General features: G+C 48.3%; 98 protein-coding genes and 3 pseudogenes (2 of these 101 running past the window's edge). 65 read left to right on the top strand and 36 right to left on the bottom strand.

From position 1 onward, the window contains the following. Window positions 1-1598, top strand: partial view of a molybdopterin-dependent oxidoreductase gene (locus tag BUA14_RS01485; protein ID WP_072770948.1) — the 3' portion only. Its footprint begins 445 nt before the window's first position; the window shows 1598 of its 2043 coding nt (coding positions 446-2043); its start codon lies off the left edge, out of view; the stop codon is at window positions 1596-1598. Between the two features lie 11 nt (window positions 1599-1609). Continuing rightward, on the top strand, window positions 1610-2167 hold the full coding sequence (locus BUA14_RS01480) for a 4Fe-4S dicluster domain-containing protein (protein WP_072770947.1): 558 nt from the start codon (window positions 1610-1612) through the stop codon (window positions 2165-2167). A 188-nt stretch (window positions 2168-2355) separates the two neighbouring features. Here BUA14_RS01480 and BUA14_RS01475 read toward each other — a convergent pair whose 3' ends face one another. Next, entirely contained in the window at window positions 2356-3897 is a 1542-nt protein-coding gene (locus BUA14_RS01475) for a PucR family transcriptional regulator (RefSeq protein WP_072770946.1), read from the bottom strand. A 342-nt stretch (window positions 3898-4239) separates the two neighbouring features. On the opposite strand from BUA14_RS01475, the gene BUA14_RS01470 reads away from it, so the two are divergent. The 6 genes and pseudogenes from BUA14_RS01470 to BUA14_RS01445 all read left to right on the top strand — a co-directional run bounded on the left by BUA14_RS01470 (window position 4240) and on the right by BUA14_RS01445 (window position 11228). Continuing rightward, window positions 4240-5145 carry a formate/nitrite transporter family protein gene (locus BUA14_RS01470; protein ID WP_072770945.1) on the top strand — a complete coding sequence of 302 codons (906 nt, stop codon included), beginning with the start codon at window positions 4240-4242 and terminating at the stop codon, window positions 5143-5145. Between the two features lie 33 nt (window positions 5146-5178). After that, a complete protein-coding gene (locus BUA14_RS01465; RefSeq protein ID WP_072770944.1) occupies window positions 5179-6855 on the top strand; it encodes a formate--tetrahydrofolate ligase in 1677 nt (558 codons plus the stop codon). A 323-nt stretch (window positions 6856-7178) separates the two neighbouring features. After that, the gene (locus tag BUA14_RS01460; protein WP_072770943.1) at window positions 7179-7817 is read left to right on the top strand and encodes a cyclodeaminase/cyclohydrolase family protein; all 639 of its coding nucleotides are present in this window, start codon (window positions 7179-7181) and stop codon (window positions 7815-7817) included. Beyond that, a complete protein-coding gene (locus tag BUA14_RS01455) occupies window positions 7814-8659 on the top strand; it encodes a bifunctional 5,10-methylenetetrahydrofolate dehydrogenase/5,10-methenyltetrahydrofolate cyclohydrolase (protein WP_072770942.1) in 846 nt (281 codons plus the stop codon). Before BUA14_RS01460 ends, BUA14_RS01455 begins: the two co-directional genes overlap by 4 nt. Before the next feature lie 290 nt (window positions 8660-8949). Beyond that, window positions 8950-9886 (top strand): annotated as a pseudogene (locus BUA14_RS01450) (AAA family ATPase). Then, a complete protein-coding gene (locus BUA14_RS01445; protein WP_072770941.1) occupies window positions 9867-11228 on the top strand; it encodes a VWA domain-containing protein in 1362 nt (453 codons plus the stop codon). Before BUA14_RS01450 ends, BUA14_RS01445 begins: the two are co-directional and overlap by 20 nt. A 24-nt stretch (window positions 11229-11252) precedes the next feature. Here the strand turns inward: BUA14_RS01445 and BUA14_RS01440 are convergent, their stop codons facing one another. From BUA14_RS01440 to BUA14_RS01425, 4 genes are all read right to left on the bottom strand, one after another. Beyond that, window positions 11253-12131, bottom strand: coding sequence for a M23 family metallopeptidase (locus BUA14_RS01440; protein ID WP_072770940.1), 879 nt, complete (start codon window positions 12129-12131; stop codon window positions 11253-11255). An 86-nt stretch (window positions 12132-12217) separates the two neighbouring features. After that, entirely contained in the window at window positions 12218-13558 is a 1341-nt protein-coding gene (locus BUA14_RS01435; RefSeq protein WP_072770939.1) for a hemolysin family protein, read from the bottom strand. A gap of 351 nt (window positions 13559-13909) precedes the next feature. After that, entirely contained in the window at window positions 13910-15223 is a 1314-nt protein-coding gene (locus BUA14_RS01430; protein WP_072770938.1) for a hypothetical protein, read from the bottom strand. Then, complete coding sequence (locus BUA14_RS01425; RefSeq protein ID WP_072770937.1) at window positions 15210-15701, bottom strand: RNA polymerase sigma factor; 492 nt, start codon at window positions 15699-15701, stop codon at window positions 15210-15212. Before BUA14_RS01425 ends, BUA14_RS01430 begins: the two co-directional genes overlap by 14 nt. A gap of 183 nt (window positions 15702-15884) precedes the next feature. Between BUA14_RS01425 and BUA14_RS01420 the strand changes: the two genes are divergently transcribed. Next, window positions 15885-16241 (top strand): hypothetical protein, encoded by a 357-nt coding sequence (locus BUA14_RS01420; protein WP_072771199.1) that lies wholly within the window; start codon window positions 15885-15887, stop codon window positions 16239-16241. A gap of 121 nt (window positions 16242-16362) precedes the next feature. Here the strand turns inward: BUA14_RS01420 and BUA14_RS29040 are convergent, their stop codons facing one another. Both BUA14_RS29040 and BUA14_RS01415 read right to left on the bottom strand, forming a co-directional pair. Continuing rightward, complete coding sequence (locus tag BUA14_RS29040) at window positions 16363-16659, bottom strand: HesB/IscA family protein (protein ID WP_486598955.1); 297 nt, start codon at window positions 16657-16659, stop codon at window positions 16363-16365. Window positions 16660-16868: 209 nt separating this feature from the next. Next, window positions 16869-17711: a sensor domain-containing diguanylate cyclase gene (locus BUA14_RS01415; RefSeq protein ID WP_072770936.1), complete on the bottom strand. Its 843-nt coding sequence runs from the start codon at window positions 17709-17711 to the stop codon at window positions 16869-16871. Between the two features lie 313 nt (window positions 17712-18024). Between BUA14_RS01415 and ligD the strand changes: the two genes are divergently transcribed. The 5 genes and pseudogenes from ligD to BUA14_RS01390 all read left to right on the top strand — a co-directional run. Next, the gene (gene ligD / locus BUA14_RS01410; RefSeq protein ID WP_072770935.1) at window positions 18025-20481 is read left to right on the top strand and encodes a DNA ligase D; all 2457 of its coding nucleotides are present in this window, start codon (window positions 18025-18027) and stop codon (window positions 20479-20481) included. Between the two features lie 104 nt (window positions 20482-20585). Further along, complete coding sequence (locus BUA14_RS01405) at window positions 20586-20891, top strand: type II toxin-antitoxin system Phd/YefM family antitoxin (protein WP_072770934.1); 306 nt, start codon at window positions 20586-20588, stop codon at window positions 20889-20891. Next, window positions 20884-21210, top strand: a complete 327-nt coding sequence (locus tag BUA14_RS01400) for a type II toxin-antitoxin system RelE/ParE family toxin (protein WP_072770933.1) — start codon at window positions 20884-20886, stop codon at window positions 21208-21210. Before BUA14_RS01405 ends, BUA14_RS01400 begins: the two co-directional genes overlap by 8 nt. Window positions 21211-21520: 310 nt before the next feature. Next, a complete protein-coding gene (locus tag BUA14_RS01395; protein ID WP_072770932.1) occupies window positions 21521-23308 on the top strand; it encodes an FAD-binding protein in 1788 nt (595 codons plus the stop codon). Between the two features lie 70 nt (window positions 23309-23378). Next, a pseudogene (locus BUA14_RS01390) lies at window positions 23379-23507 on the top strand (FMN-binding protein); the annotation flags it as partial. 159 nt (window positions 23508-23666) lie between these two features. Here the strand turns inward: BUA14_RS01390 and BUA14_RS01385 are convergent. Both BUA14_RS01385 and BUA14_RS01380 read right to left on the bottom strand, forming a co-directional pair. Then, a complete protein-coding gene (locus BUA14_RS01385; protein WP_072770931.1) occupies window positions 23667-24560 on the bottom strand; it encodes a LysR family transcriptional regulator in 894 nt (297 codons plus the stop codon). Window positions 24561-24614: 54 nt separating this feature from the next. Beyond that, a complete protein-coding gene (locus BUA14_RS01380) occupies window positions 24615-25526 on the bottom strand; it encodes a LysR family transcriptional regulator (RefSeq protein WP_072770930.1) in 912 nt (303 codons plus the stop codon). Between the two features lie 127 nt (window positions 25527-25653). On the opposite strand from BUA14_RS01380, the gene BUA14_RS01375 reads away from it, so the two are divergent. After that, a complete protein-coding gene (locus BUA14_RS01375; RefSeq protein ID WP_072770929.1) occupies window positions 25654-27627 on the top strand; it encodes an FAD-dependent oxidoreductase in 1974 nt (657 codons plus the stop codon). A gap of 118 nt (window positions 27628-27745) precedes the next feature. On the opposite strand, the gene BUA14_RS01370 is transcribed toward BUA14_RS01375, so the two are convergent. Both BUA14_RS01370 and BUA14_RS01365 read right to left on the bottom strand, forming a co-directional pair. Beyond that, on the bottom strand, window positions 27746-28120 hold the full coding sequence (locus tag BUA14_RS01370; protein ID WP_072770928.1) for a type II toxin-antitoxin system VapC family toxin: 375 nt from the start codon (window positions 28118-28120) through the stop codon (window positions 27746-27748). After that, a complete protein-coding gene (locus BUA14_RS01365; RefSeq protein WP_072770927.1) occupies window positions 28107-28397 on the bottom strand; it encodes a type II toxin-antitoxin system RelB/DinJ family antitoxin in 291 nt (96 codons plus the stop codon). Before BUA14_RS01365 ends, BUA14_RS01370 begins: the two co-directional genes overlap by 14 nt. A gap of 274 nt (window positions 28398-28671) precedes the next feature. Between BUA14_RS01365 and BUA14_RS01360 the strand changes: the two genes are divergently transcribed. The 4 genes from BUA14_RS01360 (at window position 28672) to BUA14_RS28365 (ending at window position 32149) form a co-directional block, all read left to right on the top strand. Next, a complete protein-coding gene (locus BUA14_RS01360; protein ID WP_072770926.1) occupies window positions 28672-29613 on the top strand; it encodes an acyl-CoA dehydratase activase-related protein in 942 nt (313 codons plus the stop codon). Beyond that, window positions 29606-30700 carry a hypothetical protein gene (locus BUA14_RS01355; protein WP_072770925.1) on the top strand — a complete coding sequence of 365 codons (1095 nt, stop codon included), beginning with the start codon at window positions 29606-29608 and terminating at the stop codon, window positions 30698-30700. The genes BUA14_RS01360 and BUA14_RS01355 overlap by 8 nt, the downstream gene beginning before the upstream one ends. After that, window positions 30682-31803, top strand: a complete 1122-nt coding sequence (locus tag BUA14_RS01350) for an acyl-CoA dehydratase activase (protein ID WP_072770924.1) — start codon at window positions 30682-30684, stop codon at window positions 31801-31803. The genes BUA14_RS01355 and BUA14_RS01350 overlap by 19 nt, the downstream gene beginning before the upstream one ends. 163 nt (window positions 31804-31966) lie before the next feature. After that, window positions 31967-32149: a hypothetical protein gene (locus tag BUA14_RS28365; RefSeq protein WP_242954516.1), complete on the top strand. Its 183-nt coding sequence runs from the start codon at window positions 31967-31969 to the stop codon at window positions 32147-32149. Window positions 32150-32270: 121 nt separating this feature from the next. On the opposite strand, the gene BUA14_RS27370 is transcribed toward BUA14_RS28365, so the two are convergent. From BUA14_RS27370 to BUA14_RS01335, 3 genes are read right to left on the bottom strand one after another with little or no spacing between them, the layout of a single operon-like run. Continuing rightward, window positions 32271-32420 (bottom strand): flavodoxin family protein, encoded by a 150-nt coding sequence (locus tag BUA14_RS27370; RefSeq protein ID WP_143153409.1) that lies wholly within the window; start codon window positions 32418-32420, stop codon window positions 32271-32273. Between the two features lie 34 nt (window positions 32421-32454). Continuing rightward, on the bottom strand, window positions 32455-32811 hold the full coding sequence (locus tag BUA14_RS01340; RefSeq protein WP_072770923.1) for a hypothetical protein: 357 nt from the start codon (window positions 32809-32811) through the stop codon (window positions 32455-32457). Continuing rightward, complete coding sequence (locus BUA14_RS01335; RefSeq protein WP_072770922.1) at window positions 32808-33443, bottom strand: TetR/AcrR family transcriptional regulator; 636 nt, start codon at window positions 33441-33443, stop codon at window positions 32808-32810. The genes BUA14_RS01340 and BUA14_RS01335 overlap by 4 nt, the downstream gene beginning before the upstream one ends. Before the next feature lie 592 nt (window positions 33444-34035). Here BUA14_RS01335 and BUA14_RS01330 point away from each other — a divergent pair. The 9 genes and pseudogenes from BUA14_RS01330 to BUA14_RS01290 all read left to right on the top strand — a co-directional run bounded on the left by BUA14_RS01330 (window position 34036) and on the right by BUA14_RS01290 (window position 45047). Next, a complete protein-coding gene (locus BUA14_RS01330) occupies window positions 34036-35955 on the top strand; it encodes a collagen-like domain-containing protein (protein ID WP_072770921.1) in 1920 nt (639 codons plus the stop codon). A 504-nt stretch (window positions 35956-36459) separates the two neighbouring features. Then, window positions 36460-37350 carry a radical SAM protein gene (locus tag BUA14_RS01325; protein ID WP_072770920.1) on the top strand — a complete coding sequence of 297 codons (891 nt, stop codon included), beginning with the start codon at window positions 36460-36462 and terminating at the stop codon, window positions 37348-37350. 47 nt (window positions 37351-37397) lie between these two features. Continuing rightward, window positions 37398-38276: a nitrogenase iron protein gene (nifH, locus tag BUA14_RS01320; RefSeq protein WP_072770919.1), complete on the top strand. Its 879-nt coding sequence runs from the start codon at window positions 37398-37400 to the stop codon at window positions 38274-38276. A gap of 170 nt (window positions 38277-38446) precedes the next feature. Next, window positions 38447-38974, top strand: a complete 528-nt coding sequence (locus BUA14_RS01315) for a nitroreductase family protein (protein ID WP_072770918.1) — start codon at window positions 38447-38449, stop codon at window positions 38972-38974. Window positions 38975-39069: 95 nt separating this feature from the next. Continuing rightward, complete coding sequence (locus tag BUA14_RS01310) at window positions 39070-41304, top strand: molybdopterin-containing oxidoreductase family protein (RefSeq protein WP_072770917.1); 2235 nt, start codon at window positions 39070-39072, stop codon at window positions 41302-41304. A 43-nt stretch (window positions 41305-41347) separates the two neighbouring features. Next, window positions 41348-41788: a 4Fe-4S dicluster domain-containing protein gene (locus BUA14_RS01305; protein ID WP_072770916.1), complete on the top strand. Its 441-nt coding sequence runs from the start codon at window positions 41348-41350 to the stop codon at window positions 41786-41788. A gap of 48 nt (window positions 41789-41836) precedes the next feature. Then, complete coding sequence (locus BUA14_RS01300; protein WP_072770915.1) at window positions 41837-42685, top strand: ABC transporter ATP-binding protein; 849 nt, start codon at window positions 41837-41839, stop codon at window positions 42683-42685. A 50-nt stretch (window positions 42686-42735) separates the two neighbouring features. Beyond that, a pseudogene (gene cysK, locus BUA14_RS01295) lies at window positions 42736-43669 on the top strand (cysteine synthase A). Continuing rightward, complete coding sequence (locus tag BUA14_RS01290) at window positions 43623-45047, top strand: MFS transporter (protein ID WP_242954515.1); 1425 nt, start codon at window positions 43623-43625, stop codon at window positions 45045-45047. The pseudogene cysK and the gene BUA14_RS01290 overlap by 47 nt, the downstream one beginning before the upstream one ends. Window positions 45048-45258: 211 nt before the next feature. Here BUA14_RS01290 and BUA14_RS01285 read toward each other — a convergent pair whose 3' ends face one another. The 5 genes from BUA14_RS01285 to BUA14_RS01265 all read right to left on the bottom strand — a co-directional run bounded on the left by BUA14_RS01285 (window position 45259) and on the right by BUA14_RS01265 (window position 50834). After that, window positions 45259-46296, bottom strand: coding sequence for an ABC transporter substrate-binding protein (locus BUA14_RS01285; RefSeq protein ID WP_072770914.1), 1038 nt, complete (start codon window positions 46294-46296; stop codon window positions 45259-45261). A gap of 24 nt (window positions 46297-46320) precedes the next feature. After that, complete coding sequence (locus tag BUA14_RS01280; protein WP_084078302.1) at window positions 46321-47118, bottom strand: ABC transporter permease; 798 nt, start codon at window positions 47116-47118, stop codon at window positions 46321-46323. Window positions 47119-47140: 22 nt separating this feature from the next. Next, a complete protein-coding gene (locus BUA14_RS01275) occupies window positions 47141-48502 on the bottom strand; it encodes a nitrogenase component 1 (RefSeq protein WP_242954514.1) in 1362 nt (453 codons plus the stop codon). Between the two features lies 1 nt (window position 48503). Continuing rightward, window positions 48504-49979, bottom strand: coding sequence for a nitrogenase component 1 (locus BUA14_RS01270; protein ID WP_072770912.1), 1476 nt, complete (start codon window positions 49977-49979; stop codon window positions 48504-48506). A gap of 315 nt (window positions 49980-50294) precedes the next feature. Next, window positions 50295-50834: a cysteine hydrolase family protein gene (locus BUA14_RS01265; RefSeq protein WP_072770911.1), complete on the bottom strand. Its 540-nt coding sequence runs from the start codon at window positions 50832-50834 to the stop codon at window positions 50295-50297. 49 nt (window positions 50835-50883) lie between these two features. Here BUA14_RS01265 and BUA14_RS27735 point away from each other — a divergent pair, with 49 nt between their 5' ends. Further along, window positions 50884-51057 (top strand): hypothetical protein, encoded by a 174-nt coding sequence (locus tag BUA14_RS27735; protein ID WP_178371589.1) that lies wholly within the window; start codon window positions 50884-50886, stop codon window positions 51055-51057. A gap of 70 nt (window positions 51058-51127) precedes the next feature. Here BUA14_RS27735 and BUA14_RS01255 read toward each other — a convergent pair whose 3' ends face one another. Further along, entirely contained in the window at window positions 51128-52171 is a 1044-nt protein-coding gene (locus tag BUA14_RS01255; protein ID WP_072770909.1) for a hypothetical protein, read from the bottom strand. Window positions 52172-52485: 314 nt separating this feature from the next. On the opposite strand from BUA14_RS01255, the gene BUA14_RS01250 reads away from it, so the two are divergent. The 3 genes from BUA14_RS01250 (at window position 52486) to BUA14_RS01240 (ending at window position 53986) form a co-directional block, all read left to right on the top strand. After that, the gene (locus BUA14_RS01250; RefSeq protein WP_072770908.1) at window positions 52486-52692 is read left to right on the top strand and encodes a hypothetical protein; all 207 of its coding nucleotides are present in this window, start codon (window positions 52486-52488) and stop codon (window positions 52690-52692) included. A gap of 49 nt (window positions 52693-52741) precedes the next feature. Continuing rightward, entirely contained in the window at window positions 52742-53431 is a 690-nt protein-coding gene (locus BUA14_RS01245) for a CDGSH iron-sulfur domain-containing protein (protein ID WP_072770907.1), read from the top strand. A 225-nt stretch (window positions 53432-53656) separates the two neighbouring features. Then, entirely contained in the window at window positions 53657-53986 is a 330-nt protein-coding gene (locus BUA14_RS01240; RefSeq protein ID WP_072770906.1) for a CGGC domain-containing protein, read from the top strand. Between the two features lie 116 nt (window positions 53987-54102). On the opposite strand, the gene BUA14_RS01235 is transcribed toward BUA14_RS01240, so the two are convergent. From BUA14_RS01235 to BUA14_RS01215, 5 genes are all read right to left on the bottom strand, one after another. Continuing rightward, entirely contained in the window at window positions 54103-54747 is a 645-nt protein-coding gene (locus BUA14_RS01235) for a VOC family protein (RefSeq protein ID WP_072770905.1), read from the bottom strand. Window positions 54748-54774: 27 nt separating this feature from the next. Then, window positions 54775-55611, bottom strand: coding sequence for a class I SAM-dependent methyltransferase (locus BUA14_RS01230; RefSeq protein ID WP_072770904.1), 837 nt, complete (start codon window positions 55609-55611; stop codon window positions 54775-54777). Between the two features lie 460 nt (window positions 55612-56071). Next, window positions 56072-56329: a type II toxin-antitoxin system RelE/ParE family toxin gene (locus BUA14_RS01225; protein ID WP_072770903.1), complete on the bottom strand. Its 258-nt coding sequence runs from the start codon at window positions 56327-56329 to the stop codon at window positions 56072-56074. After that, window positions 56298-56606 (bottom strand): AbrB/MazE/SpoVT family DNA-binding domain-containing protein, encoded by a 309-nt coding sequence (locus tag BUA14_RS01220; RefSeq protein WP_072770902.1) that lies wholly within the window; start codon window positions 56604-56606, stop codon window positions 56298-56300. The genes BUA14_RS01225 and BUA14_RS01220 overlap by 32 nt, the downstream gene beginning before the upstream one ends. Before the next feature lie 348 nt (window positions 56607-56954). Continuing rightward, entirely contained in the window at window positions 56955-57176 is a 222-nt protein-coding gene (locus tag BUA14_RS01215; RefSeq protein WP_011459191.1) for a helix-turn-helix domain-containing protein, read from the bottom strand. Window positions 57177-57365: 189 nt separating this feature from the next. Between BUA14_RS01215 and BUA14_RS27730 the strand changes: the two genes are divergently transcribed. Both BUA14_RS27730 and BUA14_RS01210 read left to right on the top strand, forming a co-directional pair. After that, window positions 57366-57539 carry a hypothetical protein gene (locus BUA14_RS27730; protein WP_178371588.1) on the top strand — a complete coding sequence of 58 codons (174 nt, stop codon included), beginning with the start codon at window positions 57366-57368 and terminating at the stop codon, window positions 57537-57539. Then, window positions 57536-57919 (top strand): type II toxin-antitoxin system death-on-curing family toxin, encoded by a 384-nt coding sequence (locus BUA14_RS01210; protein ID WP_072770901.1) that lies wholly within the window; start codon window positions 57536-57538, stop codon window positions 57917-57919. The genes BUA14_RS27730 and BUA14_RS01210 overlap by 4 nt, the downstream gene beginning before the upstream one ends. Before the next feature lie 103 nt (window positions 57920-58022). On the opposite strand, the gene BUA14_RS01205 is transcribed toward BUA14_RS01210, so the two are convergent. Together BUA14_RS01205 and BUA14_RS01200 are read right to left on the bottom strand one after the other, a co-directional pair. Further along, complete coding sequence (locus BUA14_RS01205; RefSeq protein WP_072770900.1) at window positions 58023-59330, bottom strand: thiolase family protein; 1308 nt, start codon at window positions 59328-59330, stop codon at window positions 58023-58025. Between the two features lie 51 nt (window positions 59331-59381). Next, window positions 59382-60686: an acetyl-CoA hydrolase/transferase family protein gene (locus tag BUA14_RS01200; protein ID WP_072770899.1), complete on the bottom strand. Its 1305-nt coding sequence runs from the start codon at window positions 60684-60686 to the stop codon at window positions 59382-59384. A 362-nt stretch (window positions 60687-61048) separates the two neighbouring features. Here BUA14_RS01200 and BUA14_RS01195 point away from each other — a divergent pair, with 362 nt between their 5' ends. Continuing rightward, a complete protein-coding gene (locus tag BUA14_RS01195) occupies window positions 61049-62479 on the top strand; it encodes a sigma-54 interaction domain-containing protein (protein ID WP_072770898.1) in 1431 nt (476 codons plus the stop codon). A gap of 145 nt (window positions 62480-62624) precedes the next feature. Here BUA14_RS01195 and BUA14_RS01190 read toward each other — a convergent pair whose 3' ends face one another. Continuing rightward, window positions 62625-63239 (bottom strand): TetR/AcrR family transcriptional regulator, encoded by a 615-nt coding sequence (locus BUA14_RS01190; RefSeq protein WP_072770897.1) that lies wholly within the window; start codon window positions 63237-63239, stop codon window positions 62625-62627. A 140-nt stretch (window positions 63240-63379) separates the two neighbouring features. Here BUA14_RS01190 and BUA14_RS01185 point away from each other — a divergent pair, with 140 nt between their 5' ends. From BUA14_RS01185 to BUA14_RS01140, 10 genes are all read left to right on the top strand, one after another. After that, on the top strand, window positions 63380-64267 hold the full coding sequence (locus BUA14_RS01185) for a DegV family protein (protein WP_072770896.1): 888 nt from the start codon (window positions 63380-63382) through the stop codon (window positions 64265-64267). After that, window positions 64260-64913, top strand: a complete 654-nt coding sequence (locus tag BUA14_RS01180; protein ID WP_072770895.1) for a hypothetical protein — start codon at window positions 64260-64262, stop codon at window positions 64911-64913. The genes BUA14_RS01185 and BUA14_RS01180 overlap by 8 nt, the downstream gene beginning before the upstream one ends. 411 nt (window positions 64914-65324) lie before the next feature. Then, window positions 65325-66068, top strand: a complete 744-nt coding sequence (locus tag BUA14_RS01175; protein ID WP_072770894.1) for a glucose 1-dehydrogenase — start codon at window positions 65325-65327, stop codon at window positions 66066-66068. Between the two features lie 54 nt (window positions 66069-66122). Beyond that, window positions 66123-67301, top strand: coding sequence for an acetyl-CoA C-acetyltransferase (locus BUA14_RS01170; RefSeq protein ID WP_072770893.1), 1179 nt, complete (start codon window positions 66123-66125; stop codon window positions 67299-67301). 60 nt (window positions 67302-67361) lie between these two features. Next, entirely contained in the window at window positions 67362-68882 is a 1521-nt protein-coding gene (locus tag BUA14_RS01165) for a carboxylesterase/lipase family protein (RefSeq protein WP_072770892.1), read from the top strand. Between the two features lie 84 nt (window positions 68883-68966). Then, a complete protein-coding gene (locus BUA14_RS01160; RefSeq protein ID WP_072770891.1) occupies window positions 68967-70550 on the top strand; it encodes an ABC transporter substrate-binding protein in 1584 nt (527 codons plus the stop codon). 65 nt (window positions 70551-70615) lie between these two features. After that, the gene (locus BUA14_RS01155; RefSeq protein WP_005813354.1) at window positions 70616-71560 is read left to right on the top strand and encodes an ABC transporter permease; all 945 of its coding nucleotides are present in this window, start codon (window positions 70616-70618) and stop codon (window positions 71558-71560) included. Between the two features lie 13 nt (window positions 71561-71573). Next, a complete protein-coding gene (locus tag BUA14_RS01150; RefSeq protein ID WP_072770890.1) occupies window positions 71574-72416 on the top strand; it encodes an ABC transporter permease in 843 nt (280 codons plus the stop codon). Between the two features lie 15 nt (window positions 72417-72431). Further along, on the top strand, window positions 72432-73469 hold the full coding sequence (locus BUA14_RS01145) for an ABC transporter ATP-binding protein (protein WP_005813352.1): 1038 nt from the start codon (window positions 72432-72434) through the stop codon (window positions 73467-73469). After that, complete coding sequence (locus tag BUA14_RS01140) at window positions 73429-74412, top strand: ABC transporter ATP-binding protein (RefSeq protein WP_072770889.1); 984 nt, start codon at window positions 73429-73431, stop codon at window positions 74410-74412. The genes BUA14_RS01145 and BUA14_RS01140 overlap by 41 nt, the downstream gene beginning before the upstream one ends. Window positions 74413-74639: 227 nt before the next feature. Here BUA14_RS01140 and BUA14_RS01135 read toward each other — a convergent pair whose 3' ends face one another. The 4 genes from BUA14_RS01135 to BUA14_RS01125 form a co-directional block, all read right to left on the bottom strand. Beyond that, window positions 74640-75749, bottom strand: a complete 1110-nt coding sequence (locus tag BUA14_RS01135; RefSeq protein WP_242954513.1) for a M23/M56 family metallopeptidase — start codon at window positions 75747-75749, stop codon at window positions 74640-74642. Beyond that, window positions 75650-76153: a hypothetical protein gene (locus BUA14_RS28360; RefSeq protein WP_242954512.1), complete on the bottom strand. Its 504-nt coding sequence runs from the start codon at window positions 76151-76153 to the stop codon at window positions 75650-75652. Before BUA14_RS28360 ends, BUA14_RS01135 begins: the two co-directional genes overlap by 100 nt. After that, window positions 76150-76536, bottom strand: coding sequence for a BlaI/MecI/CopY family transcriptional regulator (locus BUA14_RS01130; RefSeq protein ID WP_072770888.1), 387 nt, complete (start codon window positions 76534-76536; stop codon window positions 76150-76152). The genes BUA14_RS28360 and BUA14_RS01130 overlap by 4 nt, the downstream gene beginning before the upstream one ends. A 470-nt stretch (window positions 76537-77006) precedes the next feature. Next, window positions 77007-77528 carry a cysteine hydrolase family protein gene (locus BUA14_RS01125; protein WP_072770887.1) on the bottom strand — a complete coding sequence of 174 codons (522 nt, stop codon included), beginning with the start codon at window positions 77526-77528 and terminating at the stop codon, window positions 77007-77009. Between the two features lie 121 nt (window positions 77529-77649). Between BUA14_RS01125 and BUA14_RS01120 the strand changes: the two genes are divergently transcribed. After that, the gene (locus tag BUA14_RS01120) at window positions 77650-78582 is read left to right on the top strand and encodes a helix-turn-helix transcriptional regulator (RefSeq protein WP_072770886.1); all 933 of its coding nucleotides are present in this window, start codon (window positions 77650-77652) and stop codon (window positions 78580-78582) included. A gap of 311 nt (window positions 78583-78893) precedes the next feature. Here BUA14_RS01120 and BUA14_RS01115 read toward each other — a convergent pair whose 3' ends face one another. Next, entirely contained in the window at window positions 78894-79802 is a 909-nt protein-coding gene (locus BUA14_RS01115; RefSeq protein ID WP_072770885.1) for a LysR family transcriptional regulator, read from the bottom strand. Window positions 79803-80385: 583 nt separating this feature from the next. Here BUA14_RS01115 and BUA14_RS01110 point away from each other — a divergent pair. From BUA14_RS01110 to BUA14_RS01095, 4 genes are all read left to right on the top strand, one after another. Next, complete coding sequence (locus BUA14_RS01110) at window positions 80386-82440, top strand: alkaline phosphatase family protein (RefSeq protein ID WP_072770884.1); 2055 nt, start codon at window positions 80386-80388, stop codon at window positions 82438-82440. A 113-nt stretch (window positions 82441-82553) separates the two neighbouring features. Continuing rightward, window positions 82554-83015 (top strand): tripartite tricarboxylate transporter TctB family protein, encoded by a 462-nt coding sequence (locus tag BUA14_RS01105; RefSeq protein WP_072770883.1) that lies wholly within the window; start codon window positions 82554-82556, stop codon window positions 83013-83015. A gap of 13 nt (window positions 83016-83028) precedes the next feature. Next, entirely contained in the window at window positions 83029-84540 is a 1512-nt protein-coding gene (locus tag BUA14_RS01100) for a tripartite tricarboxylate transporter permease (protein ID WP_178371586.1), read from the top strand. A 107-nt stretch (window positions 84541-84647) separates the two neighbouring features. Continuing rightward, window positions 84648-85673, top strand: coding sequence for a tripartite tricarboxylate transporter substrate binding protein (locus BUA14_RS01095; protein ID WP_072770882.1), 1026 nt, complete (start codon window positions 84648-84650; stop codon window positions 85671-85673). A 48-nt stretch (window positions 85674-85721) separates the two neighbouring features. On the opposite strand, the gene BUA14_RS01090 is transcribed toward BUA14_RS01095, so the two are convergent. Continuing rightward, complete coding sequence (locus BUA14_RS01090) at window positions 85722-86624, bottom strand: LysR family transcriptional regulator (RefSeq protein ID WP_072770881.1); 903 nt, start codon at window positions 86622-86624, stop codon at window positions 85722-85724. Window positions 86625-86936: 312 nt separating this feature from the next. Between BUA14_RS01090 and BUA14_RS01085 the strand changes: the two genes are divergently transcribed. The 12 genes from BUA14_RS01085 to BUA14_RS01025 all read left to right on the top strand — a co-directional run bounded on the left by BUA14_RS01085 (window position 86937) and on the right by BUA14_RS01025 (window position 105785). Further along, the gene (locus BUA14_RS01085) at window positions 86937-87401 is read left to right on the top strand and encodes a tripartite tricarboxylate transporter TctB family protein (RefSeq protein WP_178371585.1); all 465 of its coding nucleotides are present in this window, start codon (window positions 86937-86939) and stop codon (window positions 87399-87401) included. A 13-nt stretch (window positions 87402-87414) separates the two neighbouring features. Next, window positions 87415-88923 carry a tripartite tricarboxylate transporter permease gene (locus tag BUA14_RS01080; protein WP_072770879.1) on the top strand — a complete coding sequence of 503 codons (1509 nt, stop codon included), beginning with the start codon at window positions 87415-87417 and terminating at the stop codon, window positions 88921-88923. Window positions 88924-88944: 21 nt separating this feature from the next. After that, entirely contained in the window at window positions 88945-89964 is a 1020-nt protein-coding gene (locus BUA14_RS01075; protein WP_242954511.1) for a tripartite tricarboxylate transporter substrate binding protein, read from the top strand. A 675-nt stretch (window positions 89965-90639) separates the two neighbouring features. Continuing rightward, complete coding sequence (locus BUA14_RS01065) at window positions 90640-92373, top strand: methyl-accepting chemotaxis protein (protein ID WP_072770878.1); 1734 nt, start codon at window positions 90640-90642, stop codon at window positions 92371-92373. 283 nt (window positions 92374-92656) lie between these two features. Next, window positions 92657-94696 carry an alkaline phosphatase family protein gene (locus BUA14_RS01060; RefSeq protein ID WP_072770877.1) on the top strand — a complete coding sequence of 680 codons (2040 nt, stop codon included), beginning with the start codon at window positions 92657-92659 and terminating at the stop codon, window positions 94694-94696. A gap of 121 nt (window positions 94697-94817) precedes the next feature. Further along, complete coding sequence (locus tag BUA14_RS01055) at window positions 94818-95144, top strand: thioredoxin family protein (RefSeq protein WP_072770876.1); 327 nt, start codon at window positions 94818-94820, stop codon at window positions 95142-95144. A gap of 561 nt (window positions 95145-95705) precedes the next feature. Next, entirely contained in the window at window positions 95706-97019 is a 1314-nt protein-coding gene (locus BUA14_RS01050; protein WP_072770875.1) for a hypothetical protein, read from the top strand. After that, window positions 97019-97630 (top strand): hypothetical protein, encoded by a 612-nt coding sequence (locus tag BUA14_RS01045; RefSeq protein WP_072770874.1) that lies wholly within the window; start codon window positions 97019-97021, stop codon window positions 97628-97630. Before BUA14_RS01050 ends, BUA14_RS01045 begins: the two co-directional genes overlap by 1 nt. Beyond that, a complete protein-coding gene (locus BUA14_RS01040; RefSeq protein WP_072770873.1) occupies window positions 97630-100434 on the top strand; it encodes an AAA family ATPase in 2805 nt (934 codons plus the stop codon). The genes BUA14_RS01045 and BUA14_RS01040 overlap by 1 nt, the downstream gene beginning before the upstream one ends. 182 nt (window positions 100435-100616) lie before the next feature. Beyond that, a complete protein-coding gene (locus BUA14_RS01035; protein WP_143153407.1) occupies window positions 100617-101858 on the top strand; it encodes a Wadjet anti-phage system protein JetD domain-containing protein in 1242 nt (413 codons plus the stop codon). A gap of 143 nt (window positions 101859-102001) precedes the next feature. After that, window positions 102002-103996, top strand: a complete 1995-nt coding sequence (locus tag BUA14_RS01030) for an AAA family ATPase (protein WP_072770871.1) — start codon at window positions 102002-102004, stop codon at window positions 103994-103996. After that, on the top strand, window positions 103989-105785 hold the full coding sequence (locus tag BUA14_RS01025; protein ID WP_072770870.1) for an ATP-dependent helicase: 1797 nt from the start codon (window positions 103989-103991) through the stop codon (window positions 105783-105785). Before BUA14_RS01030 ends, BUA14_RS01025 begins: the two co-directional genes overlap by 8 nt. A 231-nt stretch (window positions 105786-106016) precedes the next feature. Here BUA14_RS01025 and BUA14_RS01020 read toward each other — a convergent pair whose 3' ends face one another. Continuing rightward, window positions 106017-108215: a DEAD/DEAH box helicase gene (locus BUA14_RS01020; RefSeq protein WP_072770869.1), complete on the bottom strand. Its 2199-nt coding sequence runs from the start codon at window positions 108213-108215 to the stop codon at window positions 106017-106019. 8 nt (window positions 108216-108223) lie between these two features. Continuing rightward, on the bottom strand, window positions 108224-109156 hold the full coding sequence (locus BUA14_RS01015) for a HamA C-terminal domain-containing protein (protein WP_072770868.1): 933 nt from the start codon (window positions 109154-109156) through the stop codon (window positions 108224-108226). A 712-nt stretch (window positions 109157-109868) separates the two neighbouring features. On the opposite strand from BUA14_RS01015, the gene BUA14_RS01010 reads away from it, so the two are divergent. The 3 genes in view from BUA14_RS01010 to BUA14_RS01000 are tightly spaced (at most 18 nt apart) and all read left to right on the top strand, a layout consistent with a single transcriptional unit that may run on beyond the window. Then, the gene (locus BUA14_RS01010) at window positions 109869-113267 is read left to right on the top strand and encodes a TerB N- and C- terminal domain-containing protein (protein ID WP_242954510.1); all 3399 of its coding nucleotides are present in this window, start codon (window positions 109869-109871) and stop codon (window positions 113265-113267) included. Window positions 113268-113285: 18 nt separating this feature from the next. Next, window positions 113286-114617 carry an ATP-binding protein gene (locus BUA14_RS01005; RefSeq protein WP_041272228.1) on the top strand — a complete coding sequence of 444 codons (1332 nt, stop codon included), beginning with the start codon at window positions 113286-113288 and terminating at the stop codon, window positions 114615-114617. Further along, a protein-coding gene (locus BUA14_RS01000) for a DEAD/DEAH box helicase (protein ID WP_072770866.1) crosses the window boundary here: on the top strand, window positions 114614-115343 show its start. Its footprint extends 1427 nt past the window's final position; 730 of the gene's 2157 nt are visible here — the first part of the coding sequence; it begins with the start codon at window positions 114614-114616; the stop codon falls past the right edge of the window. The genes BUA14_RS01005 and BUA14_RS01000 overlap by 4 nt, the downstream gene beginning before the upstream one ends.

Genomic DNA, 115343 nt, shown 5'->3' with positions numbered 1-115343 from the left:
ATTTCGGAGCCTTCTTTTGCTCCGATCCTCTGGAGATGGAGAAGGCTAAGCTCATCTGGATCTGGGGGGCCAACCCCGCCTGGAATGCCGCTCACCAAATGCCGGTGATCTTTCGGGCTATGGATCAGGGAGCCAAAGTCATTTGTCTGGATACCCATTTTTCAGCCACGGCTGCCCGGGTTCATCAATTTGTGCGGGTGAATCCGGGGACGGACGGACTCCTGGCCTTAGGCCTGGCCAAACTCATCGTGAAGTATCAGCTCACAGACCCAGAGCTGCCGGACTATGCTCTGGGACATGAGCAATTTATCGATTACCTGAAGGAGGAGATCGATCTCCGGGAATGCTCGGCAGTGACGGGGGTTTCCCTGGAGACCATGAAGGAACTGGCCCTGGAGTATGGGGCGGTAAAACCGGCCTGCATCTGGGCGGGCTTTGGACTGCAGCGCTATACCAACGGAGGACAGAATCTGAGAGCCATCGACGCCTTAGGAGCCCTGACCGGGAATATCGGCCGGCCCGGCGGAGGGGTTCAGTACGGGCATTTTGAAACCTGGCGTTTTGCCGGGCCTTTAGCCCATTCCCAATGCGGCCATGCCCAGGACCGGGAGCTGGATATCAATCAATTTGCCCAGCTGGCCTTAGGAGCCGATCCTCCGGTGAAAATGCTCTGGATCGCCAGTCGCAACCCTTACCAGCAGGATGGCAATCATGCCGACTGGCAAAAACTCAGCGAAACCTTGGAGCTTATCGTGGTTAGTGACCTCTTTCACACCCGTTCCTCCGCTGCGGCCGACCTCTTTCTCCCTGTGACCACCCATTATGAGCATTGGGACCTGCATGCCAGCTACTGGCATTACTATATTGGGATCAATGAACCGGCCGTGGAGCCGGTGGGCGAAGCCCGCTCCGATCTGCAGATTGCCTGGGATCTGTCCAAACGCCTTAATCAAAGCTCCCCGGGCAGCTCGGCCTTTCCCACAGAAGGATCGGAAAAGGAGTGGGTTCTCGGCGCCATCGGGCCGGAGATGCTGGCCATACTGGGAATTGACTCGGCTGAGGAACTGCTTAAAGGCCCCAGGCGGGTAAACTATTCCGGGACCGCCTGGCAGGGACGGCAATTCCAAACGCCCTCGGGTAAGTATGAATTTTATTCGGAGAAAGCTCAGGAATGGGGCCATCCCCCTTTGCCTGTTTACCGGCCGCCACGCCAAGCCCCCCCGGAAACTCCACTGCGCTTGCTGACCCCTCATCATTTATCCGGGTTGAACTCCCAGGTCTATCTCTATTCCGAAGAGAGCAACTCCTTTTTGAAAGCCCGGCTCCATCCTAAAACCGCTGAAGCTTATAACCTGAACAGAGGAGACAAGGCCATCTTATGGAATCGGGGCGGGAGTTTCCCGGTCATCATCGAGCCGGACCTGGGCATAGGAGAGGGAGTTATCGTGATTTATCAGGAGAACCGGCCCAACCTAAAATCTCCCCACCTGAATCTGCTCAACCTTGGCGAATTGACCGATATGGGCAAATATGCTACAGGGGCTTATGGATTAGCTTTGAACGAGACCTTTGTCGGAATCAGAAAAACCACCTCTTGAGGAGGGAAGACATGGCTAAACAATTGGGTTTCTTTTTGGATGTGAACCGATGTCTGGGGTGCGGAGCGTGCATCAAAGCCTGCGCCAACCATAACCGCCTGCCTCCTTCCCTGACCTGGCGGAAATTGCGGCAGGTGGAGGATGTAAATTATGACCGGGGTCAGATTTCCCGCTTTTTTCTCTCCACAGCCTGCAATCACTGTGCCAATCCTGAATGCCTGCGGGTCTGTCCCAACGGAGCTTATGCCAAACGGCGGGACGGTATCGTCCTTCACTTTCCGGATAAGTGCGGTTCCTGCAAGTCCTGTGTGGCCTCCTGCCCTTTCGGCGCTCCCCAAATTAATCCTCAGACCGGCAAAGCCGGCAAGTGTCAGCTTTGCCATGAGCGGCTGGATAAAGGGAATGTACCTTATTGCGTGCAGGCTTGTGTCACCGGAGCCTTGCAGCTCAGGGAAATCCAGGGCAATCCGACGGACAGGGTTCTGCGTCTGACGGCTCCTTTGCCGACGTTGCGTTTAACAAGACCCTCCACTTTTTATTATCCACCCAGAGGAACAAAAATTCTTTAGCATAATGGAATAACCCAGAAATCAGATGCCAAAACAAAAGCCCAGTCTTTGTAGAAAATTACAAAGAACCGGGCTTTTTTTGTAGATATTTACAAAAGGTTTTTGTTTGGGTTGGTGAACACAGACTTCCTTAATTTAGCTTATTCATATTGTAACAAAGTGTACAAGATGTTGTCAAGGGTTCAAATTCACGGTATATATTCAAGGAATTTGCAGGACAGCATGATGTGAAAGATTTCCTCCTCCTGCAGATTGCGGCTGCTGCAGTCGATACCGACGAGATTGTTGATGCTGTTCAGCCGGTAAGTCAGGGTGTTCCGATGGAGGTGCATCTTTTCCGCGGCCAGGGATTTGCTTTGGCCGAACTGAAAATAAGTGAGCAGGGTTTTGACCAGCTCCGTATTATTTTTTAAATCATAATGATGGAGCAGCTCAACCTTGGTATGGATAAATTGGTTCTTGCCATTCTCAACGAAGATGAATCGGCTGAGGTGCCGGAAGACATGATCATCAAAGAAATGAAGGGCCAGAGTGGGATCTTGTGCCAGACCATATTTGATAGCCAGACTGCATTCATCATAATGTCTTTTCAAGTTTTTGAAATCGTAGAAGACCGAACTGACCCCGATGGTTAAGAAAAACTTCTTGACGAAGGAGGCCAGCCTGGCCTGCAAATCTTCCCGGTCAAAGGGAAAATCAGCATGACGCAGGATCATGACCACCCCGTCTTTGTAATTCAGAATGATAGCGGCAGGGAAAACTCTGGTCAGCTCCTGGACAATAATATTCAGTAAAGTATCATCCCTCTGCATCTTATTCTGCATTAAATTTAAGCAAAGAAATTCATCAAACACCTTCCACCCTTTGGCCTGGAGGGAATTGATGATAATGCTTTCTTTGACATAGATGTGATTCAGCAGCTGATAAACAAAGCCGTTGGCATTGGAGGAGAGAATCTGGAGATCCGGAATAGTTTTGATAGCCTGTTCAAGGATACTCCGGAAATGGGCCACAAGGGTTATCTGCCCCAAGGAAAAAGGTTGATTGACTTCAATCAGATGCAGAGCCCCACAGCGTTTTCCCGATTGAAACAGATTGGCGATAAGATAAGTGTAATCATGCATAGGGAATTTGACGATAAAAGGCTGCTCAGAAGGTTTTTTCTCAGCCATTTTCAGGAGCTCACTGTATAAGGGGTGTTCATAGGAAAGATAACCCTCGTTAAGCAGTTCCCGCCACAGGGTATCGGTACAGCTTGCCGGGATGTCGCCGGCAGCCAGGATTAGTGTATTGAGGGGCCCGAGCAACATCATGGGATTATGAATCTCTCCCAGGGCAATGGCGAAGAGGTGTTTCGTGGGTTTCTTGGCGATCAGTGCTGAGAGCAGGGCATTGTTCCAATCATCGTATTTCTTTTGAATTCTGAAGATATGGCCGGCGATCTCAACGGGTGACAGGGAATCATCGAAACAAATAATATTGCACCGGTTGCGTTGGGCAAAATCAAGCTCAAAAGAACCGACGGCGATCAGATTCACATCCTGCAGTTTTCCTTCCCAGGCGGTCAAGGCAGTTGTAGTGGCTAAATACAGTGTGTCCGTTAAAAAGCCGTCGGATGTTTTGTCAAAACCCGCCATGGAGCGGATGGTGAGGTCAATGGAATCATTGAGATAAGATTTGGGGTTCAGCTCCCTTAGTTCGTCCAAAAGAATATGCATATTGATATTCAATTTACTCCCCCCCTCCCGCCAGGTCGGCTGAACGATTTACAGCACATTGATCTAAAAGACCGGATAGAGTCATTATATATCTTTTTTAGAGAAGATTCCAAATAGATAAAAAATCTTTCTCCATCAGTAGTAAGGGTTAAAGAAATTGGAACTGTCCGACTTGTCTAAAAATATAAAAAAGTTATAAAAAAGACTGTCAGTTATGAACAATGACGCTTGGCCTGGAAAATGCTATTCTGAACTTGAAAGCTGACCATTTTGCTTAAGATGGAGAACGGATTCTTGTTACCCCTAGGCACTTGGCTGATGTCGCATGATCTTTCGCAGAAAGGAGCAAAAAGGATGGCTAATATGTATCTGAGTCCCAAGGAAATAACAGAGGAATATGTAGCAATCGGCAAAAAGAAAGCAAGCACTCCGGCCTACAAACTGTTTATACTGGCAATACTGGCCGGCGCCTTGATCGCTTTTGCCTCAGAAGGCTCAAACGTTGCCATTCATACCTTGGATTCTGTTGGTTTAGGCAAGCTGCTGGCCGGGATCATCTTCGGGACAGGTCTCATGATGGTGGTCATTACCGGTGCAGAACTGTTTACAGGCAATACCCTGATCGTCATTTCCTGTATTGAAAAGAAAGTCCGCTGGTTCGATATGCTAAGAAATTGGGTCATCGTCTATTTGGGCAATTTTATAGGCGCCCTGACCATCGTTATATTTATTATCTATTCCGGCCAATTGGACTTTTCCGGAGGACTTCTCGGCGGATTCACCATCAAAACCGCCGTCTACAAGACCGGGTTAACCTTCAGCCAAGCTCTCTTAATGGGGATTATGTGCAATTGGCTGGTTTGTCTGGCGGTCTGGATGGCAGCTGCGGCCAAGGATATCGCGGGAAAGGTGCTGGCCATATTTTTTCCGATTATGCTCTTTATCACCTCCGGCTTTGAGCACAGCATCGCCAATATGTACTATATTCCCGCAGGAATCATAGCCAAAATGAATCCCGTCTGGGTAGAGCAGGCCGAGGTTTTGGGTGTCACGGCGGCCAAGCTGGCTCATCTCAATTGGGAAAGCTTTGTAGTCAATAATCTTATTCCGGTAACCTTGGGCAATATTATCGGGGGCAGTCTTTTTGTCGGTGTATTCTATTGGCTGGGTACCCTGTACAAAGGGAGGCCGGCAGCCGCGGAAAAAACAGACCGCCTTATGCCGGGAAAATTAGATAACGCTTTGGCAAAATCAAAATAAACAGATCTAAACAATAAGGGGAGGAAAAACAACATGGCTTTCAAAAGTGATATCGAAATTGCTCAGGAATCCACCATGCTGCCTGTGGCAGAGATCGCTGAAAAACTGAACATCGCCGAAGAGTATGTAGAATCCTATGGGAAGTACAAAGCTAAAATCGACTACAATCTGCTGAAGGAAAAAGGGAATACCCCCGCCGGCAAGCTGATCTTAGTGACCGCCATTAATCCCACACCGGCCGGTGAAGGGAAAACAACCACCACCGTTGGTCTGGGGGATGCCCTTACACATTTAGGCAAAAAAGTCGTGATCGCTTTGCGCGAGCCCTCCCTGGGACCTGTATTTGGAGTTAAAGGCGGGGCGGCCGGCGGCGGCTATGCTCAAGTGGTTCCTATGGAAGATATTAACCTTCATTTCACAGGTGATCTCCATGCCATCGGTGCCGCCAACAACTTGATCGCCGCATTGCTGGACAACCATATCTATCAGGGAAATGCCCTGGACATCGATGTAAGGCGCATCACCTGGAAAAGATGTATGGATATGAACGATCGTCAGCTCAGATATATCAATGACGGCCTGGGCGGCAAAGCTAACGGCATGCCCCGGGAAGACGGTTTCGATATCACCGTGGCTTCGGAGATTATGGCCATTCTCTGCCTCTCCAGTGACCTGGATGATCTGAAGAAAAGAGTGGAGAGAATCATCATCGGCTATAACCGCAAGGGAGAACCGGTCACGGCCGGTCAGCTGAAGGCTCAGGGAGCCGTGGCGGCACTGCTCAAAGACGCTTTAAAGCCCAATCTCGTGCAGACCCTGGAGCATACCCCCTCCTTTATCCATGGCGGACCTTTCGCCAATATTGCCCATGGTTGCAACAGTGTTATGGCCACCAAAATGGCCTTAAAGCTCGGCGATTATGTCGTCACAGAAGCAGGCTTCGGCGCCGACCTGGGCGCTGAGAAGTTCCTCGATATCAAATGCCGCTTAAGCGGTCTGGAACCGGATGCCGTGGTCATCGTGGCTACCGTCCGCGCTCTTAAATCTCATGGGGGCGTTGCCAAAGCCGATCTGAACCAGGAAAACCTGGCAGCCCTCAAGGAAGGACTCCCCAATCTGCTCAAACATGTAGAGAACATTACGGTTAACTTCGGACTGCCCGCCGTCGTAGCCATTAACCGTTTCCCAACCGATACCCTGGCTGAGGTCCAGCTGGTTGAAGAGGAATGCAAAAAGCTGGGTGTCAACGTGGCCCTTTCTGAAGTATGGGAAAAGGGGGGAGCCGGCGGCGTAGAATTAGCTGAAGAGGTTCTCAAGCTCATGGACAGCCCCAAGAACTTTACCTTCGCTTATGACATCGATCTGGGGCTTAAAGAAAAGATCACAGCCATTGCCACCAAAATCTACGGTGCCGATGGTGTGGACTTTATCGGTTCCAGCGCCAAGGATATCGAGGGCATCGAAAGCATCGGCTATCGCAATATTCCGGTTTGCATGGCCAAAACCCAGTACTCTCTGTCCGATGATCAGAAAAAGCTGGGACGCCCCACCGGTTTCAGAATATCCATCCGCAGTGTCAAAGTATCGGCAGGGGCCGGTTTTGCTGTGGCCCTGACCGGGGATATCATGACCATGCCCGGCCTGCCCAAGGTTCCGGCCGCCGAAAGCATTGATGTGGATAACACAGGCAGGATTTCCGGCTTATTCTGATGAGCCCCTATAAGGAGTGCTCATTGTCAAATTAGGCTGAGATGGCGGTGAACTCTGTCATCTCAGTTCCCAGGGTTATAGGGAGAGGGTTTTTATAAATCTTGGTAAAAGGGTGCGGATAATATAAAAAAATCCGGGAGAAAAGGATAGAGATAAATAAAGATAAGTGAAAAGGGTAGAGATAATAAAATAGGTGAAAAGAGTAGAGTTAAATAAAGATAGTGAAAAAGGGTAGAGTTAACTACAGATAAATAGAAAAGGGTAGAGCTAAAGAGATAAATTGTGCGGATGAGACCGATTTTTAGAGAGAGGAGATGAACAGGATGCTTGAGTCAAGCGCTAAAGACTTTGTATCGGCTCTTTCATCAAAAGAACCTATACCGGGAGGCGGCGGAGCCTCGGCCTATGTGGGTTCCATGGGCATGGCCCTGGGTGTAATGGTCGGGAATCTGACCGTGGGTAAGAAAAAGTACGCTGATGTTGAAGCAGAGGTTAAGATCTTAATGGAAAAAAGCGAAAAAGTTATCGCCAGATTCCAGTCTCTGGTGGCGGAAGATGCCGCAGCCTTTTATCCCCTATCTCAGGTTTATGGCATGCCTAAAAACACCGAAGAGGAAATTCAGCGGAAAGAGGAAACACTGCAGAAAGCCCTGGTCAACGCCACCCTGGTTCCTTTGGAGATCGCCCGCTGCTGTGCGGAAGGAATCGATCTTCAGGAGGAATTCGCTCAGAAAGGCACCCGGATCGCCATCAGTGATGTGGGCGTGGGTGTAGCCTTCCTGAAGGCAGCTTTGGAAGGAGCCAAACTCAATGTTCTGATCAATACCCAAATTATGAAGGATCAGGAGTTCAAGCACAGAATCGAGACCGAGCTGGCCGATCTCTGTACGGTCTATACAGCCAAGGCCGACCGGATTTTTGCTGAAGTTCAGAATTCAATTACGGGAGGTAAATCATCGTGACCCAAATTCTTAATGCCAAGCCGGTGGTTCAGGCCATGAAGGAGAACCTCCGGCAGGAAATTGCGGCCTTGCAAGCTGAAGGAAAAGCGCCGACACTGGGAATTATCCGGGTGGGCAGCCGCCCCGATGATGTTTACTACGAGAATAATATCATTAAGAATTGTGAAACCGTAGGAATCGCCACCAAGACCTATCCTCTCGATCTGAATATCAGCATGGAAGAATTTACTGCCGTTATGACTCAGGTCAATGATGACCCTTCTGTGCATGGGATCATGCTTTTCCGGCCTCTGCCCCAGCAATTGGATGAAGAAGTCATTAAACACCTTATTTCTGCGGATAAAGACATTGACTGCATGAGCCCTCTCAATCTGGAGAAGGTTTTTGAAGGAGATATGAGCGGCCTTTTGCCCTGCACACCGGCCGCCGTCATGGCAATCCTGCGCCACTATGAAATTGAGCTGAAAGGCGCCAATGCCGTGGTGATGGGCAGAAGCTTAGTCGTAGGCAAGCCCCTGAGCATGATGCTCTTACAAGAAAATGCCACTGTGACCATCTGTCATTCCAGGACCAGGAACCTGCCGGAAGTCGCCAAAAGTGCGGATATCGTCATTGCGGCCATGGGCCGGGCCAGAATGATCGATGATAAATATGTTGCGGAAAACAGCATCGTCATCGATGTGGGTATTAATGATGGCGGTGACGGCAAAATCTGCGGTGACGTAGACTATGACGCCGTGGTGGACAAGGTCAAAGCGATTACTCCCGTACCGGGGGGAGTCGGCTCGGTTACGACCACCATTCTCTTAAATAATTTAGTGAGAGCCTGTAAAAGCCAATGAGCCTAATCCGGGGTGACATATGAGGATACTCAGGGGTATCCCCGGAAGGGATATAGGAAACGCCTCAGGGATGGGGATGGATTAGTTGGAGAAAAAATAATCGTGTTTGTAAAAAGGGAGCATGCTTGCGGCAAGCTCTCTTTTTACTAGGAACCTTCAGCTGCAGGCGGGAAATTTTATCTGCCTGGGTTTTTATGAGGGTTTTCACGAGAGTGTACAGGAGTTGTCTTCCTGGATGGAGAAAATAGACAAGGGTTAGGTGCGAACTCAAGAAAAGGGGAGGGTAAACCATGGATTCTGAAGCGCTGCGGCAAGGTCTCAAAGAGCAGGGGTATATTGCCGATGACAATACCCTCATGGCCCTGCAGTGTTCCTTGCTGCTGAACAAGCCGCGGTCCGGCCGGCGCCGGAAAAACCGAACTGGCCAAAGCCTGGAGCCGTTATGGGCAGCGGCCCCTGATCCGCCTGCAATGCTATGAAGGGATCGACGAAGCCAAAGCTTTGTATGAATGGAATTACCAGAAGCAGCTGCTTTATATTCAATCTCAGAATACCCGGCTACAGGGCATTCAAGATAAACCTTTTCAAGGGGTATATCCTCAGGGCTCGGGTCGACAAAATCCGGAGGACAATGCCTGGGCTCTTAACAGCAAAACCATCTATTCGGAAGAATTTCTATTGAGCAGACCCTTGCTGAAAGCTATCCGCAGCCCCCAACCGGCGGTTCTGCTCATCGACGAAGTGGATAAAAGCGACGAGGAATTTGAAAGTTTTCTCCTGGAGATCCTCTCCGACTGGCAGATCTCCATTCCGGAGACAGGCACGATCACCGCGGCCAGCATCCCCTCCGTCCTGCTCACCAGCAATAATACCCGCAACCTGAGCCATGCCTTGCGGCGGCGCTGTCTGTATTTATATCTGGATTATCCCGGTGAGCAGCGGGAGCTGGAAATCCTGCGTCTGAATTTTCCGAAACTGAAGGAAACCCTGGGCCGCCAGGCAGTCATTTTGATCCGCAAAATCAGACTGGAACGGCTGAAAAAGCATCCCAGCATCAGCGAGGTGCTGGACTGGGTCAATATCCTTGACCAAATGGGAGCACGGGAGCTGTCCGCTCCTCTGGTCCTCAATACCCTGGGCCTGCTGCTCAAATATAAGGAGGACCAGGAAAAAATCAGGGAAAAAATAAACCAGAAGGACTGGTTTGATGGAATATTTACTGCTTGATATGACCCGGCTGCTCCGGAGAGCGGGGGTTCAGGTGGGCACTCAGGAGATTGAGGACTGCCTGCACGGGCTGAATCACTTGGGAACCAACCTCGGCAAGTACACCTTCTGCCAGCTGGTGAACACCACCATGATCAAAACCTCCTGGGGAGCGGAATTTGCCTTCTGGCTGACCGAGCTTTACTATGGGCCTGACCCGGAGCTCAGCAACGACCATCTCCAGCTGCTTTCCCACCGCCAGGCCACTGAGATCACCGGAGAAGGTCTGGGCAGCGGCGGCCGGGGAGCACCGGTGGAACTGCTGGCCGAAGCGGTGCTGAAGAAGAACATCGCTTTGATTTATGCCGTGCTGCAAGGATTGAACATCACCCTGGAGCCCCATTGGGAAGACGAAGAGCGGGCTCTGGAGTTTTTCCGTGAACGCAGCGGCTGGGAAGAGGTCCGGCGGCGGGTGGCGGAATCCCAGCGGCGGGGAGAACTGGGGGAAGAGGAGTATGCCCAGGCCCAGGAGGCCCTCAGCGAATGGAACCGTCTGCTGCAGGATCAGATCGAACTGCAGATGATTCAAAACATGAGCGGGCAGGTTCTCCTGGAAGAGCTGAAAAAGCATAATCCTCGCACCGTTGAGTTTCTGGCCGGAGAAGAGAGGCAGATTGAGCCTATGTTCCAGGAGATCCAAAAGCTGGGCCGCCGCCTGGCCGTCCGCCCGGGCCGGCGGCGCCGGGTCGCGGCTAAGGGCACGATAGCCCTGAACATGACCGTCCGGCGGGCCCTGCAAACCGGCGGCATCCCCCTGGCACCGGTACGGGTGCGTCGGAAACCGGCCAAGCCTGATCTCTGGCTTCTCTGCGATATGTCCAACTCCGTCAGCCCCTTCAGCTATTTTATGCTGCTGTTTGTTTACGCTACCCAGAGCCGTTATGACCATATCCGCACTTTTTTGTTTGTGGATGCGCTGCTGGAGGCCACGGAACATTTTCAGGGGCAGGATTGGAGCGATGCCCTCCACAGCATGAAAAGGCTCAAGGGGTTCAACCTCACCGGCTATTCCCATTACGGCAAGGTCCTGCAGCAGTTTGCCGCGGAGCATTTAAGCCAGCTCAGCAGAAAAACCACGGTGATCATCCTGGGAGACGGCAAGAACAATGGCTATAAGCCGGAAGGGTATGAGGCTCTGGCCCAGATCAAGGAGTCGGCGGCCGCCCTCTACTGGCTCAATCCCTTGAGCCGGAATCTCTGGGGCGCCGCCGACTGTCTGATGAAAAAATACGAAGAGAATTGCACCAGAGCCTGGTCCTGCTGCAATATCCAACAGCTGGAGCAGTTTTTGCTTTCCTTGTAAGTCGAATTCCCGCCGGCTCTTCTTTCAGCAAAGGTTTTCAACTTCCCAGCCACGTCCTATATAGGTGCGGTTTTCAACGGAATCCACACCTATTTGTGTTGGGCGGGAGTCAAACAAGGAATAGCTGTTTTTCTTCTGAAAGCCGATGTGGGTAAATCCAACCGGCAGCCCTGCCGCCAGGTAAAAGCTTTTGCCTGCCTGCAATTGAAAATGAATATGCGGCTCAGAGGTATTCCCGGTATTGCCGCTTTGGGCCAGCACCTGTCCTTGCTTTACTTCATCCCCTGCTTTCACCGTAAAGCTGTTCTTTCTGATATGGGCGATCAGGCTGTATTCACGGTTAGGATGCTGGATCAGGATATAATTTCCCCGAATATCTTTGGCACGGCAATCGGCGCTGCCTTTTCCGTCAACCAGGCTGTCTTCATAGCCGTCTTTCATATCGATGATCATACCGTCGCAGGGCGCTATAATATCCCGGCCATAGCAATAGTAGCTATGAGGGGATAGCTGATCCTCCTCATAGGACTTCCCGGCCTCATCCAAGATCAAAAAATCGTAGGCGTAGCGCTGGGAGGGGATTTCCCAGGAATGGGACAGCTCTTTTTCCGTACTGCCGTTTACAACCGTCCATTGTCCCTTAAAGGGCAGGATATAGGAATTTTTAAGTTGGTAATTTGTTTTGGAGGGCAGTTTTCCTTTATAGGATAGATAGGTTATTGGTATTCCCATAAGCTGTCGCAAGGCCTGGCCTAAGGCGGACCAATCGCAGACAATTTCCACAAGGCATAATAACCAAAATAAGCTCAAAAGTTTTAAGTGGGCATAGGGAGTCAGGTAGCCCAATAAACCTAAAAGCCCCAGCCATTTCAGCCTGCCGGTTATAGCAACAAACTGTTTCACCAATGCTCACTCCCGGACCCTATCGGCGGGTTTCCAATAGGTCAATGATTTAAATTCTCATCCCTGCCGGTATCCGGCATAGATTATCACCCGCCGGCCGTGTCTGGAGATTCGGCCCCTGACAAGCAGACCAACGCGCTTTCCAGCCGGCGGTCTTTGACTTTTATAATCTTGATGGCCAGCCCGTATTCCTCAAGCTCCGGGGTGCTGCCGTCTCCGGGGATGGAGCCCAATAGCCCGAAGACCATGCCCACAAAGGTGTCGTAATCTTCATCAGGAAGCAATACACCCAGCTGCTTTGTCACTTCGTCCAGTGGTGCAGAGCCCTGAATGCGCCAGGTTTTGGAATCAATACGCTCAATCAGCGGAGACTCCGCAGGCATGGAAATGTCATCATCCAGGTCACCTACCAGGTGTTCGAGCAAATCATTCATGGTGATGATGCCGCTCATGCCGCCGTATTCATCCACCACCACCGCAAAGTGGTTCCGGGATTTTTTCATATTGCGGAAAAGAACATCCGCCCGTACGGATTCCGGGACGAAATAAGCCGACTGTACGGCGTTTTTCATCACTTCCTCACGGGCTTTGTTTTTCAGTCTGAAGTAATCTTTGGCATACAAAACGCCCAGGATGTTGTCAGGGCTATCCGAGCAGATAGGGTAGATGGAATGCCTGCTTTCATTGATGGTTTGCTGCCATTGTTCATTGGTTTCATCAAGCCACAGGAGAGCAACTTCCGTCCGATGGGTCATAAGCTCCCCGGCGGAAATATCGTCAAATTCAAAAATGTTCTGAATCATATTCTGCTCGTCAGGCTGAATGGTTCCTTTTTGCTTGCCGGCATCCAGGATCATACGGATTTCTTCTTCCGCGTTTTCTTCATCCTCGCTGTTGGGATCGACCCCGAAGAGCCGCAATAAACCGTTGGTGGATACCGTGAAAAGCCACACCGCAGGGGTAAATATTCTTGAAACCGTATAAATAAGCCCGGACATGCCCAGGGCAATCTGTTCAGCTTTTTTCATAGCCAGGCGTTTGGGAATCAGTTCGCCCAGGAGTACGGTGAAATAGGTGAGCAAAACTGTAATGATAGCCACAGACAGGATGCTGATCACGGCTGTAGGAATATTAAAGCCCATCCCGGCAAACCAGGCCACCAGGCGGTCGGAAAAGTTTTCCGTAGCCACGGCACTGCTCAGAAGATTGACCAAAGTAATACCCACCTGAATCGTGGCCAGAAAACCTGCGGGCTGTTCAGTCAGCTTGGTGAGGCGCAAGGCCCGCTTGTCACCGGCAGCGGATAGTTTGGCCAGTTTGTTATCGTTCATGGTAATTACGGCAATTTCCGCACAGGCAAAAATCGCATTAAAAAAGATAAAAATAAGTTGAAGTAAAAATAACCAAAGTAAAGGACTGTCCGACAAAATAATACCCTCCCAAAATTCTGCTTTATCTTGATAACAGTTATGCTGCTGCCAAGGGATGCGTTAGTGGCAGAAACGCTTTATTGGACTGACACCTTTTGTTATAGCCGTAAAAAAATACACAACAATAAGGACAATGTAAAATTGCCCATATCATTGTGTAATATCCTTGCATAGACCTGTTTACTAAGCAGGCCTAATTTATCGCATCGAGGATCAGGCGGCTCCGATTCAGAGTCAGGATCGTCCAAGGTAATGTCACTCCTTTTCATTATTAATAATATTAGAGGGTTTATGATCTGTCAATCCCTTTTACGGTTCTTTTATTGGCAAACCATGCCGAAAAAGATTTTATTGCTTAATACCTTGCTTAATCTCTTGCTTAATCCCCTGCAGAATCTCGAATATCCCTTCCGGAGCAGCACCTTTAACACCGATTTCCACCAGGACATCTCCATATAATACGCTGAAGCTCATCCGCTGACCCGGCTCATCCCCGGCATCGGCAATCTCATAAGTCCTGGCCCGTACCGCATCCAGTGTCAGTTCATCCATGAGGAAGATGGGATTATCCACGATGTCCTGCAATTCTCCAGGGACTGAATCAGCCCGGGGAATGGGATAGAGGGATAGGTCGTAATTCTCTTTATGGGCAATCGAGGTGATCCGCCCTTGGTCCTTATCCTCCAGCAGGGAAACCCGCCAATTGATATAGCCCATGCCCTTTGCCCAGTTAACAAACAGAGCATCCTCATTCTGCTTGATAGAGCGCAGAGCGTCCTCAAAAGCAAATCCTTCAGGGAGGTCTGCCGGCAGATAAGCACCGAAATCGGCATCGGCCCGGGCTTCCCCGAGAGTGAGCCGCTCCTCCCGCAGCTCAGGTATGACGGGATGAAATACGGTAAGATCGGCCCTTCCGCCCTCAATCAGACGGCCAACCAGCTCTGAGATTTCAGCCTGAAGAGCTTCCTTTTCAGCTTCCGGGCCGCCCAGCTCCACATAGTAGGCCAGGTCTGCCAGCTGGAAAGCGGCAAAGTAGATGATGTTCCTCAGCCCCCGGCTGTTGGGCCGGGTCTCAAAATAGCCTGCGGTAACCTCTGTGCCAAGCAGATCCGAAGTTTTGGTCTCCACATCAAAGACATAGTCCAGCTGCACCTGGCCGGGAGCAAGCTGGAGATAGGTCTCCAGTCCGGATGGGGACAGCACATGGGCGTCGATATTGAATAAAGAGGCCACATTTTGGTCACTTGAGAAATTTGCGGTAGCCGTGATCCTCCGCATGTCTGCCAGACCTGGGAAAACAGCATGAAGCTCGTCGGTGGTCAGCTCCTGCCAAAAATGACCGGGAATTGCCATATCGGATGTTGCAAGGAGGTCATGGGCTTTATTGAAAATCAAAGGGTATTGGCTTAAGGCATCATCAGGCTGGGAAATCCCCGGATTACCTGGCATCAGCGCCAGGGGATGCTCCATAAAGCGGGGCAGCATAAAAACACCGAGCAGGGCCAGAGCCAGACAAGCAAAGGCTGCCGTATAACGCCGGAGCAGGGGTGCCCGGTGTTGGGTCCGGGCCTTGCCCGTGCCTGTGCCTGTGCAGGACATAAGCTTTTGGTGCAAGGCGTCCGAAACATCTATGTTATTCATATAGTCCTTATAAGCTTTCATAATCCTCCTCCTTTATAGAAAGCTTGAGCTTCTGACGGGCACGGGTCAGAAGGCTTCTCACAGTTGCTTCCTTTTGCCCGGTCAGCTCGGAAATATCCTTAATGGAATAATCCTCATAATAGAACAAATGGATGACCGTACGGTATTTGGAAGGTAAGGCCATGATTTGCTCCAGCAATTCATATTGCTTTGGTTCTGAAGCAGGATACGAGTCGAGAAAAGGCTCCCTTCGCCTGTGCCAGGGTGAGCGCAGACGGCTTTTGCCTAAGTTTACGGTGACCCGGATCAGCCATGCCTTTGCATGCTCCGCCGATTCAAATTGGAGAGCCTTTTCATAAGCCCGCAGAAACACTTCCTGCACAATGTCCTCGGCATCGGGGATATTCCCCGTAATCGCCAGCGCCGTGCGGTAAAGTCTGTTTTCATGTGTCGTTACGAACACCTCAAAGTCTTCCGGCCGGGCAGACTTATAGGCCATGTCCTTCACCTCTTTCACCTTATATACGCTTTAGACGGGAAAAAGGCTGCAAACCCCTTGGCCAAAAATCAATTAAACTTAAGAAGGGGACTGCCGGATGGCCGCGAATTTATAGTATATGAATTCAGCTCGGATATCGAAAAGATAGTCCAGAACATGGAGAATTCCGGAAAGGATAGAAGGATGGCAAAGAGATATATTATGTTAAGACCTGAAGAAGAGGCTGCGGCGGAAACGGAATCAACCCTCAAGGAGATGATTTGCTTTGGGGATAACTCTAAGAATTATCGTTTTCCGGAAGTTGAGGTCAATGATGAAAACCAAGTCAAACTGCAGAAGCTGGTTGACGAATACAATCTCCTGATTGGGCAGGAAGAGAACAAGGACCTGGATCTTAAGACCTTCTTTGCCGGGAAACAAATCAAACTCGAGCATGTGGACGAGTTCGAGGAGCCGCGGGATATGTTTATCCTGTTGATCTATTTTAAAGAGGTCTGCAAGCTTGCGGATTTTGAGCCTGTAGCTGTGATTGAGCAATAGGTCTAACCCTGAGCGGCATAAAAAACAGAGGTTTCAGTATAAATATACTTAAACCTCCAGCATCCTGATCCTGCAGTTGTGATGATGTGCTCCTTCTCTTAGCGGACCTGGGCTAACTTGACTAACAGGAAGACAGTCCTGCTGATTTAATCGAAAAGCCCCGGTTAAAAGAACTATCCGAATAGTCGATGACTGACTCGGAAACATACTGTTCTAAATTGGCACCATAGACAACGGTAATTCCCTGGGATTCGACGGAGATATCGTCTTCGTGAGTTAACTCATCCAGAGTTAAACTTAATTGCGGACCTCCTCAGCCAAAACCCCCGAAAGCAACTCTCAGCAGAGTGCTGTCGGGATTATCCTGAGTGGCAATGATTTCTTTTAGCTTTTCGGCTGCTTTTTCAGAAATTTGCATTGTAATCACTCTCCTTATTCGTATTTTGTTCAGGTCATCTGTATTTTACCCTTGGATTTTTTGGATGTTTATCCTGATAAAACTATTATAAAGAGTTAGTTGAAAAAAATCAACATACCCCCAAGGGGTATGTTGATTTTTTATTCCTTCACGATAAGAAAGCCTGTGTCCACCCTCGGGGATGAACTGAACACAACGGCTCCTGCTGATTATTGTTTAAAGTATTTCCCGTCACCCAGATAAAACAGCTGCTTGTCCCGGTACATTCGTTGGTCGGCTGAGGACAAAACCGCTTCCATATTCGTTTCTTCCAAAGAAGTGGCATAACCTAAGCTTAAGTTTAATACCGCGGGAGTGTTCTTGGTTGGAATCTTATTTTTGCTCCTTATTCTGTTGGCGATGGTTTTCAGAACAGCTTCTTTATAAGAAGTAAGAATCAAAAACTCATCGCCGCCAAAGCGGAAGGCGAAATCAGTATCCCTGAAGCTGCTGCGGATGGCCTCAGCAGCTTCAGGGAGGATTCGATCTCCTTCTTCATGGCCAAAATGGTCATTGATGTACTTCAAACCGCTAATGTCAAGCATAATCAGCCCGTAGGGCTTGGACTCGGTGATATAGCTCTGAATAACCGTATGAAAGAGATTGCGGTTATACAGCCCTGTCAGGGCATCCGTTTCGGCATTTTTCTTTAACTTTTCTAAACTTTCTTCTCTTGCCGTCACATCCTTGGTAAGAATCATTGCCCCCATAAATTTATCCGGTATGTTAATCGGGGAATAGGCGTTCTCAATAAACCTGTTTTGGGTTTTAATCACTTTGTGCCATTCCATAGTGGCAGGCTGATTGAGCTTCTCAATCACTTTGGGCTGATTTTCTTTTTTGTGACAGGAGAGAATAGTGTTTTCGGGGAGCTTATCATCCCAGCCAAGCAATTCACCGGCCAACTGATTGAAATAAATAATTTTTCCCGTATTGTTGACAAGAGTTAAACCGATTTTTAATTCCGCAAGGATAGTATCGATAATCTCAGTTGGAATGGAATTGTAATTCATAAAAGCCCCCCTGGTTTAGAATTTAGCATAATTGAATATGGTTTACACGGGCTGAAAGCAGCATCCTGGCTCGGAATAATTAAAGCTTATCAAAATGATGTGAAGTGTCAAGAAAAGAATCAGCCTGAATGCATGCCGGGCCATACCTTCCTGAAGAGGACATACTTATCCTGCAACGGGAAACAATAGTATTCTGTAACACCTAATTCCTCAATCCCCCGCCTTATCTTGCTATAAATTTGCCCGCCATTATAGTGTCATTTTAAGGGTTGACAGGGCATTAGCGAAAAAATGAAGGAACCGGCGTGATAATATGACGGCAAAACTCAATCAGTACAACCAAAAAAGGAATTTCGACAGAACCATGGAACCGGAGGGGATCACAGAAATGCCCCATGCGGGGCTGAGATTTGTGGTGCAGCACCATCTGGCCCGCAGAGATCACTACGATCTTCGTCTGGAATGGGATGGAGCCATGCTGAGCTGGGCAGTGCCCAAGGGGCCTTCGTACAATACCCGGGATAAGAGACTGGCTGTACAGGTGGAGGACCATCCTTTGGAATACAGGCATTTTGAGGGGACCATTCCCAAAGGGGAATACGGGGGCGGCGTGGTCATGCTCTGGGATGAAGGCTTCTGGGAACCTTATGTGGATGTGGATGGGGGACTCCGTGAAGGTATGCTGAAGTTTGTGCTGAAGGGAAGAAGGCTTAAAGGCAAGTGGGCTCTGGTACGGATGAAAGGGAAAGCCGGGGAGAAGAAGGATAACTGGCTGCTGCTTAAAGAAAAAGATGACTATGTGCAAACTGCCGACGGAATTTCCCAATTTACCACCAGCATCAGAACCGGACGCACTATGACGGAGATTGAAGAGGGGGAGGAAGAAAAATTCACCCGGAACCCCTTCAGCAGTACCGAAGTGCAGCTTGCCAAATTAGTCCGCCACCTTCCCGAGGGTGAGGACTGGCTTTATGAATTGAAGTATGACGGCTATCGGATCGTGGCCTATCTTGAGGGGAACAGGGTCCGGTTGATGACCAGGAACGGCCATGATTACACGGAGCGGTTCCAGGATGTGGCCTCTTCTCTCGCTGATTGGGCCGGGGGAAGGGCCATGATTCTGGATGGGGAAATGGCCATTACGGATCCGGAGGGCAAGACGGATTTTCAGGCTCTGCAAAACTATTTGAAAAACCCCCGGGCCAAAAACCTCACCTATATCCTCTTTGATCTCCTGGCTCTGGATGGAGCGGACCTTCGGAGACACCCCCTAATCCACAGGAAGGAAACCTTGGCGGCCCTGCTGGAGAATGCTCCCCAAAACCTTCACTACAGCCGGCATGTGAGCGGAAAGGGCGAAGAAAGTTTCCGGGCGGCTTGTGAAGCAGGCATGGAGGGGATTATCGGCAAAAAAGCCGATGCCCTTTACAGCGGAACCAGGAACGGCGACTGGATCAAACTGAAATGCGATAAACGGCAGGAATTTGTCATCGTCGGCTATACCCTTTCCCAGAAGAGAATCGGGGGGATCAGCTCCCTTCTCCTGGGTATTTACGAAGGCCAGGAGTTGGTCTATGCCGGACGGGCCGGTACCGGCCTAAAGGAAGGGGATATGAAGGACCTTGAGAAAAAATTTAAGGACATCAAGAGAAGTTCGGCGCCCTTTAAACCTGCCCCTAAGCCCAGAGCCGGTGAGCGGATCACCTGGGTGGAGCCCGAACTGGTGGTGGAAATTAAGTTTGCCGATTGGACCGAAGAGGATCAGTTAAGGCAGGCTAGCTTTAAAGGCCTGCGGGCAGATAAGAACCCCAGGGAGATCAGGAGGGAAAGGACGGATGAGGAAAAGGATGATGAGGGACTGCAGCTTCAGCCATCTGCCCCTGAAAGGAAGAGCCTCATGAAAACCAATATCAACAGCATGATCATCGAAGGAATCAAAATCAGCAGCCCGGACAAGGTGATCTTCACCGATCCTGAAATCACCAAGGTGGATATGATCCGGTATTACGCTAAGGTGGCGGAGCGGATGCTGCCCTATGTGAGCCACCGGGTTCTCAGCATTGTCCGCTGTCCCAAAGGGATCGCCCAGACCTGCTTCTATAAGAAGCATCCCGGTCCCGGCAGTCAGGGAGTTGTCACTATCCCCATTCTCACCAGTGACGGAACAACGGAAGACTACTTCTATATTGAGAACCCTTCCGGGCTGATCGCCGAGGCCCAAATGGGCACTCTGGAATTCCACATCTGGGGGAGCCGGGTTGATGAGCTGGAAAAGCCCGATCTGATGGTCTTTGACCTGGACCCCGACGAGGGAATGGAGTTGGGTACGGTGCGCCAGGGTGTGCGGGATCTGAAAACCATCCTTGCCGAGCTTTCCCTGAACTCCTATCTTAAAACCAGCGGGGGCAAAGGGTATCATGTGGTGGTTCCCTTGCAGCCCGCCGTCTCCTGGGAGGTCTTTCATGATTTCGCCCAAGGCGTCGCCCAGGTCATGGAGCAGAAATGGCCGGATCGTTACACAAGCAATGTGCGTAAAGCCAAGCGCATCGACAAAATCTTTATCGACTGGATTCGCAACGGCAGAGGAGCCACCAGCATCGCCCCTTATTCCCTGAGAGCCCGGGAAGGGGCCAAGGTATCCATGCCCATCACTTGGGAGGAGCTGGATACGGTGGCTCCCGACGGGGTCGATATGGCGGAGGCCCTGCAAAGGATCAGCGGCAAGGACCCCTGGGCAGGATTCTTTCAGAATCAGCAGCGGCTGCAATGAAGAGCTGAAAAACTTTTTTCATCCGTTTTTGACAGCGAAGTAGATAGGATTCTTGATTCATCGGACCGAATTTGGTACTATATTTGTATAGGTGGTGGTAAGCTTTGAATGGCAAAGAAGATATTAGACCTATTTCCTATATAAAAGCCAATGCAGCCGAGGTTCTGGATCAGGTGAACGAATCCCGCCGGCCTGTCTACATCACTCAAAACGGTGAGGCCAGAGCCGTCTTGCTGGACACAGAGTCCTATGAGAAACTTAAAAATGCCGTTGGGTTATTGAAGCTGCTGACTCAGGGAGAAGAGGACATTGCTAAAGGCAAAGTCCTGTCCCAGGAGGAGTTTTTCCTGAGCATGGACCGGGAATTAGGCCTGCCGCAGCTGGAAGATGCAGCGGAAGATCATGAATAAGATGTATCAGGTTCTGTGGACACAAACTGCCCAGCAGGATTTAAGAAAAATCATCGCTTATCTTGCTGATGACAATATAACGGTGGCGCAAAGAATATATACGGAGATCAGGCAAAAATGCGGCAATTTACGGCAACTGCCCCATCAGGGGCGAATCGTTCCGGAGCTGAAATATCATGGCATTACCCTTTATCGGGAATTGATTATCCGGCCTTGGCGGATTATTTATAAACTTGAAGAAAACAAGGTTTGGGTTCTTGCCGTGATCGATGGCCGAAGAAATATGGAAGATACTCTGCTCAATCGGTTTATACTATAATGTGTTGTGCCTTGCCCGGTCGGTGCAAAGCACAGCTTCGTTGCAATAGGTGTATTTAAGCTGAAAATTAAAACCGTGATTTATCATCACGGGCAGATGAACCCCATGAGCAAAGAATTCATGGGGTTCGTTTTTTGCTTTAATCAGAGATTGTCGATGTGATTAGCCTCAACTGATGGTTGAGAGTCCGCAAAAATGATTCGTTTGATGTGAAAATTGTAACTTTTATAATATAGGTAGCAAGCAACTCCTCAGAGACACATGGATCATGCCTTTCTGAGGAGTTGTTTATAAAAAGGGAGGTTATAGAATGGACAAGCAAAAGACAGAAAAAGAAAATCGGATTGAGATGTCCCGCAGATCATTTCTGAAAGGCAGCTTGACTGCCGGTATGCTGGCAGCCGGCGGAGCGATGCTGACAGCCTGCTCTCCGGCAACGACGGGCAGTGCCGGCGCAGGCACTGGAGATGCAGGCTCGGCTGTATCAGGCGATGGCAATGCCGGCAGCCGAATCGCACCGGGATACGCGAATCCGGATGGCATCGGCATCCCGCTTCAGCCAGATCGCACCGAAGACGCCGATGTGGTGGTAATTGGTTCAGGCATGGGTGGCTTCGTGGCAGCAATGCTGTCTAAGGAGCTCTCCCCAGAATCCAGGGTCATCATGCTGGAGAAGAACGGCTTCCTGGGCGGCAACACGAACTTCGCAGAAGGCGGCGGAGGTTTTGCCAACCTCAGCCCGGCAGACGCCCGAATGAAGAGCCTTTCGGAATGCGCTGCCCGTAACTACGTGGTGGATCCGCAGCTTTTCTACACTATGTGCCTGGAGCAGGGTGATTGTTCCGATTGGCTGTTTGCCAAGCACAAAGTACCGCTGGCTTTCTATGGCAGCCCGCAGCCACTTTATGAAGGCGGCCATGGTGCATCGGCCATCCAAGCACTGACACCCCAGGCTAAGGAGTTGGGGGTCGATATCCGCCTGGATGCGCGCGCTTTCGCGCTGGTGCTTGACGATGAATACACGGTGAGCGGTCTGCAGTACAAAGATGGGGAAGGCAAGGTTGTGCAGGTCAACGCCAAGGCAGTAGTGATTGCGTCGGGGGGCATGAACAACAACTCCGAGCTGTTGAAACTCTACGCAAACCAGGATGTAAACAAGATCATACCTCTGGGCATAGGGCAAGATGGCGATGGCCATCTGATGGTTGAGCAGACCGCCCATGGCAAAAGTCTGCTCCAGACCATCGATGGCTTCTTTGCCGGTATGGGTACCAACAGCGAGCCGGGTGACTTTAACTCCGATCTCAACACAGCTGTGGGTTTCCAGTTCAGCGATATCTTTGTCAATCAGTATGGCGTGCGCTTCTACGATGAGTCGGTATCATTCATCAAGGGTTTCGGCCTCACCGCAATCTCCCAGATCATTCTGGCCCAAGCGCAGGCCTTCTCCATTTTTGATGAATCCTACCTCCGGAAGTGGGAGGCCGGAGAGTGGCAAAATGGCAAGAACGGCTATGACAGCGCCACAAAGATGCCGCGCAGCGATTATCCTTTGCAGGTCAGAGACGACCTGGAAAAGTTCTCGTCCATGAGCTGGTTTTATCAGGCTGACAGCATCGAGGACTTAGGCAAGGCGATAGCTGCCGATGTCGGGACCTTCGTTGTGGAGGATTTCGTCAAGACGGTCGAGGCCTACAATGCAGCGGCTGCCGGAGCCGAAGACGAGTTCGGCAAGCCGGCGGAGTTTATCTGGCCCCTTGGGACCCCTCCCTTCTATGCCGTTAAGGCTGGAGTCAACGCCTACAATACCAACGGCGGTATCCGCATCAACCGCTCTGCACAGGTCACCGACGCCAAAGGCCAGCCAATCTCCGGCCTCTACGCCTCCGGCATCGCGACCGCAGGCTGGGATTCGCAGACTTACGGTGGCGGAACCAATCAGCCTGTGGCCATCTGGTGCAGCTGTGCGGCGGCGCGCCATCTGGTTGAGAATTGTTTAGGTGGCAGAGTTGACCCCAACTGGATGGGCGATGTTCATGTCACTGATCTTTATGAAGAGTTTGCCAATATAGACACCAGCGGTAATCCACTCGGCTAAGGAGGAACCAATGGCGTCTTGGGGCGAAGCATGTTGCCCAAGCGCTCAAGGGATAAGTAATCCAATCACAATCGCCCAGTTGCCCGGCAAAATCATGGCAGATCAATCCACAGAAGTGGATTCCATGAGCGGAGCAAGCCTGTCTTCGGCTGCTATTAAAGAAGCTGTCGATAAAGCCCTGGAACAGGCTGAAAAATAACCCCGGGAACCACTCCCTGTCAAATAGACAGGCCCCAAAAAACGGACTCTGTTAAATACAGAGTACGTTTTTTAATGCGGCGCTTTCGCACAATTGCCGCTAAATGATTGGCGTCAAGCAGGCCATTTACTTGCGCCTGTTCTCTGCCTGCAGAAGTTGTCAGTCGCTTATACTGTAATTTTCTTTAATGTATTTTATAAATAACTGCACGGGTTTGGAGACCGGCTTATACTTTTTGTAGCTCAAATAGATATTCCACGGCAAAGAAGGGCTAAAGGGGACTGCCGTATCCCCGGTATGCTCCAGCACTCCATACATGGCGTAAGGCCCTGTGCCGACATAGCCGGGTGAGGCAATCATATTAAAGGCCAGCGATGTATCTGCAGTTTTTATTTCGTAATTCAAAGTGATATTTTCAGCTTGAGCTGCTTTCTCCAATAGCTCGAAGGCCTTAAATGACTCGCCCTTGGTCACGATTTTCTTATCCGCCAGATCTTTTAAAGTGACATGATCTTTCTTGTCCAGACAATGGTTGCCGCCGCGTGTGATAACGCAAAGCTCGGAGGAGCAGAGCAAAACCGATTCATATTCGTCCTGGTTGGGCAGCGTGTTGATATGGAAACAGGTCTCAACCAGACCTGTTTCGAGATATTCTTCCACCACCCTGTCCGGCAATTCCAGGTAATCGGGATTCAGCTGCGGGTATAATTCCCGGAACTTCTTGAACAGATTGATATCAAGGATACTCAACGAATCCGGCACAATCGCCACGCGGAAATAACCGTTTTCAATCTCCGACAACTGCTTGATGCGCTGGTCAAAGGCATAATAATCCTCCAGCAAGGCTTTGGCTTGAGGCAGCAAGCGCCGGCCGATATCCGAGAGGATCAGGTTGTTGTTTTCTCTGCTGAAAAGCCGGCAGTTATATTCCTTCTCCAAGTTATTGATTGATTTGCTTAAGGCTTGCGGTGTGACAAACAGCATTTTGGCCGCCTGGGTAAAGCTCCCGTATTTAGAAACTTCCGTAAAATAATAGATTTGTTTAATCTCCACTTTGACCACCTTATAAGATGAAAGATAGGGTATCAACCAAAGGTTGCTTTTTCCCTAAGATACAGGAATAAAGTTGCGGGAAATAGTGAGATGTTCATATTTGGCAATAAGAAAATCCTTCAGCAGGGTGAGCGGCAGGATACTTTCCTGTGGTTTATGGATCAGCGTCAGGCTCCATGAAAAGGCGTTGCCGGCAAGGGGGCTGTTCCGTTCGACCTGAAGCTGCTTTGTATTGGGATAGGTGTATTCAAACATCAGGCGGTTTTCGTTTTCCATAAGGTAAAACGCTGTCTTGGCCGAAGGAATGATTTCGACGCTGATCTGAATGCCGGCTTTTTGCAATTCGTCATACAGCGGCCTCATAATCAGTTCCGGAGAACCCCAGACGACGCATTTTTCACCGGCCAGATCCTCGATGCCGATCTGTTTTTTTCGGGAAAAACGATGGGTTTCGGCAAAGGTCACGCCGAAGGGGAACCTGCAGATGGTATCGGCTGTGATTCCGGGAATGTCGCAGTCCATCATGACCAGAATGGCGGCGGTCAGCTCTCCGGACAGTACCTTTTCAATCGTCTGATCCGTCGTCAGGGATAACAGTTCCAGCGGCAGCTCTGGGTGAGCGGTTCCGAACTCTTCCAGATAGCCGGGCAGCTCCGGACTGAAGAACGGCAGAAGGGAGCAGGAAATACCAAGCCCCATGGTTTTACCCTGAACGGTATTAACCTCCATGAGCATGGATTCATAGGTGCGTGTCAGCTCTTCCGCATAGTTCCGCACTGCTTCTCCCGACGCGGTCAAGGAAAGACGGTTGCGCAAGTTGCGGAAAAGCGTCGTACCGAGCTCGGTCTCCAGAGATTGGATCGTCTGACGCAGTGCCTGACGGGATATGAAAAGGCGGACTGCAGCTTTGGTATAATTCATTTCCTCACAGCAAACCAAAAAGGCCTTTAGCTTTAAAATATCCATGTCAGCCCTCCAAACGCAAGCAATTGCTTGCACCTTGTGAAAAGTATAGCTGCTTTTTCGGGGCTTGTAAAGTTGGTATACTGAAGCCGCCAATATTGCGTGAACAAAGAAAAAGAGAGGGATTAAAATGAAAAAGGATTTCTCCCGCCGCGACTTTTTAAAGGCCGCTGCAGCAGGTGTCGTCAGCACAAGCACCCTCGGTATCCTCAGCGGCTGTTCATCCGGTTCGCCTGCCTCTGCCCCCAAAGGGACTTACACCCCCGGCACGTATACTGCCACCGCCCAGGGCATGGGCGAAGTTACCGTTACTATGACTTTCGACGAGAACACCATCACCGATGTGGTTCTTGACTTAGCCAACGAGACTGCAGGCATCGGCCAGGCAGCCAAGGATACACTGATCGCGCAGATCCTTGACGGTCAGAGTGTGCAGGTCGACGGCGTATCCGGTGCATCGATCACCAGCAAGGCGGTCATGAAGGCCGCGGCCGACTGCATCACCCAGGCCGGCGGCAGCGCCGTTGTCGTCTCCCAGGGCTCTTCCGGCTCTGCAGGTGACGACTGGCTTGGCCAAGCACCGGAGATCGCCGACGGCGAGATCGTCAAGACCTATGATTATGAGGTGGTTGTCATCGGCGCCGGTACCTCGGGCACTTTTGCCGCCTGCTCAGCCGTTGAAGAAGGCGCGAAAACCGTGCTGCTCGAAAAATTCGGCGCCGACTTCGGCGGCTCCGGCATCCGGGATACCATCGGGGCCATCGGCTCAAAGCAGCAGATCGCCAACAAGGATAACCCGGATAAATTTGACGTGATACGCCTGATGTATCAGCACTCCCAAGGTTATGGCGACCAGAGGCTTTTCAAGGTTTGGGCGGATAACTCCGGTGAGGCCATCGACTGGTATACCGAGCGCCTGGCCAAGCATGATGTAAAGGTCCTGCACGAGGTGGATAATCACGCCACCGGAGAGAAATACGAATTTTATGATGTGGGCCATTCCGTCCAGTGGGAAGGCAGAGAGTACCAGTCCCAATTCACGATGTTTCTTCTCCTGGAGGATTACAAGGCAAAAGGGCTTGAAGTTCACTACGATACAGAAATGATCAAGCTCCTGAAAGACGGGAGCAAGGTCACCGGCATCCTTGCCAAAAGCGGCGATCAATACGTGCGCTACAACGCTTCCAAGGGTGTGATCGTGTGCACCGGGGGCTACTCCAACAACACTGAAATGCTCCAGGCTCTCCAGCCCGAGACGCTGAAGATGACCGGTGTTAATCGCTCTTTTCCGGGCAGTTCCGGCCAGGGGATCAGAGCCTGCCTGTGGGCCGGCGGCATTATGGATGAGACCCACGCCGGCATGATTTTTGACCGCGCCTGCGTGAAGCCTGACGCCACCGGCCCGGAAGACGCCGGCTGGTTCTGGATGGGCTCCCAGCCCTTCCTGAAGGTAGACCTGAAAGGCCGCCGCTTTACCAATGAATCGGGCAGCTATGACCATATTCTCCATACCGCCTTCAATCTGTTGCCGGAGCATACTTACGCTATGCTCTGGGATGCCAACTATCCTGAGGATATCAAACGTTTCGAGAGCCACGGCTGCTCCCGCCTCTATCCCCATGCTAACGGAACGGAATCGGTTTTCCCCATGGAGTATATCCAGAACGTCATGAATCCCGATCTGCATAAGCAGGGATACATCGTCCAGGCCGATACCATCGAAGAACTGGCCGGGAAGCTGAACATTCCCGCCGACAACCTCAAAGCTACGGTAGACCGCTATAATGAGCTGTTTGATCAACAGAAGGACCAAGACTTTGCCAAAGAGCCCTTCCGCCTTTCCCAACTGCGCACCGCACCTTTTTACGGCACCCGCCAGTGCGGCGGATACTTCATCGCCACCATGGACGGCATCAAGATCAATACCGACATGAACGCCGTCGATCAAGACGGCAATGTCATCGAAGGCCTGTACGTGGCAGGCGACTGCTCAGGCGGGTATTTTCACGGCAGCTATGTGAATCTGCTGGCCGGTGCCGCCGCCGGACGCAGCACCACCTTTGGCCGGCTGGCCGGCCGCAATGCTGCGCGCCGGAAGGCTTAGTCATCATTTCGGCAGCTATTAAGGAAGCCATGAGATTAAAATAATGACCAATTAAAGACGAAACCGTTTTCAAGCAAGGCCTGGAAACGGTTTCGTCTTTCTTTTTTGATTAATTTGTTTACCCGGCAGATAGTTTTTCGAGCATTTTTTTCAGCTTCTTGTCAAAAGTAAAAACAATATTACCGTCATACTGATATCCAATCATAAGGCAATCTACAAAATCGAGCGTGGTTGTCGCAAAGGTTTCGAGTCCCTTTATGATCACTGCGGCATTGGTCACTGATACATCTTCCATCAAGACGCCTGAAATAACCGCCGTAATTTCCTGGCGGGGTACCTGATACACTCCATTTAGGACATATACTACTTCCGCGATTACCTCCGTAGGAATAAAGGAGTCACCCTGTTTAAGATGATCCTCAACCACATCCGCCATTTTCTCATCATCCTGCAAAATATAACGCAGAACGGCGTTGGTATCAAATACCTTCATGCTTTTCCGCCGCCCTTTCCCACGCGCCTTCTTCTTTCGCTCTTAAGGCAGGGTCGGCGTATTTTCTCAAGGCACCCTTCATGCTTGGGGATAAAGGAGCACGCGCTTCCTGTGCGGACGGGCGCAAATCGAAAGGAAGCCCATTGATGTTGCGGGACTGGTAAAGGAAAACATTTATGGCGTCGGTAATGCTCATGCCATATCGTGCGTAAATCTCCTCTACCTCGGCTTTAATTTTTGGGTCAATGCGGATATACAGGCTTGAACTCTTTGCCATCTGAAATCACCTCACTATAGTATATTCAGCATATTACATTATATGTACAAATGCAATACAATGTTGTGAAAACCAACCAATTGGAAACCTGTGCCGGCCGCTAACGGCAAGGGATTATTTAGGGGAAGGATTGTCCATTGATTTACGACTTATGAAGTTGGGCATAAGTGGTTAGAATTACCAGAGGGTTGGCAATTATGCTGCCATCGTTATCTATCCCCCTTGGCGGCCCGCTCCCGTTCAAGGAAACCTCCAGGAAAGAAGTGACGTACTATTGAAAGATAAAATCACCATAGGAATTCCCCGGGCTTTTCTCTACTTTAAATATCAATACCTATGGCAAACCTTTTTTACGGAATTGAATTGCCAGGTCATCTTAAGTCCGGAAACCAATAAGAAGATTTTGAAAGACGGCATTGATTCCTCCATCGACGAAAGCTGCCTTTCCGCCAAGATTTATATGGGCCATCTTGCTTACCTGAGAGGAAAAGCAGACTTTATCTTAGTACCCAGGATCGTCGGTTTCGGCAGAAAAGAAGAAGTATGCACCAAGTTCAACGCCCTCTACGATATCGTCAAAAATACCTTTAAAGAAGTAAATCTGCTCAGCTACAACGTCGATATGGCTAATCAAGAAAGTGAATTCAAAGGCTTTATGAAGATGGGCAGGGAATTGGGCAAAAACCCCGTCCTGGTATTAAGAGCCTATCTTAAAGGGAAAAGGCTGCAAAAGCAGAAAGAACTGCTGTTGGCCGAAAAGCAGGAGAGTCTTATCCTGGTCAAAGACAAGCTGAAAATACTCATTATCGCCCATGATTACAACACCTATGACAAGGTAGTGGGCTATCCGGTTGTCAAGCATCTGGAAAGCCTGGGTATTGTGCCTGTTTATGCCGATGCCGCCGACAAGAAGCAAACCGCCCTCAAGTCAAGGCTCATCTCGGACACCCTCTATTGGATTTTCAACAAAGAACTCATTGGGGCCATTGATCATTATCAGAAGAACATCGATGGAATCATCTTCATTTCCACCTTCCCCTGTGGTCCCGATTCCCTGGTCAATGAATTATGCCTGAGAAAAATAAAAGGCGTTCCTATGGCTAATATCATCGTGGATGAACTGCAGGGAGAAGCAGGCTTGCAGACCAGAATTGAAAGCTTTGTGGATATCATCATGGAAAGGAAAAAGACCGGGAGGGAAGCGCAAATTGGCTAGCCAGGAAAAGATCATGAGTTTTCCCCATATGGGAAATTACCATGTGGCCATCGAATTTCTGCTCAGACACGTTCTGGATAATATTCAGGTCTTTACCCCGCCCCCCATTACCAAAAAAACCTTGGAACTGGGCTCGAAATACAGCCCGGATTTTGTTTGTGTACCCTTTAAATATAACCTGGGCAACTACCTGGAAGCCCTGGAACAAGGAGCGAATATCCTGGTCCAGTCCGGTGGGGGCTGCCGGTTCGGGTATTATGGGGAAATTCAGGAACAGATCTTGAGAGATCTAGGCTATGATTTTGAGTTCATCAGCCTGATCGACAACGAAAAAGTCAATCCGATAGCCTTTTTCAGCCGCTTTAAGCGCTTGAACCCTCAACTGTCCTTTGCCCGATTCGCCTACTACTTTCAGCTGACCTTTAAAATGATCGAGGCCATGGACTCCCTGGATCACATGATCAGGAGCAACATCGGCTTTGCCGTCCGGGAGGGCAGCTTTGAGCTGCTGCAAAAAGAATTTCTCCGGGAGCTTCCCGCTGTGGAAGGCTTCCGAAGCCTGGACAAACTCCATCGAAAATACGATGCCCTGTTCCGCCAACTGGAAGTCAATAAACCGGAAAATCCTCTCAGAGTGGGGATCGTCGGAGAGCTCTATACCCTCATGGAACCGTTCAGCAGCTGTTTCATCGAAAAGGAGCTGGCGAAAAAGGGCATCCAGGTCACCCGCTTCATCACTGTATCTTATTTGCTGCGCCATCATCCTAAATCCAGTGACTTGCTGAAGTTGGCAGGAAACTATCTGGAGTATGAAATCGGCGCCGATGGCACAGATAGTGTGGCCCGGGCGAAAATACTGGCTGAAGCCGGCTATGACGGGGTCATCCATGTTAAACCTTTCGGATGTACGCCGGAAGTCAATTCCATGCCCATGATGCAGAATATCAGCAATGATTACAAAATGCCCATACTGTATTTCAGTTTCGATGCTCAGACTTCCGAAACCGGGGTGCTCACGCGTTTGGAAGCGTTTCATGACATGCTGATGATGAGAAGGGAAGGGAACACATGGCAAAATGTTATTTAGGAGTGGACAGCGGCTCCATTTCCACTAAAGGTGTGATCATCGACCAGAACAACAGGATTCTGGCCGAGAAATATTTGTGGACGGAAGGGAATCCCGTGGAGGCCGTCAAGGCAGTAATTGCCGATCTTAAAGCTCAGATCGACGGTATTGATTGTATTAAAGAGGCTGACGGCAATGATGATTTCAGCAATGATATCAGCAGTAATGGCGATAACGACAACAATAACAACAATAACAGCAATCATGTCAGTCATGTCAGTCAGGGTATTGAAGTTAAGGCCGTGGGCACCACCGGTTCGGCCAGGCGTTTGATCGGCGCTCTTCTCAATGCCCAGGTAGTCAAAAATGAAATCACGGCCCATGCCGTGGGAACCCTGTCCGTCTACCCCGATGTCCGGACTATTTTTGAAATAGGTGGTCAGGATTCCAAGATTATTCTGGTGGAAGACGGGATTGTGGTGGATTATGCCATGAATACCTTGTGTGCCGCCGGCACAGGCTCCTTCCTGTCCTCCCAGGCCAAGCGGCTGGGGATGGAAGTGGAAGAATTCGGCGAAATGGCCCTACGTTCCCAGAACCCCACCAAAATAGCGGCCAGATGTACGGTTTTTGCCGAGTCGGATATGGTGCACAAGGCTCAGATCGGCCATAAAAAAGAGGATATCGTGGCCGGATTGTGCCATGCTGTAGTGGCCAATTACCTGAATAATGTGGGCAAAGGCAAACGCACCAAAGCCCCCATCGTCTTCCAGGGGGGCGTCAGCAAAAATGTCGGAGTGATCAAAGCCTTTGAGGAAGCAACCGGCGAAACCATCCATGTGGACCCTCATGCTCATTTGATGGGAGCCTTAGGCGCGGCCTTGCTGGCCAAAAGCTCCGGCCAGGAGCAGGATTTCAACTTCAGCATGACGGAGATGCATTTTGATACCCGGGGTGTGGAATGCCAGGGATGCCCCAATAACTGTGAAGTCATTTGTGTTTACAGGAATGAAGAGCTGATCGATGCCTGGGGCAACAAATGCGATAAAGGAGCAGTGCGGGGCAGCGAAGCAGTGGGGGAAAAGGAGACGCCCGTTGTTAAGGGCGATGAAATGGTATCGTAATGAGGGAGCAGGTAAAAGCGATTTCAGGAAGTTGGAATGTGAGTTTTAGAGGGCGCCGGCAAAAATGCCGGCGTTTTTTTGCACTGTCAGAAAGCATAAGCTTGCGCTCTATACTTTCCAATTATATGGGATTGTAGGCTTGAAAAAAGAGGAGATAAAATTCATGGCGCTATTAACCACGGGATTGATTGAAAATCCACCCGTTTCCGGAATAAGAGCAACTACTGTGCTTACTGTCAGAGTAGTAAATGATGATTCCGCAGCTGCTTCTGTACAAATATCTGAATCTTATGTATCTGGAACCGCTACTACAGCGTATGTTTTGGAACTATTCAGCCAATTTTGATGCGTTTCAGTTTCAATTTGCCACCAGTTTGGAAAATGTTGAGATTTCGGCTTGGGGAAAGATAACGAGGGAAATTTGATCGCAGCTCATCATGTGCTGCCGCAGAGCTTGATCCTTTAGATCAGAATGGAGGGGCAGGGACAACAGGAGCAACTTTGCCTTGTAGCGGATCATGAATTGACTTTGCGGATACCCCTACTTGTTTAGCAATAGCATTTGCAATTTTCTTTGTATTACCTGATTTTGAATAATAACGCACTTCAATATTCATAAAACGCTCTCTTTTTCAGCTATTTATTTAACTATCAATAGTGCAATCTACCAATAATCGACTTTATGACAATGCTGCCAGCAACTACAAAAAGCGCAACTTTGGGGTCATAAAGGATGGGGATTTTCCATTTGAATAGTTGTATTGCTGTTGTAAGTAATGGGATTATCCCAAAGATGTACCCCATGATGGTGAGCGGGTGAGCAGGTGCATTGCTGATAAATTTGCCGATTGTTGGCATAATCATGCACATTGCAAATCCGATTGCGCCTAAAGTAATAACAGCCGATCTCGGCCCATTAATGAATAATATTTGCTTGCCAGATAGTCCTGCATAAACAATCAGGCTGGTTATAAACCACTCTGCTGCCAATATTCCAATTCCTTTCATAGTTTATCGCTCCTTAAATAGATTTTATTGAATATCGTCATATGTCTTTGTAAAAAAGATAAAGCTTCTTCATATTTTTCGGGCTGATTGTCGTATTTTGATAACAGCAAATACAAAGGTGAATAAAACTGCAAGGCCATTACCATTGGGTCAGCATCAACATAAACTCCCTCATTTATTAAATTAGTAAACACGCCTGATATATAATCCAAGCCCTTGTCTATTATCAATTCCCTAAAAAACTTGCTTGCCTCCGAAGTTCTATACTGTTCCATTGTCAACATTCTACGCAGTTGCGAACCATACTCTGTTTTGAGATAGAACTGAAACATGGTAACGCTAATACGAAATAATTCCTCTCTTACATCACTTTCTCCTGAGAGAGTATTGGCCATGCTTTCAGGGGGAATAAAAGTAGCAACTTCCTCTTGGTAACGGCGCTCAATGTCTTTGAGAATTGAGTCAAAAATATCTTGCTTTCCGCTATAATGCTTGTAAAGGGCGCTCTCCCGTATTCCGATTTCTTTTGATATGTCACGGATACCAACTCCATCATAGCCTCTTTCAGAAAACAATTTTAGTGCAACACTCAAAATAACTTCCTTTGTATCCCGTGTTTCGTTCTTTGGCATAATAACCTCCATTAGTAAATGTGGTGATCAGTTGTTCACTATTATAGTGAACAACTGATCACTTGTCAAGAAGGGAACTAAATTATATTCTCACGCTATTATTTATGAGCATTTCGAGCCTTTCCGCTAACCGGCAAGCAGGACCGGTGTATATACACCAGCACGTTTTGAAGATTCTCCCTTACGGTAAAACCTCAAAACTGCTTGTTGGGGAGTGCCTTCCCCAAACCCTGCGACTTCGGGCCAAGTTGGCCCGAAGTTGGCGCTTCGCACCTCATGTTGCGTCATGTCGCTATCGCTCCATTTCCTTATTGTTCTGCCTGCCCGTCAGGCCGAGCAGATGGTCGATATTGCTTTTCACCGTTATTATTTCCTGCATATCCTTTTTTAGCTTCCCGGTGATTCAATCCTGGTGGGTTGGCTGATAAGCAGCTTAAGGCTGTCTGTGTTAACAGATTGTGTACAAGTTGCATATAATAGTGCACACTGAAGTTTTTTTAAAGCTGGTGTTTTGTTCAACAAGGATAATGAAGCAAAGCAATTTTCTATTTATATGGGATTGTAGGCTTGAAAAAAAGAGGAGATGAAATTCATGGCGCTATTAACCACGGGATTGATTGAAAACCCACCCGTTTCCGGAATAAGAGCAACTACTGTGCTTACTGTCAGAGTAGTAAATGATGATTCCGCAGCTGCTTCTGTACAAATATCTGGATCTTATGTATCTGGAACCGCTACTACAGCGTATGTTTTGGAATTATTCATTCTGGAACCTGGAGAGGTGGCAACACGGAGCTACTCAGCCAATTTTGATGCGTTTCAGTTTCAATTTGCCACCAGTTTGGAAAATGTTGAGATTTCGGCTTGGGGAAAAGATAACGAGGGAAATTTGATCGCAGCTCATCGTGTGTTGCCCGCAGAGCTTGACCCTTTAGATCAGAATGGAGGGGCAGGGCCAACAGGAGCCACCGGTGCGACAGGCCCGGCAGGAGAAACAGGGGTAACAGGAGCCACAGGTTCAACTGGGGAAATGGGAGCCACGGGTGCGACAGGTCCAGCAGGGGAAACGGGAGCCACCGGTACGACAGGCCCAGCAGGAGAAATAGGAGCCACCGGTGCGACAGGTCCAACAGGAGAAACGGGAGCCACCGGTGCGACAGGTCCAGCAGGAGAAACAGGGGCAACCGGTGCGACAGGTCCAGCAGGGGAAACGGGAGCGCCCGGTGCGACAGGTCCAGCAGGGGAGACAGGAGCGACCGGTGCGACAGGTCCAGCAGGGGAAACGGGAGCAACCGGTACGACAGGTCCGGCAGGAGAAACAGGGGCAACAGGAGCCACAGGCTCAACTGGGGAAACGGGAGCCACCGGTACGACGGGTCCAACAGGAGAAACAGGGGCCACCGGTACGACGGGTCCAACAGGAGAAACGGGAGCCACCGGTACGACAGGTCCAGCAGGGGAAACGGGAGCCACGGGTGCGACAGGTACAGCAGGGGAAACAGGAGCGACCGGAGCGACAGGCCCGACAGGAGAAACGGGAGCAACAGGCGCGACTGGCCCCGCCGGAGAACCTGGCGGTCCGACCGGTCCCACTGGCGCCACGGGTGCAACTGGACCTGCGGGAGAATCCGGTGGCCCTACGGGGCCGACTGGCGAAACCGGGCCGACAGGTGCCACAGGCGAAACCGGCCCTACCGGACCGACTGGAGCCACAGGCGAAACTGGCCCTACCGGACCTACCGGACCTACCGGCCCTACCGGACCGACTGGAGCAACCGGTGAAACCGGTGCTACCGGCACATTCGAGCCTAATCCATTTGCAGTCTACGTGCAAGCAGGGGCAGTCGGCGGGGACGGCACACAGGCCAGTCCATTTGGAACGATACAACAGGGCGTCACAGCGGTATCACCGACAGGAACCGTTCATATTCTGGGCGGGACTTATCCTATTACAGCGACAATATCGGTGAATAAAGCAGGAGTAACTCTGAAAGGGTACCCTAATACGCTGATTGAACTGCAGGCTGCACTAATTCCTTTCGTTATCACGGGTAGCGGAGTGACCATAGATGGTTTGACGATCACCAGCAATAATCCGTATGCTGTTGAGTTTATTCAGCTTGGAGGAAGCAATCATAAGCTTATTAACAACTATTTTTATGGGCCGCCTCAAGCGGGGCCGTCAGATACCTGGGTTGTAAATCGTGGATTCTTGACGCAAGCGAATAATATGCAGAATTTGACGGTTCAAAATAATATTTTTTATTTTCTGAGACAGCCGGCGTATTTGAACCCCAATACGACAGGGTATATCATCGATAATGTGGTGTATAATACCCGTGGATTTGTTGTGGACAGAGCAGTTGTCGTTTTATCGGGTAACTCATGGGGCAGCCCGGAAAATGCAGTGGATATAGCATTGCTGGTTGGTACGATCGCCGGTCCTCCTTATGATCCATTAGCTGACCTGGCTGTGAACAACAGCGATGCCAGTATCAGTGACCAAAGATAAATGTGTTTTATTCCTACCGCACAAAGCAGGGCCATCCGCCAAACGGGTGGCCCTGCTTTTTTTAGGTGCAGGTCTCTGCTGCATTAACTAATATATTGACAGAAAACCCATTATAAAGTATAGTAAGCCTATAAGTATAGTGGATATTAAAGAGCTGGTCAAAAAACTGGAAAGACCATACATACGATTACGTGCTCGTTGCGAGGGAGGAGGGCGGAAGATGCCGGAACGCAAATCACCTCATGATTCTGCTGGAAAGTATCAAATGTGGCTCGGGTTTCCCGAGGAAACGAGCAAATAGTAATCTTGACAGATAGATGGGGATGTTATGAAGTGTAAAGAAATCCTATAGGATTAGTTGATATATTAAAATCCTATGGCAATTGTTTCTTAGTTGACCACAAGAACTGGAGGCTAAGTTTAGTCTCTGACGGGAGATGCCCGGAAGAGATGAAAACTTAGCCTTTTTCTATACCGGATTCAATGAGAGAGGAGAAGATGGATATGGCAATTCATTTGCAGAAAAAAGCCGACCAATTCGACCATCTGGTCAAGAAGCACCCTTGCCTGGGCGGCGAGGCGCATTCCAAGTATGGCAGGGTTCATCTACCGGTCAGCCCGGCCTGCAATATTCAATGCAGATTTTGTAAAAGAACCTTTAACAAGTGGGAAAAAAGACCCGGCGTCGCTGCTTCCCTCCTGACTCCTGAAAAAGCTCTGGAAATTGTTGACCGCGCTTTGGAGCTTTGCCCGGAGATTACGGTCGTGGGAATCGCCGGTCCTGGCGATACTTTGGCGACGCCGCATGCACTGGAAGCTTTCCGGCAGGTTCACGCCAAATATCCGGACCTGATTAAATGTCTGAGCACAAACGGCTTGCTTCTGGCAGAAAAGGCTGAGGAAATCGCGCAGGCCGGAGTGAAGACCCTGACCGTGACCGTCAATGCGGTCGATGCGGAGATTCAGGCGCAGATATGCTCGCATATCTACTATGAAGGAGATCACCTGACCGGTCTTGCCGCCGCCGCCAGGCTGATCGAAAATCAGCTGGCCGGAATCAGGAAGATCAGTGAACTTGGCGTCGTTGTAAAAATCAATACCGTCCTGATCCCGGGCATCAACGATCACCATACGGGCGAAATCGCCAAAACGACTAAAGAAGCCGGAGCCGATATGATTAATATCATCCCGCTGATCCCCCAGCATGAGCTGGCTGACAAGTGTCCGCCGGACTGCCGGGAATTGAACCTGGCCAGAGCAGCGGCGGAAGAGTACCTCACCGTGTTTCGGCATTGCAAGCAGTGCCGGGCCGATGCCTGCGGCATCCCGGGCAAAGGAATCGAGCTGGCGGAGCTTTTGTACGACCAGCCGCTGGAAACGTTTTCCCATGGTTAAGGCATTTAAAATAATAATAAATAAACATTAAAGAGAGGAAGTTCACAATGGCTAAAAAAATTAAACAAATTGCCATTTACGGCAAAGGCGGCATCGGAAAATCCACCACGACTTCCAATATCAGCGCGGCTTTGTCGACGGCGGGTTATAAAGTGATGCAGTTCGGCTGCGACCCGAAGAGTGATTCGACCAATACCTTGCGAAGCGGAAAATATATCCCGACAGTTCTGGATACGTTGCGGGAAAAAAATGCGGTGAAGGCCAGCGAAGTAATTTTTGAAGGTTTTAATGGGATTTATTGCGTGGAAGCCGGCGGGCCGGCTCCGGGCGTCGGCTGTGCCGGACGCGGAATCATTACGGCAGTGCAGCTGTTCAAGCAGCAAAAGGCTTTCGAGGAGCTTGATCTGGACTTTGTCATCTACGACGTTCTCGGTGACGTCGTCTGCGGCGGCTTTGCCGTTCCGGTCCGGGAAGGCATTGCCGAGCATGTCTTCACCGTTTCCTCCGCCGACTTTATGGCGGTTTACGCCGCTAATAACCTGTTCAAAGGCATTCAGAAGTATTCCAATGCCGGTGGCGCTTTGCTGGGCGGAGTCATCGCCAACTCCATCAACGCCCCTTACGCCAGAGAGATCATCGACGATTTTGTCAGCATCACCAAAACCCAGGTTGTGGAATATGTGCCGCGCTCCGTTACGGTAACCCAGAGCGAACTGCAGGGTAAAACGACGATCGAGGCGGCGCCGGACAGCAAACAAGCCGAGGTTTACCGCAGTCTGGCCAACAAAATAGCTAACCATACGGAATCCAAGGTTCCCGCTCCGCTGGAAGTCAAGGACCTCAGAGAATGGGCGGCCAAATGGGGAGATTACCTGCTGGCGATGGAGACGGGCGAAGTGGGAGTTGAGACAGCGAGCAATATTTAAGAAATGTAAAAAAACTGCAAAGAACTATTGACAAACGTATGAAGAAGGGGAAGCTTATGGTATTCGTAAGTCTATAGGAAGACGATTGTTTGTCCGACCAGAAACCTGAAAGCCATGCTTCAAAATAGTGAAAGTATGGCCTTTTACTTAACAATAAGGAGGAAGAAACCATGAATCCAGTGATCGAGACCATTCTCAAACGAAAAGGAACCAAAAGCTACAAACCGGAACAGATCAAGGACGAAGATCTGGAGCTGATTCTCAGCGCCGGCATTGCCGGGCCGACCGCCAGAAATTCTCAGAACCGTCATTTTGCCGTCGTTCAGAACAAAGAGATTCTTCAGCAAATAAACGACGGCTCCTTAACGCTGCAGACGGCGCCGTCGCATAACTATCCTCTGTTTCAGGCGCCGACCGCGATCATTGTTTCCACGCCGGCTGATTATCCGTTCGCGGACCAGGACAGCGCCATCGCCCTGGAAAACATGGCGATCGCGGCTACCGCGCTCGGGCTCGGTTCCCGTTATCTGGTTTCGCCGACCAGATTCATCGAGCACACAACCGGCGCGCCGATCAAAGAGCAAATCGGTATCCCTCAAGGATACCGGACCATAGCCGTTCTGATCGTCGGTTATGATGCCAATCCGGCGCAGGAGCCGGTCGAACGCAAAACGGAGGTCGTAACGTATATCAGGTAAAATTAAAAGAATATTTGCCTCAAAATACTTGAACAAGCCTGATTTGTTTAACCGGCAAAAATAGAAAAAACTCCAAAGGAACAGAGGAAGAGAAAATGGCAGAACGAAATATTTTGGAAAATGAAAGAGGGTTGAACCTGGAACAGGCCAAGGCCCTGGCCGCCCAAAATGGGGAAGAAGTGATCTCCGCCTTTTGCGCGATGTGCGGACCGACGCCGAACTGCTGCGGCATCTACGCTTTTACCAAAAACGGCCGGCTGGAAAGAGTGGCGGGGATGCGGGAATTCCCCAATAATAAAGGCGCACTCTGCTCCAAAGGGCAGGCTTCGGCGCAATGGCTGTATTCCCCCGACCGTTTGCAATATCCTCTGCGCCGGGTGGGCGCCAAAGGCGAAGGAAAATTTGAACGGATTACCTGGGACGAGGCCATCGAGCTCATCGCCGCTAAATTAAAAGAACAAAAAGAGCAATACGGGCCGGAATCGCTGGCGATTCTCGCTCCGGCTTTCCGCACCTACAATGCTTATCTCAAACGTTTTCTCACGGTCCACGGCAGCCCGAATTACGGGCACAGCGGGATTTGCGCCACGCAGCGTCTTTTCGGCTTTCTGTATACGGTGGCGGACCGGACGGTTCCGGATATCGAGCACAGCGATTTAATCATTTACTGGGCGCGGCAGCCGATTTACTCAGGGCCAGCCATGGGCGGCCCCCGCTCTTTGCTCGCCGCGCGGCAAAGAGGCGCGAAAATCATCACCATCAAACCCTCGGTCGAACCGGATGTCAGCCTGTCCGATATCTGGGTGCCGACGCGGCCCGGCACCGACGCGGCGCTGGCTTTGGGCATGCTGCATGTCATCGTCAGGGAAGAGTTGATCGATCATGATTTTGTGGAAAACTGGTGCCATGGTTATGAAGAGCTGAAGGAGCATGTACAAAAGTACCCACCGGAGTGGGCAGAAAATATTACCGGCGTACCGGCCACCCAGATCAGCGAAGTCGCCAGGCTTTATGCCACCACTGAAAAAGCCTGCATCGACATCGGCAACGGAGTGGAGCACGCCCCTTCGTCCAGTGATGCCATCCGGGCCGTAGCCATTCTGATCGCCATTACCGGCCATCTCGACCGGCCGGGGAGCAATATTTTCACGCCCTTTAATCCGGAGGTGCCTCAGCCGAAGGATATTACCCTGCGGGAGCTTTTAACGCCGGAACTGGGGGAAAAGCTGGTAGCCCCGGAATTCCCGCTTTCCTTCCAGCCTTTTGCGGAAGGCTATTCCTCCGCTTACTACCCGGTACTGGAAAGTATTTTGACCGAAAAGCCTTATCCGGTGCGGACGGTCATCGCACCCGGCACCCAGCCCACGGTCAGCAACCGCGGCCCGAGACGGGTCGTCGAGGCTTTAAAGAAGCTGGATTTCTACGTGGTGCTGGACGTTACCCGCACCGCCGATATGGCCTATGCCGATATTGTTCTGCCGACGACCACCCCCTATGAATCGAACCATCCCTTTGAAGCGCCCGGTCCTTTTGTGATGGCCCGCCACAAGGTGGTTGAACCCTTAGGTGAGTATAAATCGATTTATGAATTTTTCCTTGAGCTGGCTGTTAAGCTGGGATACGGCGCAGATTTCTGGGATGGCGATATCATCCGTTCCATGGACGATCAGCTCGAAGAATACGGCATTACCTATGAAGAGCTGAGCAAGCATCCGGCCGGACTTAATTTCGGCAAGCCGATGACCCCGGTTTATGAAAAGTACGAAGAAGTATTCAACCGGCCCAGTTTTAGCCTGGAACGGACGCCGTTCCTGCCCCAGGGCAAGGTTGCCGTCTACAATACTTTATTTGAGGAAGCGGGCTACACGCCATTGCCGGAGTGGCGGGAACCGCCGGAAAGCCTGACGGCGACACCCGGGCTTACCGCAGAATACCCCCTGTTGCTCTCGGATTACCATACTTCGGTTAATTATACAGCTGCCTGGCAGCGCAACGTACCCCTTCTCCGGGAGCTGCAGCCTGACCCGATCCTGCATATTCATCCTGACGCTGCCGCCCCCCGCGGCATCGGCGACGGCGACTGGGTCATTGTCCGGGGGCCCCACGGCCATATCAAACTTAAGGCGGAGCTTTACCCGGGCATCAGGCCGGATACGGTGATGGTGCTGCATGGCTGGTGGCAGGGCAGCAAGGAACTGGGGCGGGAGGACACACCCCTTTTGGACGGCGGAGCCAATGTGAACATCATGTACAGCGTCGGTAAAGAAGCCTTTGACCCGCTGGTGACCGCACCCAGCAGTCAGACCCTGGTAGAAGTCGCTAAAGCCTGAGCATCAACGACAGCAATATGGAAAGTGAAGGAGGGGATTGAGAATGTCCGTGGGGCGGATCAATTTCACACCCGAAAAATGTATTCAGTGCTATAGCTGCGAAACCTCCTGCAAAATATGGAGGGAAGTTGAACAGGGGATAAGCTGGCGGAAGATCAAGCTGGAATGGCAGGGCGCTTATCCTGAAGTAAAGAGCAGACCTGTCGATACGGCCTGCCGGCATTGCAGCGAGCCGGCCTGCCTGGCAGCCTGCCCGGCGGGGGCCATCGAAAAAGAGGAGGTCCACGGCATTGTCTATGTGCGGGAGGATGCATGTATCGGCTGCCAGGCCTGCTTAAGCGCCTGCCCTTACGATATTCCCCAGTTTGGGAAGAGCGGAACCATGCAAAAGTGCGATCTGTGCTATGGTCTTAAGGACCGGGTAAGCACCCCTGTCTGCGTCTCTAATTGCCCGACACAGGCCCTGCAGGTCCAGGAAGTTTAAGATGCGCTGGCCAGGCTGTTTTATTTCACGATCAGAAAGGAGCGAATCATGTTGAGCAGTGAAAAAATTTTGGCCCGTAATATTAATCGGATTTTCCTTATTAAGAAAGAAAACGGCAAGGGGCTGGAGAACTTTGTCGCTCTGAAGGATTTTAATTTGGAAGTCCGGGACGGGGAATTTTTGGCTATTGTCGGTCCCAGCGGCTGCGGCAAATCCACCTTTCTGGATATCGCCGCAGGTCTTACCAAGCCGAATTCCGGCGAAGTCTATATCGACGGCAAGCTGATTACCGGTCCGGCTCTGGATAGAGGGATCATCATGCAGGGCTATGCGCTCTTTCCCTGGCGGACTGTGCGCCACAATGTCGAGTTCGGCCTGGAGATCAAAGGGATTCCCAAGAGCGAGCGCGGCCCAATCAGTGAAAAATTTATTAATCTGGTCGGTCTGAAAAGTTTTGAAAACCGCTATCCTTACGAGCTTTCCGGCGGGATGAAGCAGAGGGTGGCCATTGCCAGAGCCTTGGCTTACGATCCGGAAGTATTGTTGATGGATGAGCCCTTTGCCGCGGTCGACGCCCAGACCAGAGAAATCCTGCAGGACGAACTTCTGCGTATCTGGGAAGAAACCCACAAAACGATTATCTTTGTTACCCACAGTATCGATGAAGCCGTCTTTTTGGCGGATCGGGTGACGGTTATGACTCCCAACCCGGGAACCGTGAAAGAAACGCTGGAAATCAACCTGCCGCGCCCCCGCACCGGCGTCCGTTCCTCCGCAGATTTTGGCTGGATTCGCCATAAGATATGGGAGCTCTTGCAAAACGACGGTCAGGATGAGCAAAAAGCTATCCCCGGTCAGAATGTAGCCGAAGCGATTTCCCCGTCGGCGGCTTTATAAGGAAAAATTCCGTTTAATCATCCAGCGGTTTGATAGAGAGGAGATATCATATGACTAAAATTGCCAACAATCTGACGGATTTGATCGGAAGAACGCCTCTGCTGCGTTTGAGCGCAGTGGCCAAAGGCCTGGAGGCGGATGTCGTTGCCAAGCTGGAGTCCTTTAACCCCGGCGGCAGTGTGAAAGACAGGATCGGCTTCAGCATGATCAAGGATGCCGAGGACAAAGGGCTGATCACCAAAGAGACGGTACTCATCGAGCCGACCAGCGGCAATACGGGGATCGCCCTGGCTTTCGTGGCGGCCGCCAGGGGATACCGCTTGATTCTGACCATGCCGGAAACAATGAGCGTTGAACGGCGCAACCTGTTAAAAGCCTATGGCGCGGAGCTGGTGCTTACGCCCGGTCCCCAGGGAATGAAAGGGGCGATCCTGAAAGCGGAGGAACTGGCGGCGCCTGCCCAATTCCTTCATTCCGCAGCAATTCAAAAATCCGGCCAACCCGGAAATTCACCGGGCGACAACTGCCGCAGAGATTTGGAACGACACGGCAGGGAAAATCGATATTCTGGTCGGCGGTGTCGGTACCGGCGGCACGATTACCGGGGTGGGGGAAGTCATCAAAAAACACAAGCCTTCCTTAAACATAGTGGCTGTTGAACCTTTTGATTCTCCGGTCCTCTCCGGCGGCCAGTCCGGGTCGCATAAGATCCAAGGCATTGGAGCGGGCTTTGTTCCCGATGTCCTGAACAAAGGCTTAATCGATGAGATCTTTAGGGTAAAAAATGAAGAAGCCTTTCTCACCGGCCGGCGCTTAGCCAGGGAAGAGGGCTTATTGGCGGGGATTTCTTCCGGCGCGGCTGCCTTTGCCGCCCTGGAGATCGCCAAGCGCCCGGAAAACAAAGGAAAGTTGATTATTGTTATTTTGCCGGATACGGGTGAACGCTATCTCAGCACGGCCTTGTTCCAGGAAGATCCCCAATAGCCGGGATGATGGAAGCCAGGTTCCGCCGCGGAGCCTGGCTTTTCCTATGCGGCCGGTCTGGCTGCCGTCTGACCGGGAAGTCCGGCAGCCCATCATAGACGAAAAGGTGATAGAGATGAATCATACGCGGACGGCTAAATATTACTATGGACTGATCGTTTTCGTTACATTTTTAACCTTGGTCATCGCCGCCGGCATTCGTTCGGCTCCGGCGGTCCTGATCGTTCCCTTCGAAGAATTTTTCGGCTGGAACCGGGCGGAAATCAGCTTGGCGTTAAGCATTAATCTCCTGCTTAATGGGCTTTGCGGTCCCTTTGCCGCAGCTCTGATGGAACGGTACGGAGTCCGGCCCGTGATCGCCTCGGCCTTGTTGCTGTTGGGCGCGGGAGCCGGCTTGACTTTATGGATGCAGGACATGTGGCAGATGATACTATTGTGGGGCATTGTCATCGGAATCGGCTCAGGCTTTCTTTCCACTGTATTCGGAACGGTCGTCGCCACCCGCTGGTTTATACAGCAGCGGGGCCTGATCCTGGGGATTTTCAGCGCGGCCGGGGCGGCCGGGCAGCTGCTCTTTCTCCCGCTGTTCGCTAACATTCTGGAATGGTTTGACTGGCATGTGATCGTATGGGTTCTGGTCGCCGCGGCGTTCTTTTCTCTGGCGCTGATTATCCTGATTATGCGCAATGGGCCTGGGGAGGTGGGACTGGTGCCGTACGGAACTTCAGCCGGGGATACTGTGCCGGACAAAACTACGGACAATCCCTTTCAGGCGGTTTGGCAGGGGTTGAAAACCGCCGTGCAGTCGAAAGCGTTCTGGTTATTGTCAGCCAGCTTTTTTGTCTGCGGCGCGACTTCGGTCGGTTTGATCGGCACACATTTTGTTTCCGCTTGTGTCGATCATGGGATAACGGCGATCTTTGCCGCAGGGCTGCTGTCGGCGGCAAGTGTGTTTAATATCATCGGAGTTACGGCGGCAGGCTGGCTGTCCGACCGCTATGACAACCGCTGGCTCTTGTTCTGGTATTACCTGGTGCGCGGCCTGGCCCTGTTTTTGCTGCCGGCGGTATTGGTGTCGGATAGGGTTATATTGATCATTTTTGTGACGGTTTACGGTTTGAATTGGATTGCCACCGTACCGTCAACCATCAAACTGGCTGCCGACCTTTTCGGCGACCGGAGTATCGTGATCTTCGGCTGGATGATGGCCCTGCACCAGGCCGGTTCCGCCTTGGCCGCTTTTTATGCCGGCGCTTTGCAAGCGGCGCTGCACAGCTATACCCTGGTCTTCATCTCAGCGGCAGTGTTATGCCTTGTAGCCGCCATGATCGTTTTTCTGATTCCCGGACAAGGCCATGTTTCCGCGGAAACGATCTGAGAGGCGCCGTAAAATGAGGATAACCTATCGCCGCTATTTTGGCCCGGGAAGGTGCAAATGGTGAAAGGAATGAGATAATTGCCGAAAAAATGAAAAGGAAAGCCCCTATGGACTTGAGGCCATAGGGGTATTTGCTTCGCCCGGCGGAAGGCTTTATTCGTAGGTTAGGGTTAGATTAAGCCCTGGGCCGGCATGCTCTGGGCCGATACTATTACTTATGCGGATTGTACTTATTTGTCGCCACATCTTCAAATTTTATGTCTTTGTTCTGCAGCGGCTGGAAGCTGTTCGGCTTTGACAGGGTATCGATCCAGTATTGCACGTGGGATTCCTGAATCAGCCCGTCCTTCGCGTAATAGGGAGTCTGAAAAATCTTTTCGTTGAGCTCGGTTTTGGCGACCTTGCGATAAATCTCCAGCGCTTCCTCGGGATTGTTGTTTACGAAATTATTGGATTTGGCAATGGCCGCCACAAAGGCGCGCGCACGATCCGGGTCCTCTTCAGCCCATGAACGGCGCAGGCACCAGCCGATGTCACCCGCGCGGTCCTCTGCGAAATCATAGTCCGTGAAGAGGACGCGGAGATCCGGATAGATGCGCTTGATGACTTCCTCATTGGTCGTACCATGCAGCGCGGTCAGATCGAGCTGGCCCGCCCGCAAGGCCTCCAGGAGGGCCGGTGCCGAGCTGCTCGTGACGTCAAGCTCCCTTGCCGGATCTTTAATACCGTTCAGCGCCGCGTATTCATACAGGAATCCAACGTTGCAGCCGTTGAGGCCCGTGAGGCCGATCTTGGCAGCTTTGATATCCGCGCCGCTTTTGATCGGGCTGTTTTCAAGGACTACGTACGCCATATGCGGCTTTTCCCGCGTGACTGCCGGGCCGACGGCTACTTCGACGATATCCGCGCCGACGTCAATCGCCGCAACTATATCAGACTCCATGGTCAGACCGGCGTCCACGCTGCCGCTTTCGAGCAGAGCGACAAATTGCAGCACGTCGACTTCGCCGACGTCTTTGACCTCAATGCCTTCTTCCGCAAAAAAGCCTTTCTCAATGCCGACTGCTACCGGATCGATTTGTGTCGCGCTGGTGCCGATGCCCGCCAGCTTAAAGACGTATTTAGCCCCCTCGACCGTAGGAACTTCGGATGAGGAGGCGCTGCTGCCGCAGGCTGTCAAGGAAATTAGGAGCGCCGCCGTAAGCAAGCTGGAAATAATGCGGATGGTTTTCCTTAAATTCTTTTTCATGATTTTTTTCTCCTTTTCTATACCCTAATTTGTTTTCTCCTGCCACGTCATCAGCCTCTGTTCCAGCTTGGTGCACAGCCAGTTGACGAGAACACCGAGTCCGGCTATCGTGATGATTCCTACGTACATCTTAGGAATCAAATAGGACTTTTGCGCCTGAAAAATCATATAGCCGATGCCATAGCGCGCCCCCAGCATCTCGGCACCGACGATGACGAGGAGCGCAATTCCCGCCGATTGCCGGAATCCCGCCGTGATATACGGCGATGCCGAAGGCAGGATAACTTTCGAAAACAGACCCAGCCTGCTGACGCACATGGACCGTGCCAGTTTAATCAGCAGCACGTCCGCGTGTTTCACACCCTGCATGGTATTGAGCATGGTCGGAAAAAACGTCGCCCAGACAATGATCGCGATTTTTGAAGTATCGCCAATGCCGAGAAACAACACAAACAGCGGCAATATCGCTAATATTGAAGTGTTGCGCGCGATCGTGAGCAGCGGATCCAAATAGTTGTAGGCTTTTTCGTACCAACCCAGCAACGCGCCGATGGGGATAGCGAGACACTGCCCGATCACGAGTCCGATGGCCGAGATTTTCAGGCTGGTGCCGATGTGCTTCGCCAGCTCACCTGATGCGATCATCTTGTTAAACTCCTTGACGACCGTCAGCAGGGAGGAGAAGTAGATGCTGTCCGAAAAATGAGCCAGCAATTCCCACAATACGATCAAGAGTGCAATGATGATCATCTTTTGATAGATGAAAAACAGTTTGGCGACGATGCCTTTTTTGGGGAATCTATAGGCTATATTGCTCTCCACTTAAATCCCTCCTTTTCATTTTTTATTCATGGGAACCGCCGCCGAAGGGTCCCAAGTCCGCCAGTCTGGAATAGTAATCTGAGAACAGGTTTACCCCGCCGGTGTACCCGAAATAATGCTTGGTTCCGATCATATGAATGCCCTGCGGCGCAGAGACGGAAAGGAACGGCAAGTGTTTGCCCCTGCAAAACAGCACATCCCAAAGGGAGCCGAAGATATAAGTAGTCCCTGGTTCAAAATGGATGTCACGTATCTCAGCTGCCATGAGTCCGCCGTCTTCGCTGAAGTCAACCACAAATCCACCCCGCTTTTCATCCGCAATCTCAAGGTCGCGGAAGTACCCCTCCACGCGCTCCCTGTGCTCTTCTGGAATTCCTTCCGGGAGATAAATCTTTTCCGGCAGCAAGCCCAGATCGTTAACGAGAAAACGGGTCAGCGGCAGCGCCGACGAGGCGCTGGCATTGACATAGAAATGCTTGGGGAGCGTACGGCATGAATATATCCAGTGCAAGGAACGATTCATGTAGTAGTAGTAAAGATCCTCCCCCTCATGAATGACTTTTTCCACCGCCGGTTCGTCCAGCCCCGCGTATTGGGCGAGCTCCCGCAGAAAACGGTTTGTCTCAGTAGGGCCGAGAGGCAGCGCCGGATAATGAAAATACGGCGTCCCGTATTGAGCCTCAAGCTCCTGCACAACCTCAAGGTCGACCCACGGAGAGAGGAGTATGTTGAAAGAGGCCTGCGGAATCTTTTGGATCTCCGCGAGTCCTTTCCCCCGCCCGTAAAAAATATTGGGTTTCAGGCCGATTTTGGTAAGCAGGCTTTCGATTTCCTCAAGCTCTGCGGACCAAAACGGGTCGTAGTAGGGAACGATACCGAAAATATTCACAAGACCCGGTATCGTTTCTCCGCGCTCTTGCCGCGGGAGATATTGCTTGAGAATCGCGGTCAGCACCTGCCGGTGCCCATAAAGGTTGTTGCCGTGAAAACCGGCCGTTTCCGCATAGAGCACGGGGATGTCCCCGCCGGAAAAGGAGCGGATGACCTCTTCGACATCGTCTCCGACAATCGCCGGCGTGCAGCCGCTGAGGACGATAAACATATCCGCCTTGTACGCCTTCAGGGAATGCTCAAGGAGTTTGCGCAGTTTCTCCACGCCGCCAAATACTACGTCGGTTTCCTCAAAATTGCTGCAGGGAATGACGCTCTCCATAAAGGGAAAACTGTTCTGCGCGCCGTTGCTGTTGCCCAGCACACCCCGTGTTTGTGCCTGGCAGCCCGGGCCGCAGTGCAGTACGGGCAGCACCCGTTCTATGGCAAGGGCCGTATAGAGGCCGCCCAGTGCGCAGGTCGTTCTATTTTGTTCGATAAAGTCGCATGCCACTCTATATTGCCTCCTCTGCATCGTCTTCCAGTGAAAAATACGGATCAAACCCCTCATACTCTTCCGTAAAGGGCGGTTCGAAATGGGCGTGCATCTTTTTTACGAAATTGAGATTATCCAGTTCGTCGGCGATCACCCGCCCAAAGGAAACAAGTCCTTTGTAACCGAAAACCTGCAGACCAATGCGTCCTTCGATATCGGGAATCCCCATCTTGACGGCCCAGCACCCGTCTCCATGCGCCCGTGACACGACAAAGTCCGGCTGCAGGCGCTTGATGACAAGGTAATTTTCCATAGTCTGAATATCGTTGACCGAAGTCGGTATATCTTCAAAATCCCGCGCATCCGCCGCCGCGGCGACCGGATCGTCGGATTGGTTGTCGAGCCGGGGGTCATAGTGATAACCTACGGCATGCAGCACGGTAACGCCCAGCTCCCGCAGTATGCGTACATACTCGTAGGCATAGCTTGCCCCCAGCAGGATCACCGCCGTTTTGCCCCTCAGTCTCCCGCGCAGGCTTTCAAGCTCCTCGCGGTATTTTTCCCGTTCTTCCGCAATGATTTGTTCGGCCAGGTCGGCTTTGCCGAGGTGCGGACCGATTTCCCGTAAAAACCGCTCAAAACCAAGGCCTCCGTAGGGCAGATAGGACTGAAAATATTTGATGCCATAGAGCTGTTCGAGGGCGCCCGCAAGATAACTGGACTGGGCCCCGCATTGTCCGAATGTGGCAACGGATTGTGACGCCCGCGCGTATTCTTCATTGTTCGTCAATCCCGTCAGATACAGAACCTCGTAACCAAGACGGCCAAACAGGCGATCCACTTCTTCACGTCCGATGGGCGCAAAGGCAATATAGTTGACCTGATTTTTTTTGGCCGCCGGCGGCTTGATGACTGAGTCGACCACCGCGTGACCATAGGCATCGAAGCCCGAAGCCCATATCTTTGATTTGATACCTTCCACGGCGGCGAAACTGATCGTCACGCCGAGTTCTTCGCGCATCTCCTGGACGACACTGTATACATCGTCACCGATGATGCTCGACGTGCAGCTTGTTGATACATAGATGATTTTCGGGTGATAGCGTTCATAGGCCGCGCGAATGGTGTCACGCAGCTTATCGAGAGCGCCGAAAACCGTCTCCCGCTCTTGGATATTGGTGCAAAAAACCCGCGCATGATGCTTATCGGGTCCAAGACGCCCGCTGGCCACACGGTTGGCGCTGAAGTGGATGATGCCCGAGGAGCAACCGCTCGGTGCATGATCCACGATCACCGAATCCTCGATGTTGATTAAAAGGCTGAGGCAATGAAAGTGTGTGCAAGAACTAACTGTCGTGAAACAACGCCGGCGATTGGTAAGGCATCCCCCGCAGCCGCGCTGGGCCATGTCTTTCAGCGTTCCTTCGTAACCTGTGATGGATCCCAAGCGCTGTTCACGTGGCTGAAACTCCGGAGATTTTAGATTGAGTGTCATAGATGACTCCTTTCTTGCGTCTTTACTGATCGATATTAATAGGAAAAACCGGAACCAATTTTCGCTTAAAGCGAAATTGCCTCCGGTTTTCCGGTCAACCAGTAAAGTACATTAAAACTATATGTTTACTATTCATTACATAGTACCAAGCTGCTTTTACTTTGTCAATAGATTAGGGTAAAATGTGACAGCTCATAGTTTATAGTTTATCTTGGTATCCCCTTATCTCCTTGGAACAAGGGATTTTGCAGTTTTCCTAATACGTTTGGCCCTAAGGCTGTCTGCGTTAACAGATTGCGGACAAGTTGCCTATGCTTAGATTTGCAATTCCTTTGTCAGAACAACCTGGGCAAACATGCCGTTAAGCCCAGCCATATAGGCATTATGAACAGTCAGGGCAGGTATTGAATGGCTCATTATCGATAAGTCTTTCGTAGCACAAGCATTGTACAGCAAAGTAACAGGTATACCATAATCCTTTGCCGCCCGCACAGTTGTATCAATACACATATGGGTCATCATTCCGCCGACAACTAAACTGTCAATAGATTTTAAACGCAGCAAATCCCCAAGACCTGTCTCATAAAAGCTATTTGGTGCATGTTTAACAAGAACATCTTCCCCATCCAAAGGGGTTAAATTGCTATGGATTTCAACGCCGGGTGTACCGGGTAAAAAGAAAGTGGCCCCTGCACGCGTGTTGATATGCTGAATATGAATAACGGGCAATTTTGCCGCTCTGAAACGTTTTAAAACGATTTCAATATTTTCTAATGCTTCCGCTGCTCCGACAAGTTCGGATTTTCCACCTGGAAAATAGTCATTTTGTACATCAATGATCAGAAATGCCTTCAAAAATATCACTCCATTTCGCCTTATATGGAATTTTACGATGAGCCATTTTATGGTTGTTTTGTGTTTTGATAATATTGACGATTCAAGAGTAAACAAAAGGTGGAAGCAGGAGTTAGTTCAATACCTGGATGAAACCGCAATCCATGAGCTTATACGGTTGGAGGGCCTGGTGCAGGTCTCTGCTGCCCAGCAACAGCCTAACCGGATTCTCTTTGCTCAATGATTCAGCGCATCATTGAGTCGGTTAAGGCCATCAATATTCTTGGTAGATGGTTGCTTGGCTGAGAGATCCTTTATAAAATGACATCCTCATATTGCCGCGGCAGACTGCAGGAAAACAGCTCCGTGTCAATGACCCGGCGGTCCGCCGGCATGGGTTCCTCGATCAGGGCAGCTTTAAGGGGAAGTCCGGAAATCCCTGTTTTTTTGTCCGGTTTGATAATAAACCCCACACAGGAACTGTTACTCTGCGGAAGGTTATCCAGCCATTCCTGGGAATAGAATTGCAGGTATAGATCTTCTTCGCACTCATATTCGATCACAGGAAAGCACATGCCTTGGGGGCAAATTGCCGCAAAGCGGCGTTCAAACTCCCCTTTATGCTCAGCGAGCTCGGCGGCGCTGAATTGTTCTGCCAAACGGGGATCGTTAAAAGTTTGCCTCATTTCTTCCCACATATCTGCAAGATAAACACGGTTGATCTGCACCCAATGCTTTTCACCCGTGTTTTTATCTTGAAAGCACAGTCTGTCCGGATAGTCTGCGCCCACGGACAGGGTCAAAGGCTGTTCAACCGGATGGGGAATGTGTTCCCGCCGGAAGGTAAGCTGCACTGACGGATTTTCACCAACATCCGGTATGCGGTCATAGTCTCCTGGAAGCCGCATAAAAGTCAAAAACAAGTTATCCATACTTTGATACTCAATGCCGGCCGGATTCCAGCCCTGCTTTAAAAACTCGCTAAGCAGCACCGGAATCTGCCAATTTTGCCAATCACAGCGGCTGGTTTCCATTTCATTAATCTCAAACTGCTTTTCTCCGATGCGGATGGTTTGCACAGCATGAAAAATATTGGTCATATCAATGCTCCTGTCGCCGCGCAGGCGCTCCCGGTTAGTTTCCGGTTTCTCAGGCAGCCCGTTCAATTCCGCGATTTCAGCAGCCTCGGCACGTTCGGCAAACCCCTCGTCGTATTGCAGAGCAGCAAGGCGCAGGATATCCCCATAGCGGACCAGGCCGATAATATGGCAGAGCACTCCATTTACTTCAGCCGTTTTGCCAAGGGGCTTTACTTCGGTAATGCTGGAGAGGGTTTCCTGCAAATAGCCAATATTCATGTTCCATCCTCCTCAATTTTCGCCAACGAGCCTGCCTGATTTCAGAGGCGCGTTCAATGGGCTTGAATCTTGTAAAAATTATAACACGTTCCAATAATTCTTAGTGGCTTTTCGTGCTGCTAAAAGCTGACAGCCACGCGCATTAGATCACGCGCATTAGATAAGGAAGGACACCGTTGAAATGATTGCTTTAATTCCCAAAAGTGCTTGGGAATTTGCCCTGCTTACCATTTTTATCCTGGTGTCCTTTGAAAGATTCTTAAAAAATGCTATACTAAAACTAACGGGTACCACTATGACAAGGAGAGTGTAACATGGGCACAAAAAAGAAGAAGCAAACCATCGGTGTGATCAAGCCATTGGAGCTTATGAAACGATCCCCGAATAAGATGAATACTTCAATGGCTATTGTAAGACAGGGAGCAGGGGTTCATCAGGACAAAACCAAGTACAACAGAAAAAGAATGAAGCAGGAGGGATTTTATGATGGATATCCTTGTATATCCGATTGGGCGGTATAGAATGATATCCATCAGAGTTTCCAACCTGATAGGGAAGGGATGCTAATCCATGTCAAAAGACCAAAAAGCAGGCAAGATCAAAATTATTAAAAACGGACCCTATTGGGTTACAGGCAATGTGCCCTTGTCCGAGAAAATCATCACACCCAAGGGAAAAGGCTATGAATTCAAAGAAGGCCGCAGGTTCCCTCCCAGCGAGGAATATTACTTATGCCGCTGCGGGAAGTCAAAAAATGCGCCTTTTTGCGACGGCTCCCATACCAGGACGAATTTTGCAGGGACGGAGACAGCTTCAAGGGCAAAATATCAGGACAGGGCCGAAGTGTTTACAGGGCCTGGCCTCGATCTTTTGGATGATAACCGCTGCGCCTTCGGCCGTTTTTGCCACACTGAAAAAGGAATAGTGTGGAAGCTGATTGAAAACTCAGATCAGGATGAATACCGGGAAATGGCTATCAAAGCCGCCAATGAATGCTTTGCCGGCAGATTGACGGCGGTGGATAAAGCAGGGAAAGCGATTGAACCCAAATATGAGCCGGCCATCGAGGTTCTGCAGGATCCGGAAGAGGGAGTCAGCGGAGGACTGTTTGTCAAAGGCTGTATTCCCCTGGAATCGGCAGACGGAGAAGTTTATGAAGTCAGAAACAGAGTTGCCCTGTGCCGCTGCGGCCGGTCGAGAAATAAGCCTTTTTGTGATGCAACCCATGTTCCCATAGGATTTTCGGATGGTGAGCTTTAACAGCATCTTTACCTAGGCCAATCATACTTCGGAGCAGGGCAAAGGCAGCAATAGATCAAAGAGAGCCGGGTTGAGGATAACCCGGCTCTCTTTGATCAGGCAGTATTGCGGTGGTACTCCTGCCCGTTATTGAATCCCACTGACCGGTAAAGGAAGGAAACTGCCGGAATATCGCGAACTTAGAACTAATGCTAAAAGCACTCAGTCTGAATGGAGGGGTTTGCAATGAAAGTTGGAATTATCCGCTGCCAGCAAACAGAAGATATGTGTCCTGGGACGACGGATTTCAAAGTTGCTAATGAAGGAAAATTAGCCTTCGCCGAGACCGGTCCCGTGGAAGTCGTCGGCTTCCTGTCCTGCGGAGGCTGTCCCGGTAAAAAAGCGGTATCCCGTGCCAAGCTGATGGTAGACCGGGGAGCGGAAATTATCGCTTTTGCCTCCTGTATGAAAAAAGGCAATCCCATTGGCTTTCCTTGTCCTCACTTTGCCCAGATTCACGAAGCCGTAGTCAAAAAAGTGGGCTCTGAAGTCCAGGTCATCGACTGGACTCATTAGGAGAAGAACGGGGGTTTAAGAAGCCAATCCGATATCATGTGCCGGTGATATTGGATTGGCTTCTTTAGTCAAGTGTTGGATTAAGCGCAGACCAAACCGGCCCATCTCCCCTTGACCTAGTCCAGGCTTATGGGAGCGCTGCCCGGGGCATACTCGAATTCCATATCTTTAATACCCTTCCCGACAAAGAGATGGAGCATTTCGTCAGAGCATAGCTCCCGAATCAGAGGAATATAGCGTTCTTCTGTACCAAAGGCAATGCTGCTGATCTTTTTCACTCCATTGGGATGGGTAAAGTTCCGGGGCTTAGGGTCAATATTGAAATAGGTCATAAAAAAGGGAATCTGCATGTTGTCAGGAAAAAGGCCGGTGAAACGCAGCTTGCGGCCCTTGGTATCGTTGCGGCCGGATTTCATCAGAAAATAACCCAGCCCATGCCGTTCCAGCACCTTTCTTTCTTCATTCAGGTCTTTTTTGAGGGTTTCCAACGCTAAACCACAAGGACCTCCCCCATGGGTATCCCAATAATCCATCCGGTCCACCATGGCCCCTTTGCCGAAAAGGCGCAGCAGCCTTTTCAGGGGTTTGGGCATGCCGGTGGAAGCCAGCAATTCCAGATAAGGGCCTTCGGAAAAATAGATAAGGGCGTTATAAGGCTTGCGCTTCGTTCCGTACTCCACCTCAAAGCCCCGCCGGCGAAAATCCTCCACAGCCTGCTGCAGATGCTCCACCTTGTAGATGATATGACTCACTCTTAACATAAAAACCTACCCCCTTGCCGATCCTTTCTACCTCTCATGGGAAAAACCCAGGTGAATGAATTTCATCATGCCCAGCCGGCCTAAGATCCTGGTCATAAGGCGGCTCTGCCAGCTCCATTGCCTGTTCCGCGGAATCCCCGCAAAATAATCAAGGCAGGAAATTACGCTGATCTCCGGTGCCCAGCTGTTCAAAGCGGAGGCATCGTTGACGTAAAAATACATGGGAGCCCCTTGATTGCCGGTTTTCTGCACCATACGGTTGGACTTATCCACCGCTTGCTTCGATTCCGCATCGAAGTAAAGCTCGCCCACGGGAAAACGCCGGGCCATGGCCGCCACCACTTCCCGCAATTCTTCCTCCCGGAAGTAATAGAAGACGCCCCCGGCCACGAACATAATGCCCTCTTCCGGGGTAAAGTGAACATCCTCAAACCAGGTGGTGTCAAAGAATGATTTGGCAATGCTCCGGTTGCGCTCTGAGTCCGGGATAAAGCTTTGCCGGTAAGCGATGGCATCAGGCAGGTCAAGATTGTACCAGCGGATCATGCCGTTATCCACCCTGGAGAAGGTGGTATCCAGTCCGGCCCCGATGTTGACAATGGTAGCCCGGGGATGGGCCTGCATATAAGCGCGGATGGCATCGTCAATTTTGCGGGCCCTCACCACATAGCAGATACCGCTGAACTCGCCGCCGAAAGCTTTAGCGATGCTGTCAAAATTATAATCGCACTTCTTAATAATCTCGATAGCCTGCCGGTCGTAGAGAATATCGGGGTTCTTCTCACTGGCGGCAGCCCGCCCCCAAAGAGGCAGGAGCATGGTATTCTGGATGCTGTGGGCATCCAGGGCAGGTTGGTTTTTCATGTCGGTGGCCTTCTTTCTCTAGATTTTTGTAGAGGTTATGGCTGATCTGACCTGCTCAAAGCTTAGGGCAGGCTGAATGCTGTCATAGAAATAGGATCAGTTAGCAATTGCTAACTGATCCTATTTTAACAAGGAAGAGGGGAAATGAAAAGAAAATTCTTATGATACAGCGCTGCCCGTTTATGCGGACATCTTTCTGTTCACAGCCGATTTGCTTCCGGTGAGTGGGGACGATATCAGGGTGAAATAAGCTGTACTTACAAGGGAGAGAAATGATAGCTGCTGTCTTAGGTGAAATAAAGACTAAAAACCGTCAAGACAGAGGTGAATACCCCGTGCCTTAACGGTTTTTCCTTTAACTAACAATCGTGTATCATCTTAAGATTAATGTAAGAGTTCGTTCGATGATACAGAGATTGGCTTGCCAATCTAATCCCGAGTCCGTTTTCAGGACCTCGGATTACATATTTTTCAAAATATCATGATGGCCAACGGCCTTTAAAATAATCGTATCGCTTGTTCGTTCAAAGAGAATTCGAATATCCCTATTGACATAGGCTTCCATGAAGTAGGTACCCTTCACCTTATGAGTTTGGAGGGAAGGATGCCGTGGATTTGTGGCAAGTAATCGAAGGGCTTTCACCGTTTGCTTCATTTCCAGTAAGGAAAGACTTGCGAAGTCCAGATCAAACCCCTTGGTTTTTATTAGAACGGGCATCGATCATTTCCTCCAAATCATTGATGCAATCCTCCATATTTTCAAAGGTTTGATAATTTCCATCCGCCATATCTTCCTCCGAACGGCGAATTTTTTCTTGCCATTCTTTTGTCCAGATATAGGCTTGACTTTTATCAATCCATGTAACAGGACGAAGGAAAATCCCACCATCACGCTCTTCAATTGCTAGATAATCACCCTCATGAAGATCGATATCTTTCGCAATTTGAGCCAGACTTACGAGCATTCTTTTTTGAACTTGTTGTATGATCTCCAATGATATCACCCTTTCAGTTAGGCTGTAATAACAGTTTGACACGATATACAGAAAAAGTCAACGTATGCAATCAAAACAACAAGATCCTGGACGAAAAATCCTTGTCGTTCCATGCATCATTTCTTTCTTGAGCAGCTAATCTTTTGCTAATACGTTTTTACTCATATGGGCTGACAAAGACTTTTCTTGGCCCGCCTTAGCCTTACTTGGCACCTACTCAAAATCAGAGCAGCTGAATGCTGTTATAGAAATAGGAAGAAAGAAAATAAAAACTAAAAACCGCCAAGGCAGGGGCGAATACCTCTGTGCCTTAACGGTTTTTCCTTTTGCCGCTTATCCTGCCTATAGCTACTTCCTGCGGGGATAGGGTTTTTTGACATCTGTGCGGTTTACCAGATAGTCAATGCTGGTTCCAAACAGGTCCGCGATTTTTCCTAGAACCTGCACGGGTATGTTTAGTTTGCCAATCTCATAATCAGAATAGGTTGTCTGATGAATATTCAGATGCTCTGCAATCTGGGACTGTGTCATATCCATGTCTTCCCGCATATTACGGATTCGCTCATACACAGTAATCACCTCCCAATAATTATGCAGTAAGGGAATATCCCTTACTGATTTTAAGGGATATTCCCTTAAAATTGAGGGGACATGTTTTGTGAAGGCATCCGCACCCCTCAGGCACAAATTTAAGTAGGATTATCTAAGTCATATGTGGTATAATTATAATTGTTAATATATGTAAAAGAGGTGTGTGCTATGACTTTAGCAGAAAAGCTTCTAAAAGAGTTTGAGCAATTGACTGAAGAAAAAAAGCAAGAAGTCATTGACTTTGTTGAATTCATAAAGACTAAAGATCAAAGAGAAATTGAAATCCTGATGGAGACAGTTATTAATGAAAATCGTGAAGCCCTTGAGGAGTTAGCAAAATGATCAGGGTTCTAAGTATTGAAAATATAATACTATTTCACGAGAAAATAATTAAAGAAACGGGCGGTTCTAAGGGAGTAAGGGATATTCGACTTATAGAGAGTGCTCTAAATAGACCTTTTATGACTTATGATGGTAGAGATTTGTATTCAAGCAATATTGAAAAGATTGCAGTTATAATGCACAGCTTAATCAGCAATCATGGATTTGTCGATGGAAATAAAAGAATTGGTATTGCGGTGATGCTTATACTACTTAAGATGAATAAGTTAATGATAACATATACTCAGGATGAGCTGATTGATTTAGGCTTAAAGACGGCAGAAGGGACAATCGACGAAAAGGATATAATTAACTGGATAAAGAAACACATTAGAGAATAAGACTTGGTTATGCCAAGTCTTATTCTAATTATAACAAACCTGCTGCTCGGTGAGTGTCCAGACATCTTCCGGGATTCTCGGCCATTGTAAATGCCCGTATTGCTTACTCCACCCAGATAATCGCCCCGGCCCCCTGGGTCAAACCGCCGCAGATGGCACAGGCGGCATAGCCTCCGCCCGCTTCCCGGAGCTGATAGGCCGCTGTCATCATCAGGCGGGCCCCGCTGGCCGTGTTAGGATGACCTACGGCGATAGCGCTGCCATTGGGGTTGAGCTTTTCTTTCAGCTTCAGATAGCGTTCAGGATCATGATCCAGGATGGGTTGGGCTGAAGCTTCTTTGACCATCGCCTTGTAGTCGCCGGTTAAGAAGCGTTCATTGGCCAGGAGCTTCAGAGAGACCAGGGGAACGCAGGCAAAGGCTTCATTGATTTCGATGACCTTCAGGTCGTCCATGGTCAATTTAGCCTCATCCAGGCATTTCTTAATAGCGAAAGCAGGGGATACCGGCATAATTCTCGGCTGCAGGGCGATGGCGGAAATCCCCACCAGGGTATACAGAATTGGCAGCCCCAATTGCTCGGCATGTTCTCTGGTGGTAATGATCTGAGCGGCAGCCCCGTCATTCATTCCCGGAGCATTGCCTGCGGTACAGGTCGGGTTGTCGAAAATGGGTTTTAAGCGGGCGAGATTCTCCATACTGATCTCAGGGCGGTATTGTTCATCTTTAGCCAGGAGTTGGGCGGAGAGGACCTTCCCTTTTTTGTCCTTTTTCGTAATCTCCAGGGGCTCCATTTCACCCTTGAAAAATCCCCGTTCCCAGGCCTGGCCGTATTTGACATGGCTGGCCAGGGCCAGCTCATCCTGTTCCTGCCGGGATACCCCGTACTCCACAGCCACATTGCCGGAATCTACCGCCACAGGGGCATAATCCTTATAGCCCAAGGGAATAATCGGGTCTTCCACCAGAAAGGAAGAATGCTTTTTCCCTTCCCAGCGTAGATCCCGGAGCAAAAAGGGCACCGTGCTGAAGCTGGTGGAACCCCCGGTCATGACCATTTGGGCTTCCCTCAGTTTGATGCTGCGGGCACCGTATTTGACAGTGCTCAGAGCAGAGGTGCAGGCTTGGTCGTAGGTGATAGACGGGGTCTCCGGTGAGATGCCGGCTTTAAGCATGGTCTGGCGCGCCACCACCGGTGTGAAGGGATCTTTGGTGCTGCTGGTATCGCCGTTGCCCCACCATACCTCATCGATGAGGGCCGGGTCCAGGCTGATTTTAGCCATGGCCTTGCTCATGGCAATGGCCCCCAGTTCGTAGACATCGATATCCTTCATGGAGCCGCCGAATTTGCCGAAAGGAGTCCGCACGGCACTGACACAAACGATATCCTCTTTACTTTTGACAAAGCTCATAATTCTTACCTCCTTTAATAAACTCTCGAAACCTTTATAATGCTCCTGATTCTAGAGAGCCCGGCCGTACATAGCCTGATACTCCTCTTTCAGCTGTTCTCTGAAGTTGGGATGGGCAATGCTGATCAGCGCCGCCGCTCTTTCGCTGTCCGATTTGCAGTACAGATTGACAGCCCCGTATTCCGTCACAATCCAGCGCACGTCATTGCGGGTGGTGGTGACAGGGGTTCCCGGCTTAAACTGGCAGGAGATTCTGGAGACGGTGCCATTTTTAGCTGAGGATTGGAGAACAATAATGGGCCGGCCATTTTTGGCGGCTCCGGCGCCGCGGATAAAATCCAGTTGGCCGCCGATACCGCTGTATTGCTGATGGCCAATGGCTTCAGCGCAGACCTGGCCCCTTAAGTCCACTTCCAGAGCGGAGTTGATGGCCACCATATTATCATGCTGGGCAATGATGCAGGGGTTGTTGACATAATCCACCGGGCGAAACTCAAACAGGGGATTGTTATGGATATAGTCGTAAACCCTCTTCGTTCCCTGGGCAAAGGTGACGACGATTTTGCCCGGATTCAGGGTCTTTCTGGAGCCATTGACGATCCCGGCCTCGATCAGTTCGATCAGACCGTCGGAAAACATCTCGGTGTGAATGCCCAGATCCCGCTTATCCTTAAGGTAATAAAGGATGGCATCGGGAATGGTCCCGGCACCCATTTGCAGGGTATCGCCATCTTGAATCAGCGCCGCCACATGACGGCCGATGGCCTGGGTGACGTCGTTCATGGCCGCAAAACGGGTCAGCTCCAGAATCGGACCGTCGTTTTCCACGATATAATCCAGATCACTGACATGGACAAGGGTATCGCCATAGGTGCGGGGAACATGGGGATTGACTTCGGCGATTACGGTTTTGGCGCATTTCACCAGCTCTTTGGAGTGATCCACCGACATGCCCAGACTGCAGTAGCCATGCTCATCAGGGGGGCTGACCATGGTCATAAAGACATCGGATGGCAAATGGCCTTCCCGGAAAGCCCGGGGGAATTCATGGAACATCAGGGTGAAGAAGGCGCCCCGGTTGTCCCAGACCGATTTACGGGTATTGGCACCGAGGAAGATGGATTTCAAGAAAAAATGGCCTGCCATTTCCGGTTGGCAGTAAGGGGAGCTGCCCAGGGACACCCCTTGAATAATGGTGACATTCTCCAACTCCCGGTAACGTTTGACGAGAGCACTGACCAGCAGCTCCGATTCACTTGCCGCATGGCCGGGTATCACAAAATCGCCCGATTGAACGACTTTTACGGCTTCATCAGCAGTTGTTAAACGCTTCTTATAGGTTTCTCTCCAATCCATGGGTTAGACGCTCCTCTCCAGCTATAAAATGTTTGTCTGAACTCAATCTGTAGCAATAACCATGCCAACCGCCGGGGCAGTCAAGGAAAAACCCGATGGAGAGAGCTTCCGGGGGTGAAATGAGGAGTACTGTATTTCCGGTGACAGGATAGCTATCGTAATACTGCAACGCAGAATGTGGTTATTTTGCGACATGTGTAATAAATACGACGGATTAAGCCGGAGAGGATTGTTCAAAAAATTATCATCACTTATAATTGATTTATAGTGATCCAGCTGGCGGGCCAGAGCGACAGCGGCTGTTCTCACCAAAGAATCATGAAAATCACTATGAGAATTACTATAAAAAGGGTGAATGACCAATGATTGAGCCGAGTACCATGCCCAGCAATTCCTATTCCCTTGAAGAAGTCATGGATAATTCTTATGATTCCATTTTTGTTACCGATGCTGTGGGGAATATCCTAATGGCCAACCCTACGGCCGAACGGCTGCTGAACCTGACGATTACCCAAATGGTCGGTAGAAATATCCGGGAGCTTGTTGAACAAGGGCATTGGGATAAATCCATAGCCCTGGAAGCCATTGAAAAAAGAACCACCGTGACCGGAATGATCAAAACCAGGGACGGGATCAATCTGATGTGCACCAGCCGGCCCTTATTCGATAGCCAGGGCAATATCACCATGGTCATCAGCAACAGCCGGGACCGGGATACCCTGGTGAAACTGGCCCAGACTTTGGATAAAGAGCGGGAACTTGTGCAGCGCTATAAAGAGGAGGTCCAGTACCTCAGGGAGCAAGGGGTTAAGGACCGGCATCTGGTCGCCGAGAGTACCGCCATGAAGAATCTGCTGCTGGAAGCCAACTGGGTAGGACCCACCGAGTCTTCGGTCCTGTTGTACGGCGAATCCGGTACAGGCAAAGAAATACTGGCCAAATATATCTACAGTATCAGCCGCCGGGCCAAGGAAGCCTTTATCACCGTGAATTGTTCAGCCATTCCCGAAAACCTGATTGAAGCAGAATTGTTTGGTTATGAAAAAGGCTCCTTTACCGGCGCCGATGCCAAAGGAAAACCCGGCTTATTTGAACTGGCCGATCGGGGAACCATCTTCCTGGATGAGATCGGGGAGATGCCCCTTGTCCTGCAGGCCAAATTATTGCGGGTTCTGGAGAACGGCGAGGTGAGAAGACTGGGGGGCATCCATTCCCGCAAAGTGGACTTTCGCCTGATCTGCGCCACCAACCGTGATTTAAAGAAGATGGTTGAGCATAAAACCTTCCGGGAAGATCTTTTTTACCGCATCAATGTGGTGCCTCTGCAGCTGGCGCCCCTGCGGGACCGCCCGGAGGATATTATGGCCATCAGCGATGTCTTATTGAAGGAACTGAATAAAAAATATGGATACGACAAGGTGTTTTCAACGGAAACCCTTAAGGGGTTCCTGAACTACAGCTGGCCCGGAAACGTCCGTGAATTGCGCAATTTAATTGAGCGCCTGGCGATCACGACCAGGGGCCGGGTCATCGATTACCAGGTTGAAGAAATGTCCTATCCGCCGGGCAATCGTGCCGCGGGCTCCCATCAGGAGGAGAAGGGGACCATGCGCATTCAGGTCAAGGCCAAAGCCCCTCTCAAAAAGGTCATGAGTCAAGTGGAGCAGGAGTATATTAAGAATACTTTGCAGGACTGCCAGGGGTGCGTCAGTGAAGCCGCACGGATCTTGGGTATTGACCGCTCAGCCATCTACCGCAAGGTTCAGGTCGTCCAGCTGAGGGATCAGGATTGAACATTGAACATCGAAGAACAAGAAGAGAGGACCGTGTGAAAATCTTAATTTTCTCACGGCCCTTTATCATTAAGCGGGGCTATGCCAGGTAGTTGAAAACACTGGTTTTTTCAGCCCTGCTGCCTCATTTTCCTTTGCGCAGATTCTACCCTTCTTTTTCCGGGTCATTATCCCGCATTTCCGTTACGATATTGGCTTCCAGTATTCCGGTCAATACTTTCTTCGCGTCTTTTCGCACCATATTGATTGTGCTTCCTTCGGTCTGCGCTTCGATGATGAACGCCCATAGGCTGTTGCAGATAAAGCCGCTTACCTGCTTGATGGAGTATTTCGGCTTAATGACTTTGTCTCTGTGAATGATTACCAGCTCAACATTCCGTACAATGTAGCTGTAAAACATGTAGTATAAATAGGGATTTTTGTCAATGGTGGTGTAAGTCAGCAGCGACATATTCTCGTTATAGAGATTGAAAATACAATCCAGCAGATTGCAGAAGGTTTGTATGGTATCATTAGCGGGGTTGTTTTCCTTTTGACTGTTTCGGTAGTCTCTGGTAGCGCTTTCCAGCATTTCAGCGAACATTTCGTCAACCAGAGCGAATTTGTCATTATAGTGGGCATAAAAGGTAATACGGCTGATGTCGGATTTGTTGCACAGCTCTGTAACCGTGATCTGTTCAAAGGGTTTTTCGGTAAGAATCTCGATTAAAGTCTGCTTAATATATCGTTTTGTTTTTCGGATACGCTTATCTTCAGCCATTGGTTATACACTCCGCCGTTTTTGTATAGATAACTAACGAATACCAAATTGTGTAAATTGTATCGTTCCTTTATAAATGCTATGATCTTAACATCTGTTAAGTTATCTGTCAAACTGTAAGATATATCTGGAGGTGGCCTATGCAAGACTATATATTAAGCTGCTGCTCAACCGCAGATTTGAGTGCTGAGCATTTTGCAGAAAAAAATATTCATTATGTTTGCTTTCATTTTTCACTGGATGGGGAGCAATATTTGGATGATCTGGGACACTCGATCCCTTTTGATGATTTTTACAGCGCCATGGCAAGAGGGGCTGCAACGATGACCTCTCAGGTAAATACGGACGAATTTGTTGCCTACTTCACGCCTTTTCTCGAAGAAGGGCGGGATATTCTCCATGTCTGCCTCTCATCAGGACTGACGGGAGTTATCAATTCGGCACATACTGCCAAGGATATTTTACAGGAGCGCTTTCCACAGCGCAGGATATATATCGTGGATTCACTGGGAGCATCTTCCGGTTACGGTCTGATCATGGATACACTGGCTGAAAAAAAGGCTGCGGGGATGGATATGGATAGCCTATATACCTGGTTAGAAGCTCATAAACTGGAAATGCACCATTGGTTCTTTTCCACCACGCTGGAATACTACATTAAGGGAGGCCGTATTTCAAAAACAGCGGGCTTCTTCGGTACCTTGCTTGGCGTCTGCCCTTTGCTTAATATGGATAATAACGGCAAGCTGATACCCCGGAAAAAAGTGCGCGGCAAAAAACGCGTCATCACAGAGATTGTGGATCGAATGGCGGAACACGCCCAGGGCGGGCTGTCATACGGTGGCAAGTGTTATATTTCAAATGCCGGATGTTATGAAGACGCCCGTGCCGTCGCCGACCTTGTGGAAGGACGCTTCAAAAACCTTAACGGTTCTGTGGAAATTAATCATGTAGGCACGACGATCGGCAGCCACACTGGTCCAGGTACGGTAGCGCTGTTCTTCTGGGGGGATCGCCGCAATGACTAGACGAGAGAAAGCCGCTCAGGCTGTCCGCGTCATCACTGTGCCGCCGGTTATGGTTCTGGCCTTGCTGCTGCTTCTGTTCTTTCAGCACAAGGGCGTTTTTACCAGTGCAGGGGAGCTGTTGCTGTCCGTTTTTTTCCTCTCGGTCATACCGCTGCTGGCCTATCCGTTGTCCCGTCTTTTTCCCCGCTGCAAAGCCAAGGGGAGAGACGGGCAGCGAAACTTGGCATTCATACTCAGCCTGATCGGCTATGCCGGCGCAGTGCTGTGGGGTATGATTGCGGGAGTGAGCGGAGAACTGCTCTTTATTTTTCTGGTTTATCTCGCTTCGGTATGGATCCTAACCTTTTTTAATCGGGTGATCGGGGTAAGGGCAAGCGGTCACGCCTCTGGCATTACGGGGCCGCTGTTGCTGACGGTATACTTTATCGGCGGCAAGACCATTATTCCCTGTGTGCTGCTGCTTGGAGCCATCCTGTGGTCTTCGCTCACGTTGAAACGCCATACGTTAAGGGAACTGCTTCTGGGAGCGCTCTCAGCGATGCTTGCATTTTTCCTGTGTCTGATCGTGGTTTGTTTCCGGCATAGTATGGGGGCTGTGTCAAAACTTGTTGATAGCCTCTTGGCATCCCCGCTTTTGCTTGTATAATCCTTAAAAAAGGCGTCCTGCCTCCACTATTATAGTGAAGGGAGGACGTCTTTGGTTATTTGCACCCACTTCGGTTTTTCGGAGGTGAGTTTTGACACAGCCCTTGTTTTGTCGTACCCAGAATCATGCCGGGACCGAACCGACGGCCCCCCGAATGCGCAGCAAGCGCTCTTAAGTAGTCGCAATAATAAGACATATTGCAATTGCACCACGCAGAATATTGCAGATTTACCACACACCAAGGCCTGCACTCTGGAGTCGTATTCTGAAAATTCCTAAAAAGGCCTGGTAATCAAAGCAGAAACCCTCCGCATAATCTGGCATGCTTTTTGCTTGTATAAACATAGTGACTCGAAAGTTGTTGGAGAGGAATCTCCAAGACAAAAAGCAGAAAGAGGAAGGTGTTTATTTATGGCAAAATTTGCGGGCAGAGTTGCTGTGATTACCGGCGGAGCCAAAGGGATCGGGGAAGCGATTGTCAGAAAGTTCTATGGGGAGGGAGCAAAGGTTGCGGTGCTTGATGTGGATGCTGCCGGCGCCCAGCAGCTGGCTCTGGAACTGGATCCCAGCGGCGAAAAGGTGATCGGTCTGGGCTGCAATGTGGTCAGCCGTGAGGATGTAAAGGCCGCTTTTGCAGCAATTATGGCCAAGTTTGGGACGGTGGATATCCTTGTCAATAATGCCGGAATTACCCGGGATGCCATCTTTCATAAAATGACGGAGCAGCAATGGGATGATGTGATGGCCGTCAACGGCAAAGGGCTGTTTAACTGCACCCAGGAAGCCTGGCTGATTATGAGGGAGAAAAAGTACGGCAAGATTTGCAATTTGTCCTCCACCAATTCCAGCGGCGAAGCCGGGCAGGCCAATTACTCCTTCACCAAAGCGGGCACCATTGCCTTTACCAAGAGTCTGGCCAGAGAAGGGGGAAGATACAACATCAACGTCAACTGCGTGCGCCCTGGGGTGATCGACACGGAAATGATGCGGGCCGTGCCGGAGCAGGCTCTGGAAGATTACATCAACAAGACCGCCTTTAAACGGATGGGGCAGCCCTCGGAAGTGGCGGACGTCATCGCTTATTTGTGCAGTGAAGAGTCCTCCTTTGTTACCGGCGAGGAAATTCTGGTAGCCGGCGGCTATATCTACAGATAAGAGGTCAGCCCGGCAGGGCCGGGGTGAAGACATGAACAGCGGGGAGGGCTAAATTTGCAGGATGTCGTCATCGTCAGTGCGGTTCGTACCCCCATTGCCTCCTTCGGGGGCGCTTTGCAGGGGTATGGAGCCGTCAATTTAGGAGCGCTGGTTATTCGGGAAGCGGTGCAGAGAGCGGGTATTCAGGGGAAGCAAGTGGATGAAGTCATCATGGGCAATGTGCTGCAAGCCGGACTGGGGCAGAATCCTGCCCGCCAGGCGGCCCTGAAAGCGGGGCTGCCTGTAGAAACGACGGCCCAGACCATCAATGTGGTTTGCGGTTCGGGACTTAAAGCGGTGGTTGCCGCGGCCCAGGCCATTAGGGGCGGAGATGCCGAAATCGTGGCGGCAGGCGGGATGGAAAGCATGTCGGATGCGGCCTTTCTTCTGGAACAGGCCAGATGGGGCCAGCGCATGGGCCATGGAACCCTTGTGGACAGCATGATCAAGGATGGCCTGTGGTGTGCTTTCAACGAGTATCATATGGGGATTACGGCGGAAAATGTCGCGGAAAGATACGGCATCAGCCGCAGGGAGCAGGATGAGTTTGCAGCCTGGAGCCAGGCCAAGGCTGTGGCGGCCATAGCAGAAGGCCGCTTTAGGGAGGAGATCGTCCCGGTGACGATCCCCCAAAGAAAAGGGGAACCGGTTATTTTCGACAGGGATGAATACCCCCGGGCCGGCACAACGGTGGAAACATTAGGGAAGTTAAAACCGGCCTTCAAAAAAGACGGCACGGTAACCGCCGGCAATGCTTCCGGTATCAATGATGCCGCCGCGGCCTGTGTGCTGATGAGCAAAGAAAAGGCCGCTGCCCTGGGGATTCCTTATCTGGCGGCCATTAAAGGCTACGGCATGGCAGGGGTGGACCCGGCGATTATGGGAGTCGGGCCGGTCAATGCCGTGAAAAAGGCTTTGCAGAAAGCAGGGATTGCTCTGGATGAGCTTGATCTGATCGAGGCCAATGAAGCCTTTGCCGCACAGGCTTTAGCTGTCACCAAAGAATTGGGCCTCCCCACGGAGAAGGTGAACGTCAATGGCGGGGCTATTGCCCTGGGGCATCCCATCGGCGCCAGCGGCGCCCGTATTCTCGTCACCTTAGTGCACGAAATGAAAAAACGCCAGGATAAGCTGGGCCTGGCCACCCTTTGCATCGGCGGCGGGCAGGGCATCGCCCTTGTTGTCGGGGGCTGATGCCGGGGAAGATCCCCATCATGCCATGTCTCCGGCACGGAGAAAGGGAGGATGCTTAATATGTCAGCGACCCTAGTAGAAACCCGCTTTGGTCTGGTGGAAGGGATTAGGGAAGGCGGGGTCAGCATTTGGAAAGGGATACCTTATGCGGCCCCGCCCCTTCACTCCCTCCGCTTCCGTCCCCCCCAAGAACCGGCGGCCTGGGCGGGGGTGAGGGAAGCCAAAGAGTTTGGTCCGGCGGCACTCCAGGGGGAGAGCCCCTCCATGAAGTTTTTGGGTGACTCGCCGCTGCATAAAAGCGAGGATTGCTTATATCTCAACATCTGGTCCCCAGGCGCCGATCAGAGAAGACGGCCTGTGCTGGTTTGGATACATGGGGGTTCCTTTATGTATGGCTCCGGTTCAAGCCATTTGTATGACGGGAAATCCTTCGCCGAACAAGGGGATGTGGTGGTGGTCACCCTCAATTATCGCCTGGGTGTGTTTGGTTTTCTTCATTTAAGCGATATAGGGGGTGAAGCCTACCGGGGTTCAGGAAATTGCGGACTTCTGGATCAAGTGGCCGCCTTAACATGGGTCAGGGAAAATATCGGAGCCTTTGGCGGTGATCCCCATAATGTGACGATTTTTGGTGAATCGGCGGGAGCCGTCAGTGTCGGCAATCTGCTGGCCATGCCCCTGGCCCGGGGGCTTTTTCACAAGGCCATCCTGCAGAGCGGAACGGCCCGCTGTAAAGTAACCCTGGAAGCAGCGGCGAAAATGACGGAACAACTCCTTGCTCAGCTTCAGATCGATCGGCAGAATTTATCGGAATTGGCAGCCCTCCCCGCAGAAAAAATTATCGAGGCCAGCGGGATTTTTCCGCGCCGGGCCTTTGGTCCGGTCGGCGACGGCGTTGTCATTCCCGAGCATCCGGAAAAAGCGCTGTATGCAGGTTTGACCAAAGATATTCCGGTATTGGTGGGCACCAACGCCCATGAGAACAAGCTGTTTACATATTTTGATCCGGCGTGGAAAGACATGGATGAAAGTGAAATCAAGGCTTTCCTGGAACGGACCTTTGGCTCAAGCTTGGCGACCGGCTCCCACAGTGCTGCCCAGGCGGACGCTTTGAACCAAGCCTTGAATCAAGCCCTGAGCCGAGCCTTGAATCAGGCAGGCTATGAAGATGCGATGACTCATTATGTCTTTACCTATCCGGCCATTTATTTCAGTGAAGGTCAGGCAAAGCATGGTGCGCCTGTCTGGATGTATCGGTTTGACTACGCAAGCAAGGCCTTAGGAGGAGAGGCCAAGGCTTTTCATGGCCTGGAGATTCCTTTTGTCTGGAATACCTTGCTTGCTCAGGAAACGGAAGAGCTGACAGGAAAAGAGCCCTGCCGCTTCCAACTGGCCGGACTGATGCATCGAGCCTGGATTGCTTTCGCCCGCCATGGTGATCCGAACACCCCGGGATTGCCTGATTGGCCCCCCTACAATGAGGAAAACCGGGCCACCATGCTTTTCAATACTCATAATGAGGTCGTCAATGACCCTGACGGCCGCCAGCGCTTGAGCTGGGAACACGTTTTTAAAAATTAAACGAAGGAGGAATGCCTGCTGCAACCATGAATTGGGAACAAGTCTTTGCCAATATATCTTTGCAAATATAAAGGAGGAAAGGCAATGTCAAAACTAAAAAGAAGAAGTCTCACGATGGTAACGCTTTTCGTTGTTTTGATGATGGTCATCTCAGGATGCGGTTCGCAATCAGGTTCAACCAAGACACCGGATACCCCCCCAACTGCCAATCCAGCCAGTGAATCACCAGGGACTCCTCAACATGGCGGCTCATTGACGGTGGCCTATGTGGCAGATGTGACCAACTTTGACCCCATCAAAGGGACCACAGGCAATGACCATGCCTTATTATGGCCCCTCTATGATACCTTGGTTAAATTCACCCCGGATATGAAGCCGGTGCCGGGTCTGGCCGAATCCTGGGAATTTCCGGATAACACGACCATCCTTCTCCATCTGCGGGAGGGGGTAAAGTTTTCCGACGGGTCGCCCTTCAATGCCGAGGCTGTAAAATTTAATATCGATCGCGTCAATTCCACGGATTCACAAATCAGCGATTTAAAGAATATCCAAAGCGTGGAAGTCGTTGACGATAAAACGGTGAAGCTGCAGTTGTCCCAGCCTGATTCATCGATCATTCTGGCTTTATCGGATCGGGGCGGCATGATGATTTCCCCGACGGCAGTGAAGACCCATGGGGCAGATTATTCCCTCCATCCCGTGGGCGCCGGTCCCTTCATCGTCACCAGCCATATTCCCAATGGCGAGATTGGCTACGAAGCCAATCAAAATTACTGGCAAAAGGGTCTGCCCTATCTGGATAAACTGACGGTCAAAGTGATTCCTGATGCCAATTCCCAGATCAATGCCCTGAAAACCGGTCAGGTTGATTTTCTGGCCAATGTGCAGCCCCAGATGGTTGCGACTTTAAAAGCTGATGCGAATATTGTCTTAAGTCCTACCAACACCCTGGCTTTGAATATGATTTATCTCCGCACGGATGCCCCGCCCTTTAACGATAAAGCGGCCAGATTGGCTGTATTATACGGCATTAACCGCCAGCAATTGATCGATGCGATTAACTTCGGCCAGGGGACAGTGGCCGTTCAGCCCTTCCCTAAAGATTACTGGGCCCATGACGACAGTATCAACATACCCTATGACCCGGAAAAATCCAAACAGCTGCTGAAGGATGCCGGTCTCAGCAATGTTTCTTTCACCTTAACCACCTACCCGATTGAATGGTGGACCAGGCTGGCCAATGGGATTAAAGGACAGCTGGAAGAGGTGGGAATCACCGTCACGATTAAAACCCTGGAACCCAACGCAGCCGTGCAGAGTTTTCTCGGCGACAAAGAAACCAATGCCCTCACCGGCAACTGGTCGGGGCGGCCTGATCCGCAAATGACCATTGCCAGCCTTTACGGAAAAGACAGCTATTATAATCCGGGCAAAGCCACGACTCCGGAACTTGAATCATTGATCAAAGAGGCTGCGGCCACCACCGATCAGAATCAACGGTCCGGGCTGTATAAGAAAATAGTCAACACCTCCGTCGTGGAAAATGCCTTCTCCATCCCCACCTTCTCCCAACCCATGACAGCCGCTATGAACAAGAAGATCCAAGGCTTTGAGCCGAACCTGCTAGGAAAGGCGATCTTTTCCTCCCTTTGGGTGGAGCAAAAATAATCTGTAGTTGAAATGGTGAAGTGGGATTTCGATCCTGCTTCACTCCATTTTAAAGGAGGATAATAATGTTTCTGAAATTCATGCTGCGGCGCTTCCTTTACGTCATCCCCATGCTGTTCATTACCACCCTCGTCGTCTTTTCTCTGATTCTGCTCATCCCGGGTGATCCGGTCCTGGCCATTCTCGGTGAAAATGCCACCTATGAAAAAGTGGCGGAACTGCGCCAGCAATTAGGGCTGGATCAACCGGTGATCATGCAATATATTCATTGGTTAAATAACGCGGTTCATGGGGATTTGGGGAGATCCCTCTTTACCGGACAACTGGTCGGACACGCCATCCAGCAGCACCTTGCCATTACGATCCAGCTGGTTGCCGTGGGCATGACCTTTGCCATTGCCGGCGGGATGTTTTTTGCCATTACCTCCATTTACTTTCCCAAGAGCTGGATGGACTATGCCGCCCGCTTTTTAGGAACCTTGGGCACAGCGGTACCCAATTTTTTATGCGCTATGATCCTGATTATTATTTTCAGCTTAAACCTGAATTGGCTGCCGGCCACCGGCTTTATCAGCATTACCGACGGCGCGGGCTCCTTTTTAAAACATATCCTGCTGCCCGGCTTCTCCCTGAGTTTAGCCGGGATAGCCGTCATCACCCGGCAATTGCGCTCCTCCTTGATGGAAACCATGGATGCGGAGTATATACGCACCGCCTATGCCAAAGGGGCCGGCCGCTACCGGGCGATTTTCAAGCACGGCCTGCAAAACGCCATGCTGCCCGTGGTCACCACCATCGGTCTTTTAATGGGCACCATGCTGGGTGCCACGGTGGTTGTGGAAAACATTTTTGCCATTCCGGGCATGGGCCAGCTGGTGATCAATGCTATTGGCCAGCGGGATTTCACCGTGGTCCAGGGTGTTGTCCTGGTCATGATTGTGATGGTCGTGGTGATTAACTTCCTGACCGATATTGTGTATGCCTTATTGGATCCGCGAATCGAGTATTAGAGGGGAGCTTACTATGAGTTTTAAAACGATTTTTAAACGCTTGAGGGCGGAAAGACTCGCTTTTGCCAGCTTTATTTTCCTGGTCATGCTCGTCAGCGTCGCCCTGCTTGCTCCTCATATTCAACCTTATGACCCCTTCAAGCAAGATTTAACCAAAGTCATGCAGCTCCCCAGTGCCGAGCATTGGCTGGGTACGGACGGGCTGGGCTGTGATGTTTTGAGCAAAATGCTCATGGGTTCCCAGACGGCGATTAAGTCGGCCTTGTTTGCCATTATGATTCCCCTCCTGGTCGGGGTGCCTTTGGGGGTCTTAAGCGGTTATTTCGGCGGTGTGATCGATGATGTTTTCATGCGCATCGTCGATGCCATCATCGCCATTCCTGCCCTCATCCTGGCCTTAGGCATTACCAGCGCCCTGGGCGTCAACCTCTGGAATGCCATGATGGCCATCGGGATTGTCTTTACCCCGAAATTCGCCAGACTGGCCAGAGGTCAGACCCTGCAGGTACGGCTGGAGCCCTATGTGGAGGCGGCGAAGATCTCCGGGGCGGGCTTTGTCTGGATTATGTTCAGACACATTCTTCCCAATATTTCCCCGCCCATCGTTGTCCAGGCTTCCTTCAACCTCAGTATGGCCATTCTTACGGAAACCACCCTCAGCTTTCTGGGCATGGGCGCCCAGCCTCCCGATGTCAGCTGGGGGAACCTGATCCAGCAAGGCTACAGTCTGATTTACATTAATCCCTGGATGATCGTTTATCCCGGGATTGCCATCATGCTGACCATCCTGGCCGGAAACTTCCTCGGCGATGGTCTGAGGGTAGCCCTTGATCCCAAACAACAAAAGATAGTCTAAAAAGGGGGGAGATACTTGAAGACAGAAACACCCTTGCTGGAAGTCAATCATTTAAAAACCTACATCCCCACGTCCAAAGGTGAAATCAAGCCTGTGGATGACGTTTCCTTCACCATTGCCAAAGGTGAGATTGTCGCCTTAGTCGGTGAATCAGGAAGCGGGAAAAGTGTTTCTTCCCTTTCCATCATGAGATTGAATGCCGGCGCCATCAAATACCGTCCGGACAGTTCCATCCTCTTTGCAGGCCGGGACTTATTGAAACTAAAGGAAAAAGAATTAAGAAAGATCCGCGGCAACGACATCGCCATGATTTTCCAGGATCCCATGTCCGCCCTCAACCCGGTCCATCCCATCGGCAGGCAAATTGCCGAAGCGATTCTGCTTCATAAAAAAGTCAGCCCTAAGGAAGCGCAAAAAACCGCCCTGGAGCTGCTCAATAAAGTCGGCATTCCTGATGCCCAAAGGCGTCTCAAGGATTACCCCCACCAATTATCCGGCGGGATGAGGCAAAGAGCCATGATCGCCATCGCTCTGGCCTGCAATCCGAAACTGCTGATCGCTGATGAACCGACCACAGCCCTGGACGTGACCATCCAGTCCCAGATCTTAAATCTGTTGAGAGATTTGCAGAAGGAATTTGGGATTTCTATCCTTCTGATTACTCATGACCTCGGTGTTGTAGCGGAAACCGCCGACCGGGTGCTGGTCATGTATTGCGGAAAGATTGTGGAAGAAGGTAATGTGGAAGACATTTTTGCCCATCCCCGGCATCCCTATACCAAGGGGCTGATGGTCAGTATTCCGTCATTGTCCGGACCCTCCAAGGAAACCCTGGACGCCATTCCGGGGGTGGTGCCCAATCCCCTGGAACTGCCCACGGGCTGTAATTTCGTGACCCGCTGCGGGTCGGCCATGGCGAAATGTCACGAGGTTGCTCCCGAGTTGGAGCAGCACCCTTCAGGGAACCGGGTTTCCTGCTGGCTCCACACATCAGGGAAGGGGGATGATGAAGATGACAGAGAAGCAACCGCTCTTGTCACTCCAGGGCATTAAAAAACACTTCCCGGTGGGAAGCGGGCTTTTCGGCCAAAAAAGCAATTCCGTAAAAGCTGTGGACGGTGTCAGCCTGGATATTTACCCCGGTCAAACCGTGGGTCTGGTGGGGGAGTCCGGCTGCGGGAAATCAACCATCGGCCGCATGGTGGTGGGGCTTACCGAGCCCACCGCCGGGGAGATCTATTTTGAAGGGAGAAAGCTTTCCGAGTACAAAAGCAAAAAAGCCATGGGCAAGAACCTGCAGATGATCTTCCAGGATTCCTATTCTTCACTGAATCCCCGCATGACGGTCGCCGATATTATTGCCGAGCCCCTTGTTCTCCATAAAGTGGGGACCCATAAAGAGCGGGGGAAAAGGGTGGATGAACTGCTGGAAAGAGTGGGGCTGGCCGCTTATCACGGCAGCAGGTATCCCATTGAATTTTCCGGGGGACAAAGACAAAGAATCGGCATTGCCCGATCCCTTGCCCTCCAGCCCAAACTGATCGTCTGCGATGAGCCTGTTTCAGCCCTGGACGTATCCATTCAAGCCCAAATTCTCAATCTGCTGAAAGAAATTCAAAAGGATTTGGGACTGTCCTATCTGTTCATCGCCCACGGAATTCAAGTGGTCAAGCACATCAGCGATCAAATCGCCGTCATGTATTTAGGCAAAATCGCTGAATTCGCCGGGAAAGAGGAACTGTTCGCCAACCCTCATCATCCCTATACCAAGGCCTTATTAGCCGCCGTACCCTTACCCGATCCCAAGCTGCGGGACAGAGAGCGGATTCTTTTAAAAGGAGATCTCCCCAGCCCGGCCAATCCCCCCGCCGGCTGCCGTTTCCATACACGCTGCCCTGTGGCCATGGAAAAATGTAAAGTGACCGATCCGGCTCTCATCCCAACCTCCCAGGATAGCAGGACAGCCTGCTTATTATACGATATGTCCATTGTCTGAGGGGATGAAGCGACCTTGAATTAAGAATACCGCAGCCATAAAGAACCCCGCGCAAAGGCGGGCGTCAATAAGGAAGTAGTGTCAACAGGGAACGGTGTGGCCGGAAAGCTGCGCCGTTTCTCTGTTTCTACGCAACATTTCATCGGTGTCCTATTTGACCGCCAACATCCTCTGTCAAATGACGGCTTTTTTATTTGCCGCCCTTTGCCAGGCAAGATGATTTAAGCTCAATTCTCCTCTGTAAAAACGCTCATCGGGTCAATGTGCTCACCGTCAACAGTCAAGCCAAAGTGCAGATGATTACCTGTTGCATCGCCTGTTTTACCGACATAGCCAATGATATCACCTTGTTGTACCGTATCATCATTGGCAAGGCTTTCTGCATAGTCTGATAGATGGGAATAGAAAGTTTTTTGACCGTTGCTGTGATCTAAAATGACATAATAGCCGTCCGTCGCATTTTTGCCTTTCTCAACGACTTTACCCGTATTGGCCGCCAGTATGGGAGTGCCGCCAGGTGCCGGGATGTCTATCCCATCATGGAAGACCATGGCCTTTTCAACCGGGTGCATGCGAGAACCATATTCAGCGCTGATAACATGATAACCCGTTAAAGGCCAAAGGTAATTTCCACCGGCATAGGTATCCTCCGTTGTATTTGATTCCCCAACAGACGATTTTTCCGCTCCGGTTACATTCATGACTGATGCCGTCGCAAAGCCTGTTAAACATAATGCAGCAGCGATCATAAATGAAATGATAACAATTGGTTTTGAGGTGTTTTTTACGTTCATCATATGTGTCAACCTTCTTTCCATTCCTTTTTTTGATTCCGCAAGGGTAGCGTACATGCCCGAATGTTGATGGATAACCCTGCACAGGACATTGAGGATCGTTTCGCCATAAAATTGCCGTTCTTCCCTGTTCATATCCGATACCACCTGCTCGTCACAGGAAAGCTCGCAGAAAGTATCAATGTTTTTCGTCAGCCGGTACGCGGCCGGATTAAACCAATGGATTGCGTTTGCCACAAGCGTCAGAAATTTCACCCATAAATCACGCCGCTTGAAATGAGTAAGCTCATGCTTGAGAATAACGTTAAGCTCCCTTTCGCTCATTGCCACTTCGGGCAGTATTAACCATGTTTTGAACAGGCCGGCCAGCATGGGTGTTTTAATGATATTGTTTGACAATAGCCGGAGCTTGCCCTTTATACCCATTTCAGTCATCGAGTTTTTTAGGGCCAGAAGTGTTCCCGGATCATCAATTGGCAAACTTGTCCGCATGATTTTCCGCTTAAACCGAATAAACTGAATACCATGCAAAATAATGAACACGAAAACCCCAGCAAGCCAGATAAGCGGTAAAAATGATAAAACGTTTTTAGGATAAAGACAGCCGTTACAGGCGCGGCGGGCCTTAGGGCAGTAGGGTCTGTCTGGGGTAAAGCCTGCCCGGTTTGTGATGGTAATAGATCCGTTTGTTGTACGGTTATCAGATCATTAAGGATGGCAGGCACATTGGGAAGCCCCTGATTCGTCGTACCTGGTATGTTTGAAAAAAGATTGCCGCCCACAATGCCAACAGGAATAAGCAGAAACAATACCACTAATATGTACATACGATAATGCCAGGTTGCGGTTAGGGTTTTGGCTGTCAAAGGACGCAAAAGCAACAGGCACAAAACAAGCACGATACCCGTTGCCGACATCAAAAGTACGGCGATAAACGCTGTGTTCATTCTTTTGCCTCCTTTTGCGAAAACCACTGTTTTAGTTCGGCTATTTCCTCGGCGGTCAAGTCGTTGCCCTCGTATAAGGCGGTGATAAAACTCTTTACAGAACCGTCATGGACAGAGTTAAGAAACGTTCGTGTTTCAAACTGTTTGTATTCGCTCTCGGTAATCAGCGGTATGTACTCGTTTGACCGCCCATGCCGTACAGAGGTCAAAATACCTTTTTCGATCAAGCGGGCGAGAAAGGTTAAAACCGTGTTGGGCTTCCACTCCCTGTTAATCGTTTTTAAATCGTCAAGTAATTTTGCAGAGGAAACCGAGGGGCCGGCCGCCCATACAAACTGCATGATTTCCCGTTCAGCCTCCGACATCTTTTGAAGTTTACCCATAAAAGCCACCCCATTCATTATTCTACGTCGTGTAGACGATTATATTCTACATTGTGTAGGGATATGTGTCAATGCTTTGCAACTATTTTTCTATGGGATGTAGAATTATCCCCATAACAGAATGTTCGTTCCACGCCTCCTGTAAAACATCGCAATTCCGGGTTTTCACAAAACAGACCAGCTAAGCAAAGTCAAGCCTTTTTGTCGGCTGGCTCACATTAGGCCGCTGTCCTTAATTGGCGGCCTGTTGCATAGATCCAAATAAGCATAATAAGACATGGCAACATTCCTCCTTAATGCCGCCATGTCTTATAAAAGGGGCGCAACTAATTAAGCCCTCCATATACAGAGAACAGCGGCTTTGATTTTCTCAAAGCTGCTGTTCAGTGGTAATACATTTTTTCTTTTCCGCTTATGCGGCAGATATGAGCACTATCCAAGGTTCTGTCGGCCTTCTTCATGGACTGAGTTCAGTAATGTTTCTGTGCTTCAAAGATGTGATTAGGTAACAAGTCATTTAAACTAATGATTTTACTGCCTTTACTTTCATAATAGCGCACCATTTCGTCAATTTTCCTTTTATCATAACTTGTAATGCAATCTGATAAGACATTAACGCTATAATTTGCTTTGCATAAGTTGTAACAGGTTGATTTAACACAAGCAACAGCGTCTGCTCCTGTGATGTAGAACTCACCTATTTCATTTTTACTAATAAAGTCGGTAAATTCTTCACTGCTTAATGCGTTTCCTTTGTATTTTGTAAAAACATTTTTTGATACTATTTTCAAGTCTGAAGCTAATTCAGACCCATATGTATTGGGTTTAAAAGTCCTCGTGCCGGCGGATAAATTTTCATGCCTTATATAAGTAACATGAATACTATGATTGACTGCCCAATCAATAGCTTTATTGATGTTGTCAATAATATCCTTATAATTTTTTGTTATATCATTTTGAATATCAATGATGACTAAGGCTTTTTTCTGCATAGTGTCTCCTCCTGATCGGTGGATTGATTTGTTTGCTTTTTTATCGTACCATGCAATTGTTGACAACAGTATGGCAACAATCTATGATGATAAAAAAGAAATTTGGGAAGGAGGCTATCAGATGAAAGTTGACAGGCTTGTCAGCATTATTATGATACTCCTTGATAAAGAGCGGATCGGCGCACAGGAGTTAGCAGATAGGTTTGAAGTTTCACCCCGCACAATCTACCGCGACATAGACACGATCAACATGGCGGGTATTCCTGTCCGCTCAACATCGGGAGTGGGCGGCGGCTTTGAAATCATGCAGCAATACAAGATTGATAGAAAGGTTTTTTCGACTGCCGACCTTTCCGCTATCCTGATGGGGCTTTCCAGTCTTTCCAACATGATACGAGGGAATGAACTGGTCAACGCCCTTGCGAAAGTCAGGAGTTTTATCCCCGCCGACAGAGCGAAAGACATTGAATTAAAAGCAAATCAACTATCTATAGATTTAAGTCCGTGGATGGGCAACAGGAACATACAACCCTATTTAGAAATGATCAAAACAGCTTTACAGGAAAGCAAGCTGCTGACCTTTGAATATGCAGACCGCTACGGAAATAAAACCGCACGAACAGCCGAGCCGTATCAGCTTGTATTGAAAAGCAGTCATTGGTATTGGCAAGGGTATTGCTATAAAAGAAATGATTTTCGCTTATTCAAACTATCCCGCATATCAAACCTACACATACAAGAGGAATTTTTCACGCCACGGGATTATCAAAAACCGCAGTTGGATTTTACTGATATTTTGGCAACTATGCAAACCAAAATCAAAATTCGGATTCATAAATCTGTCCTGGACAGGGTACTTGATTATTGCACTTATGAACACTTTTCGCCAGACGGTGATGAGCATTACATTGTTAGTTTTCCTTTCATAGAGAACGAATACTACTACACTATTCTTTTCAGTTTTGGGGATAAATGCCAGTGTTTAGAGCCGTTACATATCCGCACAGAAATGAAGCGCAGAATACATGAGATAGCTGCCTTATACGAAAACTAGAACAAGGAGTCTGTTCCCATATTCACAATACTTTATGGCCGCTATAGTGTGCTATTTCGTTGTTTCCGCTAACCGGCAAGCAGGGCAGGTGTCAATACACTTGCCTGTTTTTTGTATTTTGCCCTGCCTCCAAAACACAAAAAAATTGCTTATTGGGGCCTGCCCCAAACCCGTGCCACTTCGGGCCATGTTGGCCCGAAGATGGGCCGCTTCGCTTAAGATAGAAAAAGTACCTGATGGTTAAGTCTCCAACAGGTACTTTCGAAACTATGCGTTACTTTAAACGATTTGACAGAGGGCGATTTCCCGCCTTACTTAGACTCGCTGTAAAATCTGATAAATTGCTGAATCATGGCATTGTCTTTATTTTCCCGGTGAATCAGGATGCCAATCCGGCAGTTGATTTTATCCCGAATCGGGGTTGTCACCAAGCCGTCCAAAACCTTAGGGAAAAACTTCGCCTGGCGGGCAGCGCCTAAGGTGATGTACTGGCCTTTCTGCAAAATATCATAGAAGGTAAATAAGTTGCTGACAGAAAACTTGATATTGTCCAGACCATACTGGTCAAACAGGTCTTCAAAAGGGGAGGGAGAAAGGCTGGTCGGCTTATAGAGAATCAACTGTTCCTTGCTTAAGGCTTTGAGGGAAATACTCTTAAAGCCTTGCCTGGCAAACCGGCTGTCCTTATGGGAGTAGACCACAAATTTGATGTCTCGCATCGGATAGTAGCACAGTTCCTCCGTAATCAACTCATTATACAAATGATCGATCAGCATGATGATTCCCACATAGTCCCTGTTCTTATGGACTTGCTTGATAATTTCCGGCACGCCCATTTCCTGATAGCTGATCTTGAGGTTGGGATATTCGCCGGTGAATTTATTGATCACATTGGCATTGCTGTCTCCGGCAATATTGGCCGGACAGAGAATGGTTAACTTTCCCTGCCTGTTTTGATTGGTCTTATCCTCAGCAAAAGCCTGGATCAGCTGGTTTTGCTCAGCCATTACTTTTTGAGACCATTCCAGCACCCGTTTCCCGTGTTCGGTCAAAGTAATGCCCCGGTTGGAGCGTTCAAACAGCGGGGTTGCGAAATGACGTTCCAGTGCTGCCATCATCTTGCTCAGATTGGCTTGGGTCAGACGGAGATTTTTACTGGCTTTGTTGATCGAGCGGCAGCGGGCCACCTCGATAAAATAGTGCAGGTATTCGATTCGCATATGAAAAACCTCCTAATCTGAAAAGCTCTGGCAGATGACAGAATGAAAAGGATTGTCCGGGTTGTGTCGCTTGCAGATCTTTCTTGGTTCTTCTTCCAGGTCTAGCCGTACTGCTCAGACCCGAAAAGCAGCCCAAGGATTTTGCTTTACAAGAGTGAGCGAATTTAAGCGAGCGGAAACAAAACTTCGCGAAAGCACGCAGCGGAGAAAGGTTGGAAACAGGACGTTTCCAACCGCCCATTGAGCAGGAGCGATTTGGGCGGGTACCTTTCGGAGCGGAGAGCTTGAGCGGTAGTTTTGTCCGCGCAGCTTATGGAGCGAACGGTGTAAAGCAAAATCCTGGAGAATCATCTCTTTGACGGTGCTGCACGGCAGCATGGGGGCCTGCTCTGTCAAACAGGGCGTTCAGCAGCCCTTATATATCCTCATTGTACCAGAAAAAGGAGGGCCGGGTTATATCGATCTTGATATAACCAAACCGGTTTTCATAACTTATTCGTAGCTACACGCCAACCCGGCTGTATTATATAGTTAACCTGGATGGACAGATACTCTGCCAATCTTAAGTTTTAGGAGGTTCAGCATGAAACGAAAAGCATTAACAGAGAAAGTCATTGTTCTCGGCGTCGACGGCTTTGACCCCAGACTGGCGAAGAAGTTCATGGACCAGGGGAAAATGCCCGGGTTAAAGGAATTTACCAGAAGAGGGGCGGCCAGAGAGGATTTAGTACTTTTAGGAGCAATGCCCACAGTGACCCCGCCCCTCTGGACGACCCTGGCCACAGGGGCCAATCCCGGCACCCATGGCATCACCTGTTTTTTTGCCTCTGATCCTGTGAATATTGACACAATGTACTACAATCTGGATTCCCGCAAATCCAAAGCCGAGCCTTTATGGAACGTCTTTGCCGAAGAAGCCGGCAAAAAAACCTTAGTCTGGCACTGGCCCGGCTCTTCCTGGCCGCCGACCTCCGACAGCCCCAATCTCCATGTGGTTGACGGCACTCAGCCGTCCGGGATCAATAACGGGATTCCCTTCCTGGATCTCCTCAAAGTGGTCACCGGCTCGGAGAAAATTGCTTCCAGCCAATACCTGCCCAACACCTCTCACGTAGCTCAGGGCCAAGGCTGCATTATTGACAACGCTGCCGAGTTGATGGAAGACGGGGAAGAGGCGGAAACCTCTGTTTTCCGCAAAGTCATCGCCGCCGGCAATCATGCCAAAGGCTTTCAATTCAGCATTACTGAGCAGGAGGAGTGCGAAATTGAAGCCCTGGGCAATATGGTCTGCGATACCATCAAAGCGGCCATCAAACCTGCCGCAGGCTGGGCCCAGGCACCGGCAGGGGCCAAAGAATTCACCTTCTTTGTCTCCGGCGGCCTGGAACGGCGCCCGGCTTTAATCGTGCCCAACCAACAAGGTGTTTATGACTCGATTCAGTTCTATAAATCCAAAAAAGAGACGGCCCCTTACCTTACCCTGAAAAAAGGGGAGATCCGGTTCGATGTCAGGGACACAGTCAAAAACGATCAGGGTGAAAACATCCCCTGCAACCGCAATTATCAGGTGCTGGAACTGGCGGAAGACGGCTCTAAATTCAATCTCATTATCAACAATGCCTCTCAGGTGGGCCGTGATGACTACTTCCACCCCAAAAGCCTGTACCAGGAAGTTGTGGAGAAGATCGGCAATGTTCCTGTGAATTTCCGGGTCAACGGCTCCAATGAGATACTGGTGCGGGAAACCATGCTCCCCTCCTGGGAAAATTACTGCAATTGGCAGGCAGAGTGTCTGACCTATTTTATGAAGAACAACAAATACGATATGATCTTCTCCCACCTCCATAACCTGGACGGAGTAGGGCATTATTTCTGGCATTACGCCTGCAACCAGGAAGAATGGCAGGACAACAATGAGCTTGCTTATCAGCAGTTCCAGGAAGAAGCCTACTGCCAGACCGACCGTTATCTGAGCAAATTCCTGCTTTTCCTCGATCAAGGCTGGACAGTGATCATCACCTCTGACCATGGGCTGCTTACCCAGGAGTACCATGGTGTGATTCTCGGTGAGATCCATGGTGTGAATGTTCCTGTCATGGCCGAATTAGGGTACACCGTCATGGTTAAAGATGAAAACGGCAAAGATACCAAAGAAATTGACTGGAGCAAAACCAGAGCCATTGCCATCCGCGGTGATCATATCTATATCAATCTGAAGGGAAGAAACCCCCAGGGCATCGTCGAGCCCGCAGATAAGTATGAGCTGGAGACCCGGATTATTTCCGATTTATATAATTACCGTGACCCCCATACCGGCCGCCGGGTTATTTCTGTGGCGGTGCGCAATAAAGACGCCGTCCACTTCGGCATGGGCGGCCCTGAATGCGGGGATATCGTTTATTTCACCGAAGAAGGATTCAATAAGATCCACGCCGATTCCCTTTCCACCCAATGGGGGTATGCCGATACTTCCGTTTCTCCTCTCTTCGTAGCCGCCGGCCCCGGCATCAAGGAAAATTGTGTCACAGAACGGGTGATCAGACAGGCGGATGTTGCCCCTACCATTGCCACGCTTGCCGGCGTCAGAATGCCCGCCCAATGCGAAGGCGCCCCTGTATACCAAATTATTGCTGACTAAAAACAAGACCGGGATTTGTGCCGCCGCCAAAGCACAGATCCCGGTAGCAGCAGCCTCAACCGGAGGGCAGATCATATAAGATAACATTCTAATACAGCATAAGGAGCGTTGATATGAAAACGTTAACGAAGAATGTAAAGGGTTCCATAGGGATGGGGATAATTGGCTCCATTTACTTATATCAAGCCTTGAAATTTCCCTTAGGTTCGTTGCGTGAGCCTGGTCCGGGACTGATACCGTTAATATTTGCTTCTGCCTTAATCGGTTTTTGCCTTTTAGAATTTGTTATGGAATTTTTACCGGCTCAACAAGGTCATGAAAAAGAGACGGATGGGGAAACGACTAACCCTGTGAAGCCCATAATTCTTATCGCAGCTCTTTTCGTATATTGCCTTGTTTTCAATAAATTAGGGTTTATCGTTGCATCCATTCCCCTTACATTCGTTGCTCTGCGGGTTATGCAGTATAAATCCAGACGGGCTTCTCTCCTTGTCTCAGTGATAGTAACATTAAGTGTCTATTATGTGTTTTCCGAATTGCTTGGTGTATATCTTCCGCCTGGAATATTAGGTTAGGGGGCAAATCGTCGTGGAAGGATTGTTACATGGTTTTGCAAGTGTCTTAACTCCTATGAATCTTTCTTTTGCCTTTATCGGCTGTTTTTTAGGAACAATAGTTGGAGTGCTTCCAGGCATAGGCCCGATTGGTGCTATGGCGTTGCTCTTGGGAGCGACCTATAGCTTACCGGTAGATACTGCTCTGATTATGTTTGCCGGTATTTATTATGGTTCTATGTATGGCGGTTCTACTACTTCAATTTTGCTGAAGATTCCAGGAGAGTCAAGCTCAGTAGTTACGGTTATTGATGGTCATCAGATGGCGCTTAAGGGACGTGGCGGCGCAGCCCTGGCTATTGCCGCCGTTGGTTCATTTGTTGCCGGTACGATAGGTTTAGTATTGCTGAGTCTTCTGGCTCCTCACTTAGCAGGAGCGGCTGTAAAATTTGGACCGGCCGAATACTTTGCTATCGCTGTATTTGGCTTAGTCATGTTAGCACAGTTAAGTGAACAAGGGCTTATTAAATCCATGATGATGGTGGGATTAGGTTTATTGATCGGGACGATTGGTATAGACCAAATGAGTGGCTACAGTCGTTTCACCTTTGGATTGATTCAATTACAAAGCGGAATGGATTTTGTTGCCCTGGCCATGGGTTTATACGGAATAGCCGAGATGCTTCATTTGGCTGAACAAAAAATAACTCAAACTGCAGAGGTTAAAAAAGTAAAAATGAAGGACTTACTGCCTACCCGTACTGAAGCAAAACGTTCTGTAGGCCCGACGCTCAGAGCGTCCGTATTAGGTTTTTTTGTCGGCTTGATCCCGGGGCCGGCGGCGGTTATTTCCACTTTTTCTTCATATATTCTGGAAAAAAAGCTTAGTAAACACCCTGAAGAATTTGGCAAGGGAGCACCTGAAGGTGTAGCAGGGCCGGAATCAGCTAATAATGCCGCTGCCGTAGGTGCTTTTGTCCCCTTGTTATCACTGGGGATACCTTTTGCACCAGGTACTGTTTTATTGCTGGCAGCTATGCTGGTTCATGACGTGGTTCCCGGCCCTCTTTTGATCAGGGATAATCCGGATATATTCTGGGGTGTCATCGCCTCGATGTATATCGGCAACTGTATACTGCTGATACTTAATTTGCCTCTGATTAACCTGCTTACCCGCCTTCTGCGGGTGCCGGCTAATTTGTTAATGCCGATTATCATCGTGTTGTGTATTGTTGGAGCGTTTGCAGTGAATAACTCTGTTACAGAAATTATCGTTATGATTGTTGCCGGTGTGGCAGGCTATATTTTTAATAAACTTGATTTTCCAATTGCACCTCTTCTTTTGGCTTTGGTACTCGGACCTATGCTGGAATCATCTTTTATCGGAGCCCTAATGATATCTCATGGCAGCTTGGCGATTTTTGTAACACGGCCTTTGTCAGGCACCATATTTGCGATAACCGGTCTGGTGATTATTTTGCCATTAATAATGAAGTGTATTAAAAAATTCAATAAGGGAAGAAAGGAGGCAAAAATAACTTCATAATTCAATTGGCTTTTTAGGGTTTCCTAAGTTTTGTGAGAATTTTCCTGATTAATTTCCTTGCTCTTTTTAAGAATGAAAAAAACGAGATCGGAAGGATGGGAAAAGTAATGAAAAAAAGCATGGTTTACCTCTGTACAGCTGTACTACTGATTATGGTGTCGGTAACTCTTGCGGGATGTAGTAAGGGGGCAGATACAAAAGCAGGAACAGCTCCCCAGGAAGGCCCAGTAGTATCAAGTTATCCTGAAAAGCCAATCAATTGGTATGTCGGCGTTATGGCAGGAACTTCAATTGACACCAGTGCCAGAAAATTAGCGGTTTTATTAGAAAAAGAACTTGGACAACCCATTACAATCATCAATATAGAGGGCGGCGGCCAGAATATAATGTATACGAAAGTGAAAGGGGAAAAACCTGACGGCTATACAATATTCAGCCAACAAAGCATCATGCCTATGAATTATGGCATGGGGACGTCTGATATTACCTATAAAGATTTTGATAATATCTGTAGTTTCATAGCGTCTGATCCCGCACTGATGGTCAGAAGAGATTCTCCATTAAAAACTATGGATGATTTTATAAAAGCTGCTAAAGAGAATCCAGGCAATGTTTCGGTTGGTTTAGGTTCGGCAACAAGTCCATGGTTAACAACAATCGATTCACTGCATAGAGATCTCGGTATAACTGTAAATGTTGTTAAGGCAAGCAAAGGCGCTGTCGAATCCACCCAACAACTGCTCGGGGGTCATATAGATACCATGATGAATGTGATGACTGCTTCTCCTGGTCTTATTGAATCGGGGGACGTACGGGTGCTTGCCCTGGACGCTGATCAAAGGCATCCAGTATATCCGGATATTCCCTTGTTTAAGGAATACGGTATTAATGATTTCAACCATTTGGTTACAGGAGTTTCGGCACCTAAGGGATTGCCGCAGGATGTTAAGGAGAAGCTGAATAAAGCATTCGCAAAAATATTACAAGACCCAGGTTGGCAAGAATTTGTCAATACTTCGTTAAATGCTGAGTTTTATTTAACTGGTGACGAATATGATGCGTTCCTGGCAAAAGAGCATGAAACCAAGCTGGAGGGCCTTAAAAAAGTAGGGCTTTATAAGAGAAAAGACTGATGCCTAAAAAAGTAAGCCCTCCGGACTTTCCGGTGGGCTTACGGCACATCAATCATTGGTATCCGTAAAGATCCGCATGAAATTGGTGAGAAACAAGGGATAATAATTTCGCTTCTTATAAATGAAGCAGATATCCAGGGAAACCTGGAAGTCGTCCAGGACAAGTATTTTTATTTTAGAGGCTTCATTTAAGCCATAGGTGCTGATAAAGGTTTCCGGCACGATGGCAATGCCCAGGTTGGAATCCACCAGTTTGATCGAGGTTTCATAGGTATCTGTGGAATAAATCCCGTCATTTTTTACGGAATCCCCTAAAAAGTTATCGATCTCTTCCCGATAAATCCCCTGACGGCGCAAAATGATGCGCTCATTCAAAAGCTGGCTGAAGGAAATCTTATCAACCTTGGCCAAAGGGTGTGAACAGGAGACCACCGCCACCGAATTGGCATTGGAGACGACTTTATATTTGATCCCCGACAATTCCATCAGGGATTTTATTCTGCTGTTGGCGGCGATCAAAGCAACATCCATGGTATCGTTAAGCAGCCGCTCAATAATCTCCGAAGTTCCGCTTTCAATCAGTTCAACACAAATATCAGGATGAATTTTTACGAATTCCATGAGCTTTTTAGGCACTAAATCAAGCCTGGTAATGGGAATGACCCCAAGCTTGATCAGTCCCGAGCCGGGATTCAGTATTTCCGCAATACCGGTTTCCAGCTCGGCAACCGCTTCCAGGATGGCCTGCACTAAGGGCAAAAGCTGCTTGCCTTCCGCAGTTAAAGCGATCTTTCGCCCCTGCTTCTCAAATAAGGGCACCCCGATTTCTTTTTGCAGCTCATTGATTTGCTGGCTTATGGAGGGTTCACTTATAAAAAGCTTGGCTGCCGCCTCGCGCATGGTTCCATATTTAACGACTGAATCGAAATAGCGAAGCTGCCGCATTTCCATCTGATCACCTCCGTCTGATTGATAGCTAAAGCTTATCAATCATTCTTAATCGCTAATTATCACCTCGGACTAACTATAGTATAATTCATGTATAGATAATTGGGAATAATCAAATGGAATCTTGTGAATGTAATCCCTTAAACGAATAAACCGTTTCAGCAATCCAACTGCGGGAAGGTGATAGAACTGCAGCTTCAGCTCCAATGGACAGACTCATTTCAAAATGTAGGGGAGGTAGTTTATGAACAGACAACATCAATGTAAAACTGCAGCACAATGTCCCCCCACACCTTGCCGGGGAGGTGTGCAGCCATGAGGAATTTGTTGGCAGACCGGATCGCCGGTGGTTTTTTCCTTGTGATCGGCGGGATGGCCATTTATGAGGCAATCCGGCTGTATCCTATGCATATTGGCCGCTCCATTGTCGGAGACGAAACATTTATCGGCTTTCTGGGTGTGGCACTGCTTATTCTCGGCGGGCTGTTCCTCTTTGTGCTTAAGCCCCCGGGAGATGAACAGGCGGAGTTCCCCACCGGACAGCTGCGCAAAAAGATGCTGTTCGTGATGGGCTTAGTATTTGCTTATTGGGGGTTATTGCAGGCCCTCGGCTACCTGGCCAGTACCTTTGTGATCGGAGTGGGCTTATTCCGGACCATCGGTGATTATAGGTGGCTGCGCTGCATCGTGTTTGCAGCCATACTTACGGGTGTATTTTACGGAATATTTGTGATGTGGCTGCAGACCCCATTTCCACAGCCGATGATCACTATTTTTTAACGGGGGTATTGAGATGGAAGCATTACAAATGTTGTTCTCCGGATTTGCCTTGGCTCTGGAACCCTCCAATTTACTGATGGCCGCCATCGGTGCTTTTATCGGTACCATGGTCGGCGTCCTGCCCGGCTTAGGGCCAACCTCGGCCATTGCCATTTTGCTGCCCCTGACCGCCGTCCTGCCACCGACCCAGGCGATTATTATGCTGGCGGGAATCTACTATGGAGCCATGTATGGCGGCTCCTCCACGGCGATTCTCTTAAACATTCCCGGGGAAGTGGCGTCCGTGCCCACCTGTCTCGACGGTTATCCCATGGCCCAGCAGGGGCGGGGGGGACCGGCCCTGGGGATCGCGGCGATTGGTTCCTTTATCGCCGGGATCATAGGGGTCATTGCCCTGACTTTTTTTGCCCCGCTTTTTGCTGATCAGGCCCTTAAGTTCGGTCCGCCGGAGTATTTTGCCCTGATGCTGCTGGCTCTGACCATCGTTGTAAGCTTAGGGGGAGCATCCATAAGCAAAGCTTTAGCCATGGGCTTCTTCGGCTACCTGCTCTCCTTGATCGGCTTGGGAACCATGACCAATATGCCGCGGCTGACCTTTGGCTCTACCTCCTTATGGGGCGGCCTGGATGTGATCAGCGTCGTCATCGGCTTGTTTGCCATCAGCGAAGTCTTAAACGGGATCGAGGAGAAGAAAATCGCCATCTCCATGGGCAATATCGGCTCGGTTTTTCCCGGCCTTAAGGATTTGAAGCAAAGTATCAAGGCCATCTTCCGCGGCGGTGCCCTGGGCTTCTTTATGGGGTTATTGCCCGGGTGTTCCCCGGCGGTGACCACCTTTCTGGCCTATGATTTAGAGAAAAAATGTTCAAAAACACCGGAACGGTTCGGCAAGGGGGCCATCGAAGGTGTAGCCGCCCCTGAGTCCGCCAATAACGCCACAAGCTCAGCCGGTTTCATTCCCCTGTTCGCCCTTGGTATTCCGGCTTCCCCGCCTCTGGCGGTTCTTCTGGGGGGACTGATGATTTACGGCCTTACCCCCGGACCGCTGCTGTTCGAGCAGAACGGGGACTTTGTCTGGGCGGTCATCGCCAGCATGTTTATCGGCAATGTGATGTGTTTGGTTCTCAATCTTCCCCTGGTGGGACTTTGGGCCAAGCTGACCCAAATACCCTATGGTATCCTGGCTCCGATTATCTTGCTGATATCCATCGTGGGAGCCTATACTGTCCGCAATGATATGTTCGATGTTCTCGTCGCTCTGATCTTCGGGGTTTTAGGCTACTTTATGAACAAATTCAATTGGCCCGTGGTCCCTTTTATCATCTGTTTTATCCTTGGCCCCATGTTGGAAAGATCCCTTTTACAGTCCTTTGGCATGGCGTTTGAAAACCCCTTCATTTTCTTTCAACGCCCCATCTCCCTAACCCTCCTTGTTGCCACCGGTATCTTTTTGGTTGTTTCCCTTAAACTCAGGCGGCGGACTCAAAGCCGAATAGACAACTCTGGTTTTGAAGTGAAATAAATAGTAATGGGGGATTTATCAATGAAAAAAATGAACAAAAAGATGACTTGGCTCATCGGTATCCTGATTTTGACACTTGCTCTGGCCGGATGTTCATCATCTGCCCAGGGGCCATCCGAAACTGCTAAGGAAGATCCGCCGTATCCGACCCGGCAGATCGAACTGGTGGTTCCGGCCGGTCCCGGGGGTCTCACGGATCTGACAGCCCGTGCTGTAGCCGATTATGTCAGCAAAAAGTGGAATCAGCCCATTTTAGTGGTTAACAAACCCGGTGCAGGCAACGTCACCGGACTGCAGTATGGTTTAATGCAGGGCAAACCGGACGGATATACGATGGTGGCCGATAATATTGCCGCTTCCGTATTGATGGTGGCCGGTATGAAAAACCCGCCCATCAAGCTGGAGGACAGAATTTTCATATCCAAGTTTGTCGAAAACCCCATGTGTTTTTCCGTGGCCGCCGATTCGCAATTTAAGGATATGAAGGAGCTTGTGGAATGGACTAAGAAGAGCCCGGAAAAATTGACCCATACCAGTTTAAGCGCCACCAGTATGAATGCCCTTACCGCCGCTGAGCTGTGTAAAGCCATTGGCGTGGATTACAAACAAACCCAACCCATTCTGGTCACCAGCGGCAGTGAGGGAATTACCATGATCGCCGGCGGCCACGCCATCTTGGGTGATCAGTCCGTCCAGGAAACCTATCCTCTTGCTGCCGGCGGCAAATTAAAAGTGCTGGCCATCGCAGCCAAAGAGCGGAGCCCCTTATTCCCGGATGTGCCTACTTGCCAGGAACTTGGCATCGACATTGACGTGACCTGGTACGGAGGCATCAGCGCCCCGAAAGGCACCCCGGATTATATCGTCAAAAAATGGGATGAAACCATCGCCGAAATGGTCAAAGATCAGGATTTTATTAACAAGATGAATGAACTTCACGCCAATATCAGCTATTTAAATACTGCTGATTATAATGCTTCCATCAAGGAGCAGGTTGAACGCTATACCCAATTGTTTGATTCCATAGGTGTTCGTCAGTAGCCCCCAGCTTCGCTGATTAGGGAGCTGAATAGGGGATGTAATACGGACTGAATATGGGATGAAGATATAGACGGGAATATGGATTGGAAAATATAGACTGGAAGTGTAAATGAGAATGGATTTTTAGGCAAAAATCCATTCTCATTCCTTTTGACGTTTACCCTGAAAAGGACTTATAAGCAGAGTCTCCAGGATTTTGCTTTAGGCGTTCACTCCATAAGCTGCGCGGAGCAATCTAATCGCTCAAGACCTCCGCTCCGTCGGGACCTGCGCCGCTAAGCCATTCTCTGTGGCGTGGCGGCTTGGGCGAAACCCTCGTCCAGGTTTCGGCCCGGCCAAATCGCTCCTCGAAAGCACTGCTTTCGCACTTTGTTCTCAATGGCCGGTTGGAAAAGTCCTGTTTCCAACCCGACTCCGCTGCAGTCTTTCGCGAAGATTGCTTATCCGCTCGCTTAAATTCGTTCTCTGCCTTAAAGTAAAATCCTTGGGCTGCTTTTTAGGTCTGAGCAGTGCTATGTGAGATAAGCTTCCTGGCCCGATTAGCTTTTTCATCATCTGCTGGTGCCACCCTGCAGCATGAGGGGCTGCTTTGAAGTAACTTCATTATTTGGAATCAAACCATAAAAATGGCTTGATACGACTGTAAGTTTGGAAAAGAAAGTAGGATTAGTAGAGATGGGATGGTTTATTAATTTAAAAACAAGTAGAAAACTCTTGATCTGCTTTTTGCTGATGGCCCTATTAATCCTGACTGTTGGCATCACCGGGCTGCTTAACCTGGGCAAAGTCAACGCTAACATTAAAAAAATCACCCTGGATGGCATCCAGCCCATTCTCATTTTGGAAGACTTGAATAAGAGCTTTGCCAAAGGAGCTGCGGAGTTGGCCGGCGTAGTCTGGGAGAGCCAGGTTGCAGAAGATCCTGCAGTGATCAGCGATTCCCGCCGGGTGATTGCCCAGTCCATCGAAGACGGCGACCTGTTGCTCCAGCAGTACCAAATGCTCAACTTAACCGAAGAAGAAAAAGGGCTGTTAGGAGAATTCAAGCGTGAGGAGGCGGTTTACCGCGATTTGCGGGAAAAGGCGCTGACCGCCGTTGAATTAAAAAGCTATGCCTTAGCCGGTGACTTCAACCAGCAAGCCGGTCTGCAGCAGGCTAAGGTGGAAGGAATCATCGACCAGATGATTGAGTGTTCTCTGGCCTATAATGAGGAGCTTCAGCGCGCTTCGGAACAGGACTTTGCCAAGGCCGGCATGGTCATTATGCTCCTGACCGCCGGCGGTTTTGGCTTGGCTTTGCTATTCAGCCTGATCCTGGGGAGAATGATCAGCCGTCCGATTCTGGCCGCCGTTGAACAGGCCGAATTATTTGCCCAAGGGGATTTTTCCACGGATCAGCAAAAAGCTTTCCTGGGCAGGAAGGACGAAATCGGCCAATTAGCCCAGGCCTATGATGAGATCGACAGCAATATGAGCCGCCTTCTGGAACAGGTGATGGCGGCTGCCGAGGATCTTAAGACAGTGGGAGCGGAACTATCGGTGTCGGCGGAGGAATTGAACGCGCAGGGACAAAACATCAATGCCGGGGCAGAGCAGATTGCGGCAGGGATGGAGGAGACGGCTGCCTCTGCCCAAGAAATGCTGGCCTCGGGGGAGGAGATCAGCAACGGGGCCGGCCGGCTGGCCGGGAAAGCCGCTGAGGGCAGCCGAATCGTCCAGGACATCGAGAAGAAAGCCCAGCAGATGCGTGCCAATGCTGAAACGTCACGGGGAGCAACCCTGAGCATGTATCAGCAGAAACAAGGAGAGATCATCGCCGCCATCCAAAACGGTGAAGTGGTTCAGGAAATCAGGATCATGGCCGAAACCATCGACGGCATCGCCGGGCAGACCAACCTCCTGGCCTTGAACGCCGCCATCGAAGCAGCCCGGGCCGGAGAGCAGGGGCGGGGCTTTGCCGTGGTCGCCGAAGAAGTGCGGAAGCTGGCCGAACAATCGGCCCAGACCGTAGCGGGAATCCATGCCGTGATCAGCAAAGTCACCGAAGCCTTCGGCCAGCTTTCCCGCAATTCCTCCGACGTGTTAACCTTTATGGAGGAAAAAGTCATACCCGATTACGAGATGCTTGTAGAGGCGGAAGGACAATATGCCCGGGACGCCCATCGGGTAGGAACCCTGGTGGAAGACTTCGCCGCCACATCAGAACAAATGCTGGCCGCCATCGGGCAAATGAGCAACGCCATCCAAACCGTTTCCGCTTCAGTCCAGGAAAGCACCGGCAGTTCCCAGGAAATCGCCCACAATATGAGCCGGATGGCCGGGGTTATGGAGCAGGTGGCCAGAGCCGCCCAGAGCCAAGCTGCACACGCCATGGACTTGAATACTATGGTGGAGAAGTTCAAGATCTGATAACGATATCCATAATCTCCATCTATTCATCATATCCACCAATGCCCGTCATATTCATTGATGTGCATTGGTCTGTTATGCCCATTATGCCTATTATGGCCCAATAAAAGCCCCTCCTTTGATTGATAGCCATAGCTTATCAATCCTCCTTAATCGTTAATTATCACCCCAGATTAACTATAGTATAATTTTTTTAGAGATGATTTCCGGGGGCATTGGCCAATGAACTCAGGATAAGCTGAAAAATTTGCATAGTATAGATGACGAAAGGATGATTATGAAAATGAAGAGGAAAGCTCTAACAGAAAAAATTGCCGTGATCGGAGTCGATGGTTTTGAGCCAAGGCTGGCCAAAAAGTTCCTGGACCAAGGCAAAATGCCCAATTTGCAAAAGTTCATCGACAGAGGCTCCTGCCGGGACGATCTGGTCTTATTAGGGGCCGTGCCCACCGTTACACCGACTCTCTGGACAACCTTGTCTACCGGAGCCTATCCGGGAACCCACGGCATTACCTGCTTCTTTGGTCACAATCATGGTCAGTTGGATAGTCTGGTCTATAATCTGGACTCCAGACGCTGTAAAGCGGAACCGCTGTGGAATATTTATGCTGAAGAGGCCAACAAGAAAACTTTGGTCTGGCATTGGCCGGGCAGCTCCTGGCCGGCCACTTCGGACAGCCCCAACCTTCATGTTGTTGACGGTACTCAGCCCCAGACCATCAATACAGGCATTGCCGGTATAGATATTTCCAAGATAGTCGTTGCTTCAGACAAATTTATAGAGGTACAATTCCTGCCCAATACTTCCACTATTACCCCTGGCGCCGGTTGCATCATTGAGAATGTGGAAGAGCTAATGGAAGATGATGGGGAAGTCAGTTATCTAAGAGCAGCCATCTCAAGCGGCGCCAAAGTTATTAAAAATATCATTACTTGTGAAGAGGAAAACGAGGTCAATGTCCTGGCCAAAATGATTGCCGATTCAGTCAAATCACCGATCAAAGAAGCTGCAGGCTGGGCTAATGCCCCCGCCGGCGCCAAGGAGTTTACCATTATCCTGGGCAAAGGCCTGGAACGCCGTCCGGTCTTGCTTTTACAAAACGAACAAGGCGTTTACGATACAATTCAGGTTTATAAAGCCAAGAAGGATGCCCAGCCTCTTGTCACTCTTAAAGCCGAACAATCAGCTTATGACGTGGTGGATACCATCACCAATGACGACGGAGAACCTGTTTTAGGCAACAGAAACTACCATGCCTTAACCATCAGCCCCGACGGGTCTCAGGTCACTATGCTGATCGGTATGGCCATGGATGTGAGCCGGGATGATTTATTCCACCCCAAGAGTTTGTACAAGGAAGTGATCGAGAATATCGGCTATGTTCCGAACAGACCGGTAGTGAACGGCGCTAACGAAATCCTGGTTGACAAGGTATTTATTCCCACCTGGGACCACTATTCCCAGTGGCAGGCCGATTGCCTGACCTATTTCATGAAAAACAATAAGTATGATATCATCTTTTCCCATCTGCATAACGTGGATAATGGCGGTCATCTGTTCTGGCATTTTGCCAAGCATCAGGAGATGTGGAAAAACAACGAAGAAGCTTACAAGGTGTTTATCGAGAGAATGTATATTCAGACCGATAATTATATAGGAAGATTCCTGCCTTATCTGGATGAAGGCTGGACTATCATCGTCACCGCGGATCATGGCTTGAGCTGCCAGGAAAATCATGGCGTGGAATTGGGTGAAGCAGGGGGCATCACCACACCGGTCATGGAGGAACTGGGCTATGCCAAAATAATTACAGATGAGAATGGCAATCACGAATTTGACTGGGCCAACACCAAAGCAGTGGCCAGCCGGGGCAATCATATTTATATCAACTTGATCGGCCGGGATGAGCACGGAATCGTTGACCCTAAAGACCAATACGATTTGGAAACCCAGATCATCTCTGATTTGTATCAATACCGGGATCACAAAACCGGCAAACGGATGGTGGCCTTGGCTATGCGCAACAAGGACGCTGTGCTTCTCGGTCTGAGCGGACCGGAGTGCGGGGATATCGTCTACTTCAAAGAAGAGACCTTCAATGTTATCCATGCTGATTCTCTATCAACCCAAAACGGCTATGCCGACACCTCCCTTTCCCCGATTTTTGTGGCAGCCGGACCGGGAATCAAAGAAGGCTTTAAAACGGAACGGGTCATTCGTCAGGTAGATGTCGCGCCGACCATGGCTTTCCTGAGCGGCGTCCGCTTACCGGCTCAATCCGAGGGCTCACCTGTTCATCAAATTCTTACGGAAGAAATTTAACACATTGCCGGATTCATCCTCCGCTTCGACAAGCGGGAGGGTGAATCCGGCAGCAATTTTTGGTATCCCAATTCAATGGCGATGCAAACCGCCATAAAGACCAAGAGGAGGTTGGAAAGATATGTCCTTACAACGATTGAATGCCAAGAGCTTTGAAGAGATTATTTACGATCAAGGGAGCCCCTGCCTGGTGATCTTTTCGAGAAAAACCTGTCATGTCTGTAAAGGGGTAGTGCCAATTTTGGAAGAAATGCAGCCTGACTACGAGGGCAAATTCGGGTTTTATTATGTCGATGTGGAAGACGAACAGGCTTTATACCAAAGATTTTCCCTCAAAGGGGTTCCCCAGATTCTTTTCTTCAAAGATGGGGAGTTTCAAGGGAAACTGGTAGGCGCTGTGGATGATGAGAAGGTGAGTGATAAGATTATGGAGGTTGTTGAGGGGTGAAGGTTCTCCTGTACCTGCATCGCCGGGATTAATGGAGCAGTAGTTAAAAAAGGTTGGAGATGCAGTATGAGTAATTAGGAGAATGGTAGATTCTCAGCAGCTACATGTCCCAAGAACCTTATACTAATATCAATTTAAGAAGCCCCTCCGATATCATCAGCTTATGATATCGGAGGGGCTTCTTAAATTGATATTAGATTAAGAAATCTGGCCATCAAGCGACTACTCCAAATGCTATTCCGCGAAATTTCGGTTGAAATTAAGATAGGAGACCACGCTAATCCCCGGTGTCCAGCTGCTCGATGTTGTGGCATCATGGACGTAAAAATACATGGAATAAGCCTGATTATCGATTTTCCGCACCATGGAATGGCAAGTTTAAAGATGATTCACTTATATTTCTTTAAAATTAAACAGGATTTATAAAAATCAAATAGAAATATAGAAATATATGGTGAATTGAGAAAGATATAGGAATTAAAGATAATTCTATATTGGAAGCTTTGACCATATGTCTGAATTTGTTTTCAAAGCCAAATACTCTAAGAGGGGATGGTGACAATGAGGATTGGTTTAAAACGGGTAAAAGGATTTACGCTTTACTTATCAAAGGTAAACTTTCAAATTAGGATGAAAAATGGGCGAACGCAAAATAGAAAATGGAATTTGCGTAGAGAGGTATGGCCGGAAACACCTTTGGCGGAAGGCTTTGAGTATTTATTTGCTCTATTGGCTAATTTAGTTGGAGCCGAGCGCTTATTTAAGCATAAGGTAGAAGCCTTGTTGATCATCTCTAGCTTAACAAATAAGGCTTCTTTTTCGAAAGAGGATCTCGAAATCGTTCTATCACAATATGGCAAAGGTCGCATTGGGCATTTAATCCGTGGATTTACTAATAGCGGCTGGTTGGAATTTGATGATGGACGCTATCGCTTGACAGCAGCGGCTAGAAAAATTTTGCGAATTTTTCCAGTGCTCAATATGGAAAGCAAACGGGATGATGAGGCGGCTTTGGACATTTTGTATTCGGCAATGGATATGGTTGATCAGGCCCAAAGCCCTTTGATTATGAAACGACTGCTGCGGGATCAGGCGGTTCAACAGCTTTTGCGGGACGAGGAGCTACTGAAAGAGGCCTTAACGTCTAGAAACTCGCAGGTAATGGAGGAAGTAGCCAGTTTGGCTAGTAAGCACTTGCAGGATATTCGTATTCTTAGGAAACGGCAAAGTGAACTTTATCAGGAAGATAGGGATCGGCGTAAAAGCCGCGAAGTCTATTCTATTATCCAAAGAGTTATTGACCTTTATCGTCAAGTTACGGAGAGCTATAAAAATTTGCTTGAAGATAGCATCAAGACAGGGGGCCGCACGTTCACGAAACATGATGCGGACAAATTTCTTTACAAAGCTGACTTTACCAAGTTGGAAGAGATGTTACCTGATGGGATCGCTTTCGCCCCTGTCAACCTGCAAATTTTGGACCCGGAAGAATTATTGACAGTCTCGGAGCAGTTTTTGAATTTGAACCGGACTAGGGAAAAGGTCGGGTATGGGAAACCGGAAGGTAACGTATTCCGTGAAGAATCGGATGAGCCTGCTCCCGTTGCGTCGGAAATGGTCAAACGTGAACTCGCCGAGGCCTTTGAAAGACAAGAGAGAATTGCGCTAAAAAAAATCGTTCCCAGAGACAGTTGGGCTGAGACGCTTATGTTTATGGCTTCGCTTGCTTTTTTGGAAGGTGAGAATCAGCAATTGCGTAAGGATTCTGCCCCCGAGGTAGATTTTCTATTAAACATATCTACGGAAGCAATGGAATTGGACCATTCTGTGGTTAAAAAACTTTCTCAAGGTGAAATTGTAAGGGGGAAGACGTAATGGATCTGACGGTACCGGAGATTTGTTCCATGCTTATTCGTGGTTTTGTGCCCAAAAATAATCTGAAAGGTCTTGAAATAGACGACAGAAAGTATGCGCAAGTGAAAGAAAGTCTCTATGCCGTGGGATTGGAATTGGTGAATGCTAACCGGACCGGTCATTATGGCGTACGGATCCAGGAAAATATTTGGGGTTTTGACGAGTTTGTCAAAAGTAATGATCTCACCAAGACTGCAAAATCGTTGTTAGTGCTCTTATGGGGGTTTTTGGTGGCACCGACCATGGCCTTGGATGAAGAAGCGGGAGAACGAGAATATACTATTTCCAAGGATCAGATCTGGACTAATTTTCGCAAGCAATTGGGGACTAAAGTCGCTATGAATCAGGCTTTGGCGGTCTTGACCCGATATAAGTTTATCATCCCACTACGCGGGACTGGCGCTTACAAGGCCGGCCCTGGCCTTTACATTTACATCGATCAACATAAAATGTATGAACTTTTTGCCAAAGCTGTGATCCGCCATAAGGTTGAGGAACTTCAAAAGGCTGTTCGAGAAGAGGAATCTGCTCTGCAGGAAGAAGTGCAGGGGCAGGGGGAGAGTGAAAGTTAGTGCTACGCTTTTTAAGTCTGGAATTATGCAATTGGGCTTTTGCCCGCCGTCAGGTCATCCCACTCCATGAATGCATTACATTGTTAGTTGGACCTAACGGTTCCGGTAAAACATCCTTTTTAGATGCCTTTAAGCTATTATTAGGATCGGATCGGCTTTATAAAAAACGTAATATCGGTGATTACATTGAACGACAGGTGGACAAGGCCGCCATTATCGGGCGTTTTGATAACCGGCCGGTGGACGGCCATTATCCTTTTGGCCCTCTTGGAATATTTGAACCGGTGGTGACCCTGACTTGCCGCATGCTGCTTTCCTCAGAGGGGAAATGGGAGAGGGATTACGCTATTACTCCCGGCGAATTTAATCTCGACGCGGAAGAACGTCGGGTCGACTGGCATCGTTCTATGGCTTATCAGCAGTTAATGGAAAAGGTAGGAGTGAGCAAATCTCTGTTACGAGTTATCAGTTTGAATCAAGGTAGTACTGATGAAATTCTTCAAAAAGACGCCGAAGAACTTTGTCAGTACATTCTGGAGATATCCGGGGACAAAAAAGTGATGGAGCACTTTAATACTACCCGGGAAGATCTTATCAAAACTAGAAATCAATATGAGGAATTGGCCAAAACTCAGAATTTAGAAAAAGAACGGTTAAAAGTACTGGAGGGGCAGGTTGGCCAATTCCGTGCAATACAACTCAAAAAAAGGCAATTGGCCAGTTCTCTTTGGCATTACCCTATTGCCGTAGCTTCGGAAACAGAGAAAACATATCGAGAATTTGCAGTAGACTTGCAAGAGAAGAACGAGCAATTGAAGCTCTTGGATAAACAACAACAACAGGTTCAAGACGAGTATCAAGCGGCAGAGGAACAATTGACCCAAGTAAATTTGCAGTTTGAGCGAACTCGGTCAAAAGAACGGCGTATTAATGAGCAAAGAGAAGATTTAGTTCGTGAGGGAAGCCGGCGGGAACCGGAACAAAAAGAGGCTGAAGAATTTATTAAACGCTATGAACAAATTTCCGAACGAGATTTGCGTGCCTTGGAACATAAAAAGCAAGATACGGATACTGAGTTGGACGAGGCAAAATTTGCTTTGCGGCAGTTTCAGGGACGTTATGACGAGTTAGCTTTGCAGGAAGCCCAGCTAGACAAGGAACGGCGGATCGTCTATCCGAATTATGTCAAAGAGTTCCGTGGAGCATTAAGTCTGCAGGGGATCGATCATAAGTTATTGGCAGAGTGCATTGAAATAACCGATAACCGCTGGCGTAAAGCGATCGAATCTTTACTTGGGAGGGAAAGATTCACCGTAATCTTGGAACCCAAATATTTGATTCCAGGAAAGAAAGTAGCGGAAAAACTTCGTTATTCCTCCTATGTGCAAAAACCGGATTTGCGTGAGATAAGAGTCATGTCCGGATCGGCTTTGGAAAAGATTAAAGTGCTTGACCCTAGCGTAGCCGGGTGCTTGCATTGGTTAAATAATATTATGTTGGTCGAGGACGTTGAGGAAGGCCACCGCGTGGCAGAACGCGGGATCGTATCGCTTACGGATCAAGCCTATCGACAGGATTCGCGAGGGGGTATAAGTGTTTATAGGGAAGGCGTTTACTGCGGAAAATTGGCAATTGACGCCCAATTAGAAGAAGTACGTAATACGATTAAAGCGATAGAAAAACCACTTGAGGACGCCAAAAAACGCGTTGATCAGATTCAGGAGCGCCTTGTCAAGTTAATAGAGGAAATAGAAGAACAAAAAGCGCTCCGGGAATTGCCTTCTATTAGAGAGAGGTATTGTTTATTATCGGAAACATTACGGAAGATAAAAGCAAATTTAGAATCTTTGGATAGTCAGAAAGAATATAATGACGAGCAGATTACACGCTTACATAATCAGTCTCAAAATCTAGCCGGGCAAAGGGACAGCGCTAAAACGGCGGCAAAAAACTTACAAGAAGTGAAGGAAAAGTTGCGGAAGGATGTTAAGGAAAAGACGGAACGAATTCCTCAACTGCGTAAGCAGTATGATGAGGCTTTAGCCGTTTTACAACCGGAGCAGAAAGAACTACTTGCTAAACCCGACGAACGGGAGAGGTTAAGAAAGGCTGAAAACTACCAGGCGGATATAGAGAGTATGCAAGAGGAACTGGAGAAATTAAACGAAGAAGAACTCATTGGGATAGAGGAACGATATAAAGAGCATCGAGCTAGAGTAGATTTTGCCGAAGAAGTTATCAAAAAGAAACAGGAAGAAATAGACGATTATCGTCAAGCCAATGATGAAGCCCAAGAAGAGTATGCCGACATGGTTACCGGAGTGTTTAACCAGTTGCGCAAACACTTGGAAGAGCAAGCCGAAATGGCTGCACTTAAAGTGAAAGTTCACATCAACCGCATCGGTGAAGCGCGCTGGTCATTGGACTACCAACTAAGCTTCAATGGCAAGCCGTTCCGCCCTTACTTCCACAAAAAACTTTCCGGCGGCCAGGCTGTTATTGCAGCCCTATTACTGCTTATTGCGGCGATTAAAGTAGATGGAGCTTTTAGTTTCATGATTTTGGATGAACCCACTGCTCATTTAGACGCGGGGCGAATGAGGGTGGTGGGTGAGTTCTTGCGTCGGACAGGCGCTCAGTATTTATTAGCCGTACCTTATTCGGAGAATATCAAGCATCTGGGCTGGGTAGATATGACACTGAACTTTCGCTTGAAAGACGATGAGGAGGAGTTAGCCCCTCCAATTTTCTACGGCGTGGTTAATGAGCATTATGTCATGGAGAGGACAGGGAAGATTTTTTGAATGATCATAAATGCATATATCGGTATCGTCAAATTTGGGGGGATTATAGTCTCAAAGACGGAATCTGGGTAAGCGAGAAGATTAAAGTACGAGAGTGTACTGAATGTGGGCAGACGAAGACCGTAAGTCGTTTGCCGACCAACCGACGTTCCTATTGTCAGCCCGAGGAAAACGGGGACTTAATGGCGGATGCAATCACTTTTAATTGTATTTCAACCATACTCCGAGTTCTTTACCAGAAAAAGAACTCGGTAGGTTACCGAGTTTTAGTGCAAAATGTAGCGCAACGTGGTTTTTCATTCACTCAAATTGAAGAGGGAATAACTTGTCTATTTCAGAAGGGATGGTTAATTCGTCAGGAAAAACGGGCTGGGATTTCCCGCTGGGAGATATTTAAGCTGGAAATTATACCTTTCAAGTGGCCTGAAGTGGAAAGTACTTTAGGAATAAGGCGTTTTGATCGGACGGATATTTTGACGCAACTAAGCCTGGTGACGATGGAAAATGAGCAAGCACCTATGGCCGAACGGCTACGTCGGATATTGTCAAATCAGTATGAGCAACTTTTGTCCAAGGAAGAAGGGGTACTTTCAGTAGAAGGCAGAACATTGGCATCAAGTAGGTATCCAGAAAAATACTTGACCATTATGAATACCTTGCTTGAAATTTACGGTTTGGTCAAGACGCACGAACGAATTTCGTTCAGAAACCTGGCCCTGCGGATAACCGGAGAAAGTAAGGGACTTTCTCCCTATAAAAAGGATATAGAACAACTGTTAGGGGCCGACCTTAGGGGATTCTATATCTACGATCATAGCGATTTATGTTATGTTTCAGGTCCCTTTACGTATAGAATACGAGGCTTAAAAGGCTCCGGAAAGGGCGGTTATCCTTACATTATACTCACGGAAGAAACCGTGGCTGAAATAGAAATTATGGAGATGCCCAAGACCCAGATATTGGTGATTGAAAACCTGACGGTATTTGAGGAGATTTTACGCCGCGGTTACTATGAACGTAATGATGTGATTATTCTCTTTTCGCAAGGATATATTTCTCAGGTTCAAATATCTTTTATTCTGAAATTGTTGACCCATGCCCAAATTAGTGAAATTTTTATGTGGGCTGATCCCGATCCATTTGGAATTGATATTTTTCGTAATTTCTCCCGGCACCTTGAAAAACTAGGCGTGGAAGTGAAGCCAGTATTAATGGATAAGCATTCTTGCAAGAGACTAAGAATAATGAAACCGCTCGGGAACGCCGACCAAGAACTTTTAATCTCCTCCCAGCAAGAAGGGCTGCCGGAAGGCTTGCAGCAATTGTGGAAGTATTTTGTTGATTCTGGAATGAAAGGGGAACAAGAGAGCTTTCTTGAGGTATTGACTGATAAGGAGTTGCTAGAATTGATTCCGGTTTTATAATTTTTATGTAGGAATTGTAATCAGAAGACATAGATTGAATGTTATTTTATTGATCCTTAAATGAGGCAAATGAGTTTCTTACTTCATGTGTCGCAATCAATGAGAAAGTCTATAACTCTCAAATATTAGGAGGTGTTTGTGATATGAATCAGCCTCAGATTTGCAAGATTCATATTAAGAATTACCGGAACTTTTCATCGGTCGGGTTTGATTTAAGCGATAGGCAAATTATCATCGGTGAAAATAACGTCGGCAAGAGTAATTTATTACGCGCTATGCAATTAATTCTTGATCCCAGTCTTTCGGATGAAGATAGACGGCTTGAGGAGTCTGATTTCTTTGACGGTCTTGAATCTCCTATGGAAAACAACCAAGAAATATTAATCGAATTGTACATAGATAATTATTCCCATATAAAAAACGTACTTTGCCAATTAAGTGATGCAACTGTCGATTTAGATGGCCGTAAAGTATTAAAACTCTCCTATAAATTTTTCCCGCAAGAAGATGCGTCTGGTAAAGTTAATTATACTTATATAATTTACAAAGGAGACGATGAAACTGATTTTTTTACGCATGAAGATAGGAAATATTTAAATATGCGAGTAATCAAAGCGATACGTGATGTAGAAGCCGAAATGCGAAACTCCAGAACATCGCCTTTAACACGCATAATCAAGCAGAAATATGATATCAGCAAAGAAGATCTCATTGAGATTTCTGAAGCATTGAAATCGTCCGGAGCAAACATGCTTAACCTTCCGGAGGTTAACGACCTCCAAACAAAGATCAGTAAGCTCTTTAACTCTATAATTTCATATTCTGAAGATGAATTTGGCATTTCGTTGCGGACAATGGATATTGACGCGTCTCGACTGCTTTACGCTCTGCGCCCATTAATCGACAAAAGAGAGTCCGGAAATACAAGTTTAGGTATAAATAATGTTTTGTACATTACCCTTACTCTTTTGCTGATCCAGGATGATACGATTAAAACTTACTTATCTCCGACTCTTTACAAAAAGTTGACGGAACAAGACGGGGACGAGATTGTACAAAGGTATTATCAAGGCGACGATCAGACCGGCTACCACTTAACCTGCGATTTAAAAGATGTGGACTCGCAACTTTATAATTTTTTATATGAGCATAATTCAAATACAAACGGAGTTACAATTCTGGCTATTGAAGAACCCGAGGCTCACCTTCATCCAATTTTCCAACGATTGCTCTACAAATATGTCGTGCTTGAAGCAAACGCCTCATTGATTATAACAACACATTCAACACATATCTCGTCCGTGGCTCCCATCAAATCCATTATTCACTTAGTGGGAAATGCGTTCGGCACAGAAGTCTACACAACGGCAAACTTAGACTTACCGGATAAGGAAATTTCCGATTTAGAAAGATATATTGACGTAAAAAGAGGCGAAATATATTTAGCTAAAGGCATCATCTTTGTGGAAGGGATTGCTGAGGAATATCTCGTACCTAGTTTTGCAAAACTCCTGGGTTGTGACCTTGACCGCTTAGGCGTGGTTGTATGCAACATAAATTCAACTAACTTCTGGCCGTACAAACAGTTTGCCGACTTGCTAGGCATACCTAATGTAATTATAACGGACGGAGACTATTATCATATTGTCAATGGAGAGAAGGTATTTGGAGATTTATCGGACAAAACCCATGCGAATTTTGGTTATTACGGAAATGAACGAATGGAAGAATTATATGAATTATTCATGGATGAAGATGAATTTGCACGGTTTGCGGAATTTGACACTACCCAACAAGATAAAGAATTGAATAAACATGGGATTTTTGTCGGCATCTATACGTTTGAAACGGATATATTTAATGAAATTGACGAAGAGTCGGATAGGACCATAATTTGTTCAGCTTTTAATGAATTAACAGAGGGTGGAAAACAACAAAAGGATAATTTTAAGGCTAATCTAGTTTCAAAGGATTACAAAAAATGTCTTGCACAAATAGAATCTTCACATAGTAATGTGGGTAAAGGGAGATTTTCACAAAGATTAGCTTCCGTTTGTACAAAAACGATGGTTCCAGACTATGTTAAAGCCGCGATCGAATATATTTGTATTGAAGTCCGAGGCGAACTTGATGAATGAGTACTTTAAAATCAAACTTTCTCAAATTAGTGATGATGAAAAGCAAATTGAAGCGTATAACTCCACAGGTAACACCGTTGTTATAGCAGGCCCAGGCAGTGGAAAAACCACGGTTTTAACGCTGAAGGTTATGCGTCTGTTAAGCGAAGTCATTACCCCTCCAAGAGGATTAGCTTGTCTTACCTTTAGCCGTGAAGCCTCCCGTGAATTTCAGGAGCGTTTGAAATTACTGGGACTCCAAAGACGTGGCAATGTATTTTTGGGAACCGTTCATAGTTTTTGTTTATCAGAAGTATTGACACCTTTTGCAAAACTATATCCTAATTACGGAATACCCTATCCGATTAAAATTATTTCCGATTCGAAAAGAAAACGGCTGTTTCAGCGTATAAAAAAACAAATACCTGATGAGTTAACTATTGAAGAGATGGATAAAGAGCGAACTCGTGACATTAGTGGATTCAGTAAGGTGTCTATACCTAGTTATGATGTTGCTTTGCGGGTTGCCGTAGCATTTGAGAGAGAACTGTTCAGCCGTGGTTATATCGATTATATCAGTATGGTAAAAATCGCGACCATGCTTATCCAAAATGAAGCTTATGTGCAACAAGCCCTGGAAGCAAAATTTCCATGGCTTGTTATTGATGAATATCAGGATTTGGGAAAGCCATTGCATGAAATGGTTCTATCACTTTTGCAAAGTACAAATATTAAGATTTTTGCTGTTGGCGATGCAGATCAATCAATATATGATTTTCAAGGAGCTTCGCCAGAATATCTCGTTGAATTATCCGAATGGAAATCTGTCAACCAATGTATTCGGTTAATTAATAATTATCGCAGCGCCAAAGGTATTATCGAAGCATCGGAGACTGTTTTGAATATTAAACGCAATTACAAAGCGCGCGGCGCGCTTAAAGATTACCCGGCGAACATTGAATTTTTTGTATGCGAAGAGGGGATGAACGAACAATACCAGGTTGCAACTAGTATTATCGAAGACTATATTGCAGAAGGTATACCGTTTCATGAGATTGCGATTCTAGCCGGTTACAATAATCAATTAAAAGAGTTAGGAAAGCTCTGTCAGAGTAAGGGAATTCCTTATTATTTAGCCAAGCAAGATTTCATCAGGAGCGATTTTATAAAATGGATGGAAAACTGCGCTGCATGGGTGTCATCTTCTCGTAAAGTCTTATTTGATGATATCTTTGAATATTGGGACTTCTTGTTAAGGCAGCACAGGCAATCAATTGATTATGATAACAGGATTTTAGCCAAGCGGAATCTCTATACCATTCTGGATAAAAGCCGTCACTATGCGAATACGCTTGTACAGTGGTTTGATTTTGCCCTTGATTCGCTACAAATAGAGACTTTATTGCAGGATTCGGAAATATATCCGGATGAAATCGAAAATCTAATAAAACTCAATGAGTTGCTAAACGATGAATCTTATAGGGATTTTTCGTTAGGCCAGTTCACTAATCTTGGGCTTCCAGAGAACCGAGTTGTTTTATCTACAAGACATGGGGCTAAAGGTTTGGAATTTGATATTGTTATTATGCTTGGTATGGAAGAAGGGAGCTTTCCATATTACAAAAATACCTCTCAGCGAGAAATCGATGAAGCTCATAGGCTTTGCTTTGTTTCTGTGAGTCGAGCAAGAAAAAAGTGTATATTGGTACGTTCTAAGACGTTAAGTATACCAAAACGAGATGGCACATGGTGGAATAAACCATGTGAACCGTCTAGGTTCTGGAATATGTTATATAGCCGTCATTCCTAAATAAATGGTCACTCATAATTTTGTTCAAACTCAATAAATACAATTTACTATAACTGATATCGTATGAAGCATTTAGTAGTCTCATTGAAAAAATGATTGCGAGCACTCTCGACACTATCCATTTTCCTATCATGGTTTGTGAAATCAGTCATACCCGTACCATTAGAAATAATACATCACGAATTCATGGTGCCCACCTTTAAATCCAGCTTACAAAGTGGGCACCAGAATCTATAGGCATTGATTTAGCTTATCAATCTCATACTGGAGCCAATTTGAAGTAAGTTGTTGTTTGTGTTTTTGAATGTATTCGATAATTGCATCTTCGGTTAATCCATTAGGTATTTTAGGCTCTAATTTTCTGACGGCGCTGGTAGGCATACCAAACTCTATTAGTATTGATAAATCTTCTGATAAAAAGTCGTTTTCCAACTGTTGAACAAAATAGCTATAAGATCCTGCCTTGCGCCCATGGCGATCACAAACATATCTTTGAAGGCTATCAACTACACGAAAAGTTTTTGGAACAGTAAATAGAAACCAGTGGCGATATATGTGAAAAGCCTGCTCTATGGCTTCATCGTAGTATTTTTTAGAATTTCTTTGTGCAGTTTCTGGACGAACACTATCAATCTTATTTTGATATATATTATCTACAATGTTCATGATATTCTTGCCTTTTCTATAATCATTTAAATACCGAGTTAATTGCTTAACAGAACTAACGCCATGATGGTCGATATTAAATAATTTTTTTTCTGCAATACTAAGTACATATAATATTTGTTCCCAATTGGGCATTTGTGTCCAGGAAAAATCGGAATATTTAGAGCTGTTTATATCTAGTTCAAGCTGATAGTAAATACTTATCTGTCCATTAATTGAAACGCCATTTTGTTTGATTATTTTTAATAAATCAGCTTGAGTTTTGTGTAATTCTTCATGTCTTGCTTTAATATGGTCCTTTACATCTTGTATGGGAATATTTATAAGAATTTCATCAGAAATCGGATTTTGCTCAAAGAATGGTATATCAATTACTATTTTTTCTTTTGGTGGTGGGACAACAAAATTAAATATTCTCCCTACATAATGTTCCATCATTCGGCCAGAACGTCCCTTGATATTACTATAGTCAAAGAAATCGACGCTTTTGCCACCTTTATTCCCGTCAAATAGTATAACATTCTTTGCGCTTGTATTTACACCCTCAATTATTGTTGAAGTACAAAAAATACATCGTAACCAACCCTCATTAAAGTATTTAATTATTGAAGCGCCGATATGTTTTTGTAGTGAGCCGTCATGTATTGCTAATCCGTGACTAAGCTCATCAGCCAAACTCCACTGTGAAGATATATTTGCTTTGATCCAGTCAATCAAAGGTAAGGAGTTAGTTGTAATAGTGCCATTAGCAACTAAATGATCCAAATAATATCTTGCAAAACGCCGAGCCCTCGCCGGCGAAGAACAATATATTAGTGTTTGCTCGTCTCTTAAACTGTCAAGCAGTTTGCAAAGTACTTTGCATTTTTCTTCGTCTAAGACTTTTCCTTTTTTTGAATAATCAATAGAGGAAGTCATGTCAATTATATTGCAATCAACAAGTGAATAATCGGATTTATAAAAAACCGCATCGTATTTATCTGCAAAACCATCAGTGATGCCATCAATATTGGGGCCGAGAAAATAGAATTTAGAATTAAAATTGCCGATTATTTTAAGAAAGGCATTATTTAGGGTGTCAGCTCTCTCGTCCACTCGTCTTAGACTAAGTTTATAAAATTCATCTATAATTAATAAATCAATATGAGGTAATGGATCGTATTCCATTACTCTTTCTGCTGTTAGCAAAAAAAGGTTACCTTTATCATTTGCTGCAGGTTGTGTTGTGCGGACGATTATTTTATAGTTGGCAGAATATTTTTTTAGTTTTAAACGTGTTTCATCCAGCAATGCAAGTGTAGGCTGAATTATAACAATGTTCTTATATTTACTTGAAGCAACTAGTTCTTCAATAAGAAGGCTTTTTCCAAAACTTGTAGGCGCACTTGCGATAACGTTTTTTCCAGAGAGCAAATAGTCGGATAGTACTTTTTGCTCACTATGCATATATGTCGTAGGCAAATGGTCTGACAAATGAGTTTTTTGACGCACCATATCGGATAATGATTGTATTGCCATTGTTTCTTTATTTTTTTCAATATAAGGATAAAATCCAATTGCTTCTATAATATCTGTCCATAAGGGGTATGTTTCTGTGGGAATACACGACCAATTATTTAAGACATGAATGGCAATTTTTCGAGCAGATGCTTTTTGATCATCATCTTTTCCAGAAAGTAAAATAGAGCAATGAGAGGCAATATTGAAACTTTCTTCATAGGTTAGATTCTCTTCGGAGTCTATTTTTCTTATGTAATCAATCATTTTTAACCTCACATATTTTGCATATGCCAAAGGCGTTCATGGAGTTTTCGCACAAGCTCATGTTTATCTCTTATGGGCAATAATAACAAGATAATATTTAATTGGTTTCTAAGGGGGTGATTATTTTGTGTATCAAAGTAAGTTTTTAGCTCTCTTACATTAGCTTCATGATAGTTAATAGCATCATCACAGTTTAAATCGGAATGAAGACTATATATATCATGTGGATAAGTGCATAACATGGGAATATTAATCATCCTAATTCGATCTTTTAGTTTATTACATTCATTGAGTTTTCCAATCCATTCTTCCCTTTGAGGTATTTCGTTAACATTTAAGTTCTTTTTTATAACGGTAAATTGTTCCTCCAAATAATCAGCTTTAAAGTGATTGGTTAGGTCTTTCAATAATTCTCTTAATCCCTGTTTGCTATCAGAATAAAATTTACTTTCACCCAGCCATAGAATTTGTTCTTCTGAAGTGATATGTACAGCGTCAAAGCCATGTGCGGGGACACCAGCCGCGTCCTTAAAATAAACCTTCGAAACCAGTGGAATAGTAGATTTAAAATCTCGTAGTAATAAATGAAGTATTAATTCCCCAAACTCTCCACGATTATTGCTGGAGTTGTTGAGCGCATTGAAAGCATTTTGATCACCATCTATATACCAACGGCGCATAAGCTCAAAATCTTTGATCTTATAAATACTTTTAGCAGCCTGGCGGAGCTTTTCAACCCATTCTGTTTGTGGAATCTCTGGATTTGTATAATGAGCGTAAACATATTCCGGTATTATGTTAATAATCGCTCTTGTTAATCCGTCAAGCTGATATAGGGGCTGCCCTTGATCGTCAATATCCATATCAACTAAAAAGGAGTTTAAGTCTTCTTTTTGAACTTTTGCCAATATGATATTTTTTGTATCAAATATTCTCGACACATTGGCCTCCTTAATAATTCTATTTATTCCACTTTAACACAATATTTAAGTGCCTACAATGCTATAATGTCAAAATAGAGTGAATTATCATGAATATGTCTTTTTAGATGTTAATTAATAACAGTCTAGAGGTACATCCCTCTCGCTTTTCGGGCATTACAAAAGTCTTTTCATAGGCATCCTCTGCTTTACCGCATGCTCTTCACTAGTCTACAAATTGTTGGCTTTTTAAAGGAAATAGATGTAAGTTGTCGAAATCTATATTTTAACAGAGAAGGAAATCAGACGGAGAAAAGTCGCTCGATGGCACAGCAAAAACTGAGTTTTCGGAACATATATCTTTCGACTAAAGTACTTATTGTGACTCTCCGATCAATTAAAGTAATATATCTACTGCAAGTAAGATAGTTTTCAAAGGTTGGTGAAGATTAAGATGAGCCTTCTTAAAAATCTTCTATCTGGAATCTCCAGTATCTTTTCCGGCTCTCCTTATCGAATTATTATCTCTACAGAAAATAAAAAATTCCTAATCAATGTGTATAAAGGGTCTAAAGCAATTCCATTTGCTCAGTTGCTCAATAAATACCCAGAATTAAGCCAACTGTCTGCATGGGTGAATTATGAGAAGGACCGCACCGTCATCCCGCTGGGAAACTTAGCTTATATAAAAAAGGAATTGCCACGCTTAACTTCGGGAGAGCAAAAAAATAAGTTGGAGCTTTCAATCGCTCAAGAAATTCAGCGACTGCAACCAGCTAAAATGCCTGCAGAATTTGAAGTTTACTTTAGTTGGAGTGATTCAGAGAAGGCGCTGACCCAAAAATCGAGGGGAGAATATTGGGGAGAAGGTTCATACGTTTCTGAAAGTGGATACTGGAGCCTTCCCGGCTTTACAGAAAACGATGATCCATGGCTTAAGAAGAACAAGATTCAGGGTAAAGAAATCTTCGAATTCATCAGTCATGTCTTTCCTGAATGGAAAAAGCGCGGACTTCCTGTAAAATGTGAAATTGTTTTGAACCCAGAACCTGCTTTTACCATGAAAATTAACCAGATCGGCAAAGATACACTTACCGGTGAAATCCTCTGGCGGATAAACCCCCAACGAATCATTGAAATTCCTGATTTGAAGGGGTATATTCTTGCAGACTCTTTTCTTTATGAGGGATTGAGCCCTGCCACCTTCTCCTCGAATATCCCTTTTCAGAGTGGAGAATTTACCCTTAAAGATGAAGAAATTGCTATCTTTCAGCAGGAAATTCTGCCTAAGATCAGAAAATGGACGAAAGGCAACCTGGAGGAATTGTCAAAGAGACATCGGGTGGTGGAAAATGGCGGAGAGCTCATTCTTTCCGTGGCCAGAGGAGAAATAAATGGTATCGGTTATGGGGAGGCTGTTCCTTATTTTGTTGGGGGAAATGAGAGAATCAAAGCAGAGGATCTCTCCAAAGAAATTCAGCCGAGTAGAAAATATCTTCGACTGAACAGTGGCTGGTATCCTGTGGCAAGATTAAAACAACTTGGGATAGGACCCATGGGGCGCTTAACGGATGGAACCGCATTAAGCAATTATCTCAAGCTGTCAGCTACAGAAGTTCTGCGGAGGGGTTCGGAACGATTTGATGGTCCTTGGCAGCGACTTGAGTTTCCCGAGCTGAAATTGCCGGTGAACGATACTCCGGCTAAGATTGTGGCTAAACATTTAGAGTTCTTAATCCAATGGGGGATTCCTGGCGGTTTTATCGGGACTTTTGCTGATTATGAGGTTATCCTGCTAGAAATGTTGACCAACCTACTTCAAGGATCGCCCCAAATCCGGGTACTGATAGTTGGAAAAAAGGCCCTCTTCAGCGACATGACGGAGCAATGGCAAGCCATTGTCTCCGCTAAATATGAAGGAAATAAGAAAGACCCTGAATTAAAAAACAATGCAGCTGGACTGTATATGGCAACTCCCAATGCACTAGAAAACCACCCTCCGCTCAGCCGGGCTAAATGGGATCTTCTCATGATCTTGGAAGCTGATGCCTTAATTAAGTCCAGTACTTCAAAGCTATATAACAATCTTGTTTCCTGTAAAGCCCGCCTGGTACTCGGATTATTTACCGGCACGGAGTTTTTCAGCCACCAGCAATCCTTTGAAGCTCTTTCAAGCATATTCGGCATTCAGGACAGAGCAACAGTCTGGAAGTATGGGGTTCGCAATCCCTACGAAGAAAAGATTGCTTTACCACCAGCGTATAGACTGAGGAAAAGGTTTGAAACCGGTAAGAAAACACCCGAGGGGCTTGCTGAATTTACCCTCCGCAATGATTTGCCGAATACCGCTATTCCCATTCCTCCTAGAACAGAGAACACAATACAAGTATCCTCTGTTAAGGGGAACTTGGAATTTGCCCTATCCATTGAAACTAGCTCTTTAAATTCTTATGGCGGTTATTATAACGGGGGAAGTTTCCTTCAAGAAGCGAAGAAGCTCGTCGAATATGTGGAGCATAGAGCTAAGTTTATCCCGTTTATGTCCTATTGGCCGACTTATAGTTCTATGAGTATGGAACAACAGAAGTGGTATTTTTATTGGCGGGGGCAAGTCAGAAAAGGAAGTTATCCCGATACGGATCTTTCCTACATCTTTGTTCATGTCTATGAACTGATTAATAATGTGGGTGTTCAAAATCCTCAGGACGGATACCAGCAGCTATTTAATCTATGGATCAATTACCGGGAACACTACCCGAAGTTAGACCATTACCTGGTGGATTGGCTTACGGATTATGTGGCGATGTTCGGTTGCAATGTTGATCTTCTACAAGTTTATCAGCATCTTGATCACAAGAATGCCGATCTCGATTACTTAAATATCATCTTGACAGGATATAAGAAGTCGGGAATAGGCCGACTCTCCTTGGAGTTAATTAACCAGATCGCGGATTATAGCATTTTCCGCAGCAAGTTCTACAATGAAAGCGGTCAAACCCTTTTGGTGGAGTATATTCCCAAGACCATCGAAAAAGTGAATGCTTTTTTACTAGAAAAGCATCATGGGGGGATTCTGGATTTATTTCAACCGAGTCAGAGGGAAAAAATACAACGAGAGCCCTTTCGTAGTGCAGTGTATTGCTATAGAGTAAGTCAACAGATTACCCTGGAAACGGTTCCCTACATCAAGCACAAACCTTTGCGTGAGTTTCTTACCGCTGTTATCAAACACACTGAAAACAAGCTTAGAGAAGCAAAGGGTTACAATGGAAGGCTGCGGGGCTATGTTCTGGAACCTGAAATCAAGATCTGGATCGATGATTTCCTAGCTTCCGAAATAGAAGGTCTGGAACCGGCCACCAAACCCTCTCTGAAAATTGAGCTCGATACGTCAAAAGTATTCCAGCTGATTGAGGATTCTGATAAAGTACGGGATATGTTGATCATTCCTGGGGATGAAGCTCAAGTCGAAGAAGAGATAGAAGACCAACCTGTTATAGGGAAGAACATTGCTGGCAGTATGGAGAGGCCTCAGGGAGCGCCGCTTCACCTGCTGACGGATTTGGAGCCTGTTCAACAACTGCTGAAAGAGCTCGATAGCAGGCAATTGGAGCTGCTTAAAGTACTCGCCGAAAGTTTATGGGAATTGGGAGATCAAAAGTTATCCGGGCTATTCCCTGATCTGCTGATCGATTCCGTTGTTGACGATATCAATGAGGTTTCTCTCCAATACCTTGGCGATCTGCTCATTGCGGTTGAAGGGAGTCAAAAAATTGTTGCCGATGATTTTCGGGATGAACTAGAATATCTTTTACCCCGGTTGGGAAAAGCGAAATCATTAGAATCTGAACCCCCTTGCCAAGCCTTGGATCTTCCCGAAGAGTGGGAAACATTCCGAACAAATATTTCAATTTTCCAACATCAAGCATTGGCGGCCTTCAGTCAGGAAGCGGATTTGATCGCCAGAATCAATAAAATTGCCGAGGAATGCTTGATGATGCCTGAAATGCTGATTGATTCTATCAACGAAGTGGCCCTGGAGAATATTGGAGATATAATTATCAATGTGGAGTCGTTTCCACCGGCAATCAATGAAGAATACCAAGAATGGATTAAGAAAATCACAGCATGAAGATAGGTGGGAATGGATATGAGTCAAGTCAAAATACCAAAGAGAATCAGCACCGCATTGATACAGTCCTTATCAGCGGGAGTCGTTCCCCGGATCGGGCTGGAGCATATTGCAGTGGGCAGAAAAGAAGAAATCGAATCCCTCTTAGGTGACCTGGAAAATGTAGGAGCAGGCGGGGCCTCTTTCCGGTTTATTGTGGGGAGGTACGGAAGTGGCAAGAGTTTTCTGATGCAAACACTCCGTAATTACGCCATGGAAAGGAATTATGTCGTCGCTGATGTCGATCTATCACCGGAGCGCCGTTTCACTGGGACTAAAGGGCAGGGTCTGGCTACCTACCGGGAATTGCTGACCAATTTATCCATCAAAACCAGGCCGGATGGTGGTGCCCTAACCTCAATTCTAGAAAAATGGATTGGGGCAATCCAGATGGAGGTCATGAAGGATACGGGGCTGCGTCCTCAGGATAATGGTTTTGGTGAAGCTGTAGAACTCAAAATCTTTGAGGCGGTAAATCATATGTCAGGAATGGTACATGGTTTTGACTTTGCCAATGCAGTGATTGCTTATTGGAATGGCCATCGTCAAGCCGATGAGTCCCAAAAGGCTGCTGCATTGCGCTGGTTGCGGGGCGAATTTGCCACCAAGACTGAGGCTAAAGCTTTTTTAAAGGTCCAGATGATTATTGATGACGAAAGCTGGTACGATTATCTTAAATTAATGGCAGCTTTTGTGGCCCATATAGGATATAGAGGATTAATTGTCTTTATTGATGAAGGCGTTAATCTCTACAAAATCAGCAACAGTGTAGCCAGACATAGCAACTATGAAAAGCTTCTGACCATGTTCAATGATACCATGCAGGGCAAGGCACAGCATCTTGGTATCCTTCTAGGTGGTACCCCTCAATTTGTGGAGGATCAGCGCAGAGGGTTATACAGCTATGAGGCTCTACGTTCCAGATTAGCGGAGAGCAGGTTTGGCCAAGGTGGCCTGCGGGATCTTTTCGGACCAATTATCCGCTTGCAAACTTTGACCCATGAAGAAATCTTTGTGCTCTTAAAACGTCTGGTTGAAGTTCATGGGCAGCATTATGGATATGAGTCCCGTATTACGGATCAGGAGATGCTGGCCTTCATGCAGGAGGTGGCCGGACGGATGGGTGCCGACGAACTTTTAACACCGAGAGAGGTAGTTCGTGATTTTATGGGGCTTTTAAATATCTTGCTTCAGAATCCCCAGATTTCTTTCAGTGAAGTTTTATATGGTCCTGATTTCAAGCTAAAGGCGGCAGATCAAGATCCGGAGCAAATAAGTCAAGATGATGAGTATGCGGAGTTTACTTTATGAGTGGAAATCCATTCTACAGACTGGCGCCCTTTATCCAAGAATACATATATAAGCATCAATGGACAGAATTGCGGGCTGTGCAGGTAGAGGCCTGCCGGGTTATCTTTGAATCTGAAAGCCATTTACTTTTGGCTGCCGGTACTGCCTCGGGGAAAACCGAGGCAGCATTTTTACCTGTCATCACTTTGCTGCACGAAAGTCCGCCTTTAAGTATTAGTGCTCTCTATATCGGCCCCTTAAAAGCTTTGATCAATGATCAATTTGCCCGGCTCAGCGATCTATTGGAAGAGGCCCATCTTCCGGTCTGGCATTGGCATGGGGATGTCTCGCAAAGCCATAAGAATAAGATGTTGAAAAACCCCCAGGGAATTCTCCAAATCACTCCGGAATCTTTGGAGAGTATGTTAATCAACCGCAGTACTGATATCTTGCGACTGTTTGCCGATCTCCGCTTTATTGTTATTGATGAAGTCCACGCCTTTATGGGGACGGATCGGGGCAGCCAGATTCTCTGCCAACTGGAACGGCTGACCAGGATGATTGGCCACCAGCCCAGGAGGATCGGCCTTTCCGCAACCTTGGGCGATTATGCCATAGCGGAAAAGTGGTTGTCATCCGGGACGGAGAAGAGGACAATCACTCCGAAAGTTCAAGTGGGACAGCAGAAGGTTCGTCTGGCGGTGGAGCATTTTTATTTGGATGAAGAGAAAAAGATGTCCCTCTATG

Origin of the sequence: Desulfitobacterium chlororespirans DSM 11544 (assembly GCF_900143285.1) — a bacterium.
Lineage (GTDB): Bacteria > Bacillota > Desulfitobacteriia > Desulfitobacteriales > Desulfitobacteriaceae > Desulfitobacterium > Desulfitobacterium chlororespirans.
This window is presented reverse-complemented; position numbering and strand designations above follow the sequence as displayed.

Bases quoted from the DNA above. Each gene is read 5' to 3' on its own strand.
- BUA14_RS01480 (WP_072770947.1), top strand. From the start codon at position 1,610: ATGGCTAAACAATTGGGTTTCTTTTTGGATGTGAACCGATGTCTGGGG.
- BUA14_RS01470 (WP_072770945.1), top strand. From the start codon at position 4,240: ATGGCTAATATGTATCTGAGTCCCAAGGAAATAACAGAGGAATATGTA.
- BUA14_RS01465 (WP_072770944.1), top strand. From the start codon at position 5,179: ATGGCTTTCAAAAGTGATATCGAAATTGCTCAGGAATCCACCATGCTG.
- BUA14_RS01460 (WP_072770943.1), top strand. From the start codon at position 7,179: ATGCTTGAGTCAAGCGCTAAAGACTTTGTATCGGCTCTTTCATCAAAA.
- BUA14_RS01445 (WP_072770941.1), top strand. From the start codon at position 9,867: ATGGAATATTTACTGCTTGATATGACCCGGCTGCTCCGGAGAGCGGGG.
- BUA14_RS01430 (WP_072770938.1), bottom strand. From the start codon at position 15,223: ATGAAAGCTTATAAGGACTATATGAATAACATAGATGTTTCGGACGCC.
- BUA14_RS01425 (WP_072770937.1), bottom strand. From the start codon at position 15,701: ATGGCCTATAAGTCTGCCCGGCCGGAAGACTTTGAGGTGTTCGTAACG.
- BUA14_RS01420 (WP_072771199.1), top strand. From the start codon at position 15,885: ATGGCAAAGAGATATATTATGTTAAGACCTGAAGAAGAGGCTGCGGCG.
- BUA14_RS01415 (WP_072770936.1), bottom strand. From the start codon at position 17,711: ATGAATTACAATTCCATTCCAACTGAGATTATCGATACTATCCTTGCG.
- ligD (WP_072770935.1), top strand. From the start codon at position 18,025: ATGACGGCAAAACTCAATCAGTACAACCAAAAAAGGAATTTCGACAGA.
- BUA14_RS01400 (WP_072770933.1), top strand. From the start codon at position 20,884: ATGAATAAGATGTATCAGGTTCTGTGGACACAAACTGCCCAGCAGGAT.
- BUA14_RS01395 (WP_072770932.1), top strand. From the start codon at position 21,521: ATGGACAAGCAAAAGACAGAAAAAGAAAATCGGATTGAGATGTCCCGC.
- BUA14_RS01380 (WP_072770930.1), bottom strand. From the start codon at position 25,526: ATGGATATTTTAAAGCTAAAGGCCTTTTTGGTTTGCTGTGAGGAAATG.
- BUA14_RS01375 (WP_072770929.1), top strand. From the start codon at position 25,654: ATGAAAAAGGATTTCTCCCGCCGCGACTTTTTAAAGGCCGCTGCAGCA.
- BUA14_RS01370 (WP_072770928.1), bottom strand. From the start codon at position 28,120: ATGAAGGTATTTGATACCAACGCCGTTCTGCGTTATATTTTGCAGGAT.
- BUA14_RS01365 (WP_072770927.1), bottom strand. From the start codon at position 28,397: ATGGCAAAGAGTTCAAGCCTGTATATCCGCATTGACCCAAAAATTAAA.
- BUA14_RS01350 (WP_072770924.1), top strand. From the start codon at position 30,682: ATGGCAAAATGTTATTTAGGAGTGGACAGCGGCTCCATTTCCACTAAA.
- BUA14_RS28365 (WP_242954516.1), top strand. From the start codon at position 31,967: ATGGCGCTATTAACCACGGGATTGATTGAAAATCCACCCGTTTCCGGA.
- BUA14_RS27370 (WP_143153409.1), bottom strand. From the start codon at position 32,420: ATGAATATTGAAGTGCGTTATTATTCAAAATCAGGTAATACAAAGAAA.
- BUA14_RS01340 (WP_072770923.1), bottom strand. From the start codon at position 32,811: ATGAAAGGAATTGGAATATTGGCAGCAGAGTGGTTTATAACCAGCCTG.
- BUA14_RS01335 (WP_072770922.1), bottom strand. From the start codon at position 33,443: ATGCCAAAGAACGAAACACGGGATACAAAGGAAGTTATTTTGAGTGTT.
- BUA14_RS01330 (WP_072770921.1), top strand. From the start codon at position 34,036: ATGGCGCTATTAACCACGGGATTGATTGAAAACCCACCCGTTTCCGGA.
- BUA14_RS01325 (WP_072770920.1), top strand. From the start codon at position 36,460: ATGGCAATTCATTTGCAGAAAAAAGCCGACCAATTCGACCATCTGGTC.
- nifH (WP_072770919.1), top strand. From the start codon at position 37,398: ATGGCTAAAAAAATTAAACAAATTGCCATTTACGGCAAAGGCGGCATC.
- BUA14_RS01315 (WP_072770918.1), top strand. From the start codon at position 38,447: ATGAATCCAGTGATCGAGACCATTCTCAAACGAAAAGGAACCAAAAGC.
- BUA14_RS01310 (WP_072770917.1), top strand. From the start codon at position 39,070: ATGGCAGAACGAAATATTTTGGAAAATGAAAGAGGGTTGAACCTGGAA.
- BUA14_RS01305 (WP_072770916.1), top strand. From the start codon at position 41,348: ATGTCCGTGGGGCGGATCAATTTCACACCCGAAAAATGTATTCAGTGC.
- BUA14_RS01300 (WP_072770915.1), top strand. From the start codon at position 41,837: ATGTTGAGCAGTGAAAAAATTTTGGCCCGTAATATTAATCGGATTTTC.
- BUA14_RS01285 (WP_072770914.1), bottom strand. From the start codon at position 46,296: ATGAAAAAGAATTTAAGGAAAACCATCCGCATTATTTCCAGCTTGCTT.
- BUA14_RS01270 (WP_072770912.1), bottom strand. From the start codon at position 49,979: ATGACACTCAATCTAAAATCTCCGGAGTTTCAGCCACGTGAACAGCGC.
- BUA14_RS27735 (WP_178371589.1), top strand. From the start codon at position 50,884: ATGGTTGTTTTGTGTTTTGATAATATTGACGATTCAAGAGTAAACAAA.
- BUA14_RS01255 (WP_072770909.1), bottom strand. From the start codon at position 52,171: ATGAATATTGGCTATTTGCAGGAAACCCTCTCCAGCATTACCGAAGTA.
- BUA14_RS01250 (WP_072770908.1), top strand. From the start codon at position 52,486: ATGGGCACAAAAAAGAAGAAGCAAACCATCGGTGTGATCAAGCCATTG.
- BUA14_RS01245 (WP_072770907.1), top strand. From the start codon at position 52,742: ATGTCAAAAGACCAAAAAGCAGGCAAGATCAAAATTATTAAAAACGGA.
- BUA14_RS01240 (WP_072770906.1), top strand. From the start codon at position 53,657: ATGAAAGTTGGAATTATCCGCTGCCAGCAAACAGAAGATATGTGTCCT.
- BUA14_RS01235 (WP_072770905.1), bottom strand. From the start codon at position 54,747: ATGTTAAGAGTGAGTCATATCATCTACAAGGTGGAGCATCTGCAGCAG.
- BUA14_RS01230 (WP_072770904.1), bottom strand. From the start codon at position 55,611: ATGAAAAACCAACCTGCCCTGGATGCCCACAGCATCCAGAATACCATG.
- BUA14_RS01225 (WP_072770903.1), bottom strand. From the start codon at position 56,329: ATGCCCGTTCTAATAAAAACCAAGGGGTTTGATCTGGACTTCGCAAGT.
- BUA14_RS27730 (WP_178371588.1), top strand. From the start codon at position 57,366: ATGACTTTAGCAGAAAAGCTTCTAAAAGAGTTTGAGCAATTGACTGAA.
- BUA14_RS01210 (WP_072770901.1), top strand. From the start codon at position 57,536: ATGATCAGGGTTCTAAGTATTGAAAATATAATACTATTTCACGAGAAA.
- BUA14_RS01205 (WP_072770900.1), bottom strand. From the start codon at position 59,330: ATGAGCTTTGTCAAAAGTAAAGAGGATATCGTTTGTGTCAGTGCCGTG.
- BUA14_RS01200 (WP_072770899.1), bottom strand. From the start codon at position 60,686: ATGGATTGGAGAGAAACCTATAAGAAGCGTTTAACAACTGCTGATGAA.
- BUA14_RS01195 (WP_072770898.1), top strand. From the start codon at position 61,049: ATGATTGAGCCGAGTACCATGCCCAGCAATTCCTATTCCCTTGAAGAA.
- BUA14_RS01190 (WP_072770897.1), bottom strand. From the start codon at position 63,239: ATGGCTGAAGATAAGCGTATCCGAAAAACAAAACGATATATTAAGCAG.
- BUA14_RS01185 (WP_072770896.1), top strand. From the start codon at position 63,380: ATGCAAGACTATATATTAAGCTGCTGCTCAACCGCAGATTTGAGTGCT.
- BUA14_RS01180 (WP_072770895.1), top strand. From the start codon at position 64,260: ATGACTAGACGAGAGAAAGCCGCTCAGGCTGTCCGCGTCATCACTGTG.
- BUA14_RS01175 (WP_072770894.1), top strand. From the start codon at position 65,325: ATGGCAAAATTTGCGGGCAGAGTTGCTGTGATTACCGGCGGAGCCAAA.
- BUA14_RS01165 (WP_072770892.1), top strand. From the start codon at position 67,362: ATGTCAGCGACCCTAGTAGAAACCCGCTTTGGTCTGGTGGAAGGGATT.
- BUA14_RS01160 (WP_072770891.1), top strand. From the start codon at position 68,967: ATGTCAAAACTAAAAAGAAGAAGTCTCACGATGGTAACGCTTTTCGTT.
- BUA14_RS01155 (WP_005813354.1), top strand. From the start codon at position 70,616: ATGTTTCTGAAATTCATGCTGCGGCGCTTCCTTTACGTCATCCCCATG.
- BUA14_RS01150 (WP_072770890.1), top strand. From the start codon at position 71,574: ATGAGTTTTAAAACGATTTTTAAACGCTTGAGGGCGGAAAGACTCGCT.
- BUA14_RS01140 (WP_072770889.1), top strand. From the start codon at position 73,429: ATGACAGAGAAGCAACCGCTCTTGTCACTCCAGGGCATTAAAAAACAC.
- BUA14_RS28360 (WP_242954512.1), bottom strand. From the start codon at position 76,153: ATGAACACAGCGTTTATCGCCGTACTTTTGATGTCGGCAACGGGTATC.
- BUA14_RS01130 (WP_072770888.1), bottom strand. From the start codon at position 76,536: ATGGGTAAACTTCAAAAGATGTCGGAGGCTGAACGGGAAATCATGCAG.
- BUA14_RS01125 (WP_072770887.1), bottom strand. From the start codon at position 77,528: ATGCAGAAAAAAGCCTTAGTCATCATTGATATTCAAAATGATATAACA.
- BUA14_RS01120 (WP_072770886.1), top strand. From the start codon at position 77,650: ATGAAAGTTGACAGGCTTGTCAGCATTATTATGATACTCCTTGATAAA.
- BUA14_RS01115 (WP_072770885.1), bottom strand. From the start codon at position 79,802: ATGCGAATCGAATACCTGCACTATTTTATCGAGGTGGCCCGCTGCCGC.
- BUA14_RS01110 (WP_072770884.1), top strand. From the start codon at position 80,386: ATGAAACGAAAAGCATTAACAGAGAAAGTCATTGTTCTCGGCGTCGAC.
- BUA14_RS01105 (WP_072770883.1), top strand. From the start codon at position 82,554: ATGAAAACGTTAACGAAGAATGTAAAGGGTTCCATAGGGATGGGGATA.
- BUA14_RS01095 (WP_072770882.1), top strand. From the start codon at position 84,648: ATGAAAAAAAGCATGGTTTACCTCTGTACAGCTGTACTACTGATTATG.
- BUA14_RS01090 (WP_072770881.1), bottom strand. From the start codon at position 86,624: ATGGAAATGCGGCAGCTTCGCTATTTCGATTCAGTCGTTAAATATGGA.
- BUA14_RS01085 (WP_178371585.1), top strand. From the start codon at position 86,937: ATGAGGAATTTGTTGGCAGACCGGATCGCCGGTGGTTTTTTCCTTGTG.
- BUA14_RS01080 (WP_072770879.1), top strand. From the start codon at position 87,415: ATGGAAGCATTACAAATGTTGTTCTCCGGATTTGCCTTGGCTCTGGAA.
- BUA14_RS01075 (WP_242954511.1), top strand. From the start codon at position 88,945: ATGAAAAAAATGAACAAAAAGATGACTTGGCTCATCGGTATCCTGATT.
- BUA14_RS01065 (WP_072770878.1), top strand. From the start codon at position 90,640: ATGGGATGGTTTATTAATTTAAAAACAAGTAGAAAACTCTTGATCTGC.
- BUA14_RS01060 (WP_072770877.1), top strand. From the start codon at position 92,657: ATGAAGAGGAAAGCTCTAACAGAAAAAATTGCCGTGATCGGAGTCGAT.
- BUA14_RS01055 (WP_072770876.1), top strand. From the start codon at position 94,818: ATGTCCTTACAACGATTGAATGCCAAGAGCTTTGAAGAGATTATTTAC.
- BUA14_RS01050 (WP_072770875.1), top strand. From the start codon at position 95,706: ATGAGGATTGGTTTAAAACGGGTAAAAGGATTTACGCTTTACTTATCA.
- BUA14_RS01045 (WP_072770874.1), top strand. From the start codon at position 97,019: ATGGATCTGACGGTACCGGAGATTTGTTCCATGCTTATTCGTGGTTTT.
- BUA14_RS01035 (WP_143153407.1), top strand. From the start codon at position 100,617: ATGGCGGATGCAATCACTTTTAATTGTATTTCAACCATACTCCGAGTT.
- BUA14_RS01030 (WP_072770871.1), top strand. From the start codon at position 102,002: ATGAATCAGCCTCAGATTTGCAAGATTCATATTAAGAATTACCGGAAC.
- BUA14_RS01025 (WP_072770870.1), top strand. From the start codon at position 103,989: ATGAATGAGTACTTTAAAATCAAACTTTCTCAAATTAGTGATGATGAA.
- BUA14_RS01020 (WP_072770869.1), bottom strand. From the start codon at position 108,215: ATGATTGATTACATAAGAAAAATAGACTCCGAAGAGAATCTAACCTAT.
- BUA14_RS01005 (WP_041272228.1), top strand. From the start codon at position 113,286: ATGAGTCAAGTCAAAATACCAAAGAGAATCAGCACCGCATTGATACAG.